The organism is Cytobacillus stercorigallinarum, assembly GCF_014836495.1.
GTDB classification, from domain to species: Bacteria; Bacillota; Bacilli; order Bacillales; family Cytobacillaceae; genus Cytobacillus; species Cytobacillus stercorigallinarum.
Genome location: NZ_JACSQT010000011.1, coordinates 1 through 115,272 on the forward strand (window position 1 = coordinate 1; position 115,272 = coordinate 115,272).

General features: G+C 36.9%; 111 protein-coding genes. 25 read left to right on the forward strand and 86 right to left on the reverse strand.

Annotated features, from left to right (window positions below; translation table 11 throughout):
• Window positions 1–460: 460 nt before the first annotated feature.
• The 4 genes from H9655_RS18110 to H9655_RS18125 form a co-directional block, all read right to left on the reverse strand.
• On the reverse strand, window positions 461–1,444 hold the full coding sequence (locus H9655_RS18110) for an ABC transporter substrate-binding protein (RefSeq protein ID WP_191816657.1): 984 nt from the start codon (window positions 1,442–1,444) through the stop codon (window positions 461–463).
• A gap of 15 nt (window positions 1,445–1,459) precedes the next feature.
• Window positions 1,460–2,770, reverse strand: coding sequence for an NtaA/DmoA family FMN-dependent monooxygenase (locus H9655_RS18115; RefSeq protein ID WP_191816658.1), 1,311 nt, complete (start codon window positions 2,768–2,770; stop codon window positions 1,460–1,462).
• 260 nt (window positions 2,771–3,030) lie between these two features.
• Entirely contained in the window at window positions 3,031–3,789 is a 759-nt protein-coding gene (locus H9655_RS18120) for a TerC family protein (RefSeq protein ID WP_225230740.1), read from the reverse strand.
• A 389-nt stretch (window positions 3,790–4,178) separates the two neighbouring features.
• A complete protein-coding gene (locus H9655_RS18125; protein ID WP_191816660.1) occupies window positions 4,179–5,861 on the reverse strand; it encodes a YrzE family protein in 1,683 nt (560 codons plus the stop codon).
• A gap of 129 nt (window positions 5,862–5,990) precedes the next feature.
• Here H9655_RS18125 and H9655_RS18130 point away from each other — a divergent pair, with 129 nt between their 5' ends.
• Window positions 5,991–6,689 carry a polysaccharide deacetylase family protein gene (locus tag H9655_RS18130; protein WP_191816661.1) on the forward strand — a complete coding sequence of 233 codons (699 nt, stop codon included), beginning with the start codon at window positions 5,991–5,993 and terminating at the stop codon, window positions 6,687–6,689.
• A 193-nt stretch (window positions 6,690–6,882) separates the two neighbouring features.
• Here H9655_RS18130 and H9655_RS18135 read toward each other — a convergent pair whose 3' ends face one another.
• Together H9655_RS18135 and H9655_RS18140 are read right to left on the reverse strand one after the other, a co-directional pair.
• Window positions 6,883–7,839 carry a hypothetical protein gene (locus tag H9655_RS18135; protein WP_191816662.1) on the reverse strand — a complete coding sequence of 319 codons (957 nt, stop codon included), beginning with the start codon at window positions 7,837–7,839 and terminating at the stop codon, window positions 6,883–6,885.
• A 218-nt stretch (window positions 7,840–8,057) separates the two neighbouring features.
• Window positions 8,058–8,975: a macrolide 2'-phosphotransferase gene (locus H9655_RS18140; protein WP_191816663.1), complete on the reverse strand. Its 918-nt coding sequence runs from the start codon at window positions 8,973–8,975 to the stop codon at window positions 8,058–8,060.
• 431 nt (window positions 8,976–9,406) lie between these two features.
• Here H9655_RS18140 and H9655_RS18145 point away from each other — a divergent pair, with 431 nt between their 5' ends.
• Window positions 9,407–9,790, forward strand: coding sequence for a nuclear transport factor 2 family protein (locus tag H9655_RS18145; protein WP_191816664.1), 384 nt, complete (start codon window positions 9,407–9,409; stop codon window positions 9,788–9,790).
• Window positions 9,791–9,822: 32 nt separating this feature from the next.
• Here the strand turns inward: H9655_RS18145 and H9655_RS18150 are convergent, their stop codons facing one another.
• Window positions 9,823–10,347, reverse strand: coding sequence for a dihydrofolate reductase family protein (locus H9655_RS18150; RefSeq protein WP_318245516.1), 525 nt, complete (start codon window positions 10,345–10,347; stop codon window positions 9,823–9,825).
• 155 nt (window positions 10,348–10,502) lie between these two features.
• On the opposite strand from H9655_RS18150, the gene H9655_RS18155 reads away from it, so the two are divergent.
• Entirely contained in the window at window positions 10,503–10,916 is a 414-nt protein-coding gene (locus H9655_RS18155; protein ID WP_191816666.1) for a VOC family protein, read from the forward strand.
• A 153-nt stretch (window positions 10,917–11,069) separates the two neighbouring features.
• Here H9655_RS18155 and H9655_RS18160 read toward each other — a convergent pair whose 3' ends face one another.
• From H9655_RS18160 to H9655_RS18185, 6 genes are all read right to left on the reverse strand, one after another.
• Window positions 11,070–11,312 carry a hypothetical protein gene (locus tag H9655_RS18160; protein ID WP_191816667.1) on the reverse strand — a complete coding sequence of 81 codons (243 nt, stop codon included), beginning with the start codon at window positions 11,310–11,312 and terminating at the stop codon, window positions 11,070–11,072.
• Window positions 11,313–11,341: 29 nt separating this feature from the next.
• Window positions 11,342–11,974, reverse strand: a complete 633-nt coding sequence (locus tag H9655_RS18165; protein ID WP_191816668.1) for an HNH endonuclease family protein — start codon at window positions 11,972–11,974, stop codon at window positions 11,342–11,344.
• A 493-nt stretch (window positions 11,975–12,467) separates the two neighbouring features.
• The gene (locus H9655_RS18170; RefSeq protein ID WP_225230741.1) at window positions 12,468–12,710 is read right to left on the reverse strand and encodes a hypothetical protein; all 243 of its coding nucleotides are present in this window, start codon (window positions 12,708–12,710) and stop codon (window positions 12,468–12,470) included.
• Window positions 12,711–12,838: 128 nt separating this feature from the next.
• Window positions 12,839–14,506, reverse strand: coding sequence for an FAD-binding dehydrogenase (locus H9655_RS18175; RefSeq protein WP_191816670.1), 1,668 nt, complete (start codon window positions 14,504–14,506; stop codon window positions 12,839–12,841).
• 29 nt (window positions 14,507–14,535) lie between these two features.
• A complete protein-coding gene (locus H9655_RS18180) occupies window positions 14,536–15,384 on the reverse strand; it encodes a DUF4037 domain-containing protein (protein ID WP_191816671.1) in 849 nt (282 codons plus the stop codon).
• Between the two features lie 118 nt (window positions 15,385–15,502).
• Complete coding sequence (locus tag H9655_RS18185) at window positions 15,503–17,515, reverse strand: methyl-accepting chemotaxis protein (protein ID WP_191816672.1); 2,013 nt, start codon at window positions 17,513–17,515, stop codon at window positions 15,503–15,505.
• Between the two features lie 225 nt (window positions 17,516–17,740).
• On the opposite strand from H9655_RS18185, the gene H9655_RS18190 reads away from it, so the two are divergent.
• Window positions 17,741–18,613 (forward strand): glucosaminidase domain-containing protein, encoded by an 873-nt coding sequence (locus tag H9655_RS18190; protein ID WP_191816673.1) that lies wholly within the window; start codon window positions 17,741–17,743, stop codon window positions 18,611–18,613.
• A 162-nt stretch (window positions 18,614–18,775) separates the two neighbouring features.
• On the opposite strand, the gene H9655_RS18195 is transcribed toward H9655_RS18190, so the two are convergent.
• The 13 genes from H9655_RS18195 to H9655_RS18255 all read right to left on the reverse strand — a co-directional run bounded on the left by H9655_RS18195 (window position 18,776) and on the right by H9655_RS18255 (window position 32,585).
• Window positions 18,776–19,939, reverse strand: a complete 1,164-nt coding sequence (locus tag H9655_RS18195; RefSeq protein WP_191816674.1) for a Ger(x)C family spore germination protein — start codon at window positions 19,937–19,939, stop codon at window positions 18,776–18,778.
• Window positions 19,936–21,378 carry a spore germination protein gene (locus tag H9655_RS18200; protein WP_191816675.1) on the reverse strand — a complete coding sequence of 481 codons (1,443 nt, stop codon included), beginning with the start codon at window positions 21,376–21,378 and terminating at the stop codon, window positions 19,936–19,938. Before H9655_RS18200 ends, H9655_RS18195 begins: the two co-directional genes overlap by 4 nt.
• Window positions 21,356–22,456, reverse strand: coding sequence for a GerAB/ArcD/ProY family transporter (locus tag H9655_RS18205; protein WP_191816676.1), 1,101 nt, complete (start codon window positions 22,454–22,456; stop codon window positions 21,356–21,358). Before H9655_RS18205 ends, H9655_RS18200 begins: the two co-directional genes overlap by 23 nt.
• A gap of 402 nt (window positions 22,457–22,858) precedes the next feature.
• A complete protein-coding gene (locus H9655_RS18210) occupies window positions 22,859–23,722 on the reverse strand; it encodes a hypothetical protein (RefSeq protein WP_191816677.1) in 864 nt (287 codons plus the stop codon).
• 13 nt (window positions 23,723–23,735) lie between these two features.
• The gene (locus H9655_RS18215) at window positions 23,736–24,689 is read right to left on the reverse strand and encodes a hypothetical protein (protein WP_191816678.1); all 954 of its coding nucleotides are present in this window, start codon (window positions 24,687–24,689) and stop codon (window positions 23,736–23,738) included.
• Window positions 24,679–25,554, reverse strand: coding sequence for a cell division protein FtsX (locus H9655_RS18220; RefSeq protein ID WP_191816679.1), 876 nt, complete (start codon window positions 25,552–25,554; stop codon window positions 24,679–24,681). The genes H9655_RS18215 and H9655_RS18220 overlap by 11 nt, the downstream gene beginning before the upstream one ends.
• On the reverse strand, window positions 25,544–26,191 hold the full coding sequence (locus tag H9655_RS18225; RefSeq protein ID WP_191816680.1) for a cell division ATP-binding protein FtsE: 648 nt from the start codon (window positions 26,189–26,191) through the stop codon (window positions 25,544–25,546). The genes H9655_RS18220 and H9655_RS18225 overlap by 11 nt, the downstream gene beginning before the upstream one ends.
• A 2-nt stretch (window positions 26,192–26,193) precedes the next feature.
• Window positions 26,194–26,802 carry a hypothetical protein gene (locus H9655_RS18230; RefSeq protein ID WP_191816681.1) on the reverse strand — a complete coding sequence of 203 codons (609 nt, stop codon included), beginning with the start codon at window positions 26,800–26,802 and terminating at the stop codon, window positions 26,194–26,196.
• Window positions 26,799–27,434 carry a phosphate starvation-inducible protein PhoH gene (locus H9655_RS18235; protein ID WP_191816682.1) on the reverse strand — a complete coding sequence of 212 codons (636 nt, stop codon included), beginning with the start codon at window positions 27,432–27,434 and terminating at the stop codon, window positions 26,799–26,801. Before H9655_RS18235 ends, H9655_RS18230 begins: the two co-directional genes overlap by 4 nt.
• Before the next feature lie 3 nt (window positions 27,435–27,437).
• Window positions 27,438–28,232, reverse strand: a complete 795-nt coding sequence (locus tag H9655_RS18240) for an ABC transporter ATP-binding protein (protein ID WP_191816683.1) — start codon at window positions 28,230–28,232, stop codon at window positions 27,438–27,440.
• Window positions 28,229–29,917 (reverse strand): dipeptide/oligopeptide/nickel ABC transporter permease/ATP-binding protein, encoded by a 1,689-nt coding sequence (locus tag H9655_RS18245; RefSeq protein WP_225230742.1) that lies wholly within the window; start codon window positions 29,915–29,917, stop codon window positions 28,229–28,231. Before H9655_RS18245 ends, H9655_RS18240 begins: the two co-directional genes overlap by 4 nt.
• Window positions 29,910–30,923: an ABC transporter permease gene (locus tag H9655_RS18250; protein ID WP_191816684.1), complete on the reverse strand. Its 1,014-nt coding sequence runs from the start codon at window positions 30,921–30,923 to the stop codon at window positions 29,910–29,912. Before H9655_RS18250 ends, H9655_RS18245 begins: the two co-directional genes overlap by 8 nt.
• Window positions 30,924–30,938: 15 nt before the next feature.
• Window positions 30,939–32,585, reverse strand: a complete 1,647-nt coding sequence (locus H9655_RS18255; RefSeq protein ID WP_225230743.1) for an ABC transporter substrate-binding protein — start codon at window positions 32,583–32,585, stop codon at window positions 30,939–30,941.
• Between the two features lie 619 nt (window positions 32,586–33,204).
• Here H9655_RS18255 and H9655_RS22780 point away from each other — a divergent pair.
• Window positions 33,205–33,330, forward strand: a complete 126-nt coding sequence (locus H9655_RS22780) for a hypothetical protein (RefSeq protein ID WP_263600764.1) — start codon at window positions 33,205–33,207, stop codon at window positions 33,328–33,330.
• 13 nt (window positions 33,331–33,343) lie between these two features.
• Here the strand turns inward: H9655_RS22780 and H9655_RS18260 are convergent, their stop codons facing one another.
• The 7 genes from H9655_RS18260 to H9655_RS18290 form a co-directional block, all read right to left on the reverse strand.
• Complete coding sequence (locus tag H9655_RS18260; RefSeq protein WP_191816686.1) at window positions 33,344–34,192, reverse strand: GNAT family N-acetyltransferase; 849 nt, start codon at window positions 34,190–34,192, stop codon at window positions 33,344–33,346.
• A 62-nt stretch (window positions 34,193–34,254) separates the two neighbouring features.
• Window positions 34,255–34,431 carry a DUF3976 domain-containing protein gene (locus H9655_RS18265; protein ID WP_191816687.1) on the reverse strand — a complete coding sequence of 59 codons (177 nt, stop codon included), beginning with the start codon at window positions 34,429–34,431 and terminating at the stop codon, window positions 34,255–34,257.
• Between the two features lie 20 nt (window positions 34,432–34,451).
• Window positions 34,452–34,826 (reverse strand): permease, encoded by a 375-nt coding sequence (locus tag H9655_RS18270; RefSeq protein ID WP_191816688.1) that lies wholly within the window; start codon window positions 34,824–34,826, stop codon window positions 34,452–34,454.
• A 1-nt stretch (window position 34,827) separates the two neighbouring features.
• Window positions 34,828–35,040 (reverse strand): helix-turn-helix transcriptional regulator, encoded by a 213-nt coding sequence (locus tag H9655_RS18275; protein ID WP_191816689.1) that lies wholly within the window; start codon window positions 35,038–35,040, stop codon window positions 34,828–34,830.
• 121 nt (window positions 35,041–35,161) lie between these two features.
• Window positions 35,162–35,389 (reverse strand): helix-turn-helix domain-containing protein, encoded by a 228-nt coding sequence (locus H9655_RS18280; protein WP_191816690.1) that lies wholly within the window; start codon window positions 35,387–35,389, stop codon window positions 35,162–35,164.
• Between the two features lie 9 nt (window positions 35,390–35,398).
• On the reverse strand, window positions 35,399–35,872 hold the full coding sequence (locus H9655_RS18285; RefSeq protein WP_191816691.1) for a DUF2975 domain-containing protein: 474 nt from the start codon (window positions 35,870–35,872) through the stop codon (window positions 35,399–35,401).
• A gap of 316 nt (window positions 35,873–36,188) precedes the next feature.
• Entirely contained in the window at window positions 36,189–37,472 is a 1,284-nt protein-coding gene (locus H9655_RS18290; protein ID WP_191816692.1) for an acyl-CoA thioester hydrolase/BAAT C-terminal domain-containing protein, read from the reverse strand.
• 440 nt (window positions 37,473–37,912) lie between these two features.
• Here H9655_RS18290 and H9655_RS18295 point away from each other — a divergent pair, with 440 nt between their 5' ends.
• Both H9655_RS18295 and H9655_RS18300 read left to right on the forward strand, forming a co-directional pair.
• Complete coding sequence (locus H9655_RS18295) at window positions 37,913–40,996, forward strand: sensor histidine kinase (RefSeq protein WP_191816693.1); 3,084 nt, start codon at window positions 37,913–37,915, stop codon at window positions 40,994–40,996.
• A 166-nt stretch (window positions 40,997–41,162) separates the two neighbouring features.
• On the forward strand, window positions 41,163–42,278 hold the full coding sequence (locus tag H9655_RS18300) for a response regulator (protein ID WP_191816694.1): 1,116 nt from the start codon (window positions 41,163–41,165) through the stop codon (window positions 42,276–42,278).
• A 16-nt stretch (window positions 42,279–42,294) separates the two neighbouring features.
• Here H9655_RS18300 and H9655_RS18305 read toward each other — a convergent pair whose 3' ends face one another.
• The gene (locus H9655_RS18305; protein WP_191816695.1) at window positions 42,295–42,426 is read right to left on the reverse strand and encodes an anti-repressor SinI family protein; all 132 of its coding nucleotides are present in this window, start codon (window positions 42,424–42,426) and stop codon (window positions 42,295–42,297) included.
• A 416-nt stretch (window positions 42,427–42,842) separates the two neighbouring features.
• On the opposite strand from H9655_RS18305, the gene H9655_RS18310 reads away from it, so the two are divergent.
• Window positions 42,843–43,700 carry a manganese catalase family protein gene (locus H9655_RS18310; protein ID WP_191816696.1) on the forward strand — a complete coding sequence of 286 codons (858 nt, stop codon included), beginning with the start codon at window positions 42,843–42,845 and terminating at the stop codon, window positions 43,698–43,700.
• A gap of 202 nt (window positions 43,701–43,902) precedes the next feature.
• Here the strand turns inward: H9655_RS18310 and H9655_RS18315 are convergent, their stop codons facing one another.
• Window positions 43,903–44,748 carry a manganese catalase family protein gene (locus H9655_RS18315; protein ID WP_191816697.1) on the reverse strand — a complete coding sequence of 282 codons (846 nt, stop codon included), beginning with the start codon at window positions 44,746–44,748 and terminating at the stop codon, window positions 43,903–43,905.
• Window positions 44,749–44,937: 189 nt separating this feature from the next.
• Here H9655_RS18315 and H9655_RS18320 point away from each other — a divergent pair, with 189 nt between their 5' ends.
• Entirely contained in the window at window positions 44,938–46,374 is a 1,437-nt protein-coding gene (locus H9655_RS18320) for a magnesium transporter CorA family protein (RefSeq protein WP_191816698.1), read from the forward strand.
• Window positions 46,375–46,558: 184 nt separating this feature from the next.
• Here H9655_RS18320 and H9655_RS18325 read toward each other — a convergent pair whose 3' ends face one another.
• The 22 genes from H9655_RS18325 to allC all read right to left on the reverse strand — a co-directional run bounded on the left by H9655_RS18325 (window position 46,559) and on the right by allC (window position 69,692).
• Complete coding sequence (locus tag H9655_RS18325; RefSeq protein WP_191816699.1) at window positions 46,559–47,209, reverse strand: protein kinase family protein; 651 nt, start codon at window positions 47,207–47,209, stop codon at window positions 46,559–46,561.
• A 237-nt stretch (window positions 47,210–47,446) separates the two neighbouring features.
• Entirely contained in the window at window positions 47,447–48,580 is a 1,134-nt protein-coding gene (locus H9655_RS18330) for a M20 family metallopeptidase (RefSeq protein ID WP_191816700.1), read from the reverse strand.
• A 20-nt stretch (window positions 48,581–48,600) separates the two neighbouring features.
• Entirely contained in the window at window positions 48,601–49,599 is a 999-nt protein-coding gene (locus tag H9655_RS18335; protein WP_191816701.1) for an ABC transporter ATP-binding protein, read from the reverse strand.
• Window positions 49,600–49,606: 7 nt separating this feature from the next.
• A complete protein-coding gene (locus H9655_RS18340; protein WP_191816702.1) occupies window positions 49,607–50,584 on the reverse strand; it encodes an ABC transporter ATP-binding protein in 978 nt (325 codons plus the stop codon).
• Window positions 50,585–50,598: 14 nt separating this feature from the next.
• The gene (locus H9655_RS18345; RefSeq protein WP_225230744.1) at window positions 50,599–51,480 is read right to left on the reverse strand and encodes an ABC transporter permease; all 882 of its coding nucleotides are present in this window, start codon (window positions 51,478–51,480) and stop codon (window positions 50,599–50,601) included.
• A gap of 15 nt (window positions 51,481–51,495) precedes the next feature.
• Window positions 51,496–52,413, reverse strand: a complete 918-nt coding sequence (locus H9655_RS18350) for an ABC transporter permease (RefSeq protein ID WP_191816704.1) — start codon at window positions 52,411–52,413, stop codon at window positions 51,496–51,498.
• Window positions 52,414–52,492: 79 nt separating this feature from the next.
• Complete coding sequence (locus tag H9655_RS18355; RefSeq protein WP_191816705.1) at window positions 52,493–54,055, reverse strand: ABC transporter substrate-binding protein; 1,563 nt, start codon at window positions 54,053–54,055, stop codon at window positions 52,493–52,495.
• A gap of 1,286 nt (window positions 54,056–55,341) precedes the next feature.
• Window positions 55,342–56,049 carry a DNA alkylation repair protein gene (locus H9655_RS18360; protein ID WP_191816706.1) on the reverse strand — a complete coding sequence of 236 codons (708 nt, stop codon included), beginning with the start codon at window positions 56,047–56,049 and terminating at the stop codon, window positions 55,342–55,344.
• A 19-nt stretch (window positions 56,050–56,068) separates the two neighbouring features.
• Complete coding sequence (locus tag H9655_RS18365) at window positions 56,069–56,326, reverse strand: hypothetical protein (protein WP_191816707.1); 258 nt, start codon at window positions 56,324–56,326, stop codon at window positions 56,069–56,071.
• A 76-nt stretch (window positions 56,327–56,402) separates the two neighbouring features.
• A complete protein-coding gene (locus tag H9655_RS18370) occupies window positions 56,403–57,881 on the reverse strand; it encodes a PH domain-containing protein (protein ID WP_191816708.1) in 1,479 nt (492 codons plus the stop codon).
• Window positions 57,881–58,378 (reverse strand): PH domain-containing protein, encoded by a 498-nt coding sequence (locus H9655_RS18375; RefSeq protein WP_191816709.1) that lies wholly within the window; start codon window positions 58,376–58,378, stop codon window positions 57,881–57,883. Before H9655_RS18375 ends, H9655_RS18370 begins: the two co-directional genes overlap by 1 nt.
• Before the next feature lie 136 nt (window positions 58,379–58,514).
• Entirely contained in the window at window positions 58,515–59,141 is a 627-nt protein-coding gene (locus H9655_RS18380) for an FMN-binding negative transcriptional regulator (RefSeq protein WP_191816710.1), read from the reverse strand.
• Window positions 59,142–59,163: 22 nt separating this feature from the next.
• Complete coding sequence (locus tag H9655_RS18385) at window positions 59,164–59,679, reverse strand: GNAT family N-acetyltransferase (protein ID WP_191816711.1); 516 nt, start codon at window positions 59,677–59,679, stop codon at window positions 59,164–59,166.
• On the reverse strand, window positions 59,676–59,807 hold the full coding sequence (locus H9655_RS22785; protein ID WP_263600765.1) for a hypothetical protein: 132 nt from the start codon (window positions 59,805–59,807) through the stop codon (window positions 59,676–59,678). The genes H9655_RS18385 and H9655_RS22785 overlap by 4 nt, the downstream gene beginning before the upstream one ends.
• On the reverse strand, window positions 59,794–60,258 hold the full coding sequence (locus H9655_RS18390) for an SRPBCC family protein (protein WP_191816712.1): 465 nt from the start codon (window positions 60,256–60,258) through the stop codon (window positions 59,794–59,796). The genes H9655_RS22785 and H9655_RS18390 overlap by 14 nt, the downstream gene beginning before the upstream one ends.
• Before the next feature lie 747 nt (window positions 60,259–61,005).
• Window positions 61,006–61,494, reverse strand: coding sequence for a (2Fe-2S)-binding protein (locus H9655_RS18395; RefSeq protein ID WP_225230745.1), 489 nt, complete (start codon window positions 61,492–61,494; stop codon window positions 61,006–61,008).
• Window positions 61,491–63,731: a xanthine dehydrogenase subunit D gene (gene pucD / locus H9655_RS18400; protein ID WP_191816713.1), complete on the reverse strand. Its 2,241-nt coding sequence runs from the start codon at window positions 63,729–63,731 to the stop codon at window positions 61,491–61,493. The genes H9655_RS18395 and pucD overlap by 4 nt, the downstream gene beginning before the upstream one ends.
• Entirely contained in the window at window positions 63,712–64,575 is an 864-nt protein-coding gene (locus H9655_RS18405; protein ID WP_191816714.1) for an FAD binding domain-containing protein, read from the reverse strand. The genes pucD and H9655_RS18405 overlap by 20 nt, the downstream gene beginning before the upstream one ends.
• A 35-nt stretch (window positions 64,576–64,610) precedes the next feature.
• Window positions 64,611–65,648 (reverse strand): XdhC family protein, encoded by a 1,038-nt coding sequence (locus H9655_RS18410; RefSeq protein WP_191816715.1) that lies wholly within the window; start codon window positions 65,646–65,648, stop codon window positions 64,611–64,613.
• Between the two features lie 123 nt (window positions 65,649–65,771).
• Window positions 65,772–67,151 carry an allantoinase gene (locus H9655_RS18415; RefSeq protein WP_191816716.1) on the reverse strand — a complete coding sequence of 460 codons (1,380 nt, stop codon included), beginning with the start codon at window positions 67,149–67,151 and terminating at the stop codon, window positions 65,772–65,774.
• A 21-nt stretch (window positions 67,152–67,172) separates the two neighbouring features.
• On the reverse strand, window positions 67,173–68,423 hold the full coding sequence (locus tag H9655_RS18420; RefSeq protein ID WP_191816717.1) for a pyridoxal-phosphate-dependent aminotransferase family protein: 1,251 nt from the start codon (window positions 68,421–68,423) through the stop codon (window positions 67,173–67,175).
• A gap of 15 nt (window positions 68,424–68,438) precedes the next feature.
• The gene (allC, locus tag H9655_RS18425; RefSeq protein WP_191816718.1) at window positions 68,439–69,692 is read right to left on the reverse strand and encodes an allantoate deiminase; all 1,254 of its coding nucleotides are present in this window, start codon (window positions 69,690–69,692) and stop codon (window positions 68,439–68,441) included.
• A 179-nt stretch (window positions 69,693–69,871) separates the two neighbouring features.
• On the opposite strand from allC, the gene H9655_RS18430 reads away from it, so the two are divergent.
• The 7 genes from H9655_RS18430 (at window position 69,872) to H9655_RS18460 (ending at window position 76,860) form a co-directional block, all read left to right on the forward strand.
• Complete coding sequence (locus tag H9655_RS18430; RefSeq protein WP_191816719.1) at window positions 69,872–71,473, forward strand: PucR family transcriptional regulator; 1,602 nt, start codon at window positions 69,872–69,874, stop codon at window positions 71,471–71,473.
• A 145-nt stretch (window positions 71,474–71,618) separates the two neighbouring features.
• Window positions 71,619–72,944, forward strand: coding sequence for a nucleobase:cation symporter-2 family protein (locus tag H9655_RS18435; protein WP_225230746.1), 1,326 nt, complete (start codon window positions 71,619–71,621; stop codon window positions 72,942–72,944).
• Window positions 72,945–72,960: 16 nt separating this feature from the next.
• Window positions 72,961–73,476, forward strand: coding sequence for a 2-oxo-4-hydroxy-4-carboxy-5-ureidoimidazoline decarboxylase (uraD, locus tag H9655_RS18440; protein ID WP_191816720.1), 516 nt, complete (start codon window positions 72,961–72,963; stop codon window positions 73,474–73,476).
• Window positions 73,477–73,496: 20 nt separating this feature from the next.
• Window positions 73,497–74,957: an NAD(P)-binding domain-containing protein gene (locus H9655_RS18445; protein ID WP_191816721.1), complete on the forward strand. Its 1,461-nt coding sequence runs from the start codon at window positions 73,497–73,499 to the stop codon at window positions 74,955–74,957.
• Between the two features lie 48 nt (window positions 74,958–75,005).
• Window positions 75,006–75,365 (forward strand): hydroxyisourate hydrolase, encoded by a 360-nt coding sequence (gene uraH / locus H9655_RS18450; RefSeq protein ID WP_191816722.1) that lies wholly within the window; start codon window positions 75,006–75,008, stop codon window positions 75,363–75,365.
• Between the two features lie 216 nt (window positions 75,366–75,581).
• Window positions 75,582–76,058 carry a DUF2243 domain-containing protein gene (locus H9655_RS18455; RefSeq protein ID WP_404826115.1) on the forward strand — a complete coding sequence of 159 codons (477 nt, stop codon included), beginning with the start codon at window positions 75,582–75,584 and terminating at the stop codon, window positions 76,056–76,058.
• Window positions 76,059–76,077: 19 nt separating this feature from the next.
• Window positions 76,078–76,860, forward strand: a complete 783-nt coding sequence (locus tag H9655_RS18460) for a cytochrome c oxidase assembly protein (RefSeq protein ID WP_191816724.1) — start codon at window positions 76,078–76,080, stop codon at window positions 76,858–76,860.
• Between the two features lie 79 nt (window positions 76,861–76,939).
• Here H9655_RS18460 and H9655_RS18465 read toward each other — a convergent pair whose 3' ends face one another.
• The gene (locus H9655_RS18465; protein WP_191816725.1) at window positions 76,940–77,299 is read right to left on the reverse strand and encodes a n-acetylglutamate synthase; all 360 of its coding nucleotides are present in this window, start codon (window positions 77,297–77,299) and stop codon (window positions 76,940–76,942) included.
• A 362-nt stretch (window positions 77,300–77,661) separates the two neighbouring features.
• Between H9655_RS18465 and H9655_RS18470 the strand changes: the two genes are divergently transcribed.
• The gene (locus tag H9655_RS18470) at window positions 77,662–78,801 is read left to right on the forward strand and encodes an endonuclease (RefSeq protein WP_191816726.1); all 1,140 of its coding nucleotides are present in this window, start codon (window positions 77,662–77,664) and stop codon (window positions 78,799–78,801) included.
• 68 nt (window positions 78,802–78,869) lie between these two features.
• Here the strand turns inward: H9655_RS18470 and H9655_RS18475 are convergent, their stop codons facing one another.
• The 8 genes from H9655_RS18475 to H9655_RS18510 form a co-directional block, all read right to left on the reverse strand.
• The gene (locus H9655_RS18475; protein WP_191816727.1) at window positions 78,870–80,012 is read right to left on the reverse strand and encodes an MFS transporter; all 1,143 of its coding nucleotides are present in this window, start codon (window positions 80,010–80,012) and stop codon (window positions 78,870–78,872) included.
• 166 nt (window positions 80,013–80,178) lie between these two features.
• On the reverse strand, window positions 80,179–81,570 hold the full coding sequence (locus H9655_RS18480; protein ID WP_191816728.1) for a sodium/glutamate symporter: 1,392 nt from the start codon (window positions 81,568–81,570) through the stop codon (window positions 80,179–80,181).
• Between the two features lie 358 nt (window positions 81,571–81,928).
• Window positions 81,929–83,581: a gamma-glutamyltransferase gene (ggt, locus tag H9655_RS18485; protein ID WP_191816729.1), complete on the reverse strand. Its 1,653-nt coding sequence runs from the start codon at window positions 83,579–83,581 to the stop codon at window positions 81,929–81,931.
• Window positions 83,578–84,753, reverse strand: a complete 1,176-nt coding sequence (locus H9655_RS18490) for an amidase (protein WP_191816762.1) — start codon at window positions 84,751–84,753, stop codon at window positions 83,578–83,580. The genes ggt and H9655_RS18490 overlap by 4 nt, the downstream gene beginning before the upstream one ends.
• 28 nt (window positions 84,754–84,781) lie before the next feature.
• Window positions 84,782–85,432, reverse strand: coding sequence for a GntR family transcriptional regulator (locus H9655_RS18495; RefSeq protein ID WP_191816730.1), 651 nt, complete (start codon window positions 85,430–85,432; stop codon window positions 84,782–84,784).
• 126 nt (window positions 85,433–85,558) lie between these two features.
• Window positions 85,559–86,176, reverse strand: coding sequence for a hypothetical protein (locus tag H9655_RS18500; protein ID WP_225230747.1), 618 nt, complete (start codon window positions 86,174–86,176; stop codon window positions 85,559–85,561).
• 417 nt (window positions 86,177–86,593) lie between these two features.
• On the reverse strand, window positions 86,594–88,489 hold the full coding sequence (locus H9655_RS18505; RefSeq protein WP_191816732.1) for an endonuclease MutS2: 1,896 nt from the start codon (window positions 88,487–88,489) through the stop codon (window positions 86,594–86,596).
• A 385-nt stretch (window positions 88,490–88,874) separates the two neighbouring features.
• Window positions 88,875–89,843 carry a tRNA dihydrouridine synthase gene (locus H9655_RS18510; protein WP_191816763.1) on the reverse strand — a complete coding sequence of 323 codons (969 nt, stop codon included), beginning with the start codon at window positions 89,841–89,843 and terminating at the stop codon, window positions 88,875–88,877.
• A 373-nt stretch (window positions 89,844–90,216) separates the two neighbouring features.
• Between H9655_RS18510 and H9655_RS18515 the strand changes: the two genes are divergently transcribed.
• On the forward strand, window positions 90,217–90,852 hold the full coding sequence (locus H9655_RS18515; protein WP_191816733.1) for a DUF998 domain-containing protein: 636 nt from the start codon (window positions 90,217–90,219) through the stop codon (window positions 90,850–90,852).
• A gap of 143 nt (window positions 90,853–90,995) precedes the next feature.
• On the opposite strand, the gene H9655_RS18520 is transcribed toward H9655_RS18515, so the two are convergent.
• On the reverse strand, window positions 90,996–91,493 hold the full coding sequence (locus H9655_RS18520) for a YehS family protein (protein WP_191816734.1): 498 nt from the start codon (window positions 91,491–91,493) through the stop codon (window positions 90,996–90,998).
• A 254-nt stretch (window positions 91,494–91,747) separates the two neighbouring features.
• Between H9655_RS18520 and H9655_RS18525 the strand changes: the two genes are divergently transcribed.
• The gene (locus H9655_RS18525) at window positions 91,748–92,011 is read left to right on the forward strand and encodes a hypothetical protein (RefSeq protein ID WP_191816735.1); all 264 of its coding nucleotides are present in this window, start codon (window positions 91,748–91,750) and stop codon (window positions 92,009–92,011) included.
• Window positions 92,012–92,196: 185 nt separating this feature from the next.
• On the opposite strand, the gene H9655_RS18530 is transcribed toward H9655_RS18525, so the two are convergent.
• The 8 genes from H9655_RS18530 to H9655_RS18565 all read right to left on the reverse strand — a co-directional run bounded on the left by H9655_RS18530 (window position 92,197) and on the right by H9655_RS18565 (window position 99,533).
• The gene (locus tag H9655_RS18530; protein WP_225230748.1) at window positions 92,197–93,012 is read right to left on the reverse strand and encodes an SMI1/KNR4 family protein; all 816 of its coding nucleotides are present in this window, start codon (window positions 93,010–93,012) and stop codon (window positions 92,197–92,199) included.
• A 388-nt stretch (window positions 93,013–93,400) separates the two neighbouring features.
• Window positions 93,401–94,930 (reverse strand): alkyl hydroperoxide reductase subunit F, encoded by a 1,530-nt coding sequence (gene ahpF / locus H9655_RS18535; protein WP_191816737.1) that lies wholly within the window; start codon window positions 94,928–94,930, stop codon window positions 93,401–93,403.
• 13 nt (window positions 94,931–94,943) lie between these two features.
• A complete protein-coding gene (ahpC, locus tag H9655_RS18540; RefSeq protein WP_191816738.1) occupies window positions 94,944–95,507 on the reverse strand; it encodes an alkyl hydroperoxide reductase subunit C in 564 nt (187 codons plus the stop codon).
• Window positions 95,508–96,111: 604 nt separating this feature from the next.
• Window positions 96,112–96,597, reverse strand: coding sequence for a GNAT family N-acetyltransferase (locus tag H9655_RS18545; protein WP_191816739.1), 486 nt, complete (start codon window positions 96,595–96,597; stop codon window positions 96,112–96,114).
• Between the two features lie 27 nt (window positions 96,598–96,624).
• Window positions 96,625–97,104, reverse strand: a complete 480-nt coding sequence (locus H9655_RS18550) for a hypothetical protein (protein ID WP_191816740.1) — start codon at window positions 97,102–97,104, stop codon at window positions 96,625–96,627.
• Between the two features lie 44 nt (window positions 97,105–97,148).
• Window positions 97,149–97,616 (reverse strand): NUDIX domain-containing protein, encoded by a 468-nt coding sequence (locus tag H9655_RS18555; protein WP_191816741.1) that lies wholly within the window; start codon window positions 97,614–97,616, stop codon window positions 97,149–97,151.
• Window positions 97,617–97,802: 186 nt separating this feature from the next.
• The gene (locus tag H9655_RS18560) at window positions 97,803–98,339 is read right to left on the reverse strand and encodes a GNAT family N-acetyltransferase (RefSeq protein ID WP_191816742.1); all 537 of its coding nucleotides are present in this window, start codon (window positions 98,337–98,339) and stop codon (window positions 97,803–97,805) included.
• 864 nt (window positions 98,340–99,203) lie between these two features.
• A complete protein-coding gene (locus H9655_RS18565; protein WP_191816743.1) occupies window positions 99,204–99,533 on the reverse strand; it encodes a hypothetical protein in 330 nt (109 codons plus the stop codon).
• A gap of 286 nt (window positions 99,534–99,819) precedes the next feature.
• On the opposite strand from H9655_RS18565, the gene H9655_RS18570 reads away from it, so the two are divergent.
• Window positions 99,820–100,164, forward strand: coding sequence for a hypothetical protein (locus H9655_RS18570; protein ID WP_191816744.1), 345 nt, complete (start codon window positions 99,820–99,822; stop codon window positions 100,162–100,164).
• A 537-nt stretch (window positions 100,165–100,701) separates the two neighbouring features.
• On the opposite strand, the gene H9655_RS18575 is transcribed toward H9655_RS18570, so the two are convergent.
• Window positions 100,702–102,105 carry an HD domain-containing protein gene (locus tag H9655_RS18575; protein WP_191816745.1) on the reverse strand — a complete coding sequence of 468 codons (1,404 nt, stop codon included), beginning with the start codon at window positions 102,103–102,105 and terminating at the stop codon, window positions 100,702–100,704.
• 345 nt (window positions 102,106–102,450) lie between these two features.
• On the opposite strand from H9655_RS18575, the gene H9655_RS18580 reads away from it, so the two are divergent.
• Window positions 102,451–103,464 (forward strand): serine hydrolase domain-containing protein, encoded by a 1,014-nt coding sequence (locus tag H9655_RS18580; RefSeq protein ID WP_404826116.1) that lies wholly within the window; start codon window positions 102,451–102,453, stop codon window positions 103,462–103,464.
• 749 nt (window positions 103,465–104,213) lie between these two features.
• Here H9655_RS18580 and H9655_RS18585 read toward each other — a convergent pair.
• From H9655_RS18585 to H9655_RS18595, 3 genes are all read right to left on the reverse strand, one after another.
• Complete coding sequence (locus H9655_RS18585; RefSeq protein ID WP_191816747.1) at window positions 104,214–105,362, reverse strand: AAA family ATPase; 1,149 nt, start codon at window positions 105,360–105,362, stop codon at window positions 104,214–104,216.
• A gap of 4 nt (window positions 105,363–105,366) precedes the next feature.
• Window positions 105,367–106,152, reverse strand: a complete 786-nt coding sequence (locus tag H9655_RS18590; RefSeq protein ID WP_191816748.1) for a DUF6414 family protein — start codon at window positions 106,150–106,152, stop codon at window positions 105,367–105,369.
• A 122-nt stretch (window positions 106,153–106,274) separates the two neighbouring features.
• Complete coding sequence (locus H9655_RS18595) at window positions 106,275–107,099, reverse strand: hypothetical protein (RefSeq protein WP_191816749.1); 825 nt, start codon at window positions 107,097–107,099, stop codon at window positions 106,275–106,277.
• 312 nt (window positions 107,100–107,411) lie between these two features.
• Between H9655_RS18595 and H9655_RS22560 the strand changes: the two genes are divergently transcribed.
• The 4 genes from H9655_RS22560 (at window position 107,412) to H9655_RS22565 (ending at window position 109,311) form a co-directional block, all read left to right on the forward strand.
• Entirely contained in the window at window positions 107,412–107,630 is a 219-nt protein-coding gene (locus H9655_RS22560; RefSeq protein ID WP_225230749.1) for a hypothetical protein, read from the forward strand.
• 353 nt (window positions 107,631–107,983) lie between these two features.
• Window positions 107,984–108,562: a hypothetical protein gene (locus H9655_RS18605; protein ID WP_191816750.1), complete on the forward strand. Its 579-nt coding sequence runs from the start codon at window positions 107,984–107,986 to the stop codon at window positions 108,560–108,562.
• 152 nt (window positions 108,563–108,714) lie between these two features.
• Window positions 108,715–109,032: a hypothetical protein gene (locus H9655_RS18610; protein WP_191816751.1), complete on the forward strand. Its 318-nt coding sequence runs from the start codon at window positions 108,715–108,717 to the stop codon at window positions 109,030–109,032.
• A gap of 78 nt (window positions 109,033–109,110) precedes the next feature.
• Window positions 109,111–109,311 carry a hypothetical protein gene (locus H9655_RS22565; protein ID WP_225230750.1) on the forward strand — a complete coding sequence of 67 codons (201 nt, stop codon included), beginning with the start codon at window positions 109,111–109,113 and terminating at the stop codon, window positions 109,309–109,311.
• Between the two features lie 368 nt (window positions 109,312–109,679).
• Here H9655_RS22565 and H9655_RS18615 read toward each other — a convergent pair whose 3' ends face one another.
• The 7 genes from H9655_RS18615 to H9655_RS18645 all read right to left on the reverse strand — a co-directional run bounded on the left by H9655_RS18615 (window position 109,680) and on the right by H9655_RS18645 (window position 114,409).
• Window positions 109,680–110,033 (reverse strand): TnsD family Tn7-like transposition protein, encoded by a 354-nt coding sequence (locus H9655_RS18615; protein WP_191816752.1) that lies wholly within the window; start codon window positions 110,031–110,033, stop codon window positions 109,680–109,682.
• The gene (locus H9655_RS22945; RefSeq protein WP_191816753.1) at window positions 110,002–110,295 is read right to left on the reverse strand and encodes a TnsD family Tn7-like transposition protein; all 294 of its coding nucleotides are present in this window, start codon (window positions 110,293–110,295) and stop codon (window positions 110,002–110,004) included. Before H9655_RS22945 ends, H9655_RS18615 begins: the two co-directional genes overlap by 32 nt.
• 603 nt (window positions 110,296–110,898) lie before the next feature.
• The gene (locus tag H9655_RS18625) at window positions 110,899–111,408 is read right to left on the reverse strand and encodes a hypothetical protein (protein ID WP_191816754.1); all 510 of its coding nucleotides are present in this window, start codon (window positions 111,406–111,408) and stop codon (window positions 110,899–110,901) included.
• Between the two features lie 576 nt (window positions 111,409–111,984).
• Window positions 111,985–112,155 (reverse strand): hypothetical protein, encoded by a 171-nt coding sequence (locus H9655_RS18630; RefSeq protein ID WP_191816755.1) that lies wholly within the window; start codon window positions 112,153–112,155, stop codon window positions 111,985–111,987.
• A 197-nt stretch (window positions 112,156–112,352) separates the two neighbouring features.
• Window positions 112,353–112,631: a zinc-ribbon domain-containing protein gene (locus H9655_RS18635; protein ID WP_191816756.1), complete on the reverse strand. Its 279-nt coding sequence runs from the start codon at window positions 112,629–112,631 to the stop codon at window positions 112,353–112,355.
• 659 nt (window positions 112,632–113,290) lie between these two features.
• Complete coding sequence (locus H9655_RS18640) at window positions 113,291–114,127, reverse strand: DUF1835 domain-containing protein (protein ID WP_191816757.1); 837 nt, start codon at window positions 114,125–114,127, stop codon at window positions 113,291–113,293.
• A gap of 135 nt (window positions 114,128–114,262) precedes the next feature.
• Window positions 114,263–114,409, reverse strand: a complete 147-nt coding sequence (locus H9655_RS18645) for a hypothetical protein (RefSeq protein WP_191816758.1) — start codon at window positions 114,407–114,409, stop codon at window positions 114,263–114,265.
• Window positions 114,410–115,272 lie beyond the last annotated feature (863 nt).

Consider the following 115,272-nt stretch of genomic DNA (forward strand, 5'->3'; position numbering starts at 1 on the left):
TTTCAGCTTTTCCGTTGCTCATCTCTCTGGCTCTTTTCTTTTTAGCAACGATTTCAGCTTTTCCGTTGCTCACCTCTATCGCTTCTTTCTTTTTAGCAACGATTTCGGCTTTTCCGTTGCTCACCTCTCTGGCTCTTTTCTTTTTAGCAACGATTTCAGCTTTTGCATTGCTCATCTCTATCTCTTTCTCCTTTTTAGCAACGATTCCTGATTTTCTTTATTATTATTTCGGGCAAAAGACGGGGAGAACCGAAATGATGCCACCCTAATCATAGGGTGGCATCGAAATTTCTATATAGAAAAGGTGTCTAGTCAATTATTGTCCATAATGGATATATATAGCTCAGCACATCGGAAAGGGGGTCCATAGGCGAGAGCGAAAAAATATGGATGGTGTGTATATAGGACAATAATTGCTAGAGTACTATCATCTTTTGATGATAACCCTAATCCTGCGATATTATTTAGATACATCTTCTTGTAAGGCTTTTAAAAATTCCACACGGCTATTTGCTGGGCCGCCTTCTAATAATGGATCAATCGTATTCACATATACTTGATCTTCTTTAAACGCAGTTATATTTTTCACAATCGGATCGTTCTGTAAATCTTCTAAAGCGCTTTTCGCCTCTGCATTTTCGCTTTCAGCAAATTGTATGAATAGGTGGTCAGGATTCATATCTGCTAACTGCTCAATTGAAAGTTGTGCTTGGTTCTCTGCTGCTTCAATCTCTGCTGGTACTTCTAATCCTAATTCACTATATAAGACAGGATTGACGAATACATCTTGTGGATAGACAAATACTTGACCTGCGCGAATACGTACAGCAGCTACCTTTTTGCCTTCTAATTCACCAGCAATAGATGTTTTTGCAGTTTCTACATCTTCTTTATATGCATTTAATATTTCTTCTGCTTTATCTTCTTTTCCAGAAATCTCACCCATTAATTTTAAATTTGCTTCCCAATCAGTGGAAATATAAGAAACAGGAATGGTCGTAGCAATTTTCTCTAATTTCTCTGTTACATCTGCAGGGAATTTAGATGTTGCTAAAATAACATCTGGTTGTAACTCAAGCACTTTTTCAAAGTTCGGTTGTCTTTTTTCACCGATAGATTCAGCTTTATCTGTGATAGAAGTATAAATTTCAGGAAATTCTCCTCCAACTGAAATAGCACCCACTGGATGTACATCTAATACTAACGCATCTTCCATTGCTTCCATGGCACCAGTAATTACGATTCGCTCTGCATTAGCAGGGATTTCGTATGATTTACCTAAGTACTCAATTGTTTTTGTACCATCTTCACTGTTTTCTTCGGTTTTTGCATCTTCTTCTTCTTTGTTGGAAGCATTTGACTCTTCACTACTACCTCCACCACAAGCGGCTAATACTAACATGATGAACATCATTAAACTAGCTAAAATCCACTTTCGATTCACTATTAATCTCTCCCTCTAGTTCTTCTGCTTTGTTAGATTTTTTATAAATGTATCGCTTTCATACTCTTCTCTGAACAATCCTTTTTCTACAAGTAATGGTAGTAGCTCATCGAAAAATAGTTGTAGTGAACTGATTGAACCACCAGGTAAAGCAATAAAACCATCGATTGCTCCTTTATCCAACCAGTATTCAATCTGCTGTGCAGCTTCTTCGGCTGTGCCGATGATTATCCAATGAGCCGAACTGATAACCTCTGGTCTTGATAGTAATTGCTGAACTGTTGGTTCATTTTTGACAATATAATCTTTTAACAGTTCTGCATGTGTTTTGCTATGCATTTGTTGATTATCATGCGGTATGTTAGCTGCAGTTACTTTGTCTTCTTTAGCAAATCCACTCAGATCCACGCCTAGTATACGCCGAACCATTGCCAATTGTTGTTCATGACTCAGGTGTGCAAAAGCATCACGATATAGCGCATTTGCTTCAGCAGTTGTATTTCCTAAGAAAAGAGATAATCCTGGTAATACAGAGATGTCATCAGCGTCTCTACCTTTTGACATTGCACGATTGCGTAAATCTTGACGATAACTTATCGCTGATTCGATTGTAGGTGTGGCAGCAAAAATTCCTGATGCCACACCAGAAGCAAACTCACGCCCAGCATCAGAAGCACCTGCTTGAAATAATGGTAATTCTCCAGCAAGGTGAGCAGGTAAATTCAGTGGTCCCTTCACATCATAGAAATCGCCTTTATAATCAATTGGATGAATTTTTTCTTTGTCAGCAAATATTCCTTCAGCCCGATCAACTAATAAAGCTTCAGCAGGGTAGCTCCTCCACAACTTACGAATAACTTCTACGCTCTCCTTTGCGCGATTATACCTTTCCTCTGAAGAAGGCATATTCTTGTGGCCAAAATTATCTGCACCTTCAATGGAAGTGACAATATTCCACCCTGCTCTTCCTCCACTTAATCGATGAAGTGTCTGTAATTGCCTTGCAATCACGTAGGGTGGGTTAAAAGTAGTCGAAACCGTTGTGACCAATCCAATCTGACTTGTGTGCTCTGCCAGCATCGTCATCAACAATGTCGGATCTAACCCTCCCATCGCTGGTGAAACATTGACTCTTTCTGGATGCAAAAATAATGCGTCCGGTTTGAATACAAAGTCCAACTTTGCTTCTTCTGCCTTCTTCGTCAGCTCTATGTAAAAATCAGCAGAAAATATACGTTCTGCACTACTATCTTTTTTACGCCAACCCCAACCATTTAACCAAGTAGGTGATAATGATAAACCTATACAAAGGTGCTTCTCACTCATTACTTCTCAACCTTTCCTGAAGTTCCGGCTGCTACTCACATTCCCATAAAAAAACGTTTATTATTCAGAGATTTAGTTTGATAATGAGAATCATTTTCATTATAGGATGGAATGCAAAAAAAATCTAGTGTTATTTTGAAATTATTTGTTAATTTTTTCTTTTAGCTCAAATGTAAAAATAAAAGGTAGCCCTAACCAAGAATGGTTTTTATGGGCTACCTTAGTGTTATTTCAAGCAACAAAGTATTAACATGAAATTGTTATGTTTTCCCTTTAGATGAAAACCAACCAATTACCCCGATAGCAACAAGAATACCATAAAATATCACCTGCCAAGGTGTAGAATGAGCCAAGCCTTTAGGTAACCAAGCAATGTCTTCGTGGGATAAAACCATTACTAGTAGCTTGATCCCTACCCAACCGACAATCAAATAAGCGGCACCCTCAAGGTTTGGACGTTTATGAAGTAAATCAACAAAGATATTAGCAGCAAAACGCATGATAATGACACCGATAAGTCCACCAATAAATACGACAAGGAAATGACCTGTGTCCAGTCCACCAATATGACCCCAATCTGTTTTAGGTAAGGTGACACCAAGAGCAACGGCGGCTAAAATAGAGTCAATGGCAAAGACTAAGTCCGCACATTCTACTTTAAAGACAGTCCACCAGAACTCTTTCTGTGTAGCTTCTTCTAATACTTCATCTTGTTGTTGCGTATGATTGTGCTTTTTCTCTCTAAACCAAGTATATAAATTTTTAATTGACATGATTAATAAGTATATCGCGCCTAATGCTTGAACTTGCCAGACGTTCACTAAGAAAGAAATAATAAATAATGACCCGAAACGAAGGACCATTGCACCGACTAAGCCATAAAATAATGCTTTTTTCCGTTGTTCCTCAGGTAAATGACTGACCATTAATGCTAATACGACCGCATTATCCGCAGCAAGCAATCCTTCAAGGCAGATAATAACGAGTAATACACCTAAATACGGTAATAGCAGCTCCAATCCTTTCGACTCCCCTTTTTTTATTAAACGTATAAAAAGTTTGTTCACACATGAAGCGGTAGCCAAACAAAGAAATCCCATAGCGAGATATTCAGGCTCGGGGGATTCCCATGTTCTCTCCCTAAACGGCAAATGTCTTTTATACTGTCTCTACAGTTACTGCCTACTTATTTTTCCTAAATTCCTCGATTTCAACCTATTAATTCTCTCTACATTTGTTACTCATAAAAAAATTTTAGTGAAATTACGGGTGATAAACCTTTTTAGAAAAGACAGAGTTGGTCACTGTTTAAATAAAGATAGATGCGCTAATAATAAATTCAAACAATAAAAAACGCACACAAATTCTGTTTACATAACAGAACTGTGTACGCTTTTGTAAAACATTATTATTCTAATCCACTAATGGCCATTTCTTTAACAGGTAAAAACATTTCACCTGTATTTAAATAGGTCATCTCTACCTCATCATCTTCTTGCAAATAGATCGCTAGCGGATTGTTTTCAGTAGAGGCAATGAAATTCTTACCATCTTCCAAAAGGAAGGAAACGTTTGTCGATTCTCCTACCCTTTCTTTATAGACCCTCACTACTTTTCCTGTTAATTGGACTTCTTCAGCACTAGAGGTTCCTTCCACACTTCCACTACCACGTTGTAGTGCTGTTTTATATTGCTTCAATGCATCATTTGGTGTACTAGCATAAACAGCAATTTCCGGATTCGCAGCTGAAACGATAAAATAGTTTTGCAAGAAGCCATTTGTATCTAATACCGGTGTTAACCAGCTTGCTTCACCATAGAAATTATATAGTATTGGCATTTTACCATACCATTTTTTCTCAATGAATTTCTTTTCGATAATTTGTAATGCGCCTTGTGAATCCATATAAGATTCTTCAAGATTCCCCGTATAATAAGTCGCTTCACCTGTTCGAGAATTCGTCAAAGAATATCCTAGCATTGAGTCAACGCCCTCTTTCGGACTGGTGAAATCAGTGAAATAGTACATATCGCCTTTTTCATCAAATATAGGACTCACATTCGCTTCTGTACCTTCATCTGATGGTAACTTCACATCAGATTTTCCAAATAAACTATTCCAGTAGCCATTCACATATTTTCCGAAGTAGCTATTATGCAAGCTAACTGTCTCCGGCGAAACAGCTCCGTCTATAAAAGCAGGTACATCTTTTAATTTATATTGCTTCGCAGCTCCTGTTAACGGGTCAACCATCACGATTCCAAGTGGATTAAAACCGTTTCTTGCGCTAATAAATTCACCATATGTGCGAATATAAAAAGGCTTACCATCATCATCAATTTCTAATTGCACATCACCATAGAAAATATAATCAGGGTACTGCAATCGAATTTGACGATAAATATCTTTGTTTAAGAAAGAAGAGGGTGTATAAGCCATTTCCGATTGAATAAACTTTGGATTGGCACTAGAGTCTGTTGCACTTACAGTAAAATATCCTGGTGTAGTATCACCTTGGATCCATTTAAAGAAACCGGAAAATTCAACGGGTGCAATATACACATATTGCCCATCTACTTTTTGTATTTGTAAACTCCCTAGTTCATAATAGCTCGTGTTCGGCACTTGCCCAAAAGCTTTCTTCATTTTATTACGAGCAAAATCAGGCGGCACACTAGCAGGTGTCTCATTTTCATCAAATGTTTCAATTTCTTCTTCGACCTGCATTTGTGCTTTTTCAAATTTTTTATCTGCATTAAAAACAAATGCGAACGACATATAAGCGATAGTTATGATACCTATTAAACCTAGTACTAATTTAACCTTACGTTCCATACCTTTAGCAAAGAAACCGCCAAGTACAGCTAACACAGTGAAACCGATAACAAGACCACTAATGTTGCGATCTAAATTAGTGAAATAATAAATACTAAAGACAATAATAAAGAGGAGAACGAAGATAAAAAGGAACCCGTTAAATGAAGGGCTTTTTTGCTTTTCATCCCCCTTTTGAAATAAAGATAAGATTGGAAACAAAATAACTGTGCTTACCACAGCAATTATGAGTGAGAATATAATCAGTTCTCCCATGGAGTATCCCCTTTCGTAATACAATGTTCTACTATGTTATACGGGTCTACACGGAAATAGTTTCAGTCCTTTTTCATTTTTTTGTTATAATCAAGGCTAATGAAAACTAAAAATGTGAGGAAAAGTAGTATGAGAAAAAAAACATACCTTAAGATCATTCTATCTTTACTGTTGCTTTGCCTGCTTTTATTCGGCAGCTATCAATTAATGAATGCAAGATCGTATCAAATATTCGGAAACATAACAAATAGCATTGAAACCGATGAAAAAGTAGTGGCTCTTACTTTCGATGATGGTCCAACTCAGAATGTGGACCAGATTCTCCCCCTTCTCCAACAATACGATGCAAAGGCCACTTTCTTTCTAATTGGTCAAGATATAGAGAAGTTTCCCGAAGAAACGAAAGCAATAATTGAAGCTGGTCATCAAGTTGGTAATCATACCTTTTCACATGCAAGAATGATTTTCAAGTCACCGACATTTATTGAAGAGGAAATTGATAAAACCGATGAGCTCATCCGTGAAGCAGGATATAAAGGCGAGATAGACTTTAGGCCACCTAACGGCAAAAAATTAGTTTTCTTACCTTATTTTCTCAAACAACAAGAAAAAGAAACCATTACTTGGAATATAGAACCTGATACTTTTTTCACTACACCAGAAGAAAAAATCGACTATGTATTAGAAGAAATCCAGCCAGGTTCTATTATTCTCCTTCATCCAATGTATGATCAATCTGGTGACGAACTTCAAGTGATCGAAGAAATTTTAAGAGCGTTAACAAAAGAAGGCTATCGATTTGTTACTGTCGATGAGCTACAAGCATGAGAATGAAGAGGGCATAAACCTTCCTCTTCAAGATGTTTTTTTACCCTTCATTCTATCTATTAAGAAGCTTGTACTAAAATAAAGGGCTGGTATACCAATGATTAGATAAAGCCAGCCCTTTGGCATAAAAAGGTTATAGAAATAAGTAAATAATACCACCCAGCTAAATAGGAGCGTAAAATAAGCTAACTTTTTAATGACTAGTCTTACCTCCTGTCTCTAACCTATTCAACCTATCTGTATGTTGACAATATAGCTTTTTCCCATATTGACTGATTTCCTTATAATGAATACTCAACCATTTATGCATATCTTTTTGTTCATTTTTTTGAAAAAAATATGTAGATAGTTGTTGCATAATTTGATAAGATGCATTGTTATGTGGAATATCATTATTTATGGCGTGTTGAATTAACCTTTCTAGGAAACGATGATCTGAATAATAGATGAGCTCGATTAATTTTGCACGATATTCCAGCTCCTTCCCACTTAAGTTTGGGTAATGTTTAAAATCGTTGTAATGTTGAGCTTCATGCTTGAAAAATGAAACAAGGAACCGATCTTCATTTAAACATTCTCTGTAGCGAGGAAGTATACAATAGATCCCTTCCTCCGAAGCCCATCCACCTGCTCCTATTTCTCCAAAAGTGGCAAAGTCTAGCCAACCCATCATCAAAAAATCATCGAGGAAAAATACTTGAACCGTTTCTATTTCTTTTAAAAGTTCAACATCTACCTTTTTACTTTCTGTAGATTGCCAAATATATGGACCATAATGTGGTGAAGTCCTTCCTCCAAGGAATGAATACCCTTTGAGCTTAAATTTCTGTTTCAACTCATCCTCTACTTCTTCCATCGACTTCGCTTGGCTAGATATTGATTTACTTAAATCTATTAATAGTTTACCTTCTGCTTGGTGAACAGCTTTTCTACAGGTTAGAACATCGATAAAATAGCTTTGATAACAATTGACTACATATTCTATCCACTTATCAACATGTTGAAAAGGTTCATTCTTCTGAAAGAAACGTTGTTGATAATTTTTTAACATCGTTTCCTCTTCTAACGTACGATTCTCCTTTTCTATTAATTGTTGATAGATTTGTGTTATCTCACCCTGAATACAGAGTTGATAGAGTAAATGCGCCATCTAAAAACCTCCATTTGCTGTTCTTCCTATGTGGGATTCGACATTATTCTTCTATTACCTTCAATATTCGTATCAGTTCAACTATGTAATTTACCTACGGATAATTCTAATATGATTGCCTCCCTCAAACGACCGATTGTAGATTTCAAACAAATGGTGCAAAACAAACGAGCAAATCTTTTAATAGCCTTTGCCCGTTTGTCGAGTCTACCTAGGGTTTATTTGCTACTTTCATGATTTTCCCCATCTACACCAAGCATCGTTTTTGCCATCTTCTCCATTTCCTCCAATCCAGAGAGTTGAGCAAATTCAGCAACTCCAACGGCTGCTGCACTGACAAGTTCGATAATGTGCTCTTTCATAAATGGCCATGTCCTACCACCTGCTTTTTCATAAGCTGAGATTAGTACATCTAACCCCTCTCCTCCAAAAATTAAATAATGAGAGGTAAAGTCTATAGAGACATCGCCAACAGCTACTTCAGTCCAGTCAATCAACCCTGTTACCTCTTTCTCTTTATTCACAAGAATATGCCCTGGATGCACATCACCATGTAGCAATCCTGTATGATTAGGCCATAGATGATCATTCGCCAACCACTTTTGCCAACGTGCCCAAAGTTCATCACTTACCCCGTAAATTTCCTTCACCTTATTCATCCTTGAACTCATTTCCTCTTTTGCTTGGGAACTATTAAAGATTTTAATACCAGTATCTTCCACATAAGAAATCGGCGTTCGGTGAAGTTCTGCCAGTGTTGCACCTAAAGTCTCGTGATAACGTGTCAAATCACTTTCCTTATCGAAGCTCCAAACATAGTTTTGTATCTCATGATCAATTGTGCCAGCTGGTAGGCCGTCTAATTGTTTGTAGGCCATACAATCATTCGTAAAAACCTTCCAATGCGGTGCTTTAATGCCCGTATGTTTATAAAGTACTTCAAGGACCGCATGCTCCTGTTTTGAACGAGTCATGGAATCTTCACGGCGTGGTATACGTAATATCCACTGATTATTTTTCTTATCTACAACATGTGCAACTAAGAAATCCATACCTGACTCATTTATTTTAATCTTTTCTTCATCAATGATTAAACCATGTTTATCAGCTAGTCTTTTCACTTCTTGTTTATCCATTTGTCTCTCTCCTTTTATTTCACATGTTAATTGTTCCACGTTCCATTTCCATTAGTTGAGTGAGTAAAGGAATATAATCATAAAAAAACACAGACGTCGCTCGGTTGTCTGTGTTTAGGGTAAACATATATGGTGGTATTTTGTTTATAGAGACAACAAAAAACACAGACAATCTGCGTTTTCTGTTCGAAATTATCACGATGAAAACCATTAAAAATGTGCAGACTACTCCCGTTTACCCTGTTTATGAAAACAGAGCCCTTGAACATTATTCAATTAGCTGTTCAAAGTAACGTGGCGTAATCTCATACTTGCAGTCATTTTTAATGATCCTCCCTTCTTTTATTAATAATAACTATATTACGACCTCCATTGATTTGTCAATCAGGCAAAAAATCCGTTAAGATAAATAAAAAGGAGTGAAAAGTACGATGAGCTTTACTTTTACTTACCCTAAAGATTGTAGCAATGCACCAAAAAAAGAGACAATCAAAGAAATGATCCATGCTTTTGCTAGTAAAGATCCCTCTCGAGTTTCTCACTATTTGTCAAAGGATATACAATGGGATCGAGTGAATCATCAGTTAATCATTGGCAAAGAGCGTTTATTTCACTTCTTTGCTAACACTCAAGATAATAATGTCCAATCTTTACATATTGAGCGAATAATCACCCATGGGAAATTAGCGTCAGCGGATGGCACTTATACGATGTCAGATGGTTCCTCATTTTCTTTTTGCTATATCATTACCTTCACAAGTGCCGGAAAAAATATAATTAATGCTGTCAAAACCTTTTTAATTAAACATGATTGAATGATTTTGACAGCACATTAATTCTCAAAACATTACCTTTCCACAACATAATGTAATTCAACAAATTGATTAAAGGTTCTCGTGCTTTTTAAAGCAAGATCGAATTGATAATCACCTGCCTTAAAAAGCGGAATGCCCTCACCAATGATTCTTGGTGCAACAGTAACAATCATTTCATCTACAAGTTTTTCTTGTAAGAATGTATAGAGTAAGTCACTTCCGCCGATTAGCCATATGCTTTTTCCTTCGCCATTTTTTAAATGATTTGTAAATGTTTTAATATCTGGATGAACAAATCTCACATATTCCGTATCTTCATTATCTGATCGGGAGAACACAAAACATTCCTTATCCTTGTATGGAAATTCCCCCTTCTCTTGTTCCATTACCCAATCATACGTACGCTTTCCTATTAAGATTGTATCCACACCGTTGATAAACTCACCATAGCCATTATCTCCTTCTGACTCCACACTAAATAACCAATCTAGCGAATCTTCTTTTGTTGCGATATAACCATCTAAACTTTGCGCAATATATAGTACTACTTTTCTCATCATAACCCTCCTTTAACAAGAACGTTTGTTCGTATATTTTAACATACATCTTCATTAATATCATCTACAAAGCATACAAATTTAAATTAAATAATATCAAAAAATTTAATATATTATATTATTATATATAAGCAATTTTTTTAAGGAGGAAACCTATGTTTAAAGTCGGTAGCATTTTTATACCTGTTTCAGATATTGAAAGGTCTTCATTATGGTTTGAAAAATACTTAGGTGCCAAGAAAATTGACGTTTGGGAAGGTGGCGCAGGATTTTATTTACCTACTGGGTCAACTCAGTTAGCTTTAATCAAAGTGAATCGTCCACAACCGACGGAATTCACTATACAAGGTAAACAAAAAAACGCCTATTATAATTTTGTTGTGGATGACATTGAAACAGCTCATCAGCATTTTAATCATAATGGTGTCACAACGACTGATATTCAACATATGGGAGAGATGGCGTTCTTCGATTTTTTCGATATAGACGGTAATCCATTTAGTGTAGTAAATGAAGTAAAAGATTCACCGTATCATTCAGAGAATGTTAAAAGCATGCAAGAAAAGTAAGAAGAAAAGGAGGAATGAACAAAATCACTCCTCCTTTTCCTCAAACGAATCAGCTTAATTGAAAAATCCCCTTTTATGTTTCCGTTTTACTTTCCTTTTTTCCTCCTATTTCTATTAAAGAAGCTGCTAAGTAGGGCAACGATCCTTTTTACACTATGGTCTCTCTAGTACAGCAACCAACATACGATGAACCTCATGATGATCACGGGTATCATAGAGCTTATAACTCATTCCAGGAAGTGTGTACCATTCTTCCGCATCTACATAAGTAATCGCAAGAGTGAGGTTACCTTCTTTATCAGAAGTCGTTCGTAATTCAAGATCTCCACTGATGACACCAACCTCAGTAGTCATAACACCATGCGTTGCCTTAAACACAGATGAGATTGTATTCATTTAAATGACTCCTTTCATTGCTTGATTGTTTAATAGGAGCAACTATTGAGCATTCCTTGAAGAGCTGTTTTTTCAGAACTCTGCAAATGCAAACCCCAATTGTATTTTGTATTGATCCACATTTTAGCATAAGCACAATTTGCACCTGCACGAGGTGGTTGCCATGTGGATGGATCTTGGTCACCCTTGGAACGATTTGAGCTGGCTGATACTGCGATGAGCTGTGGTCCATTGAGGTCATTGGCGAAGTCCTCTCTTTTAGCCGTTGACCAACTACTTGCCCCAGAACGCCATGCTTCTGCGAGTGGAACGACATGATCAATATCTAATTGTGAGGGGTCATTGAAAGTGATGCCATCATAATAGCTATACCATTTACCTGAAGTTACTGGACAATTTCCACTATAATTGTCGGCATCACGCTTAAGGATCACTTGCCTTGTATCACAACCATCCCCTTGACTAATCCAGTGAGGGAATTTTTCTCGACTATAGCCACTCATGGATTCTTCATTTTGTACATTTAACGAATTAAGTTGGGCTTGGGTAGTAGATTTGGATGGCAAATCTGGAGGCAAAGCAGAAGCAGAGAGTACATCATACTGAAAAACAAGCAATGATAAAACAAGCGACAAAGAGAACAGCAACGACTTTTTCAACATAGAATTCCTCCTCATTATAATAGCTGTCTATATCAACACTCTAATAAGAGCTGCTAATACCAATCTTGGATAGGACTTTCTATGAGATTCAGCAGTCATTCAATCATTTTGTCTTATTTGTATCTACCTTATTAATGGTATAACATACTTAGTATAGATTAAAGTTACAATGTTATTAATATTTTGTTAATTTGATTTTTTTATATACTAGAGTAGAGAGAGAGTTTTACCGAAAGAGAATAACATGCATGAATTAAGACTGGTATTACTTGAGTGATTTTAGGTAGCAATACCTTCTTCATGCACTCTCTCGGATGCACTTTCTTTTTGAGAACCGAAATGAAAAGCCATGCAAATTCGGTTTTCGCGTCACTATAGGGGGCTGTCGTGTTGACACACACAAAGCAGTTGAAAATACGGGCATATTGTACGCTAACATAATCAAAATGGGGATCGCTGAGAGCTCGAGCTTGTCCTTTAGGATTGCCTTTTTTCAACCCCTCTTATGTGCGCATTTTTTCTTTGCCCACACTTCTTCTTCACTTGACACACTCTTTTGTGGGCTTTTCCTCTTTGCCCACACTTCTTCTTCACTTGACACACTCTTTTGTGGGCTTTTCTTATTTGCCCACACTTCTTCTTCACTTGACACACTCTTTTGTGGGCTTTTCTTATTTGCCCACACTTCTTCTTCATTTGACACACTCTTTTGTGGGCTTTTCTTATTTCTAATCACCATATTTGAGACTGCCAGGAACTACTCATATATCACATCACTTACAACTCTAGGTACGACACTTTCCTAGAAAATGGTTTTTTTCATTATATGAAAGTCTCATCAGTCTATATGTCATCAAATATTACTCATATCGTTTTTTTATCTAATGCGGCCACAATCGCTTCACCTGCCACTTTTCCTGTAAAAAGACAGCCGCCAACAAACGTTCCCTCTAATGAGCGATAGCCATGCACTCCACCGCCGCCAAAGCCTGCTACTTCTCCTGCTGCATACAAGCCGGGAACAGGAGAGCCCTTTTCATTTAACACCCTTGCTGATAAATCGGTTTGCAGACCACCTAGTGTTTTTCTACTTAATAGATTTAAACGAACGGCAATGAGTGGGCCGTTTTTTGGATCAAGAATTTTATGAGGCTTAGCCACTCGTATTAACTTGTCCCCCAGATAGTTTCTTGCTCCTCTAATAGCTGTCACTTGCAAATCTTTTGTAAAAGTATGATCAATCTCACGGTCTCTTGCTTGAATTTGTCTCTCGATTTCATCCACTTGCAACAAATCATTGCCAGAAAGTTTATTCATGGCAGTGACAAGATCACCTAGTTGACTAGCAATAACAAAATCTTCCCCTTTATCCATAAATGCTTGTACTGGCGTTGGTACACTTTTTAATGCTCTGCCAATCACTTTACTAATGCTTTTACCTGTTAAATCTGGATTTTGTTCGGAACCAGATAAGGCAAACTCTTTTTCTATTATTTTATGAGAAAGAATAAACCAAGAATAGTCATAGCCTGTTTTTTTAATCGCTTGAAGTGTACTTAGTGTATCAAAACCTGGATAGTTAGGCGCTTGAAAACGCTTTCCAGTTGCATCAAGCCAAATAGAAGATGGACCAGGAAGAATACGAATCCCATGGTTCTCCCATACAGGCTGCCAATTCTTAATTCCTTCTGTGTAATGCCACATGCGGTCTCGGTTTACTATCCTACCGCCTGCTGCTTCTGTAATCGCAAGCATCTTCCCATCCACATGTGCTGGAACTCCTGTGATCATTTGTTTAGGTGGTTCCCCAAGCCTACTTGGCCAGTTTTTACGAATGAGCTCCATATTTGCCCCGATTCCTCCACTAGAGACTAAAACGATTTTTGCATCATATTTAAAGCTGCCCACCACCTCTCGGTTACTTCCTTCTCCACGTTTTGCTTGACTGTTTTTTAATACGGAGCCACTCACTCCAACAACCATCTTACTGTCTGTTATTAATTGCTCCACACGGTGACGCGGTTGATATTGAACCAAGCCGTTTTTCATATGTTCTCGTACTCGGCGTTCAAAGGGCTCAACGATGCCTGGGCCTGTTCCCCAGACAATATGAAAGCGTGGTACCGAGTTACCAGGTCCATCAGCCAACTGGCCACCTCTCTCCGCCCAGCCAACTACTGGGAAAAAACGAACGCCCATCTTGTGTAACCATGCCCGCTTTTCTCCTGCTGCAAATTCAACATAAGCTTTAGCCCATTGCAACCCCCAATAATCCTCATCTTCTATCCGATCAAAACCAGCTGTCCCCTGCCAATCTTGCCATGCTAACTCCATAGAATCCTTTATCCCCATTCGTCGTTGCTCGGGTGAATCAACTAAAAACAAACCTCCAAATGACCACCATGCTTGGCCACCTAAGGAAGCTTCTGGCTCTTGGTCTAAAAGTAATACCCGCTTCCCACCATCCGCGATTTCTGCCGTTGCCACCAAACCCGCTAATCCTGCGCCAACCACAATTACTTCAACATCCATCTACCTTTCCTCCATTCAACCATTTAATTTTAGTTAAAACTATTATTACTTGTAGGGCGGATTAACTTACTTTTTTGCTTCACTTCATTTAAATCTACCTCAGGATACTCTTTTTCTATTAATCGATATGTTTCTTCTAATAGTTTCTCAAGTTCTTGTAAACCTTCCATCGCTAATTGTCCTATATGGATTTTCTCTAACCTCTGTAGAAAATCTGCTGGTTTAACTTCCAATTCGTTGACAGATTTCTCTAGCCATTTAAAACCAGGGTGTTGAATGAATTGTTTATTCAATGCGAATAATAATATTAAAATATTCCTTTCAACTGAAAAAAGAACTTGTTGTAACATATACCAATCATTTCTCTCAAGTAATGCATATCGACTATGCCACCTATTAGTTCCTTCTTTATACTCATTAATCAAATGTATTGTGAGTGCTGATGGATATAGATCCATTTGTCTTCTTAAATCTTTAAATATGTCTTTACCAATGAGTGGAATACCACTTTGTAGGCTTGCAAGTAATACTTGTTTTTCAATATCTCCGTTATATTTGATTAGAAGGTCAGAGATGATCCGCTGAAAAGTTGTCGTGCGAAAATTACTTATTTCATATTTGATGTTAGAGACCATATACGTTTCCGACCATTCTTCATCTTCATATGGATAAAAATCGAGGATTTCACCCCCTCTTTCCTTCATTGGGTAAAGTCGTTCCTCATCGGTAGGGTCTTTATTCCATAGAACATTGATTTCAATATCTGAATATTCGTCTGCCCAACCACGGGAAACAGATCCAGAAATATATACAACATCAACCTTAGGATTACTTCGATAATATTCAGTAACTTTTTTAGCCTCATCGATTAAAATCATGGATACCATCCTTTTACATATTTAAATAATGAACCTTAAAATACTACACAATATACCAACCCCTAACCTTCGTTAAAAATGAAAAAAATCCTGCTTTCACAGGATTTTTTCGTCTATATTAAAGTTTGAAGCGTCCAATTAATGATTGAACATTTGCCGCTAAGTTATTTAAGTGTTTCGCGCTTTCCGTCACATTTTCCATCGAGCCGCTTACTTCTTCTGCAGATGCAGAAGTTTCTTCAATGCCTGCTGCTGATTCTTCGGTCACAGAGGCAATTTCTTCAATTGTACCGTTCATTTCTTGACTATTTGCTGTAATATCGTTAAGATTTTCTGCAATTTGAGCAATACTTTCTCCCATTTCTTGCAGTGAAAGGCGGATATCATCAAATGTTTGATTCGTTTCATCCATTTGCTCTTTTCCTTTTTCAACCTCTGTATATCCCGTCTGCAAGGAAACAACGACTTCTTTTGAATCAGATTGGATCGTCATGACAATTGATGTGATATCTTGAACAGATGCTGCCACCTGTTCTGCTAATTTACGAACTTCTTCTGCTACAACGGCAAACCCACGACCATGTTCTCCCGCTCTCGCCGCTTCAATAGCTGCATTTAATGCAAGTAAATTCGTTTGCTCTGCTACTTCTTTTATCACTGCAACCAACTTTGTAATATCTTGTGTTTGTTGATCCAATGTTTTCATTTTTGCTGTCGTTTGACTGACAATGTCATGAATCGTCTCCATTTGTTTCGTCGATTGCTGCATATTTAACGTACCTTTTTCCGTCATAACAAAAACATCTTTTGTTTTTTCTTGAATCATTTCACCATTCGCATTGGTCTGATCAATTTTTACAACAAAGTCATTCATAAAGGAGGAAATATCACTCGCACTTTTCGCTTGTGCTTCTGAACCGTAGGCAAGTTCCTCCATTGTTGTCGCAATCTGTGAAGTGCCTGCTTTGACTTCTTCAGAAATTAATTTCAATTCCTCACTTTTTGCTGTCACTGTGTGAGAAACGTCTTGAACATCAACGAGAAGCGTTTTTATTTGTTGATTCATTTCATTCGTTGCAATTACAAGGTGACCAATCTCATTTTTATGTTTAATAGGAAGTGGTTCATGAGTAAAATCTCCATCTGCCATACTTTTCATTCTTCCTACCACCTCATTCATCGGCTTTGTTAAGGTCCGGGTAATGAAGTATGACGTTACAATCGCTAACAATAAAACCACACCAATAGTGATTAAATTAGGTAACACGATGGCTTCCCCTTGTTTTTCTAGATCTTTCGTATTGACAATACCGCCGATAGTCCATCCTGTTGTAGGGTTCTCAATATAATGAATAATCTCCTCCCCTACCTCGATACGTCCTTGTGATTGTTCATTAGACTCTGCCGACAAATCTAATGAAACGGCTTGTCCAATAAGCGCGGAATCAGGGTGAGCAACATATTTACCAAAAGGATCGACAATCATGCCATATCCCGTTTCACCTACATCCATTTGATTAACCATCTCAATTAAAGTGTCAACAAGTACATCAGCCCCAACCACACCGACTAATTGGTCATTTTGGTAGACGGCTTGAGAAATCGTTATAATCGTTTCCCCTGTACTACCATCTTTGTATGGTGCTGTCCAAACGGGATCACCTTTTGCAGCAGCCGCCTCCTTATACCAATCTCTTTGTTTCGCAAGGAAATCACTTCCTAAATCAGCTTCTGGATAAATAACAACTTCACCCGTACTCTCACTAGCTGAATAAAAGTTAATGACAGCGTCAGTTGTTTCTTGTGTTTCGCCGAAATAGGCTAATACTTCTTGATTGTCACCTTCTGACGGAATGATGTCCTCATTCATCGTCATTCGGGTCATGATTTGATGCTGCTGCATAAAGAACATCTCAAATGTACCGTTTAAACTAGTTAATTGTTCTTCTACGTTTTGATCGAGGATCGCTGTCGTATTTTTAATACTAAAATAATAACTAACATAACTAACCGTCATGACTGCAATGATAATTAACGCTAAGAACGGCAGTAATATTTGAAATTGAATCGTGGATGTTACGCGGTTTAGGAATAAGTTTTCCTTCCCCTTTCGATCGAATAACTTGCCCATAAACATTCCCCTTTTTATCTAAATGCGTGATTAATGACCTATTAATAAAAAAATAACCACATCTTTTGTCCTGCTATTTTTATCGGCAGACTAAGCTATCCTTTCATATCTATCTGTAATGATAGAAAATTTAGTTTATTAGTCTTACAAAGGGATGTCACTGGAAGAATGAACATGATTCAAGTTATATTAGTAGAAAGTAATATGGAATAAGGGGACATTCGAATGAAAAAGAGCAAGTGGATTTTATTTACACTCGTTTTGTTTATAGTAGGCATGTACTTTATCTCTATGAATAAAGAAAAAAGTATCTCCATTGACCAAACAGAACAAGTTCAAGCAGTTGTCGATGAAACGAGTCGTGGAAAGGCTCAAGTTGATTGGCGCTATGTTTCAGCAATGGCAGAAGTGAAGTATGGTATTGAAGAAATAAGTGATGAGGAAATAAAACAACTAACAAATCAATTTATTATCGAAGAAAATGAAGCTTTTAAAATTAAAGAGATTGATAGAGTATTAGCAGAGAATGAGTATAACCAAGAAGAAAAAGAAGAAGTGAAAAATTACTATAATCAATTAACAGATCAGATTGAGGCAGCGGAGAATAATAATCTAAAAAAAATGCAACGAAACTTTATTAAAGATATTGAGGCAATTGCGATAGAGAACTATGAAACATATCGAATTCTCCCATCAATTACGATTGCTCAAGCCATTCTTGAATCCGATTGGGGAAGATCCACACTCTCATCCGAATATAATAACTACTTCGGAATCAAGAGCCATAATTGGGACGGAGAATCAGTAAACCTAGAAACGAAAGAGTACTATGATGAAACCATTGAGGATGCTTTTAGGGTATATGATCAAATGGAGGATTCCGTAAAGGACCACGGTGAGTTCTTAGCCACTCACGATCGCTACAAGAAAAACGGTCTATTCAATGGCACAACTTATATGGAGCAAGCAGTAGCATTACAAGACGCTGGGTATAGTACAATTGAAAATGAACAAGGCGAAAAAATCTATAGCGACCAATTGGCGCAGATTATTCAGCAACACCAATTACAATTGATTGACAGTAAAGTATATCAATAAAAAACAATTGAGAACGGATAGACCGCAACTACAAGTCGTTCTTAAAACAAAAAATCTATACCCTTTGAACAAATAGATATTGGTAAATTAAAAAAACACTCTCCTATAAGTAGCTAACTCTTTATTACCTGTCTACTTATAGGGGAGCCAAACAACTTCGGTTTAGTTTGTCTTACCTCTTTCATTAAGTTCTTCAAACCGTTTGTTTTTAAATGCACTAGCATGTTGAATCGTTACATCAGCACTTACTTCTACCTCACTTTTATCTAAGTAATTTTCTTTGTCCTTTTCCCAACTTTCAAAATCACTACGAAAGAGAATATGACCCAGATCAAGAAAGTCTACGCCTTCCTCTAACCCTAATTGGAATAAATCTTTAATTTCTTTCGTCAAGTGTTCCTTTGTTTCTGTAAGTAACTGATTATATTTCTGGTCATTTACCTTATTCCCAATACTTGCTTTCACGTCTAGTTGAACTTCAAAATGATAGTTGCCTCCCTCACTATCTACCAGCTTCTTCTTCGTTTTAATGTTATCAATTACAATAATTGTATCCTGATTTTCACCATCTGGCACTTTTAACGAAGACCTTTCTGTACCCTTGGATACCCACCTAATTCCTTTAATTGAATCCAAGATATAAAAACCTTTATAGTTAATATCTTTTATAAAAAAGGCGCCGCTATACGTCAACTTAGGCTCTTTCTTTAGGTTATTCTTCCATTGGGACTCTGTGATTGTGATGCCAGGTAAATAAGTCGTTTTCCCAGGTTCAAATATTTCTCGAAAAAATTGATAAAGCTTGATCGGTCTCACCATTGTGCTTTGTTTACTTGATCGATCCGGATGATGCAATAAGGTTTCAAGAGAGGATTGCTTGAATAATCCTAATGTGGACAATACCTTATCAATTGGATCTTTAGTAGCAAATATCCAAGGAGTTAACCGGTATTCATAATATCTCGTCAACTCATCCAATACATGATCAAGCCCACGCTCTATGATCGCTTCACTGACAACAATTGTAGAGATATGCGAAAATATAATGACTTCCTGTTCAGATTTATATAATTCAAAATACGCATCTAATAATGTTTTTCCAGAAGAAGTAGAAATATATGTTTGAGCAGGGCTTGTTTCTCCTTCTGTTTTTGCCACAGCTTCAAGTCCAACTAGTTGTATATATAATTGGTATTGCCCATCTTTAAAGTCTACACCTAAGGCAGTTGCAAAATTCAGGTTCTGTATCTCTTTCATGTCAGACTTACAGGATGCACATGTCACTAGGAGAAGTAAACATACTAACGAAAGGCAGAACTTTTTCATTTGCTCTTTCTCCTTATACTTGCAATCCAGTTATCATTCTTTCTTCTGTGAAAAGGATTTACCATGAAAGCGGACAAAAACTTACTAAAATTCAGAGATGTGATCGGCTCTAAATAAGCCACTTTAAATGACTCGAGTCTTGTTAAATAAATAACAATACTGATGAAGCTTAAAGCGAATCCATAAACCCCTAAAAAAGTAGAGAAAAGCATCGTATATAATCGGAGGATCGTTACAGTACCAGTAAGTGATTGATTTACTAATGTAAAAGTGGCGACTGCCGCCACAGCAAAAACAACAAGCAATGTGGGAGAAGCAAGCCCCGCTCGAATGGCCGCATCTCCAATTATAATACCCCCTACAATTGAAATCGTTTGTCCTAAAGCAGTCGGCATCCGAACGCCCGCTTCTTTTAGTAATTCAAAAAGAAGGAGAATGAGAAACGATTCTAATGGTAAAGAAAAAGGTAATCCATGGCGCGAAATTACGATGGTTGCAATTAAAGGATAAGGTAGTTGGTCAATATTAATATTCGTGATGGCAAGGAAAAAAGACGGCACGAATATAGCGATAAATAAACAAACTACTCGAAGTAATCTTTGAAAGGCAACAATATAATAAGGAAAGTGAACATCTTCAGGAGATTTGATCATTCCTAATAGGTTCATCGGCCCTATTAACACAGTAGGCGACCCTTCAACAATGATAACAAATCGACCTCTAAGTAAACATTGCGCTGCAAAGTCTGGCCTCGTAATATAATCTATAAGAGGAAAGAGTGAAAATGTCTTATCTGATAACCATTGTTCAAGTTGCCCCGCACTAATAAGGCTTTCGACATCGATTTTTGCTAGTCTTTTTCTCGCCTCGTCAATCACATTTTGCTTAGCCTTTCCCTCTAAATAGACCAGCACAGTTTTTGTATCTGTTTCACTCCCAATTTGAAAGACTTCACTCTTTAACTTTTCTGTTTTAATTCTTTTTCTAATCAAAGCCAGATTTGTATGTAATTCTTCCGTAAATCCGTCTCTTGCCCCTTTTAAAGCAACCTCCGTTTGCGAGTCTTCAGGTGAGCGATGTGGAATTTGTGCAATATCGATGGCAAAATAATTTCTGCCACCGTTTACATAGAAAATCACATAACCAACTAACAAATGACTCACCATATCCTTTGTTTGATGGATTTTAAAAAAAGTCGGCCATTGCAGTGTCATTTCTTTTGAGCGGTATCCTTCATTGAAATAAGTCACAATCGCGTGTACATAACGGTTAAATTGTTCTCTACTAATCATTCCATCGGCGTATAAGGTGAGTACATTTTGTTGTGTAACCAAATGGATATCTGATGTTTGATTAAATAATTCTTCTAAGTGTCGATGGTTTAGCTTTCCGGTATCTAAGAGTTTATCTAATTGTTTATATTGACTTTCCTCGGTCATACTCTTTTTCACCCTTTCGGCTAGGAAGATAGCTCACGAACAATAAAATAATGGTCATAAACACCCCAAAACATAGGGCAACCTTGTAAAAGTAATGTTTAATGATATGGAAAACAAGGATATCGCTTGTCTGTAAGGAAAAGATGGCATATAAGATAAGGGCAGTTAAAGTTATGAGCATAACCTTCCACCACTTTTTTTGAATATGGAGTATTTCCGGAATAAGAAATAAACACAATGAGACTCTGATGGTTACACCACTTAATAATTGAAACACAGCTAAAGCATCCACATGGGATATTAAATCCCCAATTGACACAAGCCGCCATTGTTCAAAAGCGGGAAACCGCATATTAGCAGCCATACTTGGACCAAATGATGTTAATGAACCAATGGTGGGCCCCATAATAAGCATCGTTAAACCAGTTAATAACAATATTAAATACCAGTATGGTATCTTCTTTTCAAAATAATGATGAATGATAAAAAAGATAAGTAAATCTACACTCCCACCTAGCACGATGATTACACCTTCTATAACAGAAGCGTCTTTATCAGCAAATAACGGCAAAAGGTAGGAATAATCTTTTTCCTCTAATGTTGCAATCGCGACAAACATACCTAATCCCCATACAATCGGCAAGAGAATGGTCGAAGTATAGATAATCGTTTTGAATCCCGAAACGGCCGCCCACACACATAAAAAAATAAAGGGTAAGGCAACAATCCATATAGGTGTAAATGGCAGGAAAAAAATATGCACGGATTGGATTAAATCAAAAAATGAAACAAAACCAGCAACAATAAAATACAACAGAAACAAACTCATAATACTATAGGCAACAAAATTACCTACTCTCTTTTTCAACCATATAAAGGTATGTTCGCCTTCTTTGTTTTTAGATAAGATAAGCTTATACAGATATATCCAAACAAACATAATACCGTAGGCGATTAATACGCTGAACCAAGCATCTCGTTTAGCTAAACCCAACAAATGGGGTAAAATGAGCACATGATTAGATATGCCTATAAATAAAATAATGACAAAGGCAAGTTGAAGGCGAGAAAACTTCATTTATCCACCCTCTCAATCATCCATAATATATTTGGTATTATTTGTTTAAATGTCTAGCTTATTCCTATAAACCTAAATTAATAAACAGCTGAGAGAAACATGTTTTTTGGGTGGTCTTTAATTGTCAATTCACACAAATTCGGAGTTAAATTGCAGATTAGGGGACTAAATAGAAGGTTAATGATTTATAAATGAAATTACTTGGAGACCGAAGGGTGTGGTTTTTGAATCTGAATGACGTGCAAATACCTGCTACTTGGCTTTTGAGCTTTTGACTTAATAGGTTGACTTAAATGTAAAAGTCTTCAAGCGATAACTCAATTGACCCCACTTCAAACAAATAAAAAACCGTAACAGAAAACGATTGATCCGTTTCTTGTTACGATTATATTCCCAATCTAACTATTTCCTTTTCTTCATATACAAACCGACAACAATCAGAACGACAACAACAACTAACCCAATAAATAACCAATTCGCATGATGTTCATCTTTTTCTACCACTACCTCAGCAGCTTCTGTCTTACTCTCTTCATGAATAGAAGATGTTTCTCCCTCAACTACAGGTTGATCTTCAGATATAGATAAGAACTGCGCCACCTCTTCACCATTATCGTGATGGTCTTCCATTAGTAATGAGGTTGTCACATACATTCCTTCCCAAATAGTAGGGTCAACAGATGATGCATCTACATATGGATGAGCAGCAAGAGTGATCGTTTCATTACCTATTTGGATATGATATTGGTGCGTATCTTTCCCATCAACACTTATCTCTTTTTGTTCGACAGCTTCAACTAGACCAACTGGTCCTTCTGTAAAGCCTGCCTCTTCAATTAACGAACCTCCATGTTCACTAATAAATTTAGCAAATGCTTCTCTTGTTAATCCTTCAGAACCATTTTCAATTGCCAGTTCACCTGCAAAAAAAGCTTCATTTACATCAGCAACTGTCGCGTTCCCCTCAAGTGAAGAAATCCTCCCATCTTCTACTGCTTGTTGGGCCGTATTTTCCCCTTCAAGGTGATAATATGCTGCGAGAAACTCAGCCAATTCTTTCATCGTCAATTTGTCATTTGGTCTGAATGTGGCAGTTTCGTCTTGGTTATTCGTCATCCCTAAAGCGGTAATAAACAATATCTCACCTTTTGCCTCTGTATAATTTAAATCATTATAAGCATTATCCGCATTCATCACATGTGCATGAACTTGTGACGTTATCAGTATAAATAACACTGCACAGATACTGACGATTTTCTTCCACATCTCTTTTCTCTCCTTATTTGGTTTGTAATTGTAGATAACCATTTTTTTGAGTAAAATATGGTTGGTCCACCCCATCTAAGTTCTTCAAAGTTTCATAGGATAAGGTAAATGGAATCAATTCATCCAATAACTCCTTCGGTAAGAAAAATCCATTATAAAAGCCTTCTTCTAAGATTAAGCTTGCTGATTGTCCATCCTTATTCTGTAGGACTTGACCGATTAAAATAACATGTCCCTCCGGACGCTCGTACACCATATACACATGATCTGCCCGAAAATAATAGGATAAGTCACTTTCAGTATTTAGCCATTCTCCTGACAATCGATACGTACCATCTGGTTGAGCCTCTGCCCAATGAGTTAACTCTTCATTAATTCGCTTATTATCGCGCTCAATACCGGCAATAATATGATCTTCTATTTCAGCCGTCCAATCGATATCTAAATAGTTAGCGATCTGTTCTAATCCTAAACCTTCATTTTCTGCTAAATATGTCGCCCTAGCTTGGATGTTTTTCTCAATCATTCCTAATAACTCTTGATGACCTTCTAGCGCATCCTTTGCTGCCTCAAGTTGCTTAAACGACAGATAAAGTGTGTTTAATTCCTCTAAATACGCATGAATCTCCTGTTGCAAAAGCCAGTAATTCCCTTGAATATCAACAATATCTTTTCCGCTTTTAGTCATAGCGAGCCATGTATCTAGACCGACGTCACTATATAATTGCAGCTGATCAACTGCTATACCTTGATCCTGCTTGAATGTTGTTTCTAGCGATTCCACCTGTGGCTCTAGTTCAGCTATTTGCTTCTCTGTTGCCTTCATCTCATCCTTTAACTTATCAATCGTTGATTCATCATAGACAATTGCAAGAAAGTCAGCAAAAGCGCCTGTCAAGTGAGCATAAACAGGAAGTGTAAGTCCCATAACAAGCACAATAGTGAGTATGACTTTTTTAAACATCACGAATCAACTTCCTTGTTGCAAGAAAACTTGCCCCAATGCCAATCACTATACTTACAATACATTGCATACTAAAGACGATGATCCGATTAGAGCTATCTAACTGTATTAAAAAAGGCACAGCTTGTTCAATTGGCTGTAAAACCAGTTCAAATAGAGCAAAGGTAGAGAAAAGGCTGATGATACCGCCCACTAACCCAAGTAATAAACCTTCAATTAAAAATTGTAATCTGACATGAGTAGGATTCGCTCCTACTAATAGCTTGACACGAATTTCTTTTTCTCTTTGATATAATGCTAGATGAAAAGCAATGTAGGCAACCATACAAGCAATGATTAGTAGAATGAGGGTAATGATACTACCATATGTATCAACTTTATTAATCCACCCATACAGTGTCTGAGCCATCTCTTGTGGATAGATGACTGCTTCAATGCCCTGCATACCATCTAAAGACCGAGCCACTTCCTCTATTAAACTTGCATCTGTCACTTGGACTCTAATAGCATCATTCATCGCCCCATTCGTAAAGGAATCCAACAAATGCTCTCTATTCACAAAAAAATGTGAGAGACCAGCTAACACTTCATCGCCTGATTCTACTTCTACAGATTGAATAAAATCATTCTCTGCAAGCACAGAAGATAGTTGTTCGGTATCATACCCTTCCTCTACGTACACCTTCATTGAGATTTGCGACTCCACATAAGTGATAGTATCTTCAAGGGCGAGCCTCATTAAAAGCAGACAACCGATTAAAGTGACAGCTACAAAGATAAGAATAATAGATGCAAGCGATGCACCTTTATTTCGCTTCAGTCCAGATTGGACATCGTCCCATATATAGCGCAGTGACTCAAAGCTCATAAACCTTTCCTCCCTCAATCACCCATGACTTCTCATTCATTTGTTGAATCAGTTGTTCAGAGTGAGTGATGACCAACATAGCTACACCTTCTTCTTCGTGTAGCTCTTTTAACAAGGTTAATATTTCGAGAGAAGTTTCTCTGTCAAGATTGCCAGTTGGTTCATCAGCAAGAATGAGCTTTGGTTTATTCAATAAGGCACGAACAACAGCTGTACGTTGTTGTTGCCCTCCTGATAGTTGCTTCGGAAAATGGTGGAGATGACCTGCCAGTCCTACTCTTGTTAGTAGACGAACCGCTTCGTTCTCTATCTCCGTTTGTTTTTTTCCTAACACCTTTCCTGCAAGCATGACATTTTCTAACACTGTCTTTCGCTCTAATAGTTCAAAGGATTGGAAGACTACACCCATTTTTCTACGTAATTCATATTTCTTCATTTGTCCAATCTCTTGCCCATCAATCAGAATGTCTCCGCTATCTCTCTCTATTTCTCTGTAAAGTAATTTAATTAACGTGCTCTTTCCAGACCCAGATTTTCCTTTTAAAAATGCGAACTCATTCGATTCAAGCTGAAATTGGACGTCCTGTAAAACCTTTCTGTCTCCGTAACTCTTTGATACACGATTTAATACAATCACGATTAAATCTTACCTTCCTCAAGCCAAGGAAGAAATCCGCGTAAAAATCTTTCTGTTGCCGGCATAAAATAAGAACCGTAATGAAAATCAGGATCGAGCGTCGTATTAATCCAAGTTCCTTTTGAACTTACTTTATCAATATAAAACACCGCTCCACCATCTTCTGTCGCTACTAATACTTCACTACCTTCGGGTGGCCAGTATACACCGTGTTGATGCCATGTTGCATCAGATAAGGTTAAATAATTTTGGAATAAATCATGGTTTTCTCCTGTTAATACGAGACCGCTTTTCGCATCTTTCTCTAACCACCACCAAAAATTCGTAATGCGGAACTCCCAATCATGTTTAGGTAACCAATCAAAGCCTTGCGGACCAAACGTCACAACAATCCCACCATTATCTGCATAAGCATGAATTTTTTCGACGTTTTCCTTTAAGAGTCCTAAATGCGTTTGTGATGGAATGAGCAAAACATCGATATCTTCAAAAGATGCCTCCGCTAACTCTCTAATAGGAATTAATTGATGGAAATGTTTAGCGAACTCAGACGTTTTGTATGTGCGGTGGTGCTGTGAACTTCCTCCATAAACAACAGCAATCTTTCTCATGATTGTACCCCCTGAATTGTTTTACTATATTCCTCTTCTACCCATTGTTTTAATTGTGGGGAAATGCGTGACGTTGTTTTCTCTAGATCATTACTTCCCATATAACCGAATAAGTCAAAGCCCACATGAACAAGAATCGTCCCGTTTGTACTTTGGCGATCGATATATGTAATCGGTTCTTTTCCATCTAATGTAAGAAGCACCTCTGCCCCTTCTGGTAACGGATGATGACCACGAGCAAAAAATCCAGCTACTCCTTTATTAAACGTCATATCATCCTCTAGTACTCCTTCAAAAATCGGGTGATTTGATTCAATTTTTACTGCATAATCTTGAAAACTCTTAATCTCCTTCGGCACAAACGGGCGGCCGCCTGGTAACCAATCTGTAACTAGATTGCCAGAGAATACGACGATTTTGCCTTCATCTAAAAATGATGAAATTATTTCCTTATGTTCAAACAGAAAGTCCTGATCGCACATACCCCCAATAACTAAACAGGCATAAGGAGTTAAGTCAGTATATGGTAACTCGTAAATATCTACATGTGTAAAGCCAGTTGAATCTTGATTTTCTAAACGAGTTTGAGCAAAAACACCACCCGCGTTTAATGAGATAAATTGAATAGTCATTTTTTAACCTCCATGATTTTCTAATATGAATAATGCTTCTATTAAAGTTTTCGTATAAGGATGTACCGGATTCATAATGACATCTAATGTTTCCCCAGTTTCAACGATTTCTCCATTTTTTAAAACAATCAATCGATCGCAAAAGTCACGTGTTAACGCAATATCATGTGTAATAAATAAATAGGATGTACCTTCTTGTTCGTTCATCTTTTTCATTAGCCGAATTAAATCCAGACGTAAAGATGTATCTAGCATAGAGGTTGGCTCGTCAGCTAATATCAGTTTCGGTTTACACACAAATGCTCTTGCTAATCCCACTCTTTGTCTTTCCCCACCAGATAATTCATGTGGATAACGGTTCATATAATAGTCTGGTTCGAGATTTACACTCCGAAGTGCCTCTTTCACCAATTGGGTTCTTTGCTCAAGATTGCCCTTTTCAATTTGTAAAATATGAAGGGGCTCTGCAACAATCTCATGAATCTTCATCCGGCTCGACAATGCCTCATAAGGATCTTGAAAGACCATTTGAATATCTTTCGCTAATTGACGGCGTACTTTCGCCTTCATTTTAGTTAGCTCATTACCAACAAAAAGGATTTCTCCACTATCTGCTGTTTCTAAGCCACTTATTATGCGACCAATCGTACTCTTGCCTGCCCCGCTTGCACCGATTAAACCGACAATTTCCCCTTCCTTCATGGAAAAAGATACATCGGATAATACTTTCGTCTGCAAGGAAGGTGAGCGATAGAATGATTTTTTCAATGAATTAATGCGTAATAAATCCGCACTCATCGGCTCACCTCCACTGTTTCTTTCTTCGGATATAGCGTTGGTATACTATCGATTAGCACTCTTGTATAAGGGTTTGTCGATAACTTAGATAACTCAACAGATGGTCCTTCATCTACCTTTCGCCCTTCCTTCATAATCATAAGTCGATCAGTCACACTCAAAACGGAAGGAAGGTCGTGGGAGATATAAATCATTGAAATACCTAACTCTTTTTGTAGTTTCCGTAATAATTGCACAATCTCTACCTGGACAATGGCATCAAGTCCTGTTGTTGGTTCATCTGCAATAACTAGTTTGGGCTTATTAATTAAAGCCATCGCAATGATTACCCTTTGCTTCATTCCACCAGATAATTCATGCGGATAGGCGAAGCGCCATTTCTCATCTAAACCTACCTTTTGTAATACTTCAACAACTCGCTCATCCATTACTTTGGCACTTAATTGATAATGTGCCCTGATGGCTTCTTGCAACTGCTTATCAATACGGATAACAGGATTTAATGCATTCATGGCCGCTTGTGCAATATAGCCAATTTCCTTCCCGCGCATTTGCCTAAGTCCTTCATCATCAAAATGCTGTACGAGGTTCCCTTCAAAGTAAATCTCACCTGACTCTTTCGCCGGTCTCTTTAATTGTTGAATAATCGCTGTAGCAATGGTTGACTTGCCACTTCCTGATTCGCCAACAATCCCTAGCACTTCACCATTTTTCACCGCGAAACTTATATCATCAACAACAGAGCGATAATCACCTGATTTTGGGTATGCAACTGTGAGACTCTCAACAGACAGCAGAACACCTTTTGATGAATGATGTTCTTTTGTTTTGACAAGTTGTTTCTTCCTTTTTTCTCTTACAGAATAATCGCCTAAACGTGGATTGAATCTTTCTTCTAGATAGTAGCCCATCAATGAAAAGGCTAAAACGACAATCACGATACATACGCCTGGAGGAATAATCCACCACATCCAAGCTTCTGTTAAGAAAGCACTTCGGCTATTCGCATAAAATAAAATACTTCCCCAACTCTTTGTTAACGGGTCACCCATTCCTAAAAAGCTTAAAGAGGATTCCATTAAAATGGCTGCATTCACTCCTGTTACGAACTGAGGGATAAAGATCGGTACCACGCCAGGTATTATATGTTTATAAAAAATATAAAAGTGGCTTGCACCCATTGTTTTTGCTGCTAAAACAGGGCCAGTATGTTTGATAGAAAGGGTTTGTGCGCGAATTTGTCTCGCTTTACCTGCCCACATAACTAATGTAATAACAAACACTAATGTAAAAATCCCTGCTCCCATATAAACTGCCACAACAATCATTAATGGCAGGAAAGGTAAGGTAAGAACGATATCTATTATTCTTAATACTACTGTTTCAAATCTACCGCCTATATATCCAGCTAACACACCTATTAAACCACCGATAAAAACGGCTAGAATAGCTGAGGCAATACCAATAAAAAGTGAAGTCCTAGCGCCTACAGCCAACTCTGCCAATAGATCTTGCCCCATATCATTTGTACCTAATAGATGTTCAAGATTAGGTGATTGAAAAGGAGGTCCTGATGCTTTATAGGCATCGTATGGAATCATCATGGGTCCAAAAATGGCAAATATCAACATAGCTGAGAATAAAACTAAACCCGTTAGACCAATCCACTTTGTTGTTTTACGCATGAGTGATCTCCTCCCCTTTCTCTTCTTTCCTATTGCGAACACGCGGATCAAATAATGGATACGTTAAATCAGCAATTAAATTGGCCAATATGACTCCCATTGTCACAAGTAAAAAGACACCTTGTAGCATAGGGAAATCTCTAGCCGTTACGCTTTCATACAACAAGCGACCAATTCCTGGGTATGAATAGACCGTTTCAATGACGACCGCTCCACCAAGTAATGTTCCCACACTTAATGTGAAATGGGTGTAAATTGGTAATAAAGCATTTCTTAAAGCATGCTTAAATACAAGTGCTCGTTTCTTAATACCTTTTGCTTCAGCCACTGTCATATAATCTTGTCCCAATGATTCCAACATACTAGAGCGAGTGAGCAAATAATTAGAGCCGACTGTAGCTAAAGTAATCGTCAGCACTGGTAATATGGCATGGCTAACGACATCCTTAATGTAGCCCCAAGTTGTACCATCCTGTACCATTGAGACCGCACCGAAAGTAGGAAACCAACCAAGCTGGACAGCGAATATGGATAGAAACATCATCCCAATCCAAAAGCCAGGAATAGATTCCAATGTCAGCATCCCTGTTAATATGGTTAAATCACGTTTCTTTCCTCGGTTCCATGCCGAATATGCACCCGCACTTACACCAATTACAAGACTAAGAATTAAAGCCGTCCCTACTAACAATAATGTCCAAGGGATTCGTTCTGCTAACACTTCAGTTACTGCCACACCATATTTAATTGAAGTGCCAAAATCTAAAGTGAAAACGCCTTTTAAGTACGTCCAATATTGCTCCCATAAAGACCCACCGAGGCCCAATGAATGTAGGGCCTCTTGTTTTTGTTCTGCTGTTAATTCATTGATTGTTGTTTCACCAAAGAAATATAATAACGGGTCACCCGGAGCAAGACGTGGCAAGGCAAAATTAATCGTTAAAGTAACAAATATCACTAATATATATTGACCTATTTTGTTTTTCACCTTCGCCAAATGCTTCATTATTATCTAACTTCCTTACTCTACTAATTGCACTGGTGTAGTGGATGAAACTTCACGTGCTTCTTCTGGTAAAAAGCTGAATTTATTAATAATACCAAAGCCTAAAGATTCAACATATTGATCATATACATCTGCGTTATACGCATAGATTTCTTCTGGATAATAAAGGGCTATCGCAGTTGGTTGCTCATTATACAGTGTTTGCATATCAAAAGAGATTGCTTTACGTTCTTCGATTGTAGTCGCATTCATCCAGTTCGATACTAACTCGTCCATTTCTGGATAAGGTAGATCTTTCGTCCAAAGATAAGAAGATCGATGGGACATAATGAACTGATCCGGGTCAGCTACACCATGAGGGCCAATTAAACTTACATAAGATTCAAAGTCATCTTCAGATACAGCTGCTGTATAAGTTGCTGGATCCATTGTTTTCACTTCGAACTGAATGCCGATTTCTTTCATTTGAGTTTGTAACATTTCTGCTGTCCGGATATATAATGGCTCTGCAGAAGAAACACTAATATCAAGTTTTAATTCTTTTCCTTCTGGTGTTTCACGATAACCATCATGATTGCTATCTTCATATCCAAGGTCATCTAACATATTGTTAGCTTCTTCAATATTAAATGGTGTTGATAATTCTGGATTTGTCCATGGTGAATCTGGATGCGGATATCCTTTTTCACCCGCTCTTCCTTGTCCTAAAAGTACTGTACTTACGATACTCTCACGATCAATTCCAAGAGAGATTGCTTGACGAAACTCCTCTGAGTTAAATGGTTTCATCTCATAATTCAATCCAAATTGTACGATTGATAACGGGGATGTGCTTGCCAACTTCATAGAGTCAGTTTTTTGTAAAGTTTCTTGTAATTCAGCTGGTACAGTTCTTGTCGTTGTATCAATCTCACCAGATGTCAACGCATTGAACATCGCTGTTGAATCTTTAATAATCGGCATACTCAACTTGTTCACAGTCGGTGCACCCATAAAATAATCAGTATTTGCTTCAAATTGATAATATTGATCTGGTTCATATGCTGTTAATTTGAATGGACCTGTTCCAATTGCTAAATCCGTATGTTTGCGTGGATTCTCAACATTTTCCCAAATATGTTTTGGTAAGATGGGTAAATCGGCAAATGTGATAGTTGCCATTGAAGGACAAGCATAAGCGCATTTGAATTCTAATGTTTCCCCATCTTCTAAAATCTCAATGGTATCAACTTTTGGTACTTCACTTACATGGTGCGTATGACGGTTTGGTGGTCCATCACGGTAGTATTCATATGTAAACTTCACATCTTCAGCCGTAAAGTCTTCGCCATCATGCCACTTAATACCCGAACGAATTTTCACATGCCATGTTGTATCATCTAGCTGCTCTGCTGATTCAGCTAACCAAGGTTGTGGTTCATCTACATAAGGGGATGGAGAAAATAATTTATCGTATACAAGATCTGTTAACCAATCCATGTTTCCTGTATAAATATTCAATGGGCCAACATCACTTGGCACCCCAATTCTCAATTCCTCTACTTCTACATTATTTTTATTCTCGCTACTAGCCTTTCCTTCAGATGATGACTCACTAGAGCTACATCCAGCGATAATCATTAGTACAGCAAGACTAATAAGACCTAATACTTTCTTAAACATCCTCTCCATTTCCCCTCTCTTTTATATAAAATATATTAATATCATTTTTCAATAAGTAGATTATCATAGTTGAGAAAGATTATCAATATCATTTAAGTGGGATAATATTCAATCAACCTTTTAAATATAGAGTTTTATTGACTTTGTTTAAGAAAAATATTCTCAGCCGTTTCTCAATTGGGAATTTTATCATTATAATTTTTTGGTTATTATTCAAAATATTGTTAAAACTCTTTTTTAGAGAAGGAGTCCTTATTGAAGTTATTTAAGAAGGGTTTATATATAGAAGCGATGGTTGATTGTCCACTGTTTATGGATGAAAAGTGATGTTAGATTAGTGTCCTGAAAGAATCTACAATTAGCTACGTTTTTTTTACCCATAATAGATCTCAGGAATAGCTAAAGATAAATACAAATATACTCAATCTTTTCAAGGGTTTTGTTTTATGTAGGCCGAACTATATGGAGTGTGAGACGAATAGGAGGGATATACATGAACCAGTATAGTCAATTTACGAAATTTATGACGAAAGATAGCCAAGGTGAACAAATCCTACCTTATGCACTATATATCTACACTTGTCCCATTATAAAATAGGTGTAAAAAAGGAGCACACGTATGTTCATTGCTGTAATAGGATTCATCTTTATCATGGCTACTTTATTTGCGATAGAACGTAAATTAGCTAAATCGAATGAATTGCAAGCAGAAATAATTGCGTTATTAAAGGAAAAGAAAGAATAACTAGATTATTTTTTTATCCAAAAGCCTGCGAGGCAATGGCAAATAGTTGATTTGTTCTTGATGGTATCGAATTTGAATGTAACATCATCATTGGTGGCTCATTGATCAACTCAAAACCGGCTGCTACTAACAATTCCTGCAACTCGCCTTGTCGTGCTAGAATATCTATCCTTACGCCCTTTCCTTCTCTTTTCTTAAGCTGACTGATGATTTGAAATGCTGACTGGGTATCTGGTGCAACGATTGGGCCAAGAATAGTATAAACTGGACCAAAGATTGAAAGACCGTACCCGGTTATCTTTCCTTCCTTATTTTTAAGGACTAGGCAATCTTTACTTTGCTTGATTCGCTCTGAAAGAAACTGCGTTCGATTAGCACCAAAGGCTCGCTCATCTAGGGCAATGACTTCTTGAAAATCCTTTTCCTGCTGATATGGCACCACTTGTGGCGAAAATATAAGCGTATGATCATTTAAAAAATGAGTTGGCGCAATCAATTTCTTTACTGCCCCTGCCATTTGGAAGCCGATTTTTTCATAAAGCGGCTGGCCATAGGCAGTTGCGATTAGTTGAATGATTGTTTGCTCATCTACTTGGCCAATACATTCCTTCATTAAGGTCATTGCTAACCCCTTTCCTCGATAATTCTCATGAACAATTACCATACCAATCGAAGCAACCCTCTCCCCGTATGGCATGATTGCTGCAGACGCCACTACCTCACCAGCCTTATTTTTATGGCCGAAAACCTTACCTGAATTTAAAATAGTCGTTACTTCAGCTTGATCATAATCCCAGCCAACTGATTGCGATAATCGGATGATGCCATCTATATCTTGATGAGTTAACTTTTGCGGTATCATATAATCTGGTCTCCCATTCTTTTTTTATAAGATATATTGCCGTATTCCGAGTGATTCTACCGCTAATTAGACAAAACCACAAAGGAAGCAACAAGAACAAAAACAACAGCTAATGATAAACCTAGTTTCACCCAGCCCCTCTTCGTTAATATTTTTTGCTCGTCTTTATCTTTTCTGACTAAAATTGCGATTGAAAGGAAAGCAATCATAAAGACAACAAATGGGAAAAAGGCATTCATCGTTTCACCACTTTCATTGATTAATAGATTTTCGCAAAAATAACAAAGCTTAAAAAAACGGTGATAATCATCAGAGGAGCAAGAAAGTTTAACAATTGCAGTGCTGTTATACTGATGAAACTGAAATGCAATAATCCGCTAAAAACAAAATAATATATCAAAAGAGCGATAAAAGAAGCTGATAAACCCTTCGTCCGAATTAATCGCATTCGTTCATCCTTTTGCTTCCATTCTGGATACAAATAACCTAAACAGTAGCACATTATTGCTATGGCAAGTGGCATCAAAAAAGTCATCGTCAGTTCTGTTGCTAAAATCGATACAGTCAGTAAAAATAGCGAGATGATGAGATGAAAAGATCCAATAACAATGAATATCCTTCTCGATCCATCCACTTTACCCCTCTCCTTTCAATGGCTTTTCATATATAAAAATATCTTCTATCTTTGCTTGAAATAAATGAGCAATTTCAAAGGCGAGTGGTAAAGAAGGGTTATATTTTCCCTTTTCTATTGAAATAATGGTTTGCCTTGAAACGCCTAAAGTGGTAGCTAACCGATCTTGTGAATAACCAAACTCTTTTCTATAGTGCATTAAACGATTCTCCATATGTACCACTCCTAATTATATCCATTTTATAGTAAAGGTACCTTTACGTCAAGTTCACTTTACATATTCTTTATTCAAAAAAAACGACTCTCCTTATGAAAAGTCGCTTGTGGTGGTTTTGTTATGTAGCAGAATCGGTCTGTTCATCTTCTTGATATTCAAGTAGGTCACCAGGCTGGCAATCTAATGCTTTGCAGATTGCTTCTAACGTGGAGAACCTTACTGCTTTGGCTTTACTATTTTTAAGAATGGACAAATTCGCCATCGTGATGCCTACTCGTTCTGATAATTCCGTTACACTCATTTTTCTTTTTGCTAACATTACATCGATATTAACGATAATCGCCACATTCTCACCTCAGATGGTCAAATCATTTTCTGACTTTATTTTTAATACATTATATAAAAGTTCTTGAAGGACTGCGGAAAAAATCGAGAGAACCGTTGTTACAAATATAATAACAAATCCCACCAATGTCACTCCTGGATGAATGGCATCTTGCGTGAATAAAAAGATCATACCAATTAAATAGATTCCACTAATACTGGCACAGGAATATTTAATCGCTCTTAGTGCAGCTACGGAATGCTCTGAAAAACTTTCATTTACACTAATATATCTTAACAGCTTATACCCTTGATACAAAGTAAAATAGAACGGAATGGCCGATAGGTACATCCCAAATAATACGGGATATTTTAAATAAGCATAGGCTGGATTCAGCTCTGCTGTTTCTTTTGCTAAAAACGGCAAGCCGATGCAAATCCCTAACACAATCAAGCCAAGAATCACAATCACCACTTTTAAAAAGAGAACTTTCCCTTGTCTCATAAACACACCTCACAAATTATAATTATGCCTATCTTACCTCATTATTTATTGAAAAACAATAAATATTTATTCCTTACCGTCCTGTGTTTAAGATATATGAAATAGCTAAACATGAATAGCCAATTATCTTACCAAAAGTATTTAATGTATAGAGAGTTATTTAAATGTAAATTACAAAGATAAGAGCCTTACTACAAATAGGATGCAGTAAGGCTTGTTAAAGCTTGTTCCTTTTATACTCATGCACCTTATCGTATTGTAAGGTAACCAATTATAATGGGTATTAGCGTTAAGGATAGTATTTCGTATTAATGTCTTAAGGCTCATTGAGAAATTCTAGTATTTTACTCCAAGAATCCTTCGCCGCTGCTGCATTCGTTGCTTTTGTACCACCAAAAGTCATTGTCACTCCTCCCCCAACATTCATTAATACATTGGACGGAAGGTTGACGAAGCTATACGGAAAAGAGATAAAGTGACCTGCATCCTTATAATACAAATAACGATTTTGACTAGAGTTGTTTTCAGCGTCTTTTAACTTCTCTTCCATCAGTTTTACATATTTTGCTGATGGCCATAGTTGATCATCTTCCCCTGAAATGAACATTACAGGGGCTTTTATCTTTTCAACGGGAATTCTTGATTCCCTAATCCCCTCCTCGTCATTTAACGTGTTATCCCAAATCGAAAGATAAGAAATTGGTTGTTTTAATATCCAGTTTTTAAGTAAAGTGAACATGGTGGAAAATCGATATTTAAACCTTAAATATGGTAATGGTTGTTTATCCATTGTCCATGAGGGTATTGGCGCAAAGATCCCATTTTTCATACCCGCTGTTATATAAGCACTAGGTGCACATGCAATGATTGATTTGTAGTAATCAAAAGTAGCTCCCAAGAGTAGGGCAAGTTCACCGCCTCTCGAATAACCAATTAAACTTACCTTTCCATTCACAAAAGGGTGTTCTTGCAACCAAATAGTTGCTTTTTGAAAGTACTCTAATGGGATATTTTCTAGGTCCTTCGGTACACCTACTCCTCCAAAATAAGACAAGGCAAATGTTATATAACCTTTAGAAGCTAATAAAGCAGCTGCATGTTCCTTCGATCCACCATCGGAACCACTTAATAGAATAACCGCAGGATATTTCCCTTGTGATTCAGGCTGAAATAACGTTCCATTCACTTCTTCAATCTGGATCACTTCTTTTTTTACTCCAGATTTATAGAAATATCGGAATATGGTTAATGAATCTACCTCTACGTCATTTACTATTAACAACAAGTTGATAGTCACTTTATCCAAGTTGCCTTTCTCATAATAATCATCCAATTTTGAATCAGCATGTTTCATAGACCAAAACAAACCAGAACCATCCACTTCATTATAAGTTCCTTCGATTGGCTTCTGAGAAGATACATCGATTTCGCCTTCTTTATTAGCTATAAATCTAGCATACGAATAAAACATTTTTCCTTTTTCATCATATGTTATTGCTTTTATAAAGACTTCAGCATTGGCCAAACACCCCGATACTTTTATCATTACATCTTCATCAATATACGAATCTATCGGACTAATTCGCAAAACTGGTCGCATCTAATCCCCTCACTCCACTTTATTAAGAATAGGATTTCAAAAAAATTTATAGCCTCTTACTAATCTGTGTAATCCAAACTCTTATTTACATCTCCTATCATTTATTCACAAGTGTTTCATAGATGATTAATTACAACTTATAAGTTCTTTATTCACTAATTGTGGTTTAAATGACAGTAATAAATAATAACTTCCGAAATTCCTACTCGATATTTTCCTTATTTTCAAAATTATAATACAACTAAATTAATCCAATTAAATCCAAAATAATGATTTACTTCATTAAAGAATTGTATGATAATAATTGGAAAAAAACTCTATATATGGATATATCATATTTTAGTTAAATTGCAAAAATGGAGTAATGACAATACACATCCTCATTTTCTATAGATTGTTAAACTTATATAAATAAATTCTCTGGGTGAAGGATGAAATAAATGAAGATACTAACAAAGAGAAAGTGGATTTTTATTATTATTTTTCTATTAGTTATTACAATTATCCGAGTGTCTTGGATGAACTTCATAGAGAAATTAGATTATCCATCGGCCCCGTCGGCAAAACAAGGTGAATTAGATTTACGGAATTGGGATTTCTCAAATAAACAAACATTTATGTTAAATGGAGAATGGGAATTCTATCCAAACGCTCTCATAACACCAAACTCACTTCCTAAACAAAATAAAAAATATCTTCACATTCCTTCCATTAGTTCCTGGGATGAATCATTTGCAGAAAAAGATAAGTTACGGTATGGGACATATAGGCTAAAAATTTTGATTAATGATAGTGATATTGCTACTCTTGGATTACGGCTAAACTCTGTCAAAGATGCAACATCAATCTATGTGAATGGAAAACTTATAGGGGGCTCAGGAACCCCAGCTATAAAAGAAAATCAGCATGAAGCAAATACGATACCTTATTCCGTTCGTTTTGACACAAATAAGAGTGAAATTGAATTGCTGATACATGTATCGAGTCATCTTAAAGAAGCAGGAATTTTAAAACCTATACGTTTCGGAACGATTGATGCCATTAACCACCGAGTTTACATTTCAAACAATTTACAATTATTGCTTTGTATTGTTTTAGCTTTACATCTTATATATGGCATCATTTTATTCTTTATTGGATCCACTCAAAAAAAAGTAATGATATATTTTTCACTATTATTATTTTCAGCGATTATTAGTGTATTAGCATCTGACGATAAATTGTTATTTACATGGTTTAGTATCGATTATGAACTTCAGGTAAAAATCAGCTATTTATCATATATTGGTATTGCTGCTTTTATCCCGTCCTTTATTCACAATCTATTTCCTAACCCGAAAGATAAAAAAATATTAAGATACTTTTCTCTATATTGTATTTTGGATATAGGTTTTGTCTTACTATCTTCATCCAAAGACATCATTAATCTAATCCAGATTGTACTTGGTAGTGTACTAATATTATCTGTAGTTATATCTATCAACATTCTACGGAAGTTTATAAACGAGATAGAAGGAATCATCTTCCTTATCATAGGCTGTTTAAGTATCGCTGTTAATTTAATATGGACAAGTAATTTGAGTGATGCATCCATTGATTTGATGCATTATCCTTTTGATCTTATTTTTGCACTACTATCTTTTACGGCATTTTGGTTTAAACGTTTTTTTATTGCGACATCAAATGCAAAAAAACTGGCTGAGCAATTACAGCTCGAAGATCAACGTAAAGATGATTTCTTAATTAAGACTTCTCATGAATTAAGGAACCCATTACATGCAATTACGAATATGGTTCAAACAATTCTAGAGGATAAAGCAAAACCACCTCATAACGAGCACAAAAAACATTTAAGTATCACAATAGATATAAGTAAGAGGATGTCCCTACTATTGAATGATTTACTTGATGTCACTCGTTTGAAACAAAAAACAATTCAACTGAATATTAACAAAGTTCATTTGCCTGTCGTAACAGTAGGGGTCATTGATATGTTGAAATTACTGGGAGATAAAAAACCGGTTAAATTTATAAACGATATATCAAACACATTCCCTCCAGTCCTAGCCGATGAGAATAGACTCATTCAAATTTTGTTTAATCTATTACATAACGCGTTGAAATTCACCGATGAAGGTACAATTATAATCCGTGCTACAAGTATAAATGGAATGGCTCATATTGAAGTTGAGGATACCGGAGTAGGAATGAATACTGACGATATACAAAGAATTTTTAAGCCTTTTGAACAAGCAAGTGAGAATAATAGAACGGATAGTAATGGAATAGGTATTGGGCTGAGTATTTGTAAGGAGTTAGTTGAATTGCACAATGGCGTTTTATCCTTAAAATCAACTTCAGAAAAAGGCTCTATTTTCACATTTACGCTTCCGATACTAAATGAGTGTGTTGAAGCAGAAAACACTTCTCCGTCAAAGATAGATAAACAGATGATTAGTAAAGCTGCTGCAACGATCGAACAAGCTCATTCAGATTCATTTTATGATTTAGAAAATGTTCATCTGAATAAAAGAATGAAGATACTAGCTGTCGACGATGATCCCATTAATTTGTATGTTCTACAAAGTGTTTTAAAAAATGATGGTTATGAAATAACAACGGTATCAAACGGTTTTCAGGCAGTAGCTAAACTTGAAATTGAATCCTATGATCTTGTCATCTCAGATGTTATGATGCCGCAAATGTCTGGTTATGAACTTACCAAGATTATTAGAAAGCGCTTTAGCCTAATTGAACTTCCTGTACTTTTACTAACTGCTAGAACTCGGTCTGAAGATATCTTGACAGGATTACAATCAGGAGCTAATGATTATGTAACAAAACCAGTTGATAGTTGGGAGTTAAAAGCAAGAGTTAGGGGTTTATCTGAATTAAAATTAACTTTTGAAGAACGGTTACGTATGGAGGGAGCTTGGTTACAATCCCAAATTCAACCTCATTTTATCTTTAATACTTTAAACTCAATTGCAGCCCTTAGTATGATCGATACACCTCGAATGCAACTTCTACTTGAGGAGTTTAGCAATTATTTACGTTTAAGCTTTGACTTTAAAAATACTGAACCTACTGTTCCACTTGATTATGAGCTTTCCCTTGTTCATTCATATATTTATATTGAAAATGAAAGGTTTAGCAATCGTTTAACTGTTATTTGGGAAATAGATGAACATGTTGATATACATGTACCGCCCCTCTCCATCCAAACACTTGTGGAGAACGCTGTGAAACATGGAATTCTACAGAAAACAAGTGGAGGGACGATTCGTATCCAGATAAGAAAACAGAATACCTTTACTCATATCTCTATCATTGATAATGGCCAAGGAATATCAACAGATAAACTTCAAGATATTTTTAATCAAAAAAATGATTACTCTGAAGAACAGGGCATCGGATTACTTAATACAGATCGTCGATTAAGGCAACTATATGGGAAAGGTCTAAAGATTAAGAGTGAACCTGGACAAGGAACCGTTGTTAGCTTCTCCATTCCCAATAAATGAGTCGTTTGATTTGAAGGCACTACTTCATTTGAACAATCTTTATAAACCAATGATTCTAAGATTCACTCGGTAGAATGAAAGTTTCACTTAGTTGAAAGCATCATAGTTATCCCTATTTTTTATTAATTGTATAATATCACCAATAATTCTCCAAAGGAGTCGACAGATGATTAAAGCAATTTTAGTAGATGACGAGAAGCTTTCTCTTGATTTATTAACAAAACAATTGCAAGCATTTCCGGAAATCGAAATTGTAAAAGCATATTCACAACCAACAAATATTCTAGAAGATATAAAACAAGAAAAAATAGATGTTGCTTTTTTAGACATCGAGTTAACTGAAGGCAACGGTTTAGATTTAGCTGAAACTATTTTAACAATTGATGCATCCATATATATTGTTTTTGTTACAGCCCACGCCCAGCATGCTGTCAAAGCATTTGAAATCAATTCGATTGACTATTTATTGAAACCTGTTATGCATAAAAGATTAAAAACGACTGTTGACAGATTAATAGAAAAAATTAAAAAAAGTAGAAACTATGAAGCGCCCAAAGACAAAATACCCCTTTATATTCAATGCTTCGGCGAGTTTAACGTTTTTCTAAATAACGAGCCACTCCAATTTAAAACAGCTAAAGTAAAGGAATTATTCGCACTTCTCTTTACTTATATGGATACATACGTCAATCGAGATTATTTAATTGAAAACTTATGGCCAAATCAGGATAGCAAAAAAGCAAAAATAAACCTTCATACATGTTTAACATACTTAAGAAAAATGTTAAACTCTCTTGGTTATACTAATTGTATTAAGTTTGCAAATCAGAGCTATATCTTATCCATTCCGGATATCCATTCAGATTTAAAAATATTTAATGAAGCTATATATAGCTTCATTAAGAATGATAGAAAGTCAATTAGTAGTGCAGAAGAAGCAATAAGTCAATATATCGGTTCATACATGCAATGGAATTATTACGAATGGGCAAATGACATCGCACAAGAAAAACTTAACATGACAATGTACTTGTTAGAAAGTATTATTGAGTATTATTATATTAGCAATACAGATAAGGCCTTGTTTTACTTAGACTTACAACGGAAATTAAACCCGTTTATAGATAAAAATATTCAACAAACAATGAACCTTTTCATTAAAAAAGGGAATCGTAGTGAAGCGATAAATTTATTTAAAAATTATAAGGCCTTACTCTCTGCTGAATTAAATATAGAACCTGATCCATCTTTAATAAAGTTATACCAAGATCTTATGAAATAAAAGGAAGGTCGAACGGTTACTTAGCTTCACTCTTTGCCGCATTTAAAAATGCCTTTACTTCTTCAATAGATAAACCAAGCTCTTTTGCTTTTAAAATGAGACTAATCCATTCTGTATCTAATTGGTTGTCATCCTTATACATATCCATTGTACCGTTCACCTACTCCTTAATAATTAATTTTGTTTATTTACTTTATATAATATTTCTCTTAAAACTCTCTTAAATTAAAAAAATGGGAGATAAAAGAAGAAGTGAGAAGCACCTTCATTTGCAGGTCTTTTCACTTCTTCTTTCAACTCATTTTATATATTTCAAAATAATCGAAACCAAAATTAGAAATAGAGTCAATCTATGCAAATATTCTCTACGGTCTCATCTCCCCAATTTAGTCAAAGTTGATTTACTATTGATGCATTTTTGCCTCTATTTATAATCTCATGTTGAAACACAATAAATACCGCTTTCCAAAATAATGAATATATATCCTCCTAATCACGCAAAATACATCTGTGAATAATGTAGCAGCTTCACTTAGTTTCAATACAAGAATGGAGGAATATAGCATGTATTTTTACAAAGAAGATTTAATTAATATGATTGTTCCTGATAAACCCGATCCACACGCAGCCAAAGTCCTTCAAGAAGCACTTGGTGGGCAATTTGGGGAAATGCGTACGTTAATGCAATTCTCATTTCAAAGTGCCAACTTTCGAGGAAAAGCTAAAAAATATCGCGATTTGATTAGAGGTATTTTTTTAGAAGAACTAAGTCATGTAGAACTAGTCCAATCAACAATAAATCAGCTTCTAAATGGTTCCGGTGGAATGAATCCCGGTAATCAAGCAACTGATGGGGCTCCCTTAGATGATGTGATTCAAAATGGGGCAAATCCACATCATTACATTATGGGCGCTAAAGCGTCGTTACCTGTTGACGCTGGTGGAAATCCTTGGAATGGTTCATGGGTTTATGATCACGGCAACTTAATCGCAAACTTAATTAATAATGTTTCTCTAGAGTCTACAGGGGTACTCCAAAAATCAAGAATTTACGAAATGAGTAGTAATAAAACTTTAAGAGAAACGATCGCTTTTCTCATAGTAAGAGATAATGCCCATCAAAATGCATTCGCAAAAGCACTTGAAACATTAGGAGTCGATTGGGGTAAAATACTTCCTGTACCTAATTACGACTTAAATAAATATCCAGAATGTAGAAAATATGTTGACATGGGATTCCATAATGCGCAATTTAATTTCCGTTTAGATGACACATTAATTGGTGAAGTTTTCACTGGAACCACACCTAGTAGAAATGGTGGAGAGCTTTCTGTAACCGAACCACCAAAAGGTTTTCCTGTACCGCAAATGCCTGAGATGCCAAATGAACATGCACCAGGATTATACGATTTAGATAATTAGGGCCTATATAGGCTCTTTTCATCTTAGCACTGTAATTGCTATTCACCGCCTCTATGAAGACACTAATCACCACCGAGAACTAAGCTATAATCAGGGAAATAGTCAGCTCATATACCTTAATAAAGTAAGGATAAATACGTGAAAAAGCCAAGATGCTTATAACATCTTGGCTTTTGATAGTAGTAAAATATTTTGTTAAGACTTAGAAAGATGATTTAACTTTGTTATTATTTAAATCATGATGTAAGGAGTCTGAAGGTTTTTTATGGTATGGAATATTTCCTCGTGCTGTTGGCTCAGCTACATATTCGAAGTCTCCACTTCCATCTTGCGCACTTCCTGTAGCCCATTGTCCTTCAGCAGAGGCGGTTCCTTCTGAGAGATTCCAGAATCTATAGGCTTCTACTTGAGATTCTTCTTCTGCTTCATGAGGGAATGATGAGGGAACGACAACACCATTTTTCTGTTCTAACTCTTCAATTGCTGCCATCCATTGATATTGGTGATAACGATCTCTAGCAATCATCTTTCTAAATGTTGCACGGACACCTTCATCCTTGGTCATGTGGTATAACCTTGTAACTTGTAACCTACCTTGACTTTCCGCGTGTAAGTTTGCACGCATATCTGCTAATAGATTACCACTGGCAACAATATATCCGCTATTCCAAGGTGTACCAACAGAATTCGTTGGTAGAGCTCCTGTCCCGCTTACTATTAAATGCTGAGGGTTTATCCCCCCCATAATTGCTGCTAATGTAGGATCTTTAGCTGCCTCCGCTTGATCTTCTGGTGAAGCGCCATCTAGTAATTGGCTAATAAGCGAACATAACATTTCTACGTGGCCAATTTCTTCTGTGCCAATATCCATTAGCATATCTTTATACTTTTCTTCCCCGCGGCAATTAAAACCTTGGAAAAGATATTGCATCATGACAGTCATTTCTCCAAACTGGCCGCCTAATACTTCTTGAATTTGTCTAGCAAGCATAGGGTCTGGACGATCTACTTTTACTTCAAATTGTAACTCTTTTTGATGACGAAACATGTTTAATTCCTCCTAGGTACAATTTTGAATTACGAACATTCTTTCTTTTCCCGAAGAAAAAAAAGTAAACTTCCACTATTTTTATTTGTTTCACTAGTAAGACAATTAGATAGATTTTGTTTGAAAGGGAGAACCAAGGGTATTTTAGATAGAAAACAAAATATGGAAGAGAAAGGGATGGGAATGAAAATGAGGAAAACATCAATTTCGGAAAGTATTCCAGAAGTCAAACGTTCCAAACTTCAGTTTCTATTTCCATTTATGCTAAATGAGCAAATTATTGGAGGGTTTACTGAAAAGTTACTCGAAGAAGGTTTTCAATTTTTCACTTTAAGAAACACGAAGCAACAAAATGAATATTATGGGGATGACAAGGTCTTTCACCGAAAGCTTGAAAAGTATTTTCTTCCTAATATAGAGCCGCTTCTTTTTCCAAAATCCTATACTGCCAGGGAAGGCATTCGCCGTTTTTCTCTTAAGTTGAATCTTGATTGCACCCTGGACTCTACCAAATTGAACATGCCATTTGTGGTTGAATCAATAGATATATTAGTATGTCCCTTCCGCATAGGGCTGATGAATCTCAGAATAAGCCTTCCAGAATCGATTGCTTATTCAGATGTAATTGCCTTTGCAGATTTGTTCAGAGTATTAGAGCCGATTACAGAAGATGAAGAGGAAGTCGTCTTGGGTTGTAGGAATCATCAATATCATGCGGTGAAAGAGTTCGTCTTCAAAGAATTGCTTCGACCAATGGAGGATTATGTTGAAGACAATCCAGATACTGATCCTTCTTATTTTGGAAGCCTGCCATTTTTTATGGATGAGCGCATGTATGTACTCAGTTATATTCATATTTCAGAAGGTAGTGATTTGACACAGTTAAATTTATTTCAGCTTGCGGAGCTTGAAAGCTGTAATCAGCACGAAGGGGACAAGCATCCAAATTATATTGAAAGGTATTGTAAAGAACATGTTTATGAACGTTGGGGCGACCAAACGTATATCGTCATGAGCGATTATCAATTTTCCTGTATAACAAAGGAGACAGGTGATATTGAAAAACAATTAGCGAGTAACTTTTACGGAGAATTCTTTTATTCTGTTTTTCTTTATTATTATTATAAAATTGTCCTTCTCATGCTCTCATATAACCATTCAACGATTGACATTGAAAAGGATAAAAGTAAGACGGAACTATTAATTTTTATGATTACACAGTTTTCTGCGAAGTATTATATGCCAGAAGTAAACAGTACAACTACAGGGAAGGAAATATTCGGGAGATTACAAAAGATTTTCAGAGTGGAGACACTTTATCAGGAGGTTAAAGAAACTTTATCATTTCTTTATCAAAGCCAGGATACTTTATCAGGAAAAAGCACGAATTATTTATTGCAAATCTTAACGATTTACTCAACGATATCAGGCCTTTTCGGGATGAACCTAATTATTGAGGATTGGAGAGGAAAGATTCCGTTAGATAAGATGAATCATTACTCTATTTTTGAGTGGATAGCGATACTTGTAACAACAACCGGTGTTTCCATTTCTTTAATTCTTGGAGTGGTATTCATTAAAAACTGGTTGAAAGAAAGGAAAAGCCGTAAGAATAAAATCTTATAGTACAAAAAAAGGAAAATCTAAGCGGTACCCTAACAATAAGTGCCAACGAAATATTTTGCGCCTGGAGAATACGGTTAATCATATATTTTTCTTAGTAAAGTCAATCAATCTCACTCTCTAAAACAAAAAAACATGAACACTCCTTTTTATGCAGGAGTTGTTCATGTATGATCTAATCATCCTATTATACATGTATCCCATTTTTATCCTGAAAGATAACTTTTCTCACAGACAATGGAAGGAATCTCTTTTTATATATGTCGGCTATGAAATTCAAGATCACTGTAGGGATTTTTTTCGGGAACCATTTGTTGGTGTAATATCGGTAGTACGCATTCTGTAAGTCTGTCCATTGTTTATCGGCGTTCTTCGAATCAAAACGAGCAATATCAATCAGTTTTATATTTCCGTTTCGATCAATCATAATGTTGCGCAAATGTATGTCTGACGGTTTCAGGCCTGCTTCTGTAGCTGAACGTAAGGCTAATTGGACAGATTCTATATGTTCTGCTTTTATATGAATGCCTTTCTCCAAGCATTGGAAGAGAGTAAAGCCTTCTATATAGTCGATCACAATATAAGCATCACCATAATCATAAAGATGTGGATAATAGGGATTACCTTGGATTCGTTGATAATTTGCCGCTTCCACCTTTGCGATATCTTCCATTTGTGGGAAGTATACTTTTATGGCAATCGCTTGCTTAGTAATTTTGAAAACGAAAGCACTTCTTCCTACACCAATCAGTTCTAGCTGGTCACTATATGATTTTAAAGAGGGGCGTCCCTCTACCAGTTCAATTACTACGCTGCTCGCTAGCTGATTAAATTCCATTCTAATCACCTCATTTGAAGGAACAACATGACTTTATGATGTTCGCTTTAGAGTAGTTTAGTATAGAATGGGCATTACTCACAAATTTTAAGGTCCCTTCTAGTAAAAATGTATACGTATAGAGAAGAAAATTACTTTCCTGTAATAATTGATACGAAAAATTTACAACTTACAAACTAAGTGACCTCACCATTCCATAAAGAAAGCTACCAAACGAGTGGTAGCTTCCAAAAAAAATCATCTAGATAAGCGCTCAATTGTCTTTGCAAGCAGAATGGTTCTTTCCGTTAATGTGTCAATTTCAATGTACTCCTCTTTACTATGGGCATTCCCGCCAACTGGACCAAGACCATCAACTGTAGGCACACCCGTTGCTGAAGTGAAAGAGGCGTCACCACCCCCACCCGTTGCAGTATTATGGACATGAAGACCTATTTCTTCGCCTACTTCTTGAATAATGTGTAATAGCTTTTTCGTTTGCTCGTTGTATTCCATTGGTGGTCTTCTAATAGCCCCTTCTAATTGAATCTCAGTTCCCCTCACTTCTGTATTGGCACATATTCTTTTAATCTTCTTTTCTAATTCTTGTGCTTGTTCTTTCTCAGTGATGCGAATATCAATATGAGCGACGGCTTTATCAGAAATGGTATTAACAGAAGAGCCACCGGAAATAATGCCTACGTTCACGCTAATGCCTTGTTCATGATTTGTTAAATTATGCAGTTGGATGATTTTATAAGCTAGTTCTTCTATCGCACTTCTTCCCTTTTCTGGTTCAATCCCTGAATGGGCAGCTTTGCCTTTAATAATCAGTTTATATCTTCCCCCGCCTCTTCTTGCTGTCACAAGTGAACCATCTTTTCTCGCTGGCTCCATGATGAGTGCATATTCTTTTCCCACAGCTTGTTCCTCTATTAATTCACGGGATGACGGCGAACCAATTTCCTCATCACCATTTAAGATAATTTGCACATTCTCACAGGCATTTGACCCACAGTGAACTAATGCTTTCATAGCATATAAAAGCTCGACTAAACTCGACTTCATATCCACGACACCAGGCCCATAAGCTCTGTTTCCTTTTATTTGAAACGGACGCTTGTTCACCGTACCTTCTGGAAAAACCGTATCCATATGCGCCACCAGTATAATTTTCGGATGCAGACTACGCTCATGTCGAATAACAAGGTGGTTGCCGTACTTTGCTTCTGTTTTCACCTCTACAACAAATCCAATTTCTTCGTATTTCTTTTGTAATATTCCCCCGATTTCATCTATCCCTTTCTTTACATATGAACCACTATCAATATTGACAAGTTTTTCAATTAACTGCAGCATTTCGGTTTTACACTGTTGTATATATCCCTCCACCTTTGATACATCTCCTTTATCTATTTTTCCAATACTCCAACACCCTCTTTTAATGGAAAATGGCAGGCCACATAATGTTCTTCCTCATGTGCAATAAATGTTGGCTCCTCATTCCTACATTTTTCTTGTGCATGTGGGCACCGTGGATGAAAACGACATCCTGAAGGAATATTTGTTGGGCTTGGAAGATCACCTTCCAAAATCACGCCTTCTTTTTTATGCCTTAACGTCGGGTCAGGAAGGGGAACTGCTGATAAAAGTCCCTCTGTATACGGATGAAGGGGTTTGGAAAAGAGTTTTTCTTTTGTGGTTAGTTCAACAATTTTTCCAAGGTACATGACCGCAATTTTATCACTGATATATTTAACCGCTGGTAGGCCATGGGCAATGAAAATAAAGGTTAATCGTAACTCTTTCTGTAGTTTAGACATTAAATTAAGGATTTGTGATTGAATAGAAACGTCTAATGCAGATACGGGCTCATCACAAATAATAAGCTTAGGTCGCAATGCAATGGCCCGAGCAATACCGATTCTTTGTCTCTGACCACCACTAAATTCATGGGGGTAGCGATGAATATAAGAACGATCAAGACCGACCTGATCCATTAACGACAATACTTCCTCCTTCAACCTTTTACTACTTAAGTTCAGATGGGTCAATAACGGTTCGGCAATAATATCAAATACTTTCATCCGAGGATTTAACGAGGAAAAAGGGTCTTGGAAAATCATCTGCATTTCCGCCCGTTTCTTTCTTAGCTCATGTTTGGATAGAGTGGCAAGATCTACTCCTTGGAATATTATTTCTCCTTCTGTTTTTTCTAACAGCTGCATAATCAAATTACCTGTTGTCGATTTCCCACAACCTGACTCCCCAACAATCCCTAATGTTTCTCCATCATTTACATCGAAGGAAATGTGGTCAACTGCCTTTAAATATTGTTTTTCCTTCTTCCACCATCCTTCAGTCACATCAAAATATTTCTTTAAACCCCTTACACTTAAAATAACTGCCATATCTTAGTCACACCTCCTCTTCATATAACCAGCACTTCACTTGATGATGGGCATGAATATTGGTAAGTACAGGCTCATTGTTCATACATTTTTCCATGACATTTGGGCAACGTGTATGAAAGCGACACCCACTTGGCATATCATTTGGATTGGGTACAGTCCCTTCGATGACTTGTAGTGTTTCTGTTTGTTCGTGGATTTTTGGCGTACTAGCTAATAAACTTGTCGTATAAGGATGCGCCGCTTCTTTAAACAGTGTAAACACATCCGTATATTCAACTACTTGGCCGGCATACATAACAATCACTTGATCAGCCATCTCTGCTACCACACCTAAATCATGTGTTATAAATAGAATAGAAGTTTGCTTGTCTTTTATCAGCTCTTTCATTAAATGGAGAATTTGCGCTTGGATGGTGACATCGAGTGCGGTTGTCGGCTCATCCGCAATTAAAAGTTTCGGGTTACATGATAAGGCAATCGCAATCATTACACGTTGACGCATGCCTCCACTTAATAGATGAGGATAAGAATGAAATACCTTCTCCGCACGAGCTATGCCGACTTTTTTTAAAATCTCGATACTTCTCTTTTTCGCTTCTTTTTTATTCACTTTTTGATGGATTCTAATTGCTTCAGAAATTTGATTACCAACTGTAAATAAAGGATTAAGTGAGGTGAGTGGTTCTTGAAAAATCATCGCCATCTCATTCCCGCGCAATTTTCTTCGTTCTTTTTTTGATAGTGTTGTTACCTCACTGCCTTCAAATAGGATGGTGCCACTTTCAATTTTCCCAGCAGTATCTAGCAACCCCATAATAGATAAAGATGTTACACTTTTGCCACTGCCTGACTCACCTACAACAGCCACAGTCTCGCCTTTCTTTATCGTAAATGACACACCGTCAACTGAAGGAATCACACCATCTTCGGTATAAAAATAAGTCTTCAAGTCTCGCACTTCTAACAAGCTCTCTCGGCTCAACGCATTTCCCTCCTCTACACTTTCTTTTCTCTTGGATCTAATACATCTCTCAGCCAATCACCTAAGAAGATCATGCCTAAAACGGTGATCGTTATCGCTAAACCAGGAAAAGCTGCCAACCACCAACTAGTTGCTACATAATCTCTACCATCACTTAAAATGCCACCCCAAGAAATGGTCGGTGGTTGAATTCCTAAACCTAGAAAACTTAAGGAGGCCTCTAATATAATCGTGGTTGCCACGCTTAAAGTAGAAATGACAATGAACGGGGATATCACATTTGGCAATAAATGTTTGAGGATAATCTTATGATCCCTCACCCCCATAGACCTTGCAGCCCTAACAAACTCTCTTTCTTTTAAAGAGAGCACTTCTCCTCGTATTAAACGGGCGTACTGTACCCAATTCGTCACACCTAATACAACAATCAACGTAAGCGCACTTGGGCCAAAGACTGTCAAGATGACAAGTGCAAAGAGGATGGTTGGGATCGCTAGAAAAGAATCAACTATTCTCATTAAAATGTTATCTAGGAAACCACCATAAAAACCTGAGACTAAGCCGATAAAAATACCAATAATGCCAGCCAAGATGACAGAGGCAACCCCAACAACTAAAGAAATTTGGGAGCCATAAATTATTCTGCTTAAAATATCTCTGCCAAGATTGTCTGTTCCTAAAAGATACTCAGTATCCCCACCTTCTACCCAAACCGGGGGTTTCAACATCATTGCCGCATTAATCTGGTTCGGATCATGGGGTGCTAAAAACTTCGCAAATATCGCGATAAAAATAATGAGTAACACGATAATTGAGCCAATTGAACCGGTCTTACTCTTTAATAATAATCTGAGCCACCGTTTGAGGTGACCCTGCTTACTTTCCTTTGATTCCAATACAACCACACCTCCTTAGCGAAATGTAATGCGGGGATCCAATAATTTATAAAGAATATCTGCTAGTAAGTTCATAGCAATAACAATAAACGCAATAATAAACACACTGGCCTGTACGATCGCCATATCCCTTGTATTCACTGCTTGAATGAGTAGTTGACCTAACCCTGGCCATGAAAATACGCTCTCGGTTATTAACGTGCCGCCCACAACAGTTGAGGTTTGTAGCGCGGTAATCGTAACAACTGGAATAAGGGCATTACGAAAAGCATGCTTATGAATAACAAAAAACTCTTTTAATCCTTTACTTCTTGCCGTACGAACATAGTCTTGATTCATGATTTCTAACATGCTTGAGCGAATAAACCGGGTCATCTCAGCAGCAATCCCTGTGCCAAGTGTAATTGCCGGTAAGATTAGATGACTCCATGTCCCCCGCCCTGAAACTGGGAACCATCCTAACATGACGGAGAAAATCAAAATGAGCATAATGCCTAACCAAAAATTCGGCATTGCCTTCCAGATTACCGCTCCCCCTGTCGCTACGACATCGATAGCAGAATTCTTCTTAGTCGCTGACCAAATACCAAGAGGGATAGCTATGATAATGGCCACAATCATAGCTGCTACAGCTAATTCAATTGTCGCCTGTAAACGCTCCAACACAATAGGTAAGGCGCTCGTGTTATAACGAAATGATTCACCAAAATCAAGTTGGATAAGTCCGACCATATAGTTGAAATATTGAATATAAAAAGGCTCATTTAACCCGAGTGATTCACGAAGTTGTAAAATATCCTCTTGGCTCGCATCTTCGGGTAACATTAATGCAACAGGATCGCCAGCCACATAGACAAGGCAAAACACAATAAAAGAAATGATAAATAACACCGGTATAATTTGAAGTAATCGTCTAATAATATATTTGCCCACTATTGTCCCCCTATAGCGAAAAGTAATAGAGATGGGCAAATGGATGTCACCACCCATTCACCCACGAATATTAGCTTTGTTATTCATTTGCTTTTCTTTTAATAATTGGTGCATAAATCATTTCATCCGGGGTAGGAACAAAATCAATCGCATCATTTACACCGATATTGATTTTTTCCTCATGAAGCATAATATGTGGCACTTCTTCAGCAGCAATCTCTTCAATTTCTTGTATTTGCTTGGCTCGTTCTTCCTCATTCATATTGACGGCAGAGTGAGCGAGCAATTCTTCGATTCGATCATTCTTATAATCTGTATGGCCTTCAAAACGTTCGGCACGATACCAATCGACCGAGTAAGCACCGTCAAACATCGAATTACCTAGGCCAATTAAATAAGCATCCTTATTCTCGTTAGCTGTACGCATTTCAACAAAATTACTCCATTCCATGAACTCGATATTTACTTTCACATTAATTTCTGCAAGCATGCCCGCTAACATTTCCGCCACTTCTGCATCTTGTAAATAGCGTCCCTTTGGTGAATGCAAAGTCATCTCAAAACCATCTGGATAACCTGCCTCCGCTAGTAATGCCTTTGCTTTTTCAATATCATAATTGTACGTATCATAAAGCTCCGGATGATGCCCAAAATTACCTGGACCGACTCTTGTTCTTGTTGGAATCCCTCCACCTTGTAAGACATTATCGGTAATTGCTTTGTTATTGATAGCAAAGTCTAGTGCCTGACGTACACGGACATCAGCAGTCGGGAGCCCTTCTGTCGCCCGCAATATTAGCATTACTACTCGGTTCGACCTTTCTTGCACAATGGATGTTCCCTCATTACTATTCACTCGTTCCCAATCAGACGGAGGAATATTAACAGCCATATCAACTCCACCAGTTAAAAGCTCCGACACTCTTGTCGAGTTTTCTGGAATGACTCGGAAAACAAGCTCATCCCATTCCTCTACTTTTCCTGCAAAATAATCCTCATATGGTGTAAAAACGATGCGATTATCACGTTTCCATTCTTTGAATTGAAATGGACCTGTGCCAACGGGATTAGATAGAAAATGATCCCATCCATTCTCTTCAATATAGTTCTTAGGTAAAATACCGGAACCAAGTCGGGATATACGGTGAAATAAGGAGGGCTCTGGTGATTGTGTCACAATATTGAAAGTGAGCTCATCGATCACTTGAATTTCTTTTATCTGCTTATAATTAGGATACTCCTGCAACGTGTCATCTTTCGCTACTCTTTCTAACGTAAATTTCACATCCTCTGCTGTGAGTGGATCACCGTTATGAAAAGTGACACCTTCCTTTAGTTTTACCTGATAAGTCAAGTCATCGATTTTCTCGTAGCCCTCGGCAAGCTCTGGATGAATATTGCCATCTTTATCTTTTTTAAATAAATAATTAAACATATTCACATGAATCGCTTCCGTCGACGTATTATTATGGTCATGAATATCAAATGTCACCAAATCCGTTCCGACCGCCACTGTTAATACACGATCATTTCCCTTCTCTGTGACAGCGCCACCTACCTCTGAGCCACCTCCAGAACAACCCGCCAAAACAATTGCAGCAATAACAACGATGACAAAACTCTTCCAAATGCTTCGCTTCAAATTGCTTCCCCCTACTCTTTAAATTTTTTCTATAGTCAAGCCCTTTTCATCAGTTTATAAAAGTGTAAGCAAAACTATGTTAAAAATCGTTAAGGATATTTTGTAAACATGATCTCTTATGTCGGGTGCGGTAGGGGGGTACGAGAGGAAGCGTTGTTTGCTTGGGAATAAGTTAAGAGGAATAATTTGGATGTACAATTTTATGTAGACAATACGGAATTAGTTTCATTCTGATGTTATTCGGAAACACTCCTCACAAAGGAGATATCTATGTTGTGGGGGTAGATTGTGAATACTCACACTTCTTTCATGAAACACGGATTCTTGTGGGGGTAAATCATGTATACCCACACTTTTCTCTTAAAATCCAGGGTCTTGTGGGGGGAAATCACTAATACCCACACTTTTCTCTTAAAATCCAGGGTCTTGTGGGGGGAAATCACTAATACCCACACTTCTTTCTTGAAATCCAGGGTCTTGTAGAGGCAAAATTACCAATACCCACACTTCTTCATGTAACCCAGAGTCTTGTGGGGGCATATCACTAATACCCACACTTCTTTCATGAAACCCAGAGTCTTGTGGGGGCATATCGCAAATGCCTACACTTCTCTCTTAAAATCCAGGGTCTTGTGGGGGCATATCATGAATACCCACACTTCTCTCTTAAAATCCAGGGTCTTGTGGGCGCAAATCGCAAATACACACACTTCTTTCTTGAAATCCGGATTCTTGTGGGGGCATATCGCAAATGCCTACACTTCTCTCTTAAAATCTAGGGTCTTGTGGGGGCATATCATGAATACCCACACTTCTCTCTTAAAATCCAGGGTCTTGTGGGCGCATATCACTAATACACACACTTCTTTCATGAAACCCAGAGTCTTGTGGGGGCATATCGCAAATGCCTACACTTCTCTCTTGAAATCCAGGGTCTTGTGGGCGCATATCATGAATACCCGCACTTCTCTCTTAAAATCCTGGGTCTTGTGGGCGCAAATCGCAAATACACACACTTCTTTCATGAAATCCGAATTCTTGTGGAGGCATATCGCAAATGCCTACACTTCTTTCTTAAAATCCTGGGTCTTGTGTGAGCAAACCACTAATACACACACTTCTTTCTCAAAACCCCGATTCTTGTGGGGGCAACTCTATAAGATATACTTCGTTAACTTCCCACATACACTCTAAACCCTTCCTCTACCAAGCGGAGTAAAATTATATAAAAACCGAGAACCAAAAAAGCCGGAATCAATAGAATTGATCCCGGCATTATTTGACTTTTAACATCTGACATATTTCCGCTTAAACCCTAGACGACCTTTATCTAAGTCTTTTTGAATATTTTCATGAGCATGAAGGACGCTGTTCTTCTTATTCTCTCTTTTGATTTCGATGGCACCGATTTCCTCTGCCACTTCAGCTGCTTTTTCACTTAGAGGAATATAGGAGATCGCAACGGTATATAAGAAGTTATTCATTGATATCTTTGTTCTTATAGGTGCGTCATAAATGTCCGCCTTCACCTGATCTAGCATGGCCGATAATTTACTCGTGACAAATTCGTCGTCTTTCCGATTACCTAATAACCAGCAATAACAACTCCAACCAGCTGACATTCTCAAGTCATCTCCACTGGCAATCCATTCATCGGCAACTTCTTGGGCAATCGGGGATTCGGATAATGTAACCGCTACGACATAGTCTGACAGCATATAAAAATACGCATCGTCTATCCAACGATTAAAATCTTCCTTTGTCATTGCTTTTGGATCTGCAATGATGCCCGCAAAGTACATGGCATCATAATTTCCTGTTGCATATAGCTCCTCAGCTAATGATTGATCAATCTTTATTTTCTTCACAATCGGTTTCATCGCTCCAGTTGCTACACCAAAAAGTGGCTCATGTGCACCGTTTGAGAGATAAATTTTTTTCGTTCGCTCTTTTCCTAATCCTTCTAACTCATTCATTACCTCGTTGAAATCCATCAGCTATAACACTCCTCTTCTAAGAATAAGACGGTTTTCCGGTATTCTCTCTATTATCTATCATATCATGTGCTATTTTCACTTCATATAAGGAGTATTCTATCCCTATTTCCACTTGAAAATCCCCGTTTACCATTAACTTAAATATCTCTTCGGCAACAGTCTTGATCGTTTCCAACCGTTTCTTGCTTGTCGTAGCAAAACTAAAGCCCAGGGCTGAACGACAATTACTATGGAGAGCAGTTGTTTTCATCCTACCTGTTTGACCACGCAGCATCTATACCTATTACTTGCATTGCATCTGTGGAAACATTGACTCTATCACTACCGCTTGCATTGTACATTCAACCTATCTATTGTTTTAGTTCGATTTCTGATCCTCTTTTTTTATACCATTGATAAAACGCTAAACGGAAGGATTCGGGCACCCCATACATGTGAGTGTGTCGCACTGGTTGCGCACGATTGATCGTCGTAATCTTAGCAATGCCGAGTATTTTTTCTAGCGGTCCTCTGTTCATTTCAATTTCAATCACTTTATCACGCCTAGTTAGAAATAACGCCGTTGCTAAACTCCCTGTTTTTAATTGGATAAAACGCCCATTTAACACGTAGCGGCTATTATAGTAATCTAAGACCCTGAGTAAAACAATTAAAATAAGTAAAATCAATGATAACAACCACCATGGAATATGCAAATTGAACACATTTGGTTGGAAATAATATAATAATGCCGTTGCGATTATCCATATCCAACTAGGTTTTAGCAACCTAGCAAAGAGGGCATTTTTCGGAAGCTTGTGCATCTCTTCTGCCACTTCATAGTCTGGTAAGATTTCAGAAATCAAACGAAAAGCATCCTTTTGCGGTAAAAAGGGGAACAAAGAGCTTGTCTCCATTGAGGAATCGCCTCCTCCTGTCTGACCAGCACTCGTTAGTTTCACTTCTGCAATACGTAAGATTCTTTTCATTAACGTTTGCGTTATTTCAACAGCTTGGACCTTTTCCTTTGAAATAGAAAAGCGTACTTCATCTAGTACTCCTCTAGAGATATAAATCCTATCATCATCTGAATAAATTCGATAATTCCCATATTTAATATATGTTTTTATCATACCAAATATCGTTGAAGCCACAATAAGAAAAATAACGACAAGTGTCGTTAACCACCAGGCACTTAATATAAAGTGAATGGCACCTTCTGCTTCTTTCTCAACATTTATAAAATCATTAATCATAAAAAACAGTGAGACTAAGGCAGGAATTAAAAGCAAAAAGCTTAATGACGTCATTGATGCTTTCAAAATATCCTTCTTGCTGGCAGCAAAATGCAGCTTTCTGTCTTCTATATATTCTTCTACCTTTTCCTCTTCATGTGCGGACACGTTGACTTTGCGACTACTTTTTTCCACCCAGTCTTCCAAATGGTCTGCTTCTTCTTTCGAAACAACCTCAAATTTAATTGTCCCACCATCACCAGACATGCCTGTCTCAAACTTCAAGGAGGTTTTTCCTATTAATTTATGTAGAAAAGTCGTGTGTCTACTTACATTTTGAATCTTACTAAAAGGAATGGTTCGTTTATGCTTTGTGAAAAAGCCTTCACTTAAATAAAAAGCTACCTCATCAATCTTATAAGTTGTGGTCAGCCATTTAAAGATAACAAAAATAATAGAAAGAATAAGGAGGATAGCGGCAATGATTCTACCGTAACCAATCCAATCGGCCTCTCGATTAAAAATAAATAAGTAAAGAAAGGCAAAAAAGAAAAATTTCAAAACACCCCATATATGAAAAGCAATGGTTAAGCGTGAATACCTTCTGTAATCCATTATTCATCTACTTCCTTTATTTTTGCATAATAAGCTATCGTATTTCTCAGTTGCATTGCTATTTCCTTTGATAGCATGGGGATTGTATGGGTTGAGCTCATCGTTTCGACTGAAAGACCGTATAATCCATATCTTCTCTGTATCGGCCCTTGATTCGTTGCCACAGATTGAATTTTTGTCATTGGTACTAATTCATATTTCTCTATAAACACTCCTTGCTTAATCTGCAAAAATTCCTCATCTACTTCATAACGGAAGTTTTTATATAATAGGTATGGTTGAATGGTTAACGCATAAATCATAGATAAAATAGTAAGACCAAGGACAACCCATAGAACCCATCCTACCCAATCCCACCAATCAAATCGAGCGTCAACGTAAAAAAGTATCGCAAGAATTGGCAACCATATCGCATTCCCAATTAGTTCACTCATTAGCATCGCTTTTATACTACTCTTAGAGAGTCTCTGCTTTGGTATTGGTAAATCTATATCCATCCTTATTCTCCTTCTCAATTATTTTACTAATATACGGTTAGAAGCGGAGATTAGTTTCATTAAACTCAAAACGCTAAAAACCTTGCTACATTTTTTGTAGTAAGGTTTTTAGCGTAAATTACATTAGGTACTGGAATTAACTCAGCAAGTTACCTGTTTTTAAATTCGCTTTCATTAATAAAGCAATTTGTTGCTCATCTGTTTTTGACTCTTTTTCAAGTTGGCTAATAACTTTCTCTTGTCTCTGTACTGGATGGTTTTGGCTTAACTTAGCTTTGCCTTCTATCTCATTGATTTTTATTTTGAAACCTTGTACTCCCTTTTTTTGACCAGCTATAAACCCAGAATCCACATCTTGTAAATTATATGTACTATCAGGTGATTCATACTTCAATACCATTTCATGAAAAGAATCCATTAATTCATTTTTGTCTTCTATCTTCTCAACTTCTCCATAAGCATGGACTGTTACATAATTCCATGTCGGCACTGCCTTATTTGTTTCATACCAAGATGGGGAGATATAACAATGAGGCCCATGGAAAATAGCTAGGACGCTTTGATTTTCTATATCTTTCCACTGAGGATTTTGACGAGCAAAGTGCCCATATAGGTATTGATTGTCCTTGCTCAAAATTAACGGTAAATGAGTTGCAAAAGGCATGCCATTATGTTGAGAAAAAAGAGTCGCAAAACTATATTCTCTCATAATGTCATAAGCTAATGTTTCATCAGTTATTTTAAAATATGAAGGGATATACATAATAAACCACCTTTCCAAAACCTTAAAGTATTTTAGTCATTATATAGTCTGTTTGCTCTTCAATTCCCATATAAAAAGAGTGGGCCGAAGTTTGGACAAAACCCATTTTCTGATAAAAAGAAATTGCAGTTACGTTTTTCTCCCATACACCTAACCAGATTTTCTTTTTATTATTTTCTATCGCAATTTCATTCGCTTTATTTAGAAGGTATTTACCAAGCCCTTGTTTTTGAAACTTCTTCTTGATATAAATCCGCTCAATTTCAAGTGATTCATCATCCATTTCTTCAGACTGAGCATCATCGATATTCACCTTTAAATAACCCGAGACTTCGTTATTAATATAAATAAAGTAGAATTTCGAGGAAATATTGTTTAATTCTGCTTCCAACTTTTCCATATTAAATGCTTTTTTGAGATATTCTTTCATGTTTTCAGGTGCATTTTGCTCGTTGAATGTATCAGTAAATGTTTCTATACTGATTTTTTGAAGTATATGTAAATCATCTAGAGTGCATCGTTTAAGTTTCACCGTCATTCAGATGTCTCCTTTTGCCCTTCTTTACCCCAGTCTTTTTCCTCTTCACTTTCAGAAAAGCCTTTAACCATATCTGAGCAATCATTTTCTATCTTTATTTCCCTTTTATTATGTTCATCTTCTCTCATATTCAACTTGATAGATATATTGTATATATTGATTAAACTGGTCATCATACACATATTTAAATGACCATTTCATCATGTTTGTAACTAATTTGTGTATCCAGTTTGATGGAATCAATGTAACATTCACTATAAACTTTGTTCCTTCTGGGATGATTTCGAGGATGTATTCTGTCCTACTTATTCCTTCTTTCGTCTTCGCCTCTACCACAGTATAATAAGGTGGATCATACTTAGAATAAACACCTTGTAACTCATACACCTTTTTTCCAATTTTTTGCCTTGTAATGAACATCGAGCCTTCTTTTAAATCACTTTCTTCTCCATCATAAAGATTTTCAATGATTTGTGTATTCCATTTTAAAACATGTTGATCTTTATTCAGACATTCAAAAACTAAATCTATATCTGCCGCAATCTCTGCTTCGAATCTATAACATTGTATTTCTTTCATTTGTCTTTCTCCTAAATAATTTAATCATCATTCAAATATAATTATAACCTATTCAGGGAAATATTGTTAAACTAATCTTTTTTTTACTATTTCACTCCACCTTTCTTCATAAAGGCTTTTAAGACGATGTCTATGACATTACGAATCCCTCGGAAGCTCGTTACGAAGCCTCCTTCTCCACACCTAATCTTGGTGAAAACTACAGGACTGGCGATAATGGCATAGAAGGATTAATCATTAATACCACAAACAGTAATGTAACCAATCAACCTACGCTCCTAGTAAGTTACGAAGTATCCGGAACTTGCGTCGCCTTTACTTTAGAAGGGAAAAGTAGCTATACCGAGGATGTTAATTCATACTGTCCAGCCAGGAGAAACACACTATTTGAAATCGGATGACGTTAATTTATGGCCGACATTGAATGAGATCAATCGATTTAAAAAATTCGCATTTTACTTTTCCTTGTAATGTGATTGTAATAAAGAGATAATGGTGGACTGAGAGAAATGGAGACTTGGCTTCGCAATGTGCTTGAAATGTGCTTGATCTGCTAGATTCCAATTCGAGGCAATCTTTTTGGGGATCTGAAAATCGATTCACGTTGATTCGAAGCAGATTTCTTATACTTGAGTCTGACTCGATTTACCTTCGAGGCAGACTTCTTGGTTTTTTGGCTTTTTGTCTGCAAGGGTTTCCACCTTTATCTCACCTTCAGCCTAGATTGATTCCTCCTTTACGACGCACTTATATTGCTTGAATCACCTTCTTCACACTTCGGATAATGCCGGCATAACCTGTGCACCGACATATGTTTCCTGAGAGTGCGTCTAATATCTCTTCATCTGTTGGTTTCTTGTTTTTCTCTAATAATGTTTTCACAGCCATGATCATTCCCGGTGTGCAGTAGCCACATTGAAACCCACCTTCTTCTAGAAAAGCCTTTTGAATATCATGCAGTCCATTTTCACTTAAGCTTTCAACCGTATAAACACTCTTTCCGTTCAGTTGATATGCTCTCATGAGACAAGAGTTGACGAGTTCACCGTCTACTTCTACAGAGCAGGCACCGCATCGTCCAATTTCGCAAGAGATTTTGGCACCTGTTAATGAGAGGTCTTCACGTAATATATCTACTAATCTTTTTGTTGCTTCTACTTGTAGTTGCTGCTGTTCACCATTAACAGTGAAGGAAATATTGATTCTTTGCGAATTCACCTTTACCTTTTCTATCAAAAAACCATCTCCCTCGCATGTAATATTTCTTCTCGACTGACAGGTAGTTTCGTCACCCAATGCCCCGTGGCATCATAGATGGCTCTTACGATCGCAGGAGCTAATGCGACTGTTCCGATCTCCCCAACACCTCTTGGGCCATACATATCCCCCTCCCATAAGTCTTCGATTGCTCTCACATTCATTTTCGGTGGAATGTCTTGGATGGTGGGCAGAATATAGGTGTCAAAGTTTTCTGTTGTATAGCGACTTTGCTGCATGGCCGCTTCTTCTAACAATGTGTAGCCTAGCGCCATGATTGTACCGCCCTCAATTTGCCCAATATACCCATTAGGATTCACAACAGGACCGGCAGAAACAGCTTGATCGATATCAGTAACCTTGATCGCTCCTGTGATAAGGTCAACTTCTACTTTAACTGCCACCGCTGCAAATGAGTACAAGAAATGACCACCCGGAATACTATTTGGTGTGGTTGGAAAATCGAATTTCGTATCTATACTAATGGGTTCATTCTCGAGAAAAAGCTGTTCAAAAGTAAGAATCCTTTGACCATTTAGCCAAATACCTTTCTCTCCAACACATAATTGTTCTTTTTGATAACCTGATCGTTTAGCTGCTGTATCTAATAGTTTTTCTTTAAAAGGGCCCTTTAGCCTTTGTAAACTGTGCCAAATCATACTGGTGCCTCTTGAAGCTGTGGAAGAACCCGAGTGTGGCACCTTGTCTGTGTCCCCTATCACAATGTGCAAATCCTCTGAAGAACACCCGATAGCCTCTGTTGTTATATTTTCAATAACTGCTAACAACCCTTGACCTACCTCTTCAAATCCAAAGGCGATTTCTATTTTCCCTTCATGGTTCAGACTAATTTTGCCACCAGAAGGATCCATTCTGCCAAAGCCTAACCCGCCTCCATGCATGGTTAGTGCTACCCCTACGCCTGTTTTCTTCCATGGATTGTCGCTATCCCTTTTGTCTAACGCTAATAGCGGTGACTGCGTGATCTCATCTAATACAAGCGAATCTCCATTAGTCGGTGCAATCATTTGTCCAACTGGTCCAGGATCCGTTCCTTGTCGCAAGTTCTTCTTTCTTAATTTAAGTGGTGACATATGTAAGTCATCTGCCAACCGATCAATTTGGCCTTCTAAAGCAAATGTGATCTGATTACCACCAAACCCTCTGAATTCACCTGCCACGCCATTATTTGTAAAGACAGCGTACCCTTTTGTTTTCACATTTGGTATCACATAAGGGCCAATAGCGTGTTCAACTGCAAAATCTAATACGGCTGGACCAAGTGTGGCATATGCCCCTGTATCTGCAATAATTCTTACTTCATGGGCAACAATCTCCCCCGTTTTCTTAGCTCCTGTTTTCATCGTAATTTTCATTGGGTGCTTTTTAATACCAGAGATCATTGATTCTCTCCGTGATTGATGAATTTTCACCGGTCTACCTGTTTTCAATGCTAAAATGGCTCCGTAAGGCTGAATATTCAACTCATCTTTACCACCAAATGAGCCGCCCATCGGACTTGAAATTACACGAATACGCTCTTCTGATAAATTCAATATTCTCGCTAATTGTAGTCTATCCTTATATCCATGCTGCGTGCCCGCATAAACAGACAGCCTGCCATCTCTTTCAGGAACAAAGACCCCACCTTCTGTTTCCATATAAGCATGCATTTGCCTCGGCAGGAGATAGGTTTCTTCTATAATGACGTCACATAATGGGAACCCTTCATCAACATCACCATTTTCATAGGATGCCTCATGAAGAATATTGCCACCAGAATGTAATGGGGTACTATCGGGGTTCATTGCGGATTCAGGGTCATCCATAATTGGTAATGGTTCATACGTTACTTCTATTCGTTTAATTGCTCGTTCTGCAATTTCAGGAGTTATAGCTGCTACTGCTGCCACCGCATCACCTACATAGCGAACGACTTGATCACAAAAGACCGGCTGATCTTGCGTAATAAGACCAAATCCATTCAATCCAGGTACATCCTTACTTGTTATCACGGCCAGGACGCCGGGTAATTGTTCTGCCTTTTCAATATTTAGTTGCTGAATTTTAGCATGAGGGTGCTCGCTACGCAGTACTTTTCCATAAAGCATATTTGGAAATTGCAAGTCTGTAAAATAATTTAATGCACCTGTTACTTTTCCCATTCCATCTGGCCTTGGACGGGAAGAAGCTAAATTACTTGTATAATCCGCCATATTCTCCCCTCCACTTTTCTAATTCTGAGATTAATAGGTTACTCGCTACTTTCAAGCGATAATTACTAGAATAAAAAACATCTTCAACTGGCTGATATTCTGTCATTAACGCTTGATACACCCTTTTTAAGACATTTGAATCGATTATTTGATCATGTTGTAAAATATTCTCTACATTTCTTAACCGTGATGGTTGCGTCTCTCCACCGCCTGCTGCTATTCGAACCTTACATAGCTGATTGCCTTTTACTGTTAACTTGCCAGCCAATGTAACAACAGATGCCGAGAAAGCCTCCCTTCGACCGATTTTTTTAGTAAATAAATAGCTCTTCTCCTCATCATCCAATGTAATGATGACCTCTAAAATAATAGAACATTCGGTTATTTCAAACCAATCTTGCAAATCTATTCGCTGTCTTCCTTCTTTATTTAAATATAGTATTTCGGCATCGAGTGCTAGTAAAAGGGGGATTGTATCACCGACACAATTGGCAATATTGCCTCCAATCGTACCTAAGTTTCGAACAGCAGGTGCAGCGATTTTCTCAATCGTTTGTGATAATTGGGGTAGTGTTTTAGCAATAAGAGGATGATTCTTGCATTCCGCTAGTTTAACAAAAGAACCGATGTGAATCTGCCTTTCAGTGTCCATGTAGATTTGTTTATATTCCAAAACGTCACCTAGGTGAAGCATTTTTGAAGGAACAGCAACCCCTTTTTCCCATTTGGTTTGTAAAAAAGTGCCTCCAGCGATAAATGTGATCGGCTCTTCATATGATTTCCACATTGTCCATGCTTCATCAATGGTAGTAGGTGAAGAAACGGTCGTTTCTAATATTCTCATATGGCTCCCCTCCTTTTACGTTCACAAAACGACTACTATCTGTCGTAAAACGTTGTCTCACAATCCGCTTGTTTCCCACTCTCGGGAACTCCCCTTTGTTTAACCGCAATTAGTTGCGCCATAACGCTAATAGCAATTTCCTCAGGTCCCTCAGCGCCAATTGATAAACCAACAGGTGTATAGACATTCGGTGGTACAGACTGGCCTTCTAATAACCTCATCGTTCGTCTATTAGAACCAATGATGCCTATATATTTAAAAGGTCGATCGATCACATACTGTAAAATCTCTTTATCGCGTTCAAAATGATGGGTCATAATCACAATATGGTCTTGTGGGAGAAGGACAGTTGGTAACACTTCATGTGGAAAACCTATGATTAAATGGTCTGCTCGAGGAAACCTTACTTTACTACATAAAGCTTCACGCCAGTCAGCTACTGTTACATGGTAGCCTGTTTTATGAGCAAAATCACAAAGCGGAACGCCATCTGCCCCTGCACCATAAATAAAGAGGCGAGGTTTTGGGTGAAACCACTGAAAATAACAATATCCAGATAACTCTTTTGAGTAGTGAATACCAGTCGTTACCTCTTTTAATTCTACATTTGAACCTATATTTAAAGCTTTACCCCAATAATTGTCACCATCAACGATAAATGCATATCCCATGACCTCATAATCTTCGGAAAGCTTCTTTATTGTTAAAACAGACCTTCCTTGTAAAAGTTGTTCATTCACCTTTTCTAAATGCGTTTGAAAGGTTGAATCAATCGACTCTAACAGAACACGAATTTCACCATTACATCCCGAACCTTGCCCCCAACCGAGGTCATCTTCACTTTTTAAGTTGTATAAAAAAGATTGGGATTGGCCTTTCACTAGTTTTTCTGCCCTATACTTGATATCTTCTTCCAAGCACCCGCCACTAAGGACGCCAATTGTTGGACCAACTTGTTTGATTAACATGGTTGTGCCTTCTTTTCGATAAGCAGATCCATTCACATGAATCACTGTTGCTAATACATCACCTTCTGTAGGGGATTCCTTGAATATTTGATGAATATTATCCATCTTCACACACCTCTTTCACTCATCGATTAAAGGTTTAAAATGTATTATCTGCCATTTTCTCCTTTTTCGCTACTAGTGTGTTAGATTTTCTAACAATAGAAATAAATTTCTTACAGGATGCAGTTAACTACTAGTACTCATTTTCGTTTCTTGTGGTTTTATCCATTGCCCTTTTTCCATCCTGTTTACTAATTGTCCGTTTTCAAAAACGACAGACCCTCTGTTCATCGTCAGTTTAACCGCACAAGGGAAAGTCCTCTTCATGTACAAACTTTGCTTATGTTTAGCAAAGAAATTCTTTTCTGAAACAGTGTAGGATTCCTCGAGTGAGATCCATGTTATGTCAGCATCTTTGCCCACTTCGATATGCCCTTTTGTCTTTAAATTGAACCTTTCAGCTGGATTACCTGCTATTAATGCCGCCACTTTATTAAAAGGAATCTCATAGGTAATCGCAAGTTCAATTAATGCTAAAAGTGTAAATTGTCCGCCACTAATTCCACCCCAAGCTGAGAATAAATGATGAGCTGTTGGATCTTTCAACATAAAAGGTGATGGTGAGTGATCAGAGGAAACCATATCGATTTCTCCTTCTATTAATAAACGAATCAATTTCTCTTGTTCCTTCGATTTTCGTAATGGCGGGGCGCATTTGGCTATCGCACCTTTGTCTTTAAAATCATTATGATTAAACAATAAGTAATGAGCACAAGTTTCAACCGAAATGTCTTGCCCCATTGCCTTGGCAGCCGTAATTTTTTTAATAGCTTCCTCAGAGCTAATATGGACAAAATGTAGGGGACAGCCCGTTATTCTTGCATAAGCGATGGCACGCTCCACCGCTTCAACTTCTGCAGCGATGGGTCTAGATGCTAGATAATCATCCGCTGTTAAGTGACCATTCGTTACTTTCTCCTTCGTTAAGAAATCTGTAATTGTTGCACTTTCCGCATGGAGTGCAAGTATTTTTTTCAATGAAGCAATCTCTTTCATCCCCGCGATTAATGTTAAATCATCGACACGTTCAAATTCTTCATTTCCACTTTCAGATAAAAACGCTTTAAAACCTATTGCCCCATTATCTGCTAATCCCTTTAGCTCATGGATATTACCTGGAACAAGGCCACCCCATAAGGCAAAATCCACGACTGACTTACTCTCTGCCATCTCCACTTTCTCTAACAATGCCTTTGTATCAGTGGTAGAAGGGACACCATTTAAAGGCATGTCAAAGAAAGTTGTTCCCCCTCCTGCAGCAATCATTTGAGAACCCGATGCAAAACCTTCCCATTCGGCTCTGCCAGGATCATTGAAATGGACATGTATATCAATTAAACCTGGAAAAATATAATAACCATCCGCATTTCTCTCTTCTTTACTCGTATCTGAAATATCGTCTTCGATAGCGACGATGATACCATCTTTAATAGCCATATCGGTTTTCTTCACTTTATCAGGTAAAACAACATTGCCGTTGCGAATAATGAGATCATATGTAGCCAAAATCAACACCTCCGTGTTTATTTAAAGGATAGTCATAGAAGTTTCCTCAGCAGCGTATATGTCAAGCGCTGCCTGCAGTGCTTCCCCTCGGTTTACTTGGACTTGGTGGCGTATAAGAACAGCTTCCAATCCGCCGAGAACAGCAAGCACATTTTCTTTTCGACAACTATATCCCATCGTACCAATACGCCAAATCTTCCCTTGTAATGGCCCAAAAGAGGAAGCAATTTCTATACTAAACTCCTTAAGCAACATTTTCCGTACGGATTCACCATCAACACCAGCAGGGATTTCTATACATGTCACACATGGAAGCTTATGTTCAGAATCACCATATAGCTTTAACCCCATTGCTTGAATACCTGTTACCAAAGCTTTTTCATGAAGGAGATGGCGGATAAAACGAGGCTTTAACCCCTCTTCTAGCACAAGACGCAACCCTTCATAGAGGGCATAAACCATCGATGTCGCTTCTGTATGATGATTCAATCTCCTTGGGCTCCAATAATCCATCAGCATGGCGAGATCAAAATAATTACTTGCAATTGCCATTCGACTACGTTGATACTGCTCATCTTCTGCAGTTGCAATACCTGCCTCTACCTTTTTCCGCTCTAATATAAGCTTCTCAATCCGCCCGTTAAATGTAATGGGAGCCATCCCAGCAGGAACGGATAAACATTTTTGCGTTCCCCCTATTAGCCCATCTATAAACCACTCATCTGTCTTTACCTCTACGCCACCAATAGATGCGACTGCATCTACGATGAGAATCGCATCCTGTTCTCTACAAGCCTTTCCGATTTTTTCTAGAGGTTGCATTCTCCCTGTAGATGTTTCACCATGGACAATAGCGACCACTTTAGGTGAGATTTTTTCCATTTCTGCAATGACTACATCTGTGTCAAATACCTCTCCCCAAGGACATTGGATCGAATAGACATCAGCACCGTACCTTTCACAAATCTCCACAAGTAAATGCCCGAAGCGCCCATAAATCGGAACAAACACTTTATCACCAGGTTCAATAATACTTGCTAAGAGCGCTTCGTTGCCTGCTCTTGAAGTACCATCTATCGGAAAGGCCCAACGGTTCTTTGTTTGAAAGACTTGACGAATCATTTCCATGACTTCATTCATCAACTTTGTAAAAGCTGGATCGAACTGTCCTACTATAGGTGTACTCATCGCTCTCAACACACGAGGATCTACCTCAACTGGACCTGGTGTCATAATCGTACGACTAGGTGTATTCAAGCCATCAAATACCATATATATTCACTCCTTCTACTCATAAGCTAATTGATATAAAACATCTGTTAACAGTTTTACTCCTACTTCCAAATCTTCTGAGCTCGTAAACTCTTGCGGGTTATGACTAATGCCCCCTTTGCTTGGGACAAAAATAAGATTAGTAGGAAGTGTACTAGCAAAAACTTGCGCATCATGACCGGCGCCACTAACGATATCTTGGAAAGAAATTTGCTTTTGTTCCGCTAACGCCTTGATTTTACTTTGCATCACGGCGTCCATTGCGACAGGTTTTACATTCATCCATTGTTTCCAGTCGATAATCAGATCATTAGCCTTAGCCACCTCTTCAAAATAAGAAAACACGGACATACAATATTCATCCAATACATGCTGTTTATGGTGACGAATATCTAAGCTAAACTCGACTTCTCCTGCCACAACATTTGGTACATTCGGTTGCGCTTCAATTTTTCCCACTGTAGCTACTAACTGTGAGTCGATACTTTCTGCTTTTTCCGTTAAGAAAGAAATAAGTTTTGAGGCTGTCACAACCGCATCCTTGCGAAGGGTCATTGGTGTTGTGCCTGCGTGATTGCTTTCTCCTTTTATTCGTATATTGTAACGTCGCTGTCCAACAATATGTGTGACAATACCAACCGCATTTTGATTTCTCTCTAGTTCCATCCCTTGTTCGATATGAACCTCTATAAATCTTGCAATATCACTTCTAATTGGTTGAATAAATTTTTCTGTACCGAAGCCCGCCTCCTTCATCGCATCTATAAAAGAAATACCATTTGCATCGACTAAACCTCTAATATGACCCATATCGTACATGCCCGTAATATTTCTTGACCCCCAAAAGGTTAATGGGAACCGACTCCCTTCTTCTTCACAGAACGAGACGACTTCAATCGTTTTTTGGGGCTTGCCAAAAGAGGCATAGAGCCTCGACACCGCAAGCAGGCTGGCGACAATACCGTAAGCACCGTCATACTTTCCGCCGTCAATAACCGTATCAATATGGGAACCTGTCAATATGACTGCATGATCTTCATCTGTTCCCTGCAGCCGGCCAAATAAATTACCAACACAATCAAAATAAGCATCTAACCCGATTGCCTTCATTTTATTTTTCAAAGCTGATTGCGCTTCACACCAAGCTTTAGAGTAGAGTAATCTCGTAACGCCTTCATTGGTTGTTTTGCCAAATGATGAAAGCCATTCAATCATTTCTGCTATATTTTCCTTATTTGTATCATGAAATTCTTTCACATGAATGGCCAATCCTTTCACTCCCCTCTTTACTTATGGAATATTTTCTTACATAATTATGTTATATAAATCAATTTTACTTATTAAACATTGAAACTTCATCAGCAAAAGTGTACAAATTTTCATACAATTTTGTGCACATTAACTAATCTATATAAAAAAAGAGGATGCAAACGAAAGGAGTCAGCCACATGAAGGTTTCTAAATTACTCTCTTCCCCTTCATTAAAAGGGATGAGAATTGTAGCTGGAGAAAGCGGGATCAAACGTGAGGTACATACCGTTAATATGATGGATGCACCTGATATTATTCCCTTTTTGAATCGCCATGAATTTTTAGTGACAACAGCTTATCATTTAAAAGACCAACCACATTTACTAAATGAATTAATACAAGCGATGGCTAATCAAGGCTGTGCCGCACTTGGGATAAAAACAAAAAGGTTCTTAGACTCCGTTCCTCCATCTGCATTGAAGCTTGCAAATGATTTAAGTTTCCCTATTATCGAACTGCCACTCGCTTTATCACTTGGAGAGGTTGTCAACCATACATTAAGAGTTATTTTAGATAGCCGCGCAAATGAATTAGCTGCTGCTTTAGAAACACATAAACATTTTACAAATATCATTCTTCATGGAAAAGGCATCGAAACATTGATGCAAGAATTAAGCATGATAATTGATTGTTCTGTTCATTTAGTTGATCAGCATCTTCATTCGATCTCTGGTCGACATCCCCAACTAGAATTAGGCGTAATAAGAGAAGATATCGAGAGAGAAAGTAACCGGTTTTCACCTTCCAGCCATATGGCTATTTCTTTTTCACTACGTGTTTCCAAAAAAACTTATCATCTATTTCCTATCAACATGAGCGAAAAAAAGCGGGTTTTTTTAATTATAGAAGGAGAAATCCCTCATGAGAATCACCTCCATACATTAACGATTGAACAAGCGACAAATGTGCTCTCCTTTGCCCTGATGAAAGAGCATGCACTGAATACACACGCAAAAGCTATTCGCAACGATTTTTTTCTCCACTTCTTGGATGGGACCTTTAAGTCACAAGACGAAATTATTAATCGTGCCAAAGAGTTCTCTCTTCAAAATGATTGTGACTATATTTGTGCTGTCGGAAAGGTCGATCAAGCAGATTCACACGATAGTTTCACACAGCGCCAACAAAAATCTGATTATATATTTGAATACTTAGAGGAAGTGATACAGCAAACCGCTGTCAACATTCATTTCTTTACTAAAAGTGATGAATGTATCTTGCTCTTTGAAGCCCATCAAGGGTTATCTTATATGAAGATACTAAAAGACATCCAACTACGGATGACAAACCGCTTTAATCAAACCCTTTCTTTCGGCATAAGTAATGTGATTCATTCCTTTGTCCAAGTAAGAGCAGCCTATCACGAGGCAAGTGAATCTCTTTCTCAAGGAGCACTCTCAAAACGAACCAACTTTATTCAATCATTTCAAACAAGGGATCTATTAGAATTGCTCCGCCTTATTCCCGAAAAAGAATTGAGTCATTTTTACACCCATACATTTAAAGGTTTCTTATCGATTAAACCAGAGGAAAAAGAATCATTACTACAAACACTTTCTGTCTATCTAGAAACGCATTGTCAAATCTCCGAAACCGCGAAAAGATTATTTGTCCACAGGAATACAGTTGTCTACAGAATAGATAAATGTGAAGAAATTCTCGGTAAAGATTTAAAAGATCCAGAAACAACCCTACAATTACGTACAGCATTACGGATGAAAAAATTATTAGATACTTAAACAACCCAACCATGCACCTTACACAAATAAGTTAGTCATTTTTAGGCATATTGAACAATGACAATAATCAGAAAATTGTTTATTATGTTAAATATAACAACATTCAATGTTATGTTTCTTAACATTATAAACAGGAGGGTTCACTTTGGGAGAATACATTCATCCATCAAAAACATTCTCATTAGGATTACAGCATGTCCTTGCTATGTACGCTGGTGCCATTTTAGTACCAATCTTAGTTGGCGGCGCTTTAGGTTTCTCCCCAGAACAACAAGCCTTTCTCATTTCTATTGATTTGTTAACTTGCGGGATTGCTACATTGTTTCAATCTGTCAAAAATAAATACTTTGGAACAGGCCTCCCTATTGTCATGGGTACTTCATTCGTAGCCGTATCTCCCATGATTACAATCGGTAGTAATTACGGGATATCAGCCATATATGGAGCGATTATTATAACAGGATTGTTCATTATTTTCTTTTCAAATATATACGGCAAGCTTGTAAAATTATTTCCTCCCATCGTAACTGGTACCGTCGTCATTATTATTGGTCTATCACTCATCCCTACAGGAATTAAAAATATGGGCGGCGGAGCGAATAATCCTGATTTTGGCTCAGCCGAAAACTTATTGCTCTCCTTTGGTGTTCTCGCAATTATTTTACTAATGAACCGCTTCTTTAAAGGGTTCTTACGTGCAATCTCTGTTTTAATTGGGATGATCGTTGGTACACTCATCGCGGCACTAATGGGAAAGGTAGATATACAATCCGTTCAAGAAGCTTCTTGGTTACACTTTCCTGCCCCTTTTCATTTCGGATACCCTACGTTTGAAATTGTTCCTATTTTAACAATGATCTTAGTAGGTACAGTCATTCTTGTCGAATCCACTGGTGCTTTTCTTGCCCTTGGAAAAATGGATCATAAAGAGTTAAAAGAAAAAGATCTTGCTCGTGGATACCGAGCTGAAGGAATGGCCTTTACTTTAGGTGGGATTTTCAACGCCTTCCCTTATAGTACATTTGCTCAAAATGTCGGACTTGTCCAATTATCTGGAGTAAGGTCAAATAAAGTTACGATTGCTGCTGGCTTTATTTTGATTGTACTAGGCTTAGTTCCGAAAATCTCAACTTTAGCTACACTCATTCCTCCCGCCGTTTTCGGCGGTGCCACTGTAGTCATGTTTGGAATGGTCGTCACTTCTGGCATGCGCATGCTTCAGAAAGTCGATTTTACGCACAATAACAATCAACTCATTATGGCTTGCTCGATCTCACTAGGACTAGGAGCATCCGTTGTTCCCGAATTATTCGCCCATTTACCTGAAACACTTCGCATTATCGTCGGCGATGGGATTATTACCGGCAGCCTAGCAGCCATTATCTTAAACCTTCTTTTAACAAAGAGAAAAACAAAAGAAGCACCGCCGTTGAAAGAGGCGAGAATGGAAGCCCAATTAAAAAGCTCATAGAAGGGAGTTTTCAATCATGTATACACTTCAAGAAATTAATAAAATCAGCGATGCATCATTTATCCAATTATTTGGAGGTGTGTTCGAGCATTCCCCATGGGTCGCTGAAAAAGCGCTCATGGCAAGACCATTTTCATCATTTAATCACCTCTATCAAACGATGGTTCACATAGTCAAAGAAACGACAAATCAAGAAAAACTTGCCCTTATTAAAGAGCATCCAAACTTAGGGGATCGCATTAAAATGAGCGAAAATTCCGTTAACGAACAAAAGAACGCTGGTTTAAATCAGCTCACGGAAAAGGAATATAAACAATTTATTTCTATGAATCAATCTTATTTGGACAAATTCGGATTCCCATTTATATTAGCTGTTCGCGGGAAAAACAAGGATGAAATTTATCACTCAATGGTAGAGAGAATCAAAAATGAAAAAGAAGAAGAGTTTCATCAAGCCTTAACAGAAATCTACCAAATCGCCTTATTACGACTTGAAGAAATCATTATTAAAGATTCAATCACAACAAACTAGACAGAAGGGGATGAAAAGCAATGAGCATAGAAAGCTTAAATGAGAGAGTACAAAGGGACCTTTCTTATTTGAACATAAACTATACGGATACATGGATACCGCAAACTAAACATATGAAGAGACATGTATATGATGTCGTCATTGTCGGAGGTGGGCAAAGCGGTTTAGGTGCTGGATTTGCTCTTTTACGAGAAAAAATTACGAACTTCCTCATTATCGATGAGAATCACGAAGGCTACGAAGGACCATGGGAGACTTATGCAAGAATGGTTACTCTCAGAACACCGAAGCATATCACCTCTATTGATTTGGGCCTTCCTTCCCTCACCTTTCGTGCTTGGTGGGAAGCCCAAACAGGCAAAAAGGGCTGGGATCAAGTGGATAAAATACCACGTCAGGATTGGATGAATTACCTCAGATGGTATCGAAAAGTTCTTCGTTTACCGGTCAGAAACGATGTCAAATTGCATCTCGTAGAACCTATTGAAGATGGTTTACATCGACTCCATATCAACCAATCAGACGAACCTACAGCACCCCTACTTGCACGCAAAGTTATTTTAGCGACAGGTATTCAGGGCGGCGGGGAATGGCATGTACCACCACTCGTCTCTGAAAATCTACCGAAAAATTTCTATGCCCACACTTCCGAACATATCGATTTTCACTCATTAAAAAATAAAAAAATCGCTATTTTAGGCGGTGGCGCCTCCGCATTCGATAATGCCAATTATGCCCTTAGTTCAGGCGTAGCAGAGGCGCATGTTTTTGTTCGGCGCAAAGAAATGCCTAGAATCAATCCCATACGGCAAATGGAAGCCTCAGGTATGATAGAAAGATATCACTCTTTATCAGATGTGGATAAATATACGGTCATGACTCATTTCTTTCAAAATAATCAACCACCGACGAACGATACCTTTAATCGCGCTTCTGCTTGGCCAGGTTTTAACCTTCATTTAGATTCACCTTGGCAAGAAGTAAGGCAAGCAAATAATCAGGTGACAGTCCAAACCCCTCATGCCTCCTTCTCATTTGATTATCTCATTATTAGCACAGGACTGTTCACTGACCCTGCATTAAGACCAGAGCTGAAATTAGTCGAAAAATATATTGCCCGTTGGAAGGATATATACCACCCTCCAAAGAACAGTGCCAGCCCACTTCTAGATGCACATCCTTATTTAAGCACAGGTTACTCCTTTACGAGTCGCGATAAGGAAGGAGAAAAATATCTTCATGGCCTTTATACATTTAATTATTCTGCTTTAATCAGCTGTGGTATTACTGCCGCTGCTCTTTCTGGGATGAAATTTGGCTTACCGCGACTGGCTAAGGCAGTTGCAGATGAACTTTTTCAAGATCACAAAGAGGAAATTTTACAAGATTACTTTGATTATCATGTGACTGAATTTACAGGAACGTGGCCAATCAACCCTCAAACTAGACAAAGTAACACGATATCAGCTATCGAAAATTAAAATGATAATTGTGCAGAGCATCATTCTACTATCATTAAGGAGTTTAAAATGACAGGACTAACAACACATATATTGGATTTAACCCATGGTACACCAGCATGCAATGTAATAATAGAGCTTTTCATACAAGAAGCAAATTGCAATAATTGGAAAAAGTTAAAAGTAGTAAAAACCAATTCAGACGGTCGCTTAGATGCTCCATTGCTTACTAGAGAAGAAATGAAAATAGGACACTATGAACTCATCTTCCATATCGGGGAGTATTTCCGTGAAAAAGAGACCCCCCTCCCCGACCCACCATTCTTAGAGACAGTCCCTGTTCGTTTCGGAGTGTCAAATATAGACAAGGATTATCACGTCCCCCTTCTCATTTCACCTTGGGGATACCAAGTATATCGAGGAAGCTAGTAATGAAAGTTTCAGAGCTACGATAAAACACCTAACTGCCCTGAGTGTAGTTAGGTTCCTTTTATTTCACAAACTCATCCAATGAACCCTATGAATATCGAATCAATTTCAAATTCATTTATTAACTTACACTCCTATATATGTTTAGAGTTTAAACACTCGGGAAAAATAGAGGAAATACCTTACAGAAATGAGCTGATACTTATCGATAGTCCAATCAAAGGCGAACATAAGGATTACCAAAAAAACATAACCAAGCACTCAACATACAATCTCATCTCAGGTATCCTCTTCGGACTTGGTTTGGTTGCATTTATTGATGAGATGGTATTTCATCAATTATTAAGTTGGCATCATTTTTATGATCAATCCACAACAAAAATCGGACTACTTTCTGATGGGTTATTCCATGCATTTAGCTGGTTCGCTACAGTAGCAAGTCTGTTTATGGTGGCTGACTTGCGCAGAAGAAATTCTTGGTGGAAAAAAAGATGGATTGGCGGGGTTTTATTAGGTATTGGTTTATTTAATTTATATGATGGTTTAATCCAACATAAAGTGTTTAAATTACATCAAATACGCTATGGAGTTGATTTGCTACCTTATGATTTGGTATGGAATATCACTGCTGCACTGATTACGATTATCGGAATCATTATCATCCGAAAAACGAGTCACTCACAAAGCAAGTAAAGCTAAAAGGGGGGATACTATGCCTGCTCACCAACACTTAGACATAAACAGTGTTTCATTTATTTTAGCGATTCCTTTTTTTCTTTTGATCATTCTCTATGGAATCGCTGTCATCAAATCTAATCAATCTTATCGTCAGTGGCCATGGTATTACACCGCATGCTGGATTAGTGGAAATGTCCTTTGTCTATTAGCAGTTGCTGGTCCTTTAGCAGAGGCTTCACACCAATTTTTCAGTGTCCATATGGTTGCCCATTTACTTTTAGGCATGATTGGCCCACTTTTCATGGTATTAGCAAAACCAGTCACGCTCCTACTACGCTCATTACCTATAAAAACTGCTAGAAAAGTGACTACTACCTTAAAAAAGAGACCATTTCACCTTTTATTGAACCCGCTATTTACTACTGTGTTAAATATTGGTGGATTATGGTTATTATATCGAACAGAGTTGTTCACACTGATGCATCATTCCATGCTGTTGTATATCGTCATTCATGCACATATCTTCTTAGCTGGTTATTTTTTTACAGCATCAATCATCTATATTGATAAGCTTCACCAAGGTTATAGTTTTCAATTCCGAGCCATTATCCTTATTTTAGCTCTCGCTGGGCATCAGATTCTAGCCAAATCTTTCTATGGTTATCCTCCTTCAAGTGTAGAGAAAATGGAAGCTGAAAAAGGAAGCATGATTATGTATTATGGAGGCGATGTTGTTGACCTTGTGATTATTATTATTTTTTGTTATCAATGGTTTAAAGTGACAAAACCTAAAAGGTATCAACCTCATTCTGTGTAATCATATTGAGAATAGCTAGTGGACACTTTTGCAGTAATGGTGAAAATTAAACTTAAAGCAGCACCCACTAGCCTTTCTATTAATACGCTTTCGATTCTTTTTTCATTTCCTCAATAATCGAGTGCCCTTCGGTTTGATCTGCATCGTTCCATTGCCATTGTTCATGTAATCTCATTCGCCCATCTGAAAGGCATTCAGGCGTCGAAAAACAAGTACCACCTCTTAATTCATCTTTGATATTTACATGATTATAGTTAAACAATAAAGAACCATCCTCTTTTACAATGCCAATTAATGTTCCTTTTCTAATTTGTCCACCATAATAGCTAGCAGATATGATATTTCCCTCTTGACTATACTCAAAAAACGTTTGATCAGAGACTTCGCCATTATTTGTATTCTCTATTGATACAAATTTCTTCCCGTTATAATTAATCAATTTGATTCCTCACTCTCATTTTTTAATCTCCACCCCTGTGCAGAAGCTTTTATCTCCCTCTAAAGCAGTTGATTACTTCAACCTGTTTCTTTTAACTCTTGTTTTGATTTGTATTTAATATTTTCAGAAGCACTAATAATGAGGGAAAGAACTAAGAGATACTTTCGTTAGACTCTCCCCCTCCTTACAACCTATTTTCACCATAAATTCCCTCTAAACCCGTTCTATTCTCCTGTAATTAAGCCGAGTAGATTTTCTTATCTTTATCCACGCCCCTAAAATTTACTTATTATTAAAAATATTTTAACAGGAAAATGGTAAGATGAATCAGAATACCATAAAAAAATTAAAGGAGGATTAGTATGCGTAGATTCTTGAAGTTATCTATTGTCGCTTTTCTCGTTTTCTTTTCTACCGTATCATTCGATTCTTCGCAAACATCTGCTGCTACCTTGCCAATATCACAAGCCATCGACAGGCAAAATAACTCTATACAATCGGTGGAAGGCTATATAGTAGGGAAGCCTACCTCAGCCAACACAGTGATTACGAGCAACTATCCAGATGATTACTCCTTAGCTCTTGCGGATTCTCGCACAGAAACAAATACAGCTAATATGCTTTATGTTCAGATTCCTTCTCAATTCCGCACACAGTTCGGTCTTAAGAGCAACCCCGAATTACTTGGTGAAAAAATAACAGTCACTGGTAATCTCACAGCGTACTATTCACATCCTGGATTAAAAAACACAGCTGAAATGATTAAGCAATCTAAAGAAGAGGAACCTGAAGGACCTGATGAGGAAAATAATGCCCCTGGTTCTTATTATGATTCTGCTACTGGAAAAACTGGCGAAGCATTAAAAACTGCGTTACACAATATCATTGATGATCATACCGAAATTTCCTATAGTGCCGTTTGGGAAGCATTAAAGGAAACGGATGAAGATCCAAATAATACGAATAACGTCATCCTTCTATACACAGGCAGATCACAAAGTAAATCAACGAACGGTGGTAATCCAGATCAATGGAACAGAGAACATGTGTGGGCTAAATCGCATGGTGATTTCGGAACTTCTATGGGCCCTGGAACAGACCTACATCATCTACGCCCAACAGATGTATCAGTAAATGGCGCACGTGGTAATAAAGATTTTGATAATGGTGGCTCTCCACAAGGTGAAGCACCTGATACCTATACAGATAACGATTCTTGGGAACCACGTGATGAAGTAAAAGGGGATGTCGCAAGAATGATTTTCTATATGGATGTCCGTTACGAAGGCGACAGTGGTGAACTGGATTTAGAGGTGAACGATCGAGTAAGCAACGGTTCAGCTCCTTATCATGGCAAACGCTCAACCTTAATTGAGTGGCATAACTTAGACCCTGTAGATGACTTAGAACGCCAAAGAAATGACATTATCTATCATGACTATCAACATAATCGCAATCCATTTATCGATCATCCTGAATGGGTTGAAGAAATTTGGAATTAATTTAGGTAAAGGAAAGCAGTCTTCAATTGGGACTCTATGAGTCTACCTTTGAAGACTGCTTTTTATTATCATATACGCTTTTGCTTAAATGCCGCCAAGATAATAAGCAAGGCGATGCATGTGAAGCCCCCTGCAATAAGCGGGTTGATCTCAACGTGATATTGATCGATGATGATTCCACCAACAGTTGAACCAATAGCCATACCAACATGAACCCCTGAATTATTTAAACTTTGTTGAATATCAGATGTTTCTGGCGCAGCAGATACAAGATAGCTCTGAATGGCGGGCTGCAAAGACCAGCTTAATAAATTCCATAACAATAATGCACAAATAAACAAAGCAAGGGAAAACTGCAAATATGGGATAAGGATAATCGTAACAATAAAAGCAGAAAGTACGATAATAATCGATCGTTTCGCACCTAAGCGATCCGTAATCTGCCCACCTAAAAAACTCCCGCATACAGCAACGATGCCGATAATAAGGTAAATCAAACTAAGTGAATTGCCAGTAATACTCATTGTCTCACTTAGAAACGGTGTTAAATACGCATATAGACTCATATGACCGGCAAAAAAGAGAACCGATGTCAGTTGCACGAGTACAATCTTTCTATTTTTTAATGCTTTCAACTGTTCCTTTAAAGGTAAAGCTCTTTTCGCCTCTATTGGACCTAATGCAAAATAAACAACAATCATGATGATTAATGTCAGAATCGAAATAAACAAGAACGGCGCTCTCCAGCTAAATTCATTACCTAACCACAATCCGAACGGAATCCCAAAAACAAGGGATGCACTGACCCCCATCAGCACAATACCAATCGCTCTCGCTCGATATTTTTCACCACTGATTTGTGAAGCAATCGTGAGACATAATGAAATTAGAAGAGCCGCACACATAGCTGATAATACTCTTCCAATCAACAAAGATACATAACCATCCATAACGACGATCATTAAGTTAGATAAGAAGAAAACAAAGAGAACGAATAGGAATAACCGTTTTCTCTCTATCTTTGCAGTTAAAGATAATAGCACAGGACCAGATATGGCAAAGCTTAAAGAAAACAAGGAGATTAACATCCCGACTTCACCAAGCGACACACCTAAATCCGTTGCAATAAGCGGCAAGATGCCCGCAATAATTAACTCAACCAAACCGACAATAAATGTAATTATAGTTAGTAAATACACTCTTTTATCCATCTGACTTTCCCTCCACGCAAAAAGGCAGCGCTCCCAATAAAAACGGGAGGCGCTGCATTCAAACATATTCTATGCGAATTCGCTAACATGACGCCCATAGCCATGTCGCCATTATTCATTTATAAACAAAAATAATTTATCATTTTGATCATTGATTGTCAATCACTCACTTTTTCTTCTTACCAAAAACTTTTACGCCCATTACCCAAAATATAATCATTAAAATCGTACTGACAATTAATACAGGGATTGCTCCAAACTGAATAATAAATGGAACTGCGGCAGCTGTAATAAGCCCCCCACCGACCATCGGTTCAAATACAATTTGTTTATAGCCAAAGGCATTAAGTGCAGGCGACTTGTTTTCTGGATCGACTGTTTTCATTAGCATAATTCCTGTTGCAGCCACACCTGTAGACTGTCCGAAATCTCCCAATCCTCTTTCAAACCAATACTCAGGTATCATACGTGGCCCCAAATATAAGAACAACACCACATTCAAGACAATCCCAGCAATCGCTAAAATAATAAACGGAATGAAATTGTCACCAATGACCTGCAGACTGAGTGAAGCCATTGCACTAATGATTAGAAAATCAAGAGCTACCCCTTGAATACGATTAATTAATTCGCGATCAACTAATTGATATCGATCAAATTTGGATAAGAATAATTGTAACAATATTCCCCCTATCATTGCGAACGGAAATAAAGGCACATATTCGAATAAATAAACACCTAAAGCTTGCCCATAAGTAACAGCCTCAAGCCATTGAAACGCTTCCAATAATAAGAAACCAATGAAAATAGATAGCCCAACAAATCCTATATGAAGCGTTAACGGCTCAATAGACATCGGCGAAGTTGTTTGCAAACCCGCTGATGAACGGTTATCGACTTTAATAATACCTGATTGCTCCTCTACAGAAATCTCATCAGGGTGATTCAATGTTTTAGATTTGCCATTACGTGCTCCCCAATTGATTAAAATCATCCCTACGATGATACCTGCAAGAATACCGACTGTCGACAAACCAATTGCCAAATCATAACCTTCTTCAAAACCTAAAGATGTAAATGTTCCTTGTAAACCTGCCGCTGTTCCATGACCACCAACAAAGGCAATCTCAATTAAAGCGCCCGCAGCAGGACTAAGGCCAAAAAGAGGTGTAATGATGGTGATAGCAAGTAAAATACCCACTACATATTGTGCAAAAGAGAGTGTATAACCTAAAGCAATATGAGGCCCACCAATCCGCCACATTTTTTTGGGATTAGGAAGTTTAAATCCTATAAAAAGACAGGCAAAAACAATATTAATTAAAAGACCAGGCAGACTAGCCCAAACGTCGACCATTTCAGATGTAAAAATCCCACCCTCAATTCCGAGGAGCCTTCCTAATATTTCTGGTCCCAATATAAGTGCAATGAAACCCGCAATTAATGATGTCGGTAAAAACAATCTTTGAAGTAATTTCACTTTAATTCTTACCCATTTCCCAAGCACTAAAATAATCGCCAGGATAAGAACCGAAAAAGCAGCAATCGTTAAGTCCATTTATTCATCCCCTTTGTAATTCTTTTAATTTTCCCTTTTTTCTTTAAAGGAAACATATAGAGAGTGACCCGTGAATTATACTACACGCTGAATAAACTTGTCACTTGAGAGGATAAATATCAAAAATTCCATTTATTCCGTGGCCACCGAAGAACTAAATAAAAACGGTCCATTTAAAGTTTCTCTCCAGACAATCCGTTTCATTCAATAGTCGTCTGAAAAAATCTACAATTTGGAAATAGGAAAAGTTTGGTTTATCAATCGTAAACATGATGCTAGATGCAAAAAAGGTCTGTATCATCAATACATGACGATAAAGACCTTTTTCCCATTTTTTCAGTGACCTCATTATTATCTACTAATATCCACTCGCAGCCCCATCACCACGAGGATCGGCTCCGCCATATTTTACACCAGTCTGTTGATTAATTAGAATAGCACCCGCGTGCCCCATTACATCTGTAAAGTCTTCTAATACTTCTACTTCATGCCCTCTTTTCTCGAGCTCTAAGCAAATGGATGCACTTATTCTTCCTTCTACTTTCAAACTGTTAGATGTCGCTCCCCATGTTCGACCATATAACCATCTCGGTGCCTCAATGGCTGATTGGATCGGATAATCGTAATCTATGATTCTCGTCACAAGGGCTGCTTGTGTTTGTGGTTGCCCTTCCCCTCCCATCGTTCCATAAATTAAATACGGTTGATCATTTTTAAATAACATCGCAGGATTTAATGTATGATATGTTCGCTTTCTTGCTTGCAGGCAATTGATATGACTTTCGTCTAATGAAAAATAACTGCCTCGATTCTGCAAGACGATACCTGTATTTTTCGGAATAAAGCCTGATCCGAACTCATGATAAATACTTTGAATAACCGAAACTGCGTTGCCTTCTTTATCAACAACACCTAGCCAAATCGTATCCCCCTTAGGATCAAGTTGTTTTTCAAACGGCCTCACTCTAGTAAAATCAATTGATTCGGCTAGTTCGATTCCTCTTCTCACAGACAATATTTCATCTAGAGGAATCGTAGCAAAATCTGGATCAGTCAAATATTGATCACGATCAACGAATGCCCGTTTTGTTGCCTCTGCTAATAAATGATAATAGTCGGCTGAGCCTTCCTCTATGTCTGAGAGTGGGAATTGATTCAAAATATTTAAAATGGATAATGATGCAAAACCCTGAGAATTAGGTGGGACATTGAACACTTGATGATTGCGATAACGCACAGAGATTGGTTCTACCCAATTGGACTGATGATGCCTAAAATCGTCAATGGTTAGCATCCCCCCGTGATGTTGCAGGTCAGTTGCCATCAACTTCGCTAATTCTCCTTCATATAAAAACGAACCACCTTCTGCTGCTAACCCTTCTAATGTTCTTGCTAAATCTGGCTGTTTCATAAGGTCACCTGCCCGATAGGAAAGACCATTCGCTTGTAAAAACACCTTTTGAAATTCAGTAAAACGTTGGAGGTGACGGAACTCATTATCCTTTTCATCCAAATTGATATTAGTCCAATAAACTTGACTAGGAGTAACAGGAAATCCATCTTTGGCGTAATGAATAGATGACTGCAATAACTCAGACCATTCAACCGTGCCATTCATATAATTCTGTGAATATTGATAGGCCTTCTCCCACCCAGCCACAGCACCCGGAACGGTATTGGCAGCCAAAGCTCCTCTTGAAGGAATCTTGCTGTAGCCTTGCTGTTGATAAAACGGGATTGTTGCCCCTTCACCCGAACGGCCACTACTATTTAATGCCTTTAATTTTTTCTGCTTCGCATCATACACAAGCCAGAAGTTATCCCCACCAATCCCGTTCATATGAGGGTAAACTACACCAATTGTGGATAATGCAGCAATTGCCGCTTCCACCGCGTTACCGCCAGCTTGCAACACCTTCAATCCTACTTGAGAAGCTAAATAATGTGGTGTTGTGATTATTCCATTTGCTGCCATCGTTGTTGGACGGTACGATTGTTTGTCCCTACTCATCTTGTCACCTTCCTTTTAGCAAACAACATTTCCCTCACCCATTTAATAAGAGCGATATCTTGATGGTGATTGGCAATAAAAGAGAGACCAATTGGCAGGCCGTCTTTATTTTCAAACGGAATAGTGACCTGTGGAAGACCTGTTAGACCTGCGATACAAGTGAGTTGCATTAACTGGTGTCGATATTGTTCTAACTCTTCACTTGGTAAATTTTTCAACGGGGCAACATCTGGTGCCGTAGGAATGACTAAGATACCATCCTTTTTAAGTAGAGATGAAAGCTGATTTCTAATTACATTTTGTTTTTCCACTAGTGCTGGAAGTTCACTTGGATTTAAAGTTGACGTCCATTGAAACCTTTCGGCGATACCAGGTCCGAAAGTTGGCTGCTCCTTGTTAATCCATTCACCATGTGCTTGCCAGATTTCCGTTCCTTGTATGAATCTAAATAATTCTGTCCATTTTACCAATCCATCAGAGGCAATGTTTACATCTTGTTTAGAAATATTTATTAAACTGTCTAGCAATATTTCTTTGTTTTCTTCATCAATCAACCGCCAAGCCTCTTCCTCATAATAGACATGCCGAAAAGAATGATCTTTTACTTCATCATTACTTATCAGCACTTCTCCTACCTTTAATAAGATGTCTATGTTTTGCGACATCCAACCGACAGTATCAAAGCTTTTGGCAAGCGGAATTACACCGTTCATATTTACTTCCCCGTGTGTCGGACGGAATCCAAAAATCCCACAGTAAGATGACGGGATACGGACAGACCCACCTGTATCCGTTCCTATTGCAAAATCTACAAGTCCTGACGCAGCAGCAACAGCTGAACCGCTCGAAGAACCTCCAGGAATACGGTTAGGCGTGCGTGGATTAACCGGTGTACCGTAATGATGATTTTCTCCGTTTAAACTATACATTAGTTCATCCGTATGTGTTGTCCCTTGCAGTCGCGCGCCATTTTTCAACAAGGATTCTATGACGGTTGCATTTTGTTGACCCGGTCCGTGGGTATGATACCAACCAGGATTTCCAGCTGTATTTTTGTAATTCGCGATCTCAAATACATCCTTTATAGCAAACGTCAATCCATTAAGGGACCCACTGCCTGTTGGTTCCAGTATAAAATCAGCTTTTACAAAGGCGTTTCCATTATATTTCATCATTTTCCACCCACCCTATGTATTTTGACTATTTTTCAAGTTTCTCAAAGATTGCTTCTTTTGTTTGTTGAATATGAAGTGTGATTAATTGATGTAATGTGGCAATATCCTTTTTGTTGAGCGCTACAAGCAATTGGTCATGTTCTTTTTGCGAGATGATTAAATCGTCTTGTTCGACAGAGTAAATATTCATATATGGTTCCACCCTTCCCCAGACAATACTTAACATCTCAAGCATCGGCTTCGATTGGGCATACGTATATATCAACAGGTGAAACTGTCTATTTAACTCATTCCATTCCACCGGTGATGTCAGTTTCTTCTTCATCTCCGTTACCATTTCGTTTAACTCAGCTAGCGCTACACGATCAATATGCCTATACGACCATTCCATAGCCATCTTCTCTAATGTTAACCTAATTTCAAATAATTCAATTAATTCCCGCGATGAAAGCTGTCTAACAAAAATACTCCTCCGCTCAAAATGAACAAAGCCTTCTGATTGTAATTTATTCAATGCTTCTCTAACCGGCATCGTACTCACATTCAATTGTTCAGCTAATTTTCTAATAGAAATTCTTTTACCCGGTGGGAATAGACCATTCATGATGTCTTTTCGCAGACGGTTATACACTTCTTGAGATAATGTGGGGACGGTTATTACTTCGCTTGTACGCATATGGGGGATCGTCACCTCCTTTATGTGATATGTGATCACAGCTATAGTTTCTATGATACCTATCACATGGAGAGCCGCAATGAATCTGTTAGAAAATATGACAAGAAAATTTATTAAACTTATAAACTATATTGAGACAAAGAAAGAACCTTCGCTCTCAGATGGTGCTGTATCCCTATCCAAATACTCATTCAGCTTCCCTTCATATTCAACCTGTATAGAGGGGATATTACGGAGATCATACGGCGTGATTAATGAAAGTGGTTTTTCAAATTCGATACTGTCAGTTGCGTGGATGACTGAAGCCACAAACTGAGAACAGAAAAAAGCTTTTCTCCTTTTCAAAGGTTTATTAAACAGCACGCCAAATAGACCAAAAAGATTATAACGATAATCCTCCTTTTCAGATTCAATTGTAGCAATATATTGTTCCATTTTCCTCAGCTCTTCATGGTTAACTGTGAAAGAATAAATGATGCAATCCGCATGTTTCAATAACCCCTTATTTATATCCTCCACGACAAACCCACCGATAAAAGGATTCCGCGGCTTTTTCCTGCCAAAACTATACACTTTTGCTAATTCATGATCAAAAGCGATAGAAGCATGATTATAACTCCTCTTCGTATAGACTTTTATCAATTTCGTAAAATACGTACCTGTATCTGTTAGCAAAATATAAACCTTCTTGTCACCTAAACCCATAACCTTCTCTCCTCTAGCCACCATTTTTTCCGATTGCATAAAATAATCATACAAAAGGAATCATGGCTGATTAACTAGCTAGAGACTAAAATTCCGCTAGGTCTTTGGTCGTAATTCATCATATACTTAATACCTTTTCAGTTGGACGAGCAAATCTCTTTTGCTCTGCTATCTTCCTAAATTTTTCTCTGGATGCACGAGCAATTCTCTTTTGCTCTGCTATCTTCCTTGATTTCTCTCTAGATGCACGCACTAACCTCTTTTGCTCTGCTATCTTTCTTGATTTCTCTCTAGATGCACACGCTAACCTCTTTTGCTACGCTATCTTTCTTAATTTTTCTCTAGATGCATGTGCAATTCTCTTTTACACTGCTATCTTCCTTGATTTCTTTCTAGATGGCTAAATATGAAAAAACCCGAATCCATATATGTGGACTCGGGTTCATCGATAGTGTTTTATTTCTTCCGCATTTCCTTTTGAATTTTCCGTAAGGCTTTCTTCGATCCGCGGTTAATATCATGTTCCATTTTCCTTGTAGCGAAATCAGTGAATAATGTTTCTAAGTCGTAACCTTCTGGATATAGTTCATGTGCTGGGAGATTTAAAGTAATTCGTTTTACATTTACTTCAATCATTTCTCCTTTATAGTAGACCACAACATTATAGAATTGATCCATTTCTTTGTAGATAATCGCAAAGTCATTATGATCCAATAGTTTTACTCTGTCACCTTTTTTATAATCATATTTTGCTGTAATTGCTTCACTTCTGAGTTTTGGCTGACGGATTTTATCTGGATTCACTTGCTTTAGTTGATAATCTTTATTCTCCATATAAGCTTCTGCTCGCTTTAATACGGATTCTTTTATATTCATTTTGCGAGAAATCCATAATGCGTTGCTATCCCCTGATTCGCCAATAACTAACTGATACAATGGTGACAATGTTTCTTGATCAAATTGCATCGCTGCGTTCATAAAATCACTATGCAATTCTGAATAACGTTTGATTTCTCCATAATGGGTAGTCGCAATGGTGAGGCAGCCCATATGGTAGAACTCCTCTAATATTGCAATCGCAAGTGCTGCGCCTTCATTCGGTTCTGTTCCACTACCGATTTCATCAAATAATAAAAGCGTACGATGGTTAGAAGCGCTCATGATTTCCGACAAGTTTTTCATATGAGATGAAAACGTACTTAATGCATTTTCGATACTTTGATTGTCGCCAATATCAACGAATATATGTTCAAAAATAGCGATTTCCGTCCCCTGCTCTGCCGCAATATGAAGCCCTAACATTGTCGCTATAGTCAATAGTCCAATGGTTTTTAATACAATAGTCTTCCCCCCTGCATTAGGACCGGTAATGATTAAACTTCTATACTCTTTACCAATCTCAAACTGAAGGGGTACGGCATCTTTTGGCAACAGCGGATGCTTGCCGTTCACTATTTTAATATAACCATGATCATTGACTATCGGCTGTATGCCAGCAATCTGCTTACTATATTTTGCCTTGGCAAACACCATGTCATACTGGCTAATTAACTCCATATTTACTTTCAACTTTTGCAATTCTGCTACTATGATTCCTGAGAGTGTCGCTAATATTTGGTATTCTTCCATCTCTTCATCTGCTTTAAGGCTCGCTAATTCTGCGCTTAACTTCGAGATCGTCTGAGGTTCGATAAAAACAGTCGCACCTGTTGAAGATACTTCGATAACGGCACCTGGCACTTGACCTTTATAAGAAGCTTTAATCGGAATCGTATATCTGTCATCTTTTTTACTAATAAAAAATTCTTGGATATACTTCTTATTCGTACTATTATTTAAAAATTTATTTAAACGCTCACTGATTTTCTCTTCTGTTGCTTCTTTTTTAAAACGTATTCTTTTTAACTCTCTACTTGCCGACGAATCAATTCGACTGCCCTTAATCGTGAAATTGATCTCTTCCTCTATTGTCTTCATTTCAGACATCGACTGAGCATAAGAAGCAAGCGTTGGTGCGAAAAACTCTTTGCTTTGCATGAATTGTTTGATTTTGCGACAGCCTCTTAAAAAGTCAGATAAGCTAACTAAATCACTCGGTTGCAAAATAATGCCCTTTTCGAGTGAATCAATAATACTTTCAATGTTTGTAATACCTACAAAAGGAATATGGCCCTCGGCATCTATGATTGCTCTGGCTTCAGTAGTTTCCTGTAGGCGGTTGTTCACCACTTGTATATTTGTACTCGGTTCTTGTTTGTCGATTAGCCTTTTACCTAAACCGCTCACACAATAAGATTGCACAATCTGTTTTAATTCGTGATATTGTAGTTTTTCAAATGTCATATTATTCAATTTCGATGCTCCTCACTTTTTTTCATTGTGAAGACACCTACTTATTAGATTCCAATAGATTTTAAACAGAAAAAGCCGCAGGGATACCCCGCAGCTTTTACATTTATAAGGCAAGAAGACGTCATGAACCATAGCATAGCTATCCCTGTTCATCACATGCTTTATAAAGTATAGTAGGTATCTTCATAGGTTGAAATCAATCCATAACAAATAGCAGGGAATCATTAAGAAAATTTTTCCCTTTTGTTATTGCATTCATTTCAAATTTTAATTGCCTATTTAGAACCTACTGCACTCATAAATGCACCTCTCCAAATTCATATGGAATCTAATTACTAAGCATCATATCATATCGATAAAAAGAAGTAAATATTCATTTTTTTCCTTATGAATGATTGTTTCTGTCAAAATCATCAAGCAACGCACGTGCTTCATCCGTTGACTTTGTATTCATTAACTGATTTCTTAATTCTCCCGCTCCTTTAAAGCTGCGGACATAAATTTTGAAAAAGCGATGAAGGCCGGTATATGGGCGCAATTCTAACCCTGCATATTGATCATGAAGGTCGAGGTGCAACCTTAAAAGATCTAACAATTCTTTACTACTATGCTCTTTCGCTTCCTTTTCAAAAGCAAATGGATTCTTAAAAATACCTCGACCAATCATCACACCGTCAATACCGTATTTTTCTGCCAACTCTAATCCCTTTTGTCTGTCAGGAATATCACCATTAATCGTTAACAGCGTATCAGGTGCCACCTCATCACGAAGCTTTTTAATTTCTGGAATCAGCTCCCAGTGCGCGTCTACCTTACTCATTTCTTCTCTCGTACGAAGATGAATAGAAAGGTTGGCAATATCTTGTTTTAAAATATGCGTCAGCCAATCACGCCATTCGTCGATTTCACTATAACCGAGCCTTGTTTTTACACTAACAGGCAGTCCCCCTGCTTTTGCAGCAGCAATCAGCTCAGCAGCAACATCCGGACGGCAGATCAATCCGCTACCTTTACCGTTTCCAGCGACATTGGGAACAGGACAGCCCATATTAAGGTCAATACCTTTAAAGCCTAGTTCCGCCATACCCATACTCATTTCACGAAAGTTCTCCGGTCTGTCTCCCCATATATGCGCCACCATCGGCTGCTCATCTTCAGTAAAAGTTAAGCGACCACGGACACTTTTTTGTCCATCAGGATGACAATAACTCTCCGAATTTGTGAACTCAGTAAAAAACACATCTGGCCGTGCTGCTTCACTAACGACATGACGAAAAACAACATCCGTCACATCTTCCATCGGCGCAAGCACAAAAAATGGGCGTGGCAACTCACGCCAAAAATTTTCTTTCATCATGTATTCAATCCTCTCACGGTGAAATATCTATTTTATTTATCAATCATTCCTTCTAACTACACTTATAGCATGTTTACACATTGCTTTTCAAACAACAGTTAATTTTGACATTTATAGTTTAGCATATCGGGGATCAGATGGTGTGTATGAGGAGCTCACTTTATGACCCTAAATGAATGACAAGATTTTCGCTAGGATATTGACGAAGATACGATTTCAAAATGTAAACATACGAAATAAAAAGCGAGGAATCGTGAGGTACTTAAAATTTTTCAGCCTCAAGCCTTAAACCAATATACACAAATAGCCCATACTCTTTAGAAAATAATGGATATATAATATACATAAACTTTCTCTCGGGAGGAATCACATGTATATATCAAATAGAATAGGCTTCTTAAGTTGGGGGATGACTTGCCTATACTTTCTTATTGAACCTTTCTTCATTCTTACCTCAACAGCACCTTATAGCTATTTACATCACGCTATGAGTGACCTTGGTGTAACGACCTGCGGCGAATTCACCTATGCGTTTGCACCTTATGAAATATGCTCCCCTCATCATGTAGGGATGAATTTACTCTTTCTATTTAATGGATTAACCTTTTGTATCGGAGTACTATATCTCTCCCAATATTTACAGAAATCTTTGATTCATCGAATGGCAACATCATTTATCCTTTTAATCGGCATTTCTACCTCTATCTCAGGCTTAATCCCTGCTGATGTCAATTTATTGGGGCACTCTATTCTCGTATGGGTCGCAATGCTAACCGTATTCCCAGGCCTATTCATTTTCGCAAAAAAACTTACAGCGATTAGAAAATGGACATATTATTGCTTAGCCAGCTTAATATTCATTACTATTCTGATTTCACTTGTGCCACTCTTTCCTCTCCCTTCAGGATTACTTCAAAGACTTTTTTATTTCATATTGTTTATTTGGGGAATGGTTTCCACTTATCTTTTAATTAAGCGTTCTAAACCTTTGCCTGCGTCCAAATAAGGTGCGGGCTTTTCTTCAAACATCTTTTCTATTTTGTTCAAAAGTCTAACAAAACATTTCGGTCATTATGCAAGAAAAAAGCACTTTGGCTAACCATCTAAAGAAAAAAGCAGCAGGATTCCCTCCCACTGCTTTTATTTATATCAAGCTCCCCTATATTTAATCGTTAGACCTTTTAAGAAGTTCCTAGCAAAGTGATCTAAGCACACTTTATAATTTTTATGCCCTTCTTTTCTTAGAAAAGCGCCAATTTCTCCTTTTGAAACGTTGAGTCCCGCTTTTCTAAAGATATCAATCATGTCATCTGTTGTTAATGCCAAGGCAATTTTAACTTTCTTTAAGAGGATGTTATTGATATGTCGATGGCTGTTAATCGACGGGTCCGGTGTATTGGCTTGTCCCGGTTTCTGCTCTTGTTTTCCTCTTTTATAAATAATGAGACCATTTAAGAACGAATTCAACATCGCATCGGTTAATTCAATTCGGTTATCCGCCTCATCTTCATCAAACTTTTTAAGAATCTTCACCACTTCTGGCACTGAAACTTCTTCCTCACCTAGCTTAAAAATCTCTGCCATTTCACTATTTTTAATATCCAACGCATAACGCAATCGGATTAAAAGATCATTATTATCAACCATACTTATCGCTCCTATCTTGAACAGACTTTGCTATGTAGCGTTAAAGCCATTGTTCTATTTTAACATTGTCATTGCTATGCAATCCACTTATGAAGAAATTGGCTACTATAAATCAAAAAGGGGGTCATTACCGAGGCTATCTTTTTCATCTTTCAAATCCTTATATACTTCTCCATAAAACAGGCACAATGCCCATTTTGAAGAATATAGTAAGTATTGTATAAATTAACTTTGAAAAAATAAGGAGATTATTTATGTACGGAAATTATGGATTTCAGCAACACCCGAGTTATGGTTTTCAAAGAAATAATAATATGGAACACCACACACTCCAAGCAATTGCTCCTGCGGTAAATCACGGGCTTCGTGAGGCTCAACACTTAGGTTATCAACATGCTTTAAAAGAAGCTGTAGCAATTGGTTACTTAATTGGTAAAGGATACAATTTTGAACAAGCTTGGCAACTTGTTGAATCATGGTGGAGACCACCAGGTAGTTCACTTCCACAGCAGTATTAGTCAATGATGACGAGCCTCTTTAGGCTCTTTTTTCTTTTTACTATTAGTTTATTTTTTACTGAATGGATAACGCATTATGCTCTGATATTAAAATAATGTATATTTCATTTGCTGCTGACAATGGCTTACATATTATTAACTCTAAGAATTTCCGCTATATCATCATGCACTCGTTCCATAGGGGATTAATTCCTATTCAATTCTTCCACTATTTTTTGTTTACATTCTTTCACTAAATCTAACGGTGAATCTGGAATGCTATCAACGATCGCCTGAATGGCAGGCTTTTCTTTTATCTCTTCCGATGCTACTTTTCTCCATAATATCTCCGCTCCTAATGCTTGAACTGACAAAAATTTAGTTTGCTGAACAACGTGAAGCAATAGACGATTAAATTCACTCTTATCTTTGCCTGTTTGATTCCAATATTCTATACCTTGATAAATTAAATCCTCATTTTCCGAGTTTACAAGCTTTTTTGCATCAACTAAATTAGGGTTACGTAGGAATTGATTAATCTCTTCTTCATGGTCATATGATATTTCACTCTCATCTGGTACGAGCTCGTTCATAAATTCATAAAATGTTGGGAATAACTCGATTAGCTCACCTGAATCAGAGATCAAATAAGCAACTTTTGGGTTATTTTGAACCTCACGATAATCTAACACAATAAAATAATGGCCATCGCCAGAAATAACGATAAGGTGATTGTTATCAATTCCCCACTCATTCAATAGATACCCGGTCTCCATGATACCTTTATCTTCTTTAATACCGAGGAGATAATCAATTGCTAGCGTATGTTCATTATCTATCTCTACGCCTATGTTGATGCTATCTTTCAAAAGGTATCCGCCATTTTGTATACGAAGTAACTCCACATACTCCCTTGGCAATTTCACACCAAAATATTCCTCAGCTTTCCATACATCTTCTTTTGTTAATTTCTCTAACACGATACCGCTAGCATAAAAAGGTCTCCACATATTTATAGTCATCCACCCTCTAAAAATCCTTTGGTCTTACTATTATTTTATCAAAATATATGTAAAAAAGGGGAAAACAACCTAGCAGTTAAGCTCTTAGTCAACACATAAAGTTGAAAGTGGAGACCTAAAACCATTTGTTCGGCTAACTTTGATGATTTTACGCTGGATGTACGAGCAAAATTCATTTGCTACGCCATCTTCCAATTTTTCATACCTGATGCACGGGCAATTCCCTTTTGCTACGCCATTTTCCAATTTTTCAAACCTGATGCACGAGCAAAACCCTTTTTCATCGCTTATATGCTCGAACCAAACAAATCCATGTTAACATCCACTCCATAAAAAAAGAGAAAGGCAGTGTGAGTTTCAACTCACCTTACCTTTCTCGCAAATATAATTAATTTCTAATTAAATAATCAAATGCGCCTAATGATGCGTTTGCACCTGATCCCATAGAAATTATAATTTGTTTGTACGGGTTGTTCGTACAGTCACCTGCTGCAAATACGCCAGGGACGTTTGTTGCACCATGGTTATCGACAACGATTTCGCCTGTTCTTGTACGTTCAACCGTATCTCCTAACCAATCCGTGTTTGGAACAAGACCAATTTGAACAAAGATTCCTTGTAATTCAATATGGTGTTCTTGCTCTGTTTCACGGTCTAGATAGGTGAGGCCATTCACTTTATCTGTACCCGTGATTTCAGTTGTTTGTGCGTTTTTAATCACTTTTACATTCGGTAAGCTATAAAGTCGCTCTTGTAGGACCGAATCTGCTCTTAGTTCTGCACCAAATTCAATGACAGTTACATGTTTAACGATACCTGCTAAGTCGATTGCTGCCTCAATGCCTGAATTACCGCCACCGATGACCGCAACATCTTTGCCTTCAAATAATGGGCCGTCACAATGTGGACAGTAAGCGACACCTTTATTTTTGAATTCTGCTTCACCAGGTACACCAACGTTTCTCCATCTTGCACCTGTAGAAAGAATGACTGACTTACTCTTAAGAACTGCACCATTTTCTAATTCCACTTCAATGAGTTCTTTTCTTTGTAAGCTTTTCGCGCGTTGAAGATTCATCACGTCAACATCGTATTCTTTCACATGTTCTTCAAGACTAGCTGCAAGCTTAGGGCCTTCTGTATACTTCGTACCAATGAAGTTTTCGATGCCTAGTGTATCCATGATTTGTCCGCCGAATCGTTCAGCAACAACTCCTGTACGGATACCTTTACGTGCCGCATAAATCGCTGCACTCGCACCTGCTGGTCCACCACCAACAACTAGCACATCAAATGGATCTTTATTCGAAAATTCAGCTGGATCTTCTGTGCTACCCATCTTCGCTAAAATTTCGTCTAAAGTCATACGTCCACTACCAAATACTTCTCCATTAAGGAAAACAGTTGGTACTGCCATAATGTTTTTGCTATCGACTTCTTCTTTAAAAGCCGCGCCATCGATCATTGTATGTGTAATGTTAGGGTTTAACACACTCATGATATTCAAGGCTTGTACCACATCAGGACAATTATGGCATGTCAGACTAACGTAAGTTTCGAAATGAAATTCCCCTTGAATATTCTTTACTTGTTCCATCACCTTATCATCTACTTTTGGCGCGCGGCCACTTGCTTGTAATAAGGCTAATACTAAGGAAGTAAATTCGTGACCAAGAGGAATACCAGCAAAAGCGACACCTGTATCTTCACCTATGCGATTCACGCTGAAGCTTGGCGTTCTTTTTAAGGTAGCTGTTTCTACCTTAATTTTAGATGACATGGTTGCCAGTTCATCAACGAGAGCCAGCATATCTTTTGATACGTCATCTTCTCCAGTACTTACTTTCAGTAATACATCGCCCTCCATCAGTTGAAGATACTGATGGAGTTGCTCTTTAATTTCTGCTTCTAATATCATGGGGTTCCACTCCTTAAATTTTGCCGACTAAATCAAGGCTTGGCTTAAGTGTAGTAGATCCTTCTTTCCATTTTGCCGGGCAAACTTCGCCTGGATTAGAACGAACATATTGAGCTGCTTTAATTTTATCGATAAGAATGCTTGCGTCACGGCCAATACCATCAGCATTGATTTCAACTGCTTGAATGATACCATCTGGATCGATAATGAAAGTACCACGATCTGCTTGACCTAATTCTTCAATAAGAACATCGAAGTTACGAGAAATTGTATGTGATGGATCACCAATCATTGTATAAGTAATTTTACCAATTGCTTCTGATGTATCGTGCCAAGCTTTATGAGTAAAGTGAGAGTCTCTTGAAACAGAGAATACTTCTACACCTAGTTCTTGTAGAGCTGGGTATTGATCTTGAAGATCTTCTAGTTCTGTTGGGCAAACAAATGTAAAGTCAGCTGGGTAGAAACAAACGACACTCCAATGACCTTTAAGATCTGCTTCAGATACTTCAATAAAATCTCCATTTCTATATGCATGTGCGTTAAATGGTAATACTTCTTTTCCTATTAATGACATGTTGTAGTCCTCCTAAAAGTTGTTAGATTTAATTATAGATGAAAAAGAGTGAAAAACCTTTTCAATCTATAATAATTATTAACTAGCACTTATTATTATATTACTAACATTATATTTGTCAATTAAAAAGCGAGAATAATTTTAAATAAGGCGCTCAATCTTTTTTATAAAATAACATAAAAAATTCAGTTTAAACGGCGATTACACATAAAAAAAGTGAATATCTATCAATATGTTACATTATTGTGAAATAACCCAACTACTAACAAAATATCATTCCAATTGAGAATAGATGGTTTTAAATGAAAAATTTTTCCGTAACAAATGGATTACTTGAGGCGACTTTTGGAAAACGAAAGACGCTCTATTGAATCTCTAACTCGAGGTAGGATGACATAAAAAAAGAAAGTGGAAAGTTCCACCCCCTCACTTTGACTTCATATTGATTCAAATACTAGCCTTTATAGCAGCTTTATCAAATATCAAAATCGAAATACATCGTATGAATGAATACATGTTCTCCGTCGATTTTTGTAGGAAGCTACCCCCTTGGACATCCTGTGTTGCCAACGGTTAGTTTCTCCTACCCTACGAAAGTATCAAACTACTTCATCTCTAATCTCAATATAAGCTGTTCGCCAATTTTCCCTATTTTCCGCTCACCGGTATCAACAAAGCCAACATTCTTGTATAAGTTCTGTGCGGGAAGATTTTTATGATTGACCGCCAAAACCACTTCATTGCAATCGGGAAAATGAGTGGTGATAAACGCTTTTAAATCGACCATCGCTTCCTTAGCATACCCTTTACCCTGATGTTTGTAATCTATAGAAAGAGCTGTCAATAACATTGCATGAGGATTGGTCGTATATTCACTTACTCTTTTTGTACTATGTAACAGGAAAAAGCCTACCGGAACTTTTTTTGAAAGGATCACCACTCGATATTGCCCATCAGAAACAGCTACTTTTTCCTTTGGTAATGCTGTAAATTTCGCTTGCGTTTCTGGTAATTCGAATCTATTTAAAATGTCTAAGTGCTCCTCGCGATAAAATGCTAGTTGAACTTCTTCAGATGTATTCAGTCTCATTCTCTCCTTTTTACTATATTAAGTCTGCTATTTGCTTTTTAAGTAAACCACATCATCATCCCAGGCCACTTCAAATGGGCGCTGTTCATCCGCCTTCAGGACAAAACCAGCAGGAATTTGACTTGCATTTTCACTCATAGAAATACCATACCCTGTATTTTCTGGGTAACCATATACATAACAAACTACTTGATCATTCTTTATAAATACAATTTGGTTCATTCCTTCATTTACTGTTTCACTAATAGTATCCCATTTATATCCGACCGTTTCATATATCCACTCTTTCGGAGTATAAGGACCAAAGAAATAAACTTTATCCCAATCAAATGGGGTGATATCCAATAAATTCACCTCTTCTATAGATGATTCAATGGATAATACCTCTTCTTTCAATAAATCAGCATTCACATCCCAGATATCTTTCTTGAAAAAGTTGAATAACATCACACAAACGACACTAACCAACATGATACTAACTATGACTTTCGTTTTTTTGTACTTCATTTATATTGAACCCCTTACTTTCATCATGATTCTAGCAAAACCTACTATCCCCTAATCGTTTGTTCTTCTATGAATTCAATATTTCTTTTCTGTTGATGATAGGTAAGAATATGTTCTACTAAATGGGGATATAGGACGATGTTATTTAATTCAGATAATTTAATCCATTTTACATCTATTTGATTAGGATCAGGATACTTTGGTTGTTTAGGAACAGAGGCATTTGTCAGGGTACATTCAAAAATTAACTGCAACGAATGAATATCACCAGATTTATGCGCATTCAAGTGGGGAGCATACTCATATATAAATGCTAAAGGACCTACTTCTACGTCCACTGATGCTTCTTCTTTCGCTTCTCGCTTCACAGCTTCAATGACTGATTCATTCGGTTCTACACCGCCTGCAGGTAAATTATAATGAACGCCTCTCTCATCTTCATATTCAATCAAAAGAATCGAATCATTCTCAATGATCAGCGCACATGCCCTCACTCTTATTGGATAAGTCATTAAAATCCCACCTTCTATTTATATAAGCCTATTATACAGTAAATATGGTAATTTTCTCCTTGTAATTAAACAAAAAAAACATTTGGCTCCTCCTTCGCCAAATGTACTGACAGCCACTGATGCTATCCCCGCTATCAATAAGATAACAATTGAGTATGAATCGCACTTTAACGATATGTAAAAAGTTTATTGATTTCTGATGTCAAAGGAAGTTAGATCTCTCCACCCATACACGATCTCCGTGTATTTCTCACCAGCCATATTCATTTCAATAGAATCAATCTTTTCACCACCAAGGGCTTCATAAAATCGATGAGAGTAATTATCCTCCACAACTAGGACGAGCATTGATTGATATCCTTTTTGTTTCAGTTCAGTAGTAACGGCTGCAAACAGAGCCGACCCCACTCCTTTTCTTTGATACTCCTCTAATAAATAAATCGCATATAGTTCGCCATCAAAAGCATCGTACTTCCCACTTCTCTCTTTCCCACCCGAAGAAAATCCAATGATTTCACCCACCTCATTTTCAGCTACATATACGCCACCGAGAGGAATATTGTTTTTCCATAATGTTTCCCTTTTCTCATACGAAAGCCCATTTAAATATTCTTGTGGAAAAATAGCAGCATAGGTGCTGCGCCAACTATCGACATGTACTCTTGCTATACCCATGGCATCCTCGATAACCGCTTTTCTAATGGTAAAAGAAGTTTGATTCATTGTTTTTCTTCTCCTTTATGTATGGTCATTAAGTCTTGGTTTTATATTCTTAATATTTCTTCAATATAAGTCGGTTTTTATGCTAATATTCAATTATTAGGGTAGGGATATTTTTGGAAAGAAAAAGCTTTTTTCTATTTTCATCTTCAGCTTTGTATTATTACTTAGCGCCTGTAGCGATTCAGCTATCTTTGAGGTTTATAAAGGCAGCGCCTTGACAATTGCCGTCGTTAGTGAACCACCTAAAAAAAGGAAGACAACATTCAATTCTTTGAAATGTCCTTTCATGAACTAGAAACAACCGAACGTTCTTTTTGATGCCGTTACTAAAGAAAACCTCACAAAAGCATCTGAAAAACAATATGGAAATTTTCACTTACATTCACTCATTCTCTTCTTTTTTATCTCAGCCAATAGTATTTCTCCTTTATATATAAGAGAATACATTCAACAAAAAATGGCAATGGTCGCCCGACGTAAACTATGCTGTCGGTATTCTCACCTCAAAAGAAGAGGATACAGCGAATAGTATAGAATACCGATTATATCACGATGAATTTACAGATGAGTATGTAAAGGACGTATACACTCGCATATTTACAACCATTAGTGAACTAGATAACGTAAATCCATAGAAAAGTAGGACCACGGAGAGCAGGAGTGCCATGAGCTTGCTCCAATAAGTTATACGAAAGGAAGTCTATGACCTTGATACTCATTTTCTTACTGATCCATATAATCGTGGGGTTGATTCTTATATATACTTATAAAAAATTACCGTCTCTCATTTTTACATTTATAAGTGTTTTTGTCATCATGAGTTTTATTTATTGTTTAGCAGTCCTGCTCCATTCATAAATTGACCTATTGATTCATATTTACTTGGATTTTATTGATTATTTTCTTATAGAGTAAGGGGTTAACAATCCTTATGATAAAGTACAAAATACTCAAGCCTAAAGTAATGACAATAGAAAAGTAAAAAATACTATCGAATAGGATGGACACGGCCAAATGCCCCTTAGTCATTTGTGAAATAATAAAGGAAGAAATCACGACAATAATCCAAGACGACAGTATTTGCCTCACAAAATCATTCGTTCGTCTAGCAATAATCTTTGGTAACAGATTAAACAGAAAATAGGTAACATAGATGTAGCAAAAAAGAAGTCCTGAACCTAATATCACTTCCATTTCTCTATCCCCCCATTTTTTCAACTTTCTCAGCCATGCCATTTGCTAGCCCTTAAAGTAATAATAACTTTTTTCTTCTACCTGTATCCTAAATGTATGCATTCTCTCCATTTCAAATTCCATACTAATTATAGCAATATTTTCCATATAAATTAAATGACTCACACTAAATTACAATTGTTTCATCACATCTCTATTTAATATTATTTAAGAGAAAAAATAGTTCCCACCACTTAGTTTCACAGTATAATATTACCATAATTCTTTAATAGAAAGGTGAGTAAAATTGTCTAAAACAAAATCTTTAGCACACGATGCAATAATAAAGGCATTAGATTGGTCTTATGATAAAGCAATTAATGGTGGTGTACCTGGAATGGACACCGCCATAGAGTTAGCTGATAGTTACTTACAAAAAAGTGGGACCTTAGATGAGAAGGTTAAAAGTTTAATACTATGGCAAAACACCAAAAGTGCTACTATTGGATTTTTAACAGGTTTAGGAGGAATTATTGGTGGTACCGTAGATGTGGTTGCTACTAATACTATAGGGAATATTGCTTACAAGCTATTTATTCAAGAACAAAATTTTAAAAGTAATAATGATCCTGAGATTATTGATATGGTATAGCATTAGAAGGTCTGGTTTAATTTTTTTATAAGTTTAAGAACTTACGAGGAAACGCAGCAAAATAATATAGGGGCCTTAGAAAATATTGAAGGTGAAAAATTGAAATTATCCAAGATATTTAAATTTATAATTGAATTAGGCCTGCCTAAATGGGTGGTTATTACTTTTGCAACTTTAACAGTCGCCCATATTTAAAACTGCTTTGTTTATTATCATCTGTGGCGGTATATTTGCTAAAAGACTTATTAGCAAAGTTTAGTCTGGCAGATACAGAAGAAATTAAAAAATTGACACCGGAATTGATTTAGATAGAAGCTTGATACAATACCCTAATTTCTAATAAGTAGATATCTCCCTTTATCCCCCTCTGCTACTCTCCGTTCGATAAAGGGAAACGATCAACGAGAGTCGCTATCGCTCCTCTCTTTACTTTTTATTTTCTACACATTAATAAAAAATCCAATAAGAGAACGAGCTTAGCAAGTAACCTGTGCTCCTTGACCGCAGGAAAGGGCACCAATGAAAATGCTAAATGAATTATTCAACTCCTAATAAATCGCTAATTTCTTTAAGTGCTTTAGAGGTTTTAGCATGATTTAACCAAACAGGGTTAACCAGCTCTTTAATATTTGTAAGTATTTCTACTATATCCATATCGTTAACAACAGTATTAACAGGCTTTAATTCCCCATTAACTCTTGCAAGAAACATCCTTTTAGCCAGTTGAATATTTAATGAAAATGCAAAATCAATAATGGTAGAACCCTCTGGTAATGACACCACATCCATTTTAGGAGTAAAGACTGTTAATTCCTTTTGAAGTAGTTCAAAGGAAATTAATTCTTCAAATTCAATCGGATTTTTAGTAATAGATTTTATAGTATGTATAGAGTCTCCTAATAAATTTCTACTTAAAGTCTTTACTTCTCCCTCTGTTAAACCATTTTTCAATAAACTAAACACTCCAGTGTCATTCATATTCTTATCTCTCTCAGATTGAATTATAAAATTCACTTCTATATTATTGATTAGCACTTTTGTGTTTATTTGTTTTAAGAATGGTGATACCTCTATTGCGATATTATCTGTCATTTGATGTGCCAAAGGCTTATACAATTTATGTATCATACCTAAAGCGGTATAGCAATCGATTATTGAATTTGTAATAACTTTTATAAAAAACAACTCAGATAGGTCATGCTCTTCTTGTAATAAGGAGTAGGATTTATACAATGGTTTTTGGCTCCATTCCAGATCAACAATTAGTGAACCTCCTTCTTTCTGTATCTCTTTAGAGCAGTTATTAAATATATCTACAAAAATATTGGAGTAATTATTTATTAATTTTTTTATGTTATTGAATTTAGGAGGGTTTAAATAACCAAAACCAATTTCTTCTAACTCTTCTTGAAGTTTATATAAACCTAATCTTTCTGCAAGAGGAGAGAAAAAGATTAAAGTTTCATTGGCATAGGGAACTTTCTTTTCTACTCTTTTAACAGCTAGTGTTCTCATGTTATGCAACCTATCAGCGATTTTGATAACTGCTACCCTAATGTCTTTTACAGAAGCTGACAGCAATTTCTCCGTATTTATTGCACTATACTCTTCTTTTTTTAACTTTCCTTTTTCCACTTTAGTTAAGCCTTCTACAATGTTTGAGACCTGTTTGCCGAACTTTTGCTCAATTTCAGTGATAGATACATGCGTATCTTCAACAACATCATGAAGTAATGCTGAAATTAGAGATGTATTATCAGCATGATAATTCATTAGGATTTCACACACTGCTATTGGATGGGTGATATAAGGTTCTCCAGTAGCCCTTTTTTGTCCAAGGTGGGCTTTATCAGCAAAATCAACAGCTTCTTTCAAAAGTTCTATTTCACTCTTTACAAGATAATTACTCTTTGTGATAAACCCTTCCTTCAAAGCATTCACCCTGGTATCCTCCTTTTTTGAATAATTATAACACCCAGGATTTATTTTCCAATAAAATCTCTACATTTTTTCACAACTTTTATTTAACACCTTTACTTTTGGGATGAAACCAGAAAAAATCGAGAGAAATCTTTCAATAAATCCCTATTTGCTTCTCCTCTTTTAACATTAAAAAAGGTACAAAACTCCCTAGCACTCTAAAAATGAACATCGTAGAAGTCTATATATCCCTTATGCATCTTACTCTGCAAGTAAACTAGAATTGATATCCTCTTGTTCTCAACGGATGCCTCCTATGATAAACTTAAACTACCAGAAATTTCTAAATTAGTCGCAATCGGGGGATTGGAGAAAGTGGCAGTAAACTATCAAAGATTAATTTCATATGTAGAAGAAATAAAGGAACTTAATCATAGCAGTGCTTCTGCATTGGTTGTAATAAAGGATAACGAAATTGTATTAGAACAATACAGCGGTTATCATTCAAATTTAGTAAGTTCAGCACCTATTACGGAAGCCTCTAAATTTAATGTAGCATCTGCAAGAAAAAGTTATTTAGGATTAGCGGTAGCCTTTGCTTTGTATGAAAAAAAAATTAAAAGTATAGATGACTATGCAGTAGATTACTTTGATGAATATGATAAAGCATTACTTGCAAATACAACTATAAGGCATTTAGTTACACATTCTCACGGAATACATCAGAAAAATGATGGGACTCTTTTTAGAGAGTTTAACGCAGGTAAAGGGTGGGCTTACAGAGGAATTAACGTATTAATGATGACAGAACTAATTAACAGACTTTATGGAAAGAGTTATCCCGAATTACTAAGAGAAAGGGTATTTCTACCATTAGATCTCTATGATACTGCTTGGTATACAAACCCTAAAAAAGAACTAGTGAAAGTGATTGATAATCCAAACAAAGCTGCAACGTATAGTTTAGGAAGTACAAATGATGGAAGTGACTCAAACCTTCATACAACAGCTCGTGAATTTGCATTATGGGGTAATCTCCATTTGAATAAGGGATTTCTGAATGGTAAACAAATAGTGCCAAAAGAAGTTATTAGATTAGCTACCAAAGTACAAAGCCCGAATTACAAAGATAAAAAAACACCACTAAACGGCCTGTTTTGGTATGTACAAGATACGCCATCTCATAAAAGCGAAATAGGAGAGAGAGTACCAAAAAATTCTTATCAAATCTTAGGAATAACCGGTCCAACCCTGCTAGTTATCCCTAAATATAACCTCGTTGTAGCAAAAATGTATAATAAGCGATATAACTATGGTGGAGACAACTACCTCCATTATCTAAGGGAATTCAGTAATATAGTAGCAGATACGTTTAATTAACTATCTTACAATTATTTAACTGTTTATCCGCCTGTTTCTTCACCTTGTTTTACGAAGTTATAAAAAACATTTGTGAAATAAGAAAAAAGCGAGAAAAGAAAGAATCTAGGAATAATAAGGTATTTGGCATGAAAAGACCCCGAGTTCGTAAAAGTATTTTTTAACGAAATCAGGGTCGGACAAGCAAATGTTTATTTTTGTTTTACACTTTTTGTACAACCAAAATAAACTCTTCTCAAAATCGACCCCTTCAACCCGCATTCTTCCGTTCGAGTTAAAATAGAAATCTCCAATAAGGGAGAGAAGAACAAGGCGGAGAAAAGAATTGGGGAGAGAAGAAAAAAGATGGCGAAAGATGAGGAGAAAACCTTTGGTCTCTTATTGGAATACTGCATGAGTAAACTATTGAAAAAAGCCTGATATAGCAAGGGTTTAGTAAGATTGAATCCTCATAAAACTATTGAAAATATATTGATTTACTATTGAATTAAACAAAAAAAAAATCCCGGATTCCTATTGAGGAAAACCCGGGATAATATTGATCCAGAATCGAAAATCGGTTGCGAATCGGAAAAGTTTATTTTTACTGGGAAGAGTTTATTTTTGTTTTAACATAGGAATGAAAGAACAATTATGAAATAAGAAATATGAAGTTTGTCCTCCTTCTCTATGCTTTTTAATAGGTTATTTTATTAGGACTCCACCTCTCCATGTCAGAAACCCCTTAACACCAACTTCAAAATTACTATTTACCTATCCACAATAATTTGGTCCAACAATCTGGATGTAAGAGCATCGTATACTGCTTCTTGTATCCTTGAATTTAGCAAACGAATGTTGTTGTAATTTGAAGCATGGTCAATGAACCACTCTTTCATATTTAGTTCCTCAACAATTTTAACTTCTTCCAAATCCAGATTTGAGATAACAATTTCATAAGTCCTTGTTATAACTTCAACCTTTTCACTATCATTTAATTCATCAAAACTAATGTTCGAACTGATTCGGGAATAAATTGGCATTCCCAACTTCTTTATAGTTTCAGCCTCATTCTTAAAATTACTCGTTAGTATAAATATACAATCTTTCACATCTACTGAATAATTTAAGTCATTAAATTTCCCCTCATCAAAGATCTCATAAAAAGCATTATAAAAACTTGGATGAACTTTATCAAATTCGTCAATTAGAACAATATTTGATTCCCTTTGTAATAGATCTCTTGCAAATGAAGATTTAGAATGTTTATCCCCAAAGATATAGTTTGATGCTTCATTTGTCTGCATCATAGAAAATTGAATACGTAATAAATCTCCGCCTAGATAATCACTTAATGATTTCGCTAACTCTGTTTTCCCTACTCCAGAGGGCCCTTGGAAAAGCATCACTATTGGTTTCTTATCATCCTTTTTTGAGAGTCTATACAAGCCCGATAATACTTTCCTTTTAGCACCCTTTTGCCCAATTACAAAGCCGTCTAACTGGCTAGAAACCTCCCTTAAACTCTCCTTCTTAATCTTTCTATATTCAGAATACCTATATTCAATATTTGAATCACACTCGATTTTCAGTGTTTCTATTACTCGTTTCGGTGGATTATGAAGATAAAGATCCATAATTTCATGGCCTAAAGAGATAATTTGAGAAAAATTTGTGACGACATGTTCCAATACAGACGCAAAATCTTCTGATCGCACTACACAATTTTCCACTTCCTCTTTATATCCTGTTGTGAACCGAGCAGCTCTGTCAAGGAACCCTACATTCGAAGCTCTTACTAACTCATTATATTGTCGGATTAAATCCATAAATTTCAAAGCTGTATCATCAACATTTCTCTCTAATAGGAAATTATTGAAGTCTTTCTTTGACCCTATAAAAATAAATACATTTTCCATAGTTCTATTCAACTCCTGCAATTAACACATCGTATACCTTCAAACTTACTTCTTCATCGGCTTCTCTGTTAGAATCTCTTTCACCAAACTTTGGATTATTTGATTTCTTATTATTCAACTCAAATTCACCATTAAATGTTAAGTCACTTTTTTTTGCAAATCCTACGTGCATTGCATGAATAATTAAGTTCATTTTTCTTAAATCTGTTATATTGTAATTATTTTTAAAAGCATTTATATTAAATCTAAAAACAACTTCTTCATGCTCAGTCTTACTACCTATACCAATAAATTCATAGTATCCCTTTGCATTCCGTATTGTTTCGTCTATTTTATCAATCACCAAATCATACTCACCAGTTTCGTCTAAAGCCGGATTACCACTAATCATAGACATAAATGGACTAATCATTACAATGTATGTTAATGAATCCTTTTCAGCTTCCAAAATATAGTCTTTGAATTCTTCAATAGCTGAATTATCGTTACCTAAACTGTCAAGAAAATCAGTCAAAATTGTATTTTGAATAATCGTTTTTGCGATATTATCTGTTTTCACTTTAGCACCAGCTGCTGCATTTACTTCTACATTTCCACTAAAACCAATTAAAGCATTTAAAAAATTGGAAAAAACATTATCTTTTGTTGTTCCCACACCTGCTTTTCCATCTATCTGAGCATTCTTTCCCGTTTCTTTCAATAGTTCAGTAGTTTTATTCAAATTTCCACCATTTGATATTTGTAAGTAGTCAGTTACAGATTCTTCATCAAAATAAACAATCTTTTTCATTCAATTCTCCTCCAGCACTTATTTACTTATAATCTACCTTTATTCTATTGTAACAATTAAATGGATTTATAAGGAATCCTCTTCGATCTATCCCTATGATTATTCATCACACTTCTCTTATACTAGATACGACTCTTTTGAATCAACCATAAGAATACATCCTCAGTCATTCTCAAGATCATTAACGCATCTTCCTGTGAAGGGTTATCTTCGCCATGTGCTCCCAATCCAGACATACCACTATATAAAGTGGCCATTATTCGGTATCTATTCGCACCTTTATTATTGTCTAACCAATATTTAAAAATCCTCTTTTTACTTTTAAGCTCTGCACCATCTTGGGTAATTCTTTCATCTGTAGCAACCAGAATGCCCCTTAAATAATCACCATTTTCAGTATCAAGTTTAGTTAATATTTTTTCAAAAGCTGTTCTACAATTATCTATACAGCTTTTGAAATTGCCATTACTATAAGTTTCTAAAGCCTCATTGTAATGTCTAAGAACTTCTGGATAACCTAAATTAAGTTCCTGCCTCATAACAGACATATCGCTTTGTCTTTCTACCTCACCTGAAGACAGGTATTGGAGGGAGTACCTGTCACCCATATCCGTATTTTCAATTTGCAAAGCGTAGCCTAATAACTCAAGACAATTCTGAATCTGTTTTAAATGAGAAGAATCTTCAATTTCATCCAATCTCCTAAAAATTTCATTGAGAAACTCATTTAAATGCTCTTTCTCAGACTTAATTTTATTACAGAGCTTCATCATTCCTAATTCGGGATTGAAAGAATCATTATCATTTGTATAGCCCCTATTAAAGGTGTTTGGATTGAAATAATTTTCATATTCTTCTACTAGGGAAGAAAGCCCTATACAACTTAGAACCTGCTCTAACCAACCATTTCCGTTACTATAAATTACTCTTCGAATTGGAATATTCAAACATCTGCATAATTGAGCTAAACTTTTATCCTTCTCTACTATCTAAAATTAACCCCATTTATCTTGCTCCCATTCATATTTTGTTTGTGAATTACTCTTTGAGATACAGACATCCACAGAGAAAAAGTGATAACTGTGAAACTACTATCCCTAATTACCTCTTGAATATTCAATCTCAGGTGAATCACATATATCTATATTCCAATTTATAACACAAAATTGTCTAGGAATAGTATAATTTTCTAGTACCTTATGAATTCTTTACTGGAATTAAGAGACACTCCCGCAAAAATAAAAAGAGGAGAACTTTACATGCAAGAAAGAATGTTGAGGTTAATTCAAATTGATTGGGTAGGCCCTTATTCATTAGAGACTATAACAAAATTACAAGATATTTCCCAAGATTACGGAATCTATCAAATTTACTGTAAACAACCCGTGTATGGAAAGGACGTTTTACTCTACATAGGAAAAGTAGACCAACAAACATTGGGGAAACGAGTTACAAGAAAATTGGGGGGTTACAAATGATTCTAACAACTTAAAGATTTATGCTGGTCGTCTGGCTGGTGAAAAAACACCCGAGGAGAAACTGTGGTCATAGGAAATTGATTTGGTCGAAAGGCTTTTGATCAGTGTACACAAACCAGCCTACAACTCAAAAAGTTTATGGCTAATACGGGACATCGAACTCCAGATATTCATACTTTGAATTGGGAGATTACAGAGATCTACTTCCTGAAATCTCGGGATTGCGATGGACAAGCAGGTTAGACACTATGGAGTATACTATTTATAGGTATACCGCTGACGAATAATCAAATAAATGGTGATCAAATATGGAGAAAATTTGAAACTGATTCTTAGTTGATAGGGGGAAAATAATGTTAGATAAAATAAATGACATCAACGTTGCTCTCAGCAATAAAAGTTATTTATCAGCACTTGCACTATCCTTAACTTTACCTGATATTTGTGGGGAAATTGAATATCCACATTTTAAACACAAGAATGGAAAACGAAATGTAGGAAAACAATTTGCAACATGGTTTGACAATTGGGCAAATCAATATTTTGCAGATAATACAGGTTGGACAAAAGATTACACTAAAGCAAAAAATCCATATTTTACAGGGGAAATGTGTTATTCTTTACGCTGTTCTTTCTTACATGATGGAAATTCTGATATAAAAAACTGGGGCAACAAAGAAGATGCAGATTTTTACTATTCATATGAATTTGAATTAGCAATAGGAGGAGCAGATTCATTTGGTTTATCATGGACAAACCCGTCTAGTAATGATTCAAAAATAATGAAAACAAAAACTGTTAGAGTTAATATTGACAAATTGTGTGAGTCTATTTGTTTAGCTGCAGAAAATTATTATCGAGAAAAAGATCCTAGTCTATTCAAGGACCATAAAATTAACTTTATTGATTTTAATTCTTTCAAAACTAGGTAACAGTAGTATTTATTAAATTCTTAAAGGTTTTATAGCGATTTTCTACAATTAAGCATAGAGTGTACTATAAACTTCTATAATTGATATAGCTTTATCCTACTTAGTTTTTTGTTGCTAAACAAATTTATACAATGAAAAGGAGGTTTGAATAAGTGAAAGAAATTTTAAAACACCCAACTGTTTCTGCAATTCTTGGAACCGTGATTGGAACTATTATTGTAACTCCAATAGTAGCATATATAAATAAGGTAAATGTAATTGAAGCACTTATCTTAATCGTTAACTGGATAAAGAATTTTATTACTTTAATTCTAACTTTCCAAGTTCCTTTTTGGATAATTATTGTTTCACTATTCTTATTTTTGTTCATTAAGAAAATTGCCAACAAAATAAATTCACAAGGTCCCTCTTATGCTAGACATTCTATAGAAGAGCACTACAGACAAGATAAAATAAATAACATTTTATGAATACTTGAGTGGTATCGAAGTTATGACGGAAAGCTAAAATTAATAAATCATTCACCACACCCTATTTGTCCTGATTGCATGAATGATCTCGTTCTCTCGAATAAAACAGCAGAAGGCTATCATTCAAACCGCCCTACAAGGTTTGTATGCGAAAATTGTGGATTCTCTCAGAAACTAGAAACTGATATTGAAGATTATAGAATGAAAATTGAAAGAGAGATAATTCGAAGAATAAGAACAGGTGAATGGCGTAATTCACTACAAGAACATTTTTCATAGTTTTTTCAAAAAAAGTACGAGGGTAATCGGTTTAGCAACTAATGATTAGCACAATACCGTTATTCCCTCATACCCTACCTATCACAAACATCTTACTTTTCACACAAGACATTAAATAGAAAGAATGTTATCTCCCTCCTCCTCATTTATCATTCGATGTTATCCAATATTTGAGAAATCAATCTTCTTACTTCTTCACTGTTCCCATCAAATCCAGCATACCTTTGAATTTTATATGGTGTAATCGATATTCTATTTTGAATCATTTCATTGATAGCCCATTTGATTTTACGAATCTGAAAGTTTTTTATATCCTCAGACAACTCTTCTAAATATTTATGGGTTTTTACTAATTTTTTATTTTCAAGCTATCTACCTGCACCTATCGTCCTTCTAATACTTAAAGGCGTTACTCTTACCGACTTACCTTCTTTAGCAAGAATCAGTTTTACCGCTTCCTTTGCTAACTTTAAACACTCCACATCTCGTGTTTCCCAATCCACGGTTTCCGTCCTTTTCTTTCTCGTTTGATTCTTTGGTGTAACCTCCTCATACCATTCTCTATCATATCTAAAAATCCATGTATGAAGCCCTTTTCCTATGTATTTCAACTGACTTTGGTTTGCATATTTATTTTCTTCTAGTAACTTTAGCCATTGGATACGTCTCTCTTTAAGACTAAAGGAAGGGCTATGCTGCTTTGCAATGCTCTTTTTTTCCAACTATCCCCTCCATATTAAAGAATTCATCTAAATCAATGTCAAGAAACTGTAGAAAGAGCAAATGACGCAACGGGCTTCTATTTTTGTTATTGTATCTTATAAATAATCGCAGCCAATTAGCCGGTTTACCCGGATTAAATTCACTTTGCATTAATCTCAAATATTGCTCTGGATAGTAATTCAAAAAGGGATGCTGAACCTCACTTGTATACAAACTGCCATTTACTGAAGCTATTCCTTTGTCTCGAATATAGAAATTCACGACAAGGTGTATACACAAATTTTAAATGCCAAGAAAAACACTAATTCTCTATTCTGTTTGTTTCTTAACCATATTAAACGCCTACAGACAAAGCGTGGTGTGACAAAAAGGGATTAGAATTACAAAAAATGAAAGTGCAACTTGATAAAAATATGTAATTTTTTTAGGGAACACAACGAACGTTTTTAAGAAGAAGGAGCCTTAATTTGCCCTTAACTGAAACCGGCTCATATATAATGCCAAGAAAGAGTTAAAGCGAGACAATGAAGGATTGTTAAAATGGTTAAGGCAGTTGCAAACCGGTCCTTTTAGGATTTGGAATTGGTTTAGGAAAAGCAAATGACAAACGATTTAATTGATTGAATTCATAAGGCAAGAAAATAATCTACTTATATATAATTATTCCGTAATTGTATAACTAGGTTCTCTTACCCGATCAATGAAATTTATTAATCCTAGTTTCAAATTTTGCTTTAGTCATAGGACTGGTTGGTATATCCATTGAGGTTGAACATTATTGGAGAAACGAAAATAATAGTGGAACCAAATGAGCCCAAAAAAGGAAAGAATTCTATGTAGCATCTCAACATTACTCATACCTTATCATTCCTTTTTGCTAATTCTTATTTTCATTTTTGGTGGAAGCAAATCATATTCTTCACAAAGTTTGTAGAAGTAAGGATTTCGTGTATGAACATCAATTCCTTCTTCATCTAGTATTTTTTCACATTCAAGAATCTGCTCGTCAGCAAGCAGGTTTTTCGGTATTAATATTTCTACCATACCTATTATCTTCTTTATTTCTAAAAGTTTGGCTAAATATGGTCTATGGTTCCCACCAGTGGCTACTGTGTATGTTTTATTAGGTAAGTAGATTAAATGTAAATCTCGATATCTTTCACATAAATAACCATACTTTTTAATTGATTGATATAACCGATCTAATTTTTTTTGTCTTAAAACACCTTCATATGACAGTCCTTTTATTTCATCAACATAAACAGATTTATAACCATAGAAATATATATAATAATCTTCATTTTGTTCTCCATACTGTTTAATTAATTGGTCATAATATTCCCATCCAGTATAATCTACCCTAACTTCCCCCATAAAGACACCCCTTTTCATCTAAATGAAACGTGTAATTTATTTAATTAAACACTAAACTACAAATTTATAAATTATATAGCTTAGATAACAGGAATATGAGGATTAAATAAATTTAAAGATAACAATAGAAGGAGCCCTATATTCCTAATTAGTCTATCCATGCTCCAGTTATACTGTTTAGAGGTATTTTTTTCCTCTAATCAACATTGAGCGTTGCAGACAGATTGAACCAGCTATGCGGAGCTTCGAGCCACTGTTTGCATACAATATAGCAAATGATGCGAGGAAAGGGCTACCCACGTAGCCCTTATAATCAGGTTCGATCATAATGACCTTCTAAACCTACATTTAGCACTTAGAAATAAGAACCCATTTTGATAAAAGATTGATCAAAATGAGTTCTTATCAAGCTGATTTAAGAGTAGTATTTTAAAAGAGTTGATTAATTCTGAAAGCGAATATTTTCACTAACGCACCCGTTTCTATAAGTGTGATGTTTCAAAATCTTTCTTGTGGTATAAGAAAAGACAACCATAACTTGAAGAACAGGTACATTTAGATTTATTAGAAGGATGTTTACTTTTTAGGTTTAGGCAAGAAATATAAGCTACCACCCATTAAAAATCCACCGATTATTGCAAGTAATGTACCGATTATAACCCAATGAGTCAATAAAATAGTGGATAAATATATTCCTAACATAAATAAGAGTGTGCCAGCAAAAAATAAAATTCTTACTTTTTTCATTTTTCTTCTCCCTTCAAAAAATTTTAGTTAGTAGTTAAAATTTAATCCACTTTGTTTTCCCTATTAGTATACCTGCCCCGTTTGTTAAATAAGAAAAAAGAACGCTCCAGCGATCCTCATCTTTAACTCTTGCACCCATTAGTTGAAGAATACTACATTAATTCTTTACCCATTGGTTTAGAGGGTTTGTAATCCTTCTAAAGAAGATAAAGTAAGAGGCTTTTCATATGGTTATACTTCAGTTCTGGAAAGCTAACATTATATCTTTCATGGCATTTTGGACATACAGTATTTTTTATTGCCCTACTTTTTGCTTGTGTTTTCCAAACATGCTCACATTCTTTGTACCTCCAAACAATGATCTTATCTGATCCAGATCTTACATTGACTAAAGTGTCCTCATTATTTTCTAATGGATGCCATTCTTCAATTAAATCAGGTCGTTCTTCTGCAATGAAACCTCTTGTGTTCTTCATTTTTCTCTCCATGTATCGTGATAACAATTTATTAATTCAAGAATACCACTATTGTCTTATTTCGTCTTACTCCCCATCATTACTTTCTCCTCTATATATCCCTGCTAAAATGTCGGTATCCAAAGCCACTCCCCCTCAACCCCTTTTCTCTCAAGGCTTTCACCCTCTTATCTCGATTTTATCTTCCCTCTATTATGTTATTAAGTTCTTCCCCAAAACCTCCATTTTCGTCCTCTTTTTTTACGTTCTAGATTGCATTAAATATTCGGACAATGAAATATGCTCCCGTAATGGAGAAAAGAATCAGGAGATAAGATGGAAAACGGAGCCATTTTGGAACGGTTATAGGGTAAGGAAACACATTGAATAGAGATTGGAAACCCAATGGATTTACGGATTAAAAAAACGACTAAAACCCTGATTGAATAAGGGATTGGACAGATTTGGAGCAAAAGAAAAAGACTGAACCCGTATTGAATTCAACCTGGATTTATATTGATTTTACGATTGATTATTAATTGAGTACATATTGTTCGCCTGCTCTTTTTCTTCTCTCTTCCTTCGCTCCCGATACCAACTATTTAGCAGTAGGTACCGACTTTTTAGCGTGGGGAAGTGGAAAGTAACAGGGACATACCTCCCTAGCACTACTATTCGCTTTAATTTCTGTTTAACCTCAAACTATAAAAACGTCTTGACTTCAGATCACCTTCCAGTTCAAATACCCCAGCATCAATCAACTTCCTTATTCGATATTCGAGAAAAGCATCCCCTATATATTGATCCAAATGCCCTAGCACTTCTCCAATTACTCTAGCTACACTTATAAATTCATTTTGTTTACCAAAAAACCTTTTTGCCTTTTTTACAATAAAATCATCATAGTAATCTTCAGTGATACTTTGAATCCTTCCATTCCGCCATATTCTTAACGTTTCATGACTTTTACCAAGAGAAAGCCATTCCCTCACTAACTCCTCTCGATCATGGTCTGTAAATAATGTTAAAAACTGTCCAAAATCCTGTTCATAAATAATTTGAAACTTATCGGGAGGTATTTCACCTGTATGAAGTACCGTGTATTTTACTTTTTTAACCTGAAAAAGCTCTTTATATGCTACTGTCGTATTAATAACCGTAATATCAATGTTTTTCTCTTTTAAAAGATATACTATATACCGCATCCCTGTTTGTTCATGAGCGTTATCAGAAACCCAAATAGTCACATGCTCGCCTTCAGGTATAAGGTTGATTTGATTCATTACCATTTCAAAATGTTCCCTGTAACCATTGTATTCAAAAAACTTATCACTCATGGATTGTTCCATCCACTCATTTCTTAATTTTACGCCAATCCCTTCATTTAATCCCCAGACCGGGCCTATGGAGAATATATCATAAAAAGAAATTATTCTTTCCTTTTTATCAAGACCCATCTCTTTTAAAGCAAATTGCAAACTACCAGAAGCTGATGCACTAGATAGAATATGTATCATCCTTTTTTACTCCTCAGTTGGTATGACTTATTTCTTTTCTTCATCCTGCTTTTCTCCAATCAGTAAGAATATCCGTTTATTTTTATTCAATTAAATCAAATTTCAGTATTTTACCTCATCACTCTCTATTTAATATTAACCACTAATACGGTATTGTCCATATGAAAGTTTCAGCTTCAAAATGTTTCTCCACGTCTCATCTTCCATAAAACCATCGCCATCTACTGTGTCCCCATCGAAAAATACCATTCCAACGCCCCTTCTTTCCCCATCCCCCTCCATCCCTTATCCACCAAGGGCTCACTTCCCTTTCACCCCCCGCTTCAGTTTCGCTTATAAAATAATTACGTTCCTACTATTTTCCATGATTGGCCCAAAATTGTAACGATTTTGCACCCATTTGTATAAAAAAATTACGTTCCAGAGTAGATGAATACGGGATAGATGATTGAGGACTTTCTGATTCTAATCAGTGAGGAAAAACACTGGAAAGGATACATCTTATACCGTAGGGAAACTTACCGAAAAAGCTATAAACCTTACTGTACAAAGGATTGATGTAATACAAAATTGAAAAAAGCGATTGGATTCGGATTGGATTTTGATTGAAACTGGGGTTGGATTACGATTGGAACTCCACCGAATTTCACACAAAAAACCGAAGGTCTGCCGGGAAAAGCACCGGAAAAACCCTCGGATTGGGAACATTAATTTTATATAAGGAACGCTTTTTTTATTTAAGGAACCTTAATTTTATATAGTGACAATAGCTTAGTCCTTTTTGCATTAGAATTCTCAACAGTTACACACTTTATTAAGTTTCATTGTAAATCTACACTGTATACTGAGTCTTGTCTCTCATACTCCAATTATGGGTGTAATATTACAAGCTAAACTAATTTCTTCTCTCTCCTATGTACAACACAAATAAACCCTTCCGAAAATCCCCACCTCAAACCCGCATTCCACCGTTCGAGTTAAAATAAAGTTTTCCGACTAAACCCCAATTCCGAGAGTCAAGTCCTTAATATTGTGTAAAATTCTAAACCACTGTTTTCAACTATTAACTAGTGATATGATTTATCCCCTTACATTTTTTGAGGGAATCTTCCATGGTTCTATTCCTTCATAGCCAGGGTGGGATG

Coding starts and splice junctions, on each gene's coding strand:
- H9655_RS18390 (WP_191816712.1), bottom strand. CDS start 60,258: ATGAAAGAAATACAATGTTATAGATTCGAAGCAGAGATTGCGGCAGAT.
- H9655_RS18365 (WP_191816707.1), bottom strand. CDS start 56,326: ATGCTGCGTGGTCAAACAGGTAGGATGAAAACAACTGCTCTCCATAGT.
- H9655_RS18275 (WP_191816689.1), bottom strand. CDS start 35,040: ATGGAGAATCGTTTAATGCACTATAGAAAAGAGTTTGGTTATTCACAA.
- ggt (WP_191816729.1), bottom strand. CDS start 83,581: ATGAGTAGGGACAAACAATCGTACCGTCCAACAACGATGGCAGCAAAT.
- H9655_RS18230 (WP_191816681.1), bottom strand. CDS start 26,802: ATGAGAAAGATTGCTGTTGTTTATGGAGGAAGTTCACAGCACCACCGC.
- H9655_RS18370 (WP_191816708.1), bottom strand. CDS start 57,881: ATGGATTACAGAAGGTATTCACGCTTAACCATTGCTTTTCATATATGG.
- H9655_RS18185 (WP_191816672.1), bottom strand. CDS start 17,515: ATGGGCAAGTTATTCGATCGAAAGGGGAAGGAAAACTTATTCCTAAAC.
- H9655_RS18550 (WP_191816740.1), bottom strand. CDS start 97,104: ATGAAGTACAAAAAAACGAAAGTCATAGTTAGTATCATGTTGGTTAGT.
- H9655_RS18360 (WP_191816706.1), bottom strand. CDS start 56,049: ATGGATTTCAACGAGGTAATGAATGAGTTAGAAGGATTAGGAAAAGAG.
- H9655_RS18630 (WP_191816755.1), bottom strand. CDS start 112,155: ATGAAAAAAGTAAGAATTTTATTTTTTGCTGGCACACTCTTATTTATG.
- H9655_RS18460 (WP_191816724.1), top strand. CDS start 76,078: ATGCCTGCTCACCAACACTTAGACATAAACAGTGTTTCATTTATTTTA.
- H9655_RS18195 (WP_191816674.1), bottom strand. CDS start 19,939: ATGAAAAAGTTCTGCCTTTCGTTAGTATGTTTACTTCTCCTAGTGACA.
- H9655_RS18305 (WP_191816695.1), bottom strand. CDS start 42,426: ATGGATATGTATAAGGATGACAACCAATTAGATACAGAATGGATTAGT.
- H9655_RS18525 (WP_191816735.1), top strand. CDS start 91,748: ATGTACGGAAATTATGGATTTCAGCAACACCCGAGTTATGGTTTTCAA.
- H9655_RS18255 (WP_225230743.1), bottom strand. CDS start 32,585: ATGTTTAAGAAAGTATTAGGTCTTATTAGTCTTGCTGTACTAATGATT.
- H9655_RS18510 (WP_191816763.1), bottom strand. CDS start 89,843: ATGAAAGAAAATTTTTGGCGTGAGTTGCCACGCCCATTTTTTGTGCTT.
- H9655_RS18260 (WP_191816686.1), bottom strand. CDS start 34,192: ATGATACCGCAAAAGTTAACTCATCAAGATATAGATGGCATCATCCGA.
- H9655_RS18165 (WP_191816668.1), bottom strand. CDS start 11,974: ATGTTGAAAAAGTCGTTGCTGTTCTCTTTGTCGCTTGTTTTATCATTG.
- H9655_RS18290 (WP_191816692.1), bottom strand. CDS start 37,472: ATGCGACCAGTTTTGCGAATTAGTCCGATAGATTCGTATATTGATGAA.
- H9655_RS18430 (WP_191816719.1), top strand. CDS start 69,872: ATGAAGGTTTCTAAATTACTCTCTTCCCCTTCATTAAAAGGGATGAGA.
- H9655_RS18605 (WP_191816750.1), top strand. CDS start 107,984: ATGTTAGATAAAATAAATGACATCAACGTTGCTCTCAGCAATAAAAGT.
- H9655_RS18560 (WP_191816742.1), bottom strand. CDS start 98,339: ATGAATCAAACTTCTTTTACCATTAGAAAAGCGGTTATCGAGGATGCC.
- H9655_RS18385 (WP_191816711.1), bottom strand. CDS start 59,679: ATGACGGTGAAACTTAAACGATGCACTCTAGATGATTTACATATACTT.
- H9655_RS18490 (WP_191816762.1), bottom strand. CDS start 84,753: ATGAAATATAATGGAAACGCCTTTGTAAAAGCTGATTTTATACTGGAA.
- H9655_RS18410 (WP_191816715.1), bottom strand. CDS start 65,648: ATGGATAATATTCATCAAATATTCAAGGAATCCCCTACAGAAGGTGAT.
- H9655_RS18190 (WP_191816673.1), top strand. CDS start 17,741: ATGAAAAAGAGCAAGTGGATTTTATTTACACTCGTTTTGTTTATAGTA.
- H9655_RS18300 (WP_191816694.1), top strand. CDS start 41,163: ATGATTAAAGCAATTTTAGTAGATGACGAGAAGCTTTCTCTTGATTTA.
- uraD (WP_191816720.1), top strand. CDS start 72,961: ATGTATACACTTCAAGAAATTAATAAAATCAGCGATGCATCATTTATC.
- H9655_RS18155 (WP_191816666.1), top strand. CDS start 10,503: ATGTTTAAAGTCGGTAGCATTTTTATACCTGTTTCAGATATTGAAAGG.
- H9655_RS18295 (WP_191816693.1), top strand. CDS start 37,913: ATGAAGATACTAACAAAGAGAAAGTGGATTTTTATTATTATTTTTCTA.
- H9655_RS18515 (WP_191816733.1), top strand. CDS start 90,217: ATGTATATATCAAATAGAATAGGCTTCTTAAGTTGGGGGATGACTTGC.
- H9655_RS18320 (WP_191816698.1), top strand. CDS start 44,938: ATGAGGAAAACATCAATTTCGGAAAGTATTCCAGAAGTCAAACGTTCC.
- uraH (WP_191816722.1), top strand. CDS start 75,006: ATGACAGGACTAACAACACATATATTGGATTTAACCCATGGTACACCA.
- H9655_RS18445 (WP_191816721.1), top strand. CDS start 73,497: ATGAGCATAGAAAGCTTAAATGAGAGAGTACAAAGGGACCTTTCTTAT.
- H9655_RS18205 (WP_191816676.1), bottom strand. CDS start 22,456: ATGAAGTTTTCTCGCCTTCAACTTGCCTTTGTCATTATTTTATTTATA.
- H9655_RS18245 (WP_225230742.1), bottom strand. CDS start 29,917: ATGCGTAAAACAACAAAGTGGATTGGTCTAACGGGTTTAGTTTTATTC.
- H9655_RS22780 (WP_263600764.1), top strand. CDS start 33,205: ATGTTCATTGCTGTAATAGGATTCATCTTTATCATGGCTACTTTATTT.
- ahpF (WP_191816737.1), bottom strand. CDS start 94,930: ATGATATTAGAAGCAGAAATTAAAGAGCAACTCCATCAGTATCTTCAA.
- H9655_RS18180 (WP_191816671.1), bottom strand. CDS start 15,384: ATGATTTTAATCGATGAGGCTAAAAAAGTTACTGAATATTATCGAAGT.
- H9655_RS18135 (WP_191816662.1), bottom strand. CDS start 7,839: ATGGCGCATTTACTCTATCAACTCTGTATTCAGGGTGAGATAACACAA.
- H9655_RS18530 (WP_225230748.1), bottom strand. CDS start 93,012: ATGACTATAAATATGTGGAGACCTTTTTATGCTAGCGGTATCGTGTTA.
- ahpC (WP_191816738.1), bottom strand. CDS start 95,507: ATGTCATTAATAGGAAAAGAAGTATTACCATTTAACGCACATGCATAT.
- H9655_RS18585 (WP_191816747.1), bottom strand. CDS start 105,362: ATGGAAAATGTATTTATTTTTATAGGGTCAAAGAAAGACTTCAATAAT.
- H9655_RS18500 (WP_225230747.1), bottom strand. CDS start 86,176: ATGCAATCGGAAAAAATGGTGGCTAGAGGAGAGAAGGTTATGGGTTTA.
- H9655_RS18175 (WP_191816670.1), bottom strand. CDS start 14,506: ATGGATGTTGAAGTAATTGTGGTTGGCGCAGGATTAGCGGGTTTGGTG.
- H9655_RS18545 (WP_191816739.1), bottom strand. CDS start 96,597: ATGAGACTGAATACATCTGAAGAAGTTCAACTAGCATTTTATCGCGAG.
- H9655_RS18565 (WP_191816743.1), bottom strand. CDS start 99,533: ATGGAAGTGATATTAGGTTCAGGACTTCTTTTTTGCTACATCTATGTT.
- H9655_RS18235 (WP_191816682.1), bottom strand. CDS start 27,434: ATGACTATTCAATTTATCTCATTAAACGCGGGTGGTGTTTTTGCTCAA.
- H9655_RS18325 (WP_191816699.1), bottom strand. CDS start 47,209: ATGGAATTTAATCAGCTAGCGAGCAGCGTAGTAATTGAACTGGTAGAG.
- H9655_RS18125 (WP_191816660.1), bottom strand. CDS start 5,861: ATGGGAGAACTGATTATATTCTCACTCATAATTGCTGTGGTAAGCACA.
- H9655_RS18405 (WP_191816714.1), bottom strand. CDS start 64,575: ATGAGAATATTAGAAACGACCGTTTCTTCACCTACTACCATTGATGAA.
- H9655_RS22785 (WP_263600765.1), bottom strand. CDS start 59,807: ATGAGAGAAGATGAACATAATAAAAGGGAAATAAAGATAGAAAATGAT.
- H9655_RS22560 (WP_225230749.1), top strand. CDS start 107,412: ATGCAAGAAAGAATGTTGAGGTTAATTCAAATTGATTGGGTAGGCCCT.
- H9655_RS18150 (WP_318245516.1), bottom strand. CDS start 10,347: ATGAGAAAAGTAGTACTATATATTGCGCAAAGTTTAGATGGTTATATC.
- H9655_RS18240 (WP_191816683.1), bottom strand. CDS start 28,232: ATGAGTGCGGATTTATTACGCATTAATTCATTGAAAAAATCATTCTAT.
- H9655_RS18625 (WP_191816754.1), bottom strand. CDS start 111,408: ATGGGGGAAGTTAGGGTAGATTATACTGGATGGGAATATTATGACCAA.
- H9655_RS18265 (WP_191816687.1), bottom strand. CDS start 34,431: ATGAATGCCTTTTTCCCATTTGTTGTCTTTATGATTGCTTTCCTTTCA.
- H9655_RS18380 (WP_191816710.1), bottom strand. CDS start 59,141: ATGTATATCCCTTCATATTTTAAAATAACTGATGAAACATTAGCTTAT.
- H9655_RS18210 (WP_191816677.1), bottom strand. CDS start 23,722: ATGTGGAAGAAAATCGTCAGTATCTGTGCAGTGTTATTTATACTGATA.
- H9655_RS18250 (WP_191816684.1), bottom strand. CDS start 30,923: ATGAAGCATTTGGCGAAGGTGAAAAACAAAATAGGTCAATATATATTA.
- H9655_RS18640 (WP_191816757.1), bottom strand. CDS start 114,127: ATGATACATATTCTATCTAGTGCATCAGCTTCTGGTAGTTTGCAATTT.
- H9655_RS18375 (WP_191816709.1), bottom strand. CDS start 58,378: ATGGATATAGATTTACCAATACCAAAGCAGAGACTCTCTAAGAGTAGT.
- H9655_RS18590 (WP_191816748.1), bottom strand. CDS start 106,152: ATGAAAAAGATTGTTTATTTTGATGAAGAATCTGTAACTGACTACTTA.
- H9655_RS18495 (WP_191816730.1), bottom strand. CDS start 85,432: ATGCGTACAAGCGAAGTAATAACCGTCCCCACATTATCTCAAGAAGTG.
- H9655_RS18130 (WP_191816661.1), top strand. CDS start 5,991: ATGAGAAAAAAAACATACCTTAAGATCATTCTATCTTTACTGTTGCTT.
- H9655_RS18635 (WP_191816756.1), bottom strand. CDS start 112,631: ATGAAGAACACAAGAGGTTTCATTGCAGAAGAACGACCTGATTTAATT.
- H9655_RS18200 (WP_191816675.1), bottom strand. CDS start 21,378: ATGACCGAGGAAAGTCAATATAAACAATTAGATAAACTCTTAGATACC.
- H9655_RS18520 (WP_191816734.1), bottom strand. CDS start 91,493: ATGGTTGATAATAATGATCTTTTAATCCGATTGCGTTATGCGTTGGAT.
- H9655_RS18645 (WP_191816758.1), bottom strand. CDS start 114,409: ATGGAGGGGGATGGGGAAAGAAGGGGCGTTGGAATGGTATTTTTCGAT.
- H9655_RS18160 (WP_191816667.1), bottom strand. CDS start 11,312: ATGAATACAATCTCATCTGTGTTTAAGGCAACGCATGGTGTTATGACT.
- H9655_RS18285 (WP_191816691.1), bottom strand. CDS start 35,872: ATGAGACAAGGGAAAGTTCTCTTTTTAAAAGTGGTGATTGTGATTCTT.
- H9655_RS18145 (WP_191816664.1), top strand. CDS start 9,407: ATGAGCTTTACTTTTACTTACCCTAAAGATTGTAGCAATGCACCAAAA.
- H9655_RS18420 (WP_191816717.1), bottom strand. CDS start 68,423: ATGGTATTTGATGGCTTGAATACACCTAGTCGTACGATTATGACACCA.
- H9655_RS18555 (WP_191816741.1), bottom strand. CDS start 97,616: ATGACTTATCCAATAAGAGTGAGGGCATGTGCGCTGATCATTGAGAAT.
- H9655_RS18335 (WP_191816701.1), bottom strand. CDS start 49,599: ATGGCAGTTATTTTAAGTGTAAGGGGTTTAAAGAAATATTTTGATGTG.
- H9655_RS18315 (WP_191816697.1), bottom strand. CDS start 44,748: ATGTTTCGTCATCAAAAAGAGTTACAATTTGAAGTAAAAGTAGATCGT.
- pucD (WP_191816713.1), bottom strand. CDS start 63,731: ATGGCGGATTATACAAGTAATTTAGCTTCTTCCCGTCCAAGGCCAGAT.
- H9655_RS22565 (WP_225230750.1), top strand. CDS start 109,111: ATGAATGATCTCGTTCTCTCGAATAAAACAGCAGAAGGCTATCATTCA.
- H9655_RS18470 (WP_191816726.1), top strand. CDS start 77,662: ATGCGTAGATTCTTGAAGTTATCTATTGTCGCTTTTCTCGTTTTCTTT.
- H9655_RS18475 (WP_191816727.1), bottom strand. CDS start 80,012: ATGGATAAAAGAGTGTATTTACTAACTATAATTACATTTATTGTCGGT.
- H9655_RS18220 (WP_191816679.1), bottom strand. CDS start 25,554: ATGAGCTTTGAGTCACTGCGCTATATATGGGACGATGTCCAATCTGGA.
- H9655_RS18310 (WP_191816696.1), top strand. CDS start 42,843: ATGTATTTTTACAAAGAAGATTTAATTAATATGATTGTTCCTGATAAA.
- H9655_RS18115 (WP_191816658.1), bottom strand. CDS start 2,770: ATGAGTGAGAAGCACCTTTGTATAGGTTTATCATTATCACCTACTTGG.
- H9655_RS18480 (WP_191816728.1), bottom strand. CDS start 81,570: ATGGACTTAACGATTGCTGCTTTTTCGGTTCTTATCCTGGCGATTATT.
- H9655_RS18140 (WP_191816663.1), bottom strand. CDS start 8,975: ATGGATAAACAAGAAGTGAAAAGACTAGCTGATAAACATGGTTTAATC.